General features: G+C 65.9%; 114 protein-coding genes. 51 read left to right on the top strand and 63 right to left on the bottom strand.

The features are described 5' to 3' along the window. Positions 1-169: 169 nt before the first annotated feature. The gene (locus ATE64_RS21420) at positions 170-340 is read left to right on the top strand and encodes a NepR family anti-sigma factor (RefSeq protein ID WP_156416445.1); all 171 of its coding nucleotides are present in this window, start codon (positions 170-172) and stop codon (positions 338-340) included. Here ATE64_RS21420 and tgt read toward each other — a convergent pair whose 3' ends face one another. From tgt to ATE64_RS00550, 3 genes are read right to left on the bottom strand one after another with little or no spacing between them, the layout of a single operon-like run. Then, the gene (gene tgt / locus ATE64_RS00560; RefSeq protein WP_058455636.1) at positions 341-1465 is read right to left on the bottom strand and encodes a tRNA guanosine(34) transglycosylase Tgt; all 1125 of its coding nucleotides are present in this window, start codon (positions 1463-1465) and stop codon (positions 341-343) included. Positions 1466-1509: 44 nt separating this feature from the next. Next, a complete protein-coding gene (locus ATE64_RS00555; RefSeq protein ID WP_058455635.1) occupies positions 1510-1998 on the bottom strand; it encodes a hemerythrin domain-containing protein in 489 nt (162 codons plus the stop codon). Between the two features lie 58 nt (positions 1999-2056). Then, entirely contained in the window at positions 2057-4258 is a 2202-nt protein-coding gene (locus ATE64_RS00550) for an EAL domain-containing protein (RefSeq protein ID WP_058455634.1), read from the bottom strand. A gap of 417 nt (positions 4259-4675) precedes the next feature. On the opposite strand from ATE64_RS00550, the gene ATE64_RS00540 reads away from it, so the two are divergent. Beyond that, the gene (locus ATE64_RS00540; RefSeq protein ID WP_156416446.1) at positions 4676-5797 is read left to right on the top strand and encodes a hypothetical protein; all 1122 of its coding nucleotides are present in this window, start codon (positions 4676-4678) and stop codon (positions 5795-5797) included. A gap of 112 nt (positions 5798-5909) precedes the next feature. On the opposite strand, the gene ATE64_RS00535 is transcribed toward ATE64_RS00540, so the two are convergent. From ATE64_RS00535 to ATE64_RS00510, 6 genes are all read right to left on the bottom strand, one after another. After that, the gene (locus ATE64_RS00535; protein WP_058455631.1) at positions 5910-6512 is read right to left on the bottom strand and encodes a PEPxxWA-CTERM sorting domain-containing protein; all 603 of its coding nucleotides are present in this window, start codon (positions 6510-6512) and stop codon (positions 5910-5912) included. Positions 6513-6675: 163 nt separating this feature from the next. Then, a complete protein-coding gene (gene queA / locus ATE64_RS00530; protein ID WP_058455630.1) occupies positions 6676-7731 on the bottom strand; it encodes a tRNA preQ1(34) S-adenosylmethionine ribosyltransferase-isomerase QueA in 1056 nt (351 codons plus the stop codon). 24 nt (positions 7732-7755) lie between these two features. Next, positions 7756-8502: a peptidylprolyl isomerase gene (locus ATE64_RS00525; protein ID WP_058455629.1), complete on the bottom strand. Its 747-nt coding sequence runs from the start codon at positions 8500-8502 to the stop codon at positions 7756-7758. An 84-nt stretch (positions 8503-8586) separates the two neighbouring features. Next, on the bottom strand, positions 8587-9093 hold the full coding sequence (coaD, locus tag ATE64_RS00520; protein ID WP_058455628.1) for a pantetheine-phosphate adenylyltransferase: 507 nt from the start codon (positions 9091-9093) through the stop codon (positions 8587-8589). Continuing rightward, complete coding sequence (locus ATE64_RS00515; RefSeq protein WP_231729016.1) at positions 9093-9983, bottom strand: polyprenyl synthetase family protein; 891 nt, start codon at positions 9981-9983, stop codon at positions 9093-9095. The genes coaD and ATE64_RS00515 overlap by 1 nt, the downstream gene beginning before the upstream one ends. A gap of 35 nt (positions 9984-10018) precedes the next feature. Continuing rightward, positions 10019-10267: an exodeoxyribonuclease VII small subunit gene (locus ATE64_RS00510; protein WP_058455626.1), complete on the bottom strand. Its 249-nt coding sequence runs from the start codon at positions 10265-10267 to the stop codon at positions 10019-10021. Positions 10268-10351: 84 nt separating this feature from the next. On the opposite strand from ATE64_RS00510, the gene ATE64_RS00505 reads away from it, so the two are divergent. The 6 genes from ATE64_RS00505 to ATE64_RS00480 all read left to right on the top strand — a co-directional run bounded on the left by ATE64_RS00505 (position 10352) and on the right by ATE64_RS00480 (position 15431). Beyond that, positions 10352-11011 carry a hypothetical protein gene (locus ATE64_RS00505; RefSeq protein WP_058455625.1) on the top strand — a complete coding sequence of 220 codons (660 nt, stop codon included), beginning with the start codon at positions 10352-10354 and terminating at the stop codon, positions 11009-11011. Positions 11012-11013: 2 nt separating this feature from the next. After that, positions 11014-11424, top strand: coding sequence for a DUF2177 family protein (locus ATE64_RS00500; protein ID WP_058455624.1), 411 nt, complete (start codon positions 11014-11016; stop codon positions 11422-11424). A gap of 130 nt (positions 11425-11554) precedes the next feature. Then, positions 11555-11839: a hypothetical protein gene (locus ATE64_RS00495; RefSeq protein WP_058455623.1), complete on the top strand. Its 285-nt coding sequence runs from the start codon at positions 11555-11557 to the stop codon at positions 11837-11839. A gap of 83 nt (positions 11840-11922) precedes the next feature. Next, positions 11923-14178, top strand: a complete 2256-nt coding sequence (purL, locus tag ATE64_RS00490; protein WP_058455622.1) for a phosphoribosylformylglycinamidine synthase subunit PurL — start codon at positions 11923-11925, stop codon at positions 14176-14178. Between the two features lie 120 nt (positions 14179-14298). Further along, on the top strand, positions 14299-15033 hold the full coding sequence (locus tag ATE64_RS00485) for a DUF72 domain-containing protein (RefSeq protein ID WP_058455621.1): 735 nt from the start codon (positions 14299-14301) through the stop codon (positions 15031-15033). Beyond that, positions 15030-15431, top strand: a complete 402-nt coding sequence (locus ATE64_RS00480) for a hypothetical protein (RefSeq protein ID WP_058455620.1) — start codon at positions 15030-15032, stop codon at positions 15429-15431. The genes ATE64_RS00485 and ATE64_RS00480 overlap by 4 nt, the downstream gene beginning before the upstream one ends. A gap of 135 nt (positions 15432-15566) precedes the next feature. On the opposite strand, the gene ATE64_RS00475 is transcribed toward ATE64_RS00480, so the two are convergent. After that, positions 15567-16346 (bottom strand): Coq4 family protein, encoded by a 780-nt coding sequence (locus ATE64_RS00475; protein WP_058455619.1) that lies wholly within the window; start codon positions 16344-16346, stop codon positions 15567-15569. A 155-nt stretch (positions 16347-16501) separates the two neighbouring features. Between ATE64_RS00475 and ATE64_RS00470 the strand changes: the two genes are divergently transcribed. After that, positions 16502-17755 carry a DUF418 domain-containing protein gene (locus tag ATE64_RS00470; protein WP_058455618.1) on the top strand — a complete coding sequence of 418 codons (1254 nt, stop codon included), beginning with the start codon at positions 16502-16504 and terminating at the stop codon, positions 17753-17755. Here the strand turns inward: ATE64_RS00470 and ATE64_RS00465 are convergent. The 10 genes from ATE64_RS00465 to ATE64_RS00420 all read right to left on the bottom strand — a co-directional run bounded on the left by ATE64_RS00465 (position 17752) and on the right by ATE64_RS00420 (position 26142). Beyond that, positions 17752-18147: an Hpt domain-containing protein gene (locus ATE64_RS00465; RefSeq protein ID WP_058455617.1), complete on the bottom strand. Its 396-nt coding sequence runs from the start codon at positions 18145-18147 to the stop codon at positions 17752-17754. The genes ATE64_RS00470 and ATE64_RS00465 overlap by 4 nt on opposite strands. A 124-nt stretch (positions 18148-18271) precedes the next feature. Then, entirely contained in the window at positions 18272-18499 is a 228-nt protein-coding gene (locus ATE64_RS00460; RefSeq protein ID WP_082657519.1) for a sulfurtransferase TusA family protein, read from the bottom strand. Continuing rightward, entirely contained in the window at positions 18489-19865 is a 1377-nt protein-coding gene (gene der / locus ATE64_RS00455; protein WP_058455615.1) for a ribosome biogenesis GTPase Der, read from the bottom strand. Before der ends, ATE64_RS00460 begins: the two co-directional genes overlap by 11 nt. A gap of 45 nt (positions 19866-19910) precedes the next feature. Continuing rightward, positions 19911-21245, bottom strand: coding sequence for a PQQ-binding-like beta-propeller repeat protein (locus tag ATE64_RS00450; RefSeq protein ID WP_058455614.1), 1335 nt, complete (start codon positions 21243-21245; stop codon positions 19911-19913). Beyond that, entirely contained in the window at positions 21246-22049 is an 804-nt protein-coding gene (locus ATE64_RS00445; RefSeq protein ID WP_058455613.1) for a tetratricopeptide repeat protein, read from the bottom strand. A gap of 100 nt (positions 22050-22149) precedes the next feature. Beyond that, positions 22150-23013: a 3-methyl-2-oxobutanoate hydroxymethyltransferase gene (gene panB / locus ATE64_RS00440; RefSeq protein ID WP_058455612.1), complete on the bottom strand. Its 864-nt coding sequence runs from the start codon at positions 23011-23013 to the stop codon at positions 22150-22152. Positions 23014-23069: 56 nt separating this feature from the next. Further along, positions 23070-24005: an aldo/keto reductase gene (locus ATE64_RS00435; RefSeq protein ID WP_058455611.1), complete on the bottom strand. Its 936-nt coding sequence runs from the start codon at positions 24003-24005 to the stop codon at positions 23070-23072. Continuing rightward, a complete protein-coding gene (locus tag ATE64_RS00430; protein ID WP_058455610.1) occupies positions 24002-25075 on the bottom strand; it encodes a glycerophosphodiester phosphodiesterase in 1074 nt (357 codons plus the stop codon). Before ATE64_RS00430 ends, ATE64_RS00435 begins: the two co-directional genes overlap by 4 nt. Then, positions 25072-25419 carry an ArsC family reductase gene (locus tag ATE64_RS00425; protein WP_058455609.1) on the bottom strand — a complete coding sequence of 116 codons (348 nt, stop codon included), beginning with the start codon at positions 25417-25419 and terminating at the stop codon, positions 25072-25074. The genes ATE64_RS00430 and ATE64_RS00425 overlap by 4 nt, the downstream gene beginning before the upstream one ends. A 45-nt stretch (positions 25420-25464) precedes the next feature. Beyond that, the gene (locus ATE64_RS00420; protein ID WP_058455608.1) at positions 25465-26142 is read right to left on the bottom strand and encodes a cyclic nucleotide-binding domain-containing protein; all 678 of its coding nucleotides are present in this window, start codon (positions 26140-26142) and stop codon (positions 25465-25467) included. Positions 26143-26405: 263 nt separating this feature from the next. Here ATE64_RS00420 and ATE64_RS00415 point away from each other — a divergent pair, with 263 nt between their 5' ends. Next, positions 26406-27779 (top strand): 3-deoxy-7-phosphoheptulonate synthase class II, encoded by a 1374-nt coding sequence (locus tag ATE64_RS00415; protein WP_058455607.1) that lies wholly within the window; start codon positions 26406-26408, stop codon positions 27777-27779. An 88-nt stretch (positions 27780-27867) separates the two neighbouring features. Here ATE64_RS00415 and ATE64_RS00410 read toward each other — a convergent pair whose 3' ends face one another. After that, positions 27868-29370, bottom strand: a complete 1503-nt coding sequence (locus ATE64_RS00410) for a M28 family peptidase (RefSeq protein ID WP_231729008.1) — start codon at positions 29368-29370, stop codon at positions 27868-27870. A 68-nt stretch (positions 29371-29438) separates the two neighbouring features. After that, entirely contained in the window at positions 29439-30248 is an 810-nt protein-coding gene (locus ATE64_RS00405; protein ID WP_058455605.1) for a CoA ester lyase, read from the bottom strand. Positions 30249-30332: 84 nt separating this feature from the next. On the opposite strand from ATE64_RS00405, the gene ATE64_RS00400 reads away from it, so the two are divergent. Both ATE64_RS00400 and ATE64_RS00395 read left to right on the top strand, forming a co-directional pair. Next, entirely contained in the window at positions 30333-31247 is a 915-nt protein-coding gene (locus ATE64_RS00400; protein ID WP_058455604.1) for an SPFH domain-containing protein, read from the top strand. A 1-nt stretch (position 31248) separates the two neighbouring features. After that, complete coding sequence (locus tag ATE64_RS00395) at positions 31249-31695, top strand: NfeD family protein (protein ID WP_058455603.1); 447 nt, start codon at positions 31249-31251, stop codon at positions 31693-31695. Here ATE64_RS00395 and ATE64_RS00390 read toward each other — a convergent pair. The 3 genes from ATE64_RS00390 to ATE64_RS00380 all read right to left on the bottom strand — a co-directional run bounded on the left by ATE64_RS00390 (position 31692) and on the right by ATE64_RS00380 (position 34285). Further along, positions 31692-32273, bottom strand: coding sequence for a GNAT family N-acetyltransferase (locus ATE64_RS00390; RefSeq protein WP_231729009.1), 582 nt, complete (start codon positions 32271-32273; stop codon positions 31692-31694). The two genes, ATE64_RS00395 and ATE64_RS00390, sit on opposite strands and share 4 nt — an antisense overlap. A gap of 9 nt (positions 32274-32282) precedes the next feature. Next, positions 32283-32843 carry a hypothetical protein gene (locus tag ATE64_RS00385; RefSeq protein WP_058455602.1) on the bottom strand — a complete coding sequence of 187 codons (561 nt, stop codon included), beginning with the start codon at positions 32841-32843 and terminating at the stop codon, positions 32283-32285. Between the two features lie 551 nt (positions 32844-33394). Then, the gene (locus ATE64_RS00380; RefSeq protein ID WP_058455601.1) at positions 33395-34285 is read right to left on the bottom strand and encodes a metal-dependent hydrolase; all 891 of its coding nucleotides are present in this window, start codon (positions 34283-34285) and stop codon (positions 33395-33397) included. Positions 34286-34362: 77 nt separating this feature from the next. Here ATE64_RS00380 and ATE64_RS00375 point away from each other — a divergent pair, with 77 nt between their 5' ends. After that, complete coding sequence (locus ATE64_RS00375; RefSeq protein ID WP_058455722.1) at positions 34363-34953, top strand: TetR/AcrR family transcriptional regulator; 591 nt, start codon at positions 34363-34365, stop codon at positions 34951-34953. A 32-nt stretch (positions 34954-34985) separates the two neighbouring features. Beyond that, positions 34986-36032 carry a GTPase ObgE gene (obgE, locus tag ATE64_RS00370; protein ID WP_058455600.1) on the top strand — a complete coding sequence of 349 codons (1047 nt, stop codon included), beginning with the start codon at positions 34986-34988 and terminating at the stop codon, positions 36030-36032. On the opposite strand, the gene ATE64_RS00365 is transcribed toward obgE, so the two are convergent. Next, a complete protein-coding gene (locus tag ATE64_RS00365; RefSeq protein WP_058455599.1) occupies positions 36033-37094 on the bottom strand; it encodes a class I SAM-dependent methyltransferase in 1062 nt (353 codons plus the stop codon). A gap of 132 nt (positions 37095-37226) precedes the next feature. Here ATE64_RS00365 and proB point away from each other — a divergent pair, with 132 nt between their 5' ends. The 3 genes from proB (at position 37227) to sppA (ending at position 41311) form a co-directional block, all read left to right on the top strand. Next, positions 37227-38330 carry a glutamate 5-kinase gene (gene proB / locus ATE64_RS00360; protein ID WP_058455598.1) on the top strand — a complete coding sequence of 368 codons (1104 nt, stop codon included), beginning with the start codon at positions 37227-37229 and terminating at the stop codon, positions 38328-38330. 17 nt (positions 38331-38347) lie between these two features. Further along, positions 38348-39247, top strand: a complete 900-nt coding sequence (locus ATE64_RS00355) for an NAD(P)H-binding protein (RefSeq protein WP_058455721.1) — start codon at positions 38348-38350, stop codon at positions 39245-39247. Positions 39248-39325: 78 nt separating this feature from the next. Then, positions 39326-41311, top strand: a complete 1986-nt coding sequence (sppA, locus tag ATE64_RS00350) for a signal peptide peptidase SppA (RefSeq protein ID WP_082657518.1) — start codon at positions 39326-39328, stop codon at positions 41309-41311. 128 nt (positions 41312-41439) lie between these two features. On the opposite strand, the gene ATE64_RS00345 is transcribed toward sppA, so the two are convergent. From ATE64_RS00345 to ATE64_RS00280, 15 genes are all read right to left on the bottom strand, one after another. Then, positions 41440-42342: an alpha/beta fold hydrolase gene (locus ATE64_RS00345; RefSeq protein ID WP_058455597.1), complete on the bottom strand. Its 903-nt coding sequence runs from the start codon at positions 42340-42342 to the stop codon at positions 41440-41442. 54 nt (positions 42343-42396) lie between these two features. Then, on the bottom strand, positions 42397-43722 hold the full coding sequence (locus ATE64_RS00340) for an oxygenase MpaB family protein (RefSeq protein ID WP_058455596.1): 1326 nt from the start codon (positions 43720-43722) through the stop codon (positions 42397-42399). A 33-nt stretch (positions 43723-43755) separates the two neighbouring features. After that, positions 43756-44013 carry a hypothetical protein gene (locus tag ATE64_RS00335; RefSeq protein WP_156416447.1) on the bottom strand — a complete coding sequence of 86 codons (258 nt, stop codon included), beginning with the start codon at positions 44011-44013 and terminating at the stop codon, positions 43756-43758. A 79-nt stretch (positions 44014-44092) separates the two neighbouring features. After that, entirely contained in the window at positions 44093-44728 is a 636-nt protein-coding gene (locus ATE64_RS00330) for a TRIC cation channel family protein (protein WP_058455594.1), read from the bottom strand. 155 nt (positions 44729-44883) lie between these two features. After that, positions 44884-46281 carry a dihydrolipoyl dehydrogenase gene (lpdA, locus tag ATE64_RS00325; RefSeq protein ID WP_058455593.1) on the bottom strand — a complete coding sequence of 466 codons (1398 nt, stop codon included), beginning with the start codon at positions 46279-46281 and terminating at the stop codon, positions 44884-44886. A gap of 3 nt (positions 46282-46284) precedes the next feature. Further along, positions 46285-46503, bottom strand: coding sequence for a hypothetical protein (locus ATE64_RS21415; protein WP_156416448.1), 219 nt, complete (start codon positions 46501-46503; stop codon positions 46285-46287). Between the two features lies 1 nt (position 46504). Next, positions 46505-47734 (bottom strand): 2-oxoglutarate dehydrogenase complex dihydrolipoyllysine-residue succinyltransferase, encoded by a 1230-nt coding sequence (gene odhB / locus ATE64_RS00320; RefSeq protein WP_058455592.1) that lies wholly within the window; start codon positions 47732-47734, stop codon positions 46505-46507. Positions 47735-47765: 31 nt separating this feature from the next. Further along, complete coding sequence (locus ATE64_RS00315; RefSeq protein WP_058455591.1) at positions 47766-50588, bottom strand: 2-oxoglutarate dehydrogenase E1 component; 2823 nt, start codon at positions 50586-50588, stop codon at positions 47766-47768. Between the two features lie 131 nt (positions 50589-50719). Continuing rightward, the gene (locus tag ATE64_RS00310; protein WP_058455590.1) at positions 50720-51010 is read right to left on the bottom strand and encodes a GIY-YIG nuclease family protein; all 291 of its coding nucleotides are present in this window, start codon (positions 51008-51010) and stop codon (positions 50720-50722) included. 106 nt (positions 51011-51116) lie between these two features. Next, on the bottom strand, positions 51117-52007 hold the full coding sequence (gene sucD / locus ATE64_RS00305) for a succinate--CoA ligase subunit alpha (protein ID WP_058455589.1): 891 nt from the start codon (positions 52005-52007) through the stop codon (positions 51117-51119). Between the two features lie 86 nt (positions 52008-52093). Continuing rightward, positions 52094-53056, bottom strand: coding sequence for a malate dehydrogenase (mdh, locus tag ATE64_RS00300; RefSeq protein WP_058455588.1), 963 nt, complete (start codon positions 53054-53056; stop codon positions 52094-52096). A 279-nt stretch (positions 53057-53335) separates the two neighbouring features. After that, a complete protein-coding gene (gene zapE / locus ATE64_RS00295; RefSeq protein ID WP_058455587.1) occupies positions 53336-54478 on the bottom strand; it encodes a cell division protein ZapE in 1143 nt (380 codons plus the stop codon). Then, positions 54475-54966 (bottom strand): PaaI family thioesterase, encoded by a 492-nt coding sequence (locus tag ATE64_RS00290; protein WP_082657517.1) that lies wholly within the window; start codon positions 54964-54966, stop codon positions 54475-54477. The genes zapE and ATE64_RS00290 overlap by 4 nt, the downstream gene beginning before the upstream one ends. Continuing rightward, positions 54963-55943, bottom strand: coding sequence for an MBL fold metallo-hydrolase (locus ATE64_RS00285; protein ID WP_058455586.1), 981 nt, complete (start codon positions 55941-55943; stop codon positions 54963-54965). The genes ATE64_RS00290 and ATE64_RS00285 overlap by 4 nt, the downstream gene beginning before the upstream one ends. Continuing rightward, positions 55943-56725, bottom strand: a complete 783-nt coding sequence (locus tag ATE64_RS00280) for a succinate dehydrogenase iron-sulfur subunit (RefSeq protein ID WP_058455585.1) — start codon at positions 56723-56725, stop codon at positions 55943-55945. The genes ATE64_RS00285 and ATE64_RS00280 overlap by 1 nt, the downstream gene beginning before the upstream one ends. Before the next feature lie 126 nt (positions 56726-56851). Here ATE64_RS00280 and ATE64_RS00275 point away from each other — a divergent pair, with 126 nt between their 5' ends. From ATE64_RS00275 to ATE64_RS00255, 5 genes are read left to right on the top strand one after another with little or no spacing between them, the layout of a single operon-like run. Next, complete coding sequence (locus ATE64_RS00275) at positions 56852-58420, top strand: oligosaccharide flippase family protein (protein ID WP_058455718.1); 1569 nt, start codon at positions 56852-56854, stop codon at positions 58418-58420. After that, complete coding sequence (locus ATE64_RS00270) at positions 58417-59130, top strand: HAD-IB family phosphatase (protein WP_058455584.1); 714 nt, start codon at positions 58417-58419, stop codon at positions 59128-59130. Before ATE64_RS00275 ends, ATE64_RS00270 begins: the two co-directional genes overlap by 4 nt. Beyond that, entirely contained in the window at positions 59121-60239 is a 1119-nt protein-coding gene (locus ATE64_RS00265) for a hypothetical protein (RefSeq protein WP_058455583.1), read from the top strand. Before ATE64_RS00270 ends, ATE64_RS00265 begins: the two co-directional genes overlap by 10 nt. A 19-nt stretch (positions 60240-60258) precedes the next feature. Continuing rightward, positions 60259-61365 (top strand): CDP-alcohol phosphatidyltransferase family protein, encoded by a 1107-nt coding sequence (locus ATE64_RS00260; RefSeq protein ID WP_058455582.1) that lies wholly within the window; start codon positions 60259-60261, stop codon positions 61363-61365. After that, positions 61362-61790 carry an HIT family protein gene (locus tag ATE64_RS00255; RefSeq protein ID WP_058455581.1) on the top strand — a complete coding sequence of 143 codons (429 nt, stop codon included), beginning with the start codon at positions 61362-61364 and terminating at the stop codon, positions 61788-61790. The genes ATE64_RS00260 and ATE64_RS00255 overlap by 4 nt, the downstream gene beginning before the upstream one ends. On the opposite strand, the gene ATE64_RS00250 is transcribed toward ATE64_RS00255, so the two are convergent. The 3 genes from ATE64_RS00250 to ATE64_RS00240 are packed head-to-tail and all read right to left on the bottom strand — an operon-like array spanning position 61778 to position 64250. Beyond that, entirely contained in the window at positions 61778-62542 is a 765-nt protein-coding gene (locus ATE64_RS00250) for a phosphocholine cytidylyltransferase family protein (protein WP_058455580.1), read from the bottom strand. The two genes, ATE64_RS00255 and ATE64_RS00250, sit on opposite strands and share 13 nt — an antisense overlap. Continuing rightward, a complete protein-coding gene (locus ATE64_RS00245; RefSeq protein ID WP_058455579.1) occupies positions 62539-63327 on the bottom strand; it encodes a nucleotidyltransferase family protein in 789 nt (262 codons plus the stop codon). The genes ATE64_RS00250 and ATE64_RS00245 overlap by 4 nt, the downstream gene beginning before the upstream one ends. After that, positions 63324-64250, bottom strand: coding sequence for an alpha/beta hydrolase (locus ATE64_RS00240; protein ID WP_058455717.1), 927 nt, complete (start codon positions 64248-64250; stop codon positions 63324-63326). Before ATE64_RS00240 ends, ATE64_RS00245 begins: the two co-directional genes overlap by 4 nt. Positions 64251-64417: 167 nt before the next feature. On the opposite strand from ATE64_RS00240, the gene ATE64_RS00235 reads away from it, so the two are divergent. Both ATE64_RS00235 and ATE64_RS00230 read left to right on the top strand, forming a co-directional pair. After that, positions 64418-65248, top strand: coding sequence for a diacylglycerol kinase family protein (locus tag ATE64_RS00235; RefSeq protein ID WP_058455578.1), 831 nt, complete (start codon positions 64418-64420; stop codon positions 65246-65248). Continuing rightward, positions 65245-66093, top strand: coding sequence for a metallophosphoesterase (locus tag ATE64_RS00230; RefSeq protein ID WP_058455577.1), 849 nt, complete (start codon positions 65245-65247; stop codon positions 66091-66093). Before ATE64_RS00235 ends, ATE64_RS00230 begins: the two co-directional genes overlap by 4 nt. A gap of 86 nt (positions 66094-66179) precedes the next feature. On the opposite strand, the gene recF is transcribed toward ATE64_RS00230, so the two are convergent. Beyond that, complete coding sequence (gene recF / locus ATE64_RS00225; RefSeq protein ID WP_058455576.1) at positions 66180-67295, bottom strand: DNA replication/repair protein RecF; 1116 nt, start codon at positions 67293-67295, stop codon at positions 66180-66182. A 268-nt stretch (positions 67296-67563) separates the two neighbouring features. Between recF and ATE64_RS22300 the strand changes: the two genes are divergently transcribed. Together ATE64_RS22300 and ATE64_RS00220 are read left to right on the top strand one after the other, a co-directional pair. After that, on the top strand, positions 67564-67692 hold the full coding sequence (locus tag ATE64_RS22300; protein WP_269433187.1) for a hypothetical protein: 129 nt from the start codon (positions 67564-67566) through the stop codon (positions 67690-67692). A 60-nt stretch (positions 67693-67752) separates the two neighbouring features. Beyond that, on the top strand, positions 67753-67932 hold the full coding sequence (locus tag ATE64_RS00220; protein WP_058455575.1) for a PspC domain-containing protein: 180 nt from the start codon (positions 67753-67755) through the stop codon (positions 67930-67932). A 98-nt stretch (positions 67933-68030) separates the two neighbouring features. On the opposite strand, the gene ATE64_RS00215 is transcribed toward ATE64_RS00220, so the two are convergent. The 4 genes from ATE64_RS00215 to ATE64_RS00200 all read right to left on the bottom strand — a co-directional run bounded on the left by ATE64_RS00215 (position 68031) and on the right by ATE64_RS00200 (position 78422). Further along, a complete protein-coding gene (locus ATE64_RS00215) occupies positions 68031-68735 on the bottom strand; it encodes a hypothetical protein (RefSeq protein WP_058455574.1) in 705 nt (234 codons plus the stop codon). Between the two features lie 104 nt (positions 68736-68839). Then, entirely contained in the window at positions 68840-73120 is a 4281-nt protein-coding gene (rpoC, locus tag ATE64_RS00210) for a DNA-directed RNA polymerase subunit beta' (protein ID WP_058455573.1), read from the bottom strand. 53 nt (positions 73121-73173) lie between these two features. Next, entirely contained in the window at positions 73174-77352 is a 4179-nt protein-coding gene (rpoB, locus tag ATE64_RS00205; protein ID WP_058455572.1) for a DNA-directed RNA polymerase subunit beta, read from the bottom strand. Positions 77353-77669: 317 nt separating this feature from the next. Then, complete coding sequence (locus tag ATE64_RS00200) at positions 77670-78422, bottom strand: TorF family putative porin (RefSeq protein WP_058455571.1); 753 nt, start codon at positions 78420-78422, stop codon at positions 77670-77672. 258 nt (positions 78423-78680) lie between these two features. On the opposite strand from ATE64_RS00200, the gene ispG reads away from it, so the two are divergent. From ispG to ATE64_RS00185, 3 genes are all read left to right on the top strand, one after another. Beyond that, positions 78681-79832: a flavodoxin-dependent (E)-4-hydroxy-3-methylbut-2-enyl-diphosphate synthase gene (ispG, locus tag ATE64_RS00195; protein ID WP_058455570.1), complete on the top strand. Its 1152-nt coding sequence runs from the start codon at positions 78681-78683 to the stop codon at positions 79830-79832. Between the two features lie 149 nt (positions 79833-79981). Further along, complete coding sequence (locus tag ATE64_RS00190; RefSeq protein ID WP_058455569.1) at positions 79982-81073, top strand: hypothetical protein; 1092 nt, start codon at positions 79982-79984, stop codon at positions 81071-81073. Further along, the gene (locus ATE64_RS00185; protein ID WP_058455568.1) at positions 81070-82113 is read left to right on the top strand and encodes a phosphotransferase; all 1044 of its coding nucleotides are present in this window, start codon (positions 81070-81072) and stop codon (positions 82111-82113) included. Before ATE64_RS00190 ends, ATE64_RS00185 begins: the two co-directional genes overlap by 4 nt. A gap of 491 nt (positions 82114-82604) precedes the next feature. Here ATE64_RS00185 and rpsI read toward each other — a convergent pair whose 3' ends face one another. The 4 genes from rpsI to ATE64_RS00160 all read right to left on the bottom strand — a co-directional run bounded on the left by rpsI (position 82605) and on the right by ATE64_RS00160 (position 85589). After that, positions 82605-83102: a 30S ribosomal protein S9 gene (rpsI, locus tag ATE64_RS00175; RefSeq protein WP_058455566.1), complete on the bottom strand. Its 498-nt coding sequence runs from the start codon at positions 83100-83102 to the stop codon at positions 82605-82607. Then, positions 83102-83581 (bottom strand): 50S ribosomal protein L13, encoded by a 480-nt coding sequence (gene rplM, locus ATE64_RS00170; protein WP_058455565.1) that lies wholly within the window; start codon positions 83579-83581, stop codon positions 83102-83104. The genes rpsI and rplM overlap by 1 nt, the downstream gene beginning before the upstream one ends. A gap of 182 nt (positions 83582-83763) precedes the next feature. Further along, on the bottom strand, positions 83764-84549 hold the full coding sequence (locus ATE64_RS00165) for a hypothetical protein (protein WP_058455564.1): 786 nt from the start codon (positions 84547-84549) through the stop codon (positions 83764-83766). Then, positions 84546-85589, bottom strand: coding sequence for a COX15/CtaA family protein (locus tag ATE64_RS00160; protein ID WP_058455563.1), 1044 nt, complete (start codon positions 85587-85589; stop codon positions 84546-84548). Before ATE64_RS00160 ends, ATE64_RS00165 begins: the two co-directional genes overlap by 4 nt. A gap of 87 nt (positions 85590-85676) precedes the next feature. Between ATE64_RS00160 and ATE64_RS00155 the strand changes: the two genes are divergently transcribed. The 6 genes from ATE64_RS00155 (at position 85677) to galU (ending at position 90618) form a co-directional block, all read left to right on the top strand. After that, the gene (locus ATE64_RS00155; RefSeq protein WP_058455562.1) at positions 85677-86669 is read left to right on the top strand and encodes a M48 family metallopeptidase; all 993 of its coding nucleotides are present in this window, start codon (positions 85677-85679) and stop codon (positions 86667-86669) included. Positions 86670-86725: 56 nt separating this feature from the next. Next, entirely contained in the window at positions 86726-87259 is a 534-nt protein-coding gene (gene msrA / locus ATE64_RS00150; protein ID WP_058455561.1) for a peptide-methionine (S)-S-oxide reductase MsrA, read from the top strand. Between the two features lie 138 nt (positions 87260-87397). Then, positions 87398-87934, top strand: a complete 537-nt coding sequence (locus ATE64_RS00145; protein ID WP_231729010.1) for a YfiR family protein — start codon at positions 87398-87400, stop codon at positions 87932-87934. Further along, the gene (locus ATE64_RS00140) at positions 87931-89175 is read left to right on the top strand and encodes a diguanylate cyclase (protein ID WP_058455560.1); all 1245 of its coding nucleotides are present in this window, start codon (positions 87931-87933) and stop codon (positions 89173-89175) included. The genes ATE64_RS00145 and ATE64_RS00140 overlap by 4 nt, the downstream gene beginning before the upstream one ends. A gap of 1 nt (position 89176) precedes the next feature. Then, positions 89177-89680, top strand: a complete 504-nt coding sequence (locus ATE64_RS00135; RefSeq protein ID WP_058455559.1) for an OmpA family protein — start codon at positions 89177-89179, stop codon at positions 89678-89680. A 74-nt stretch (positions 89681-89754) separates the two neighbouring features. Continuing rightward, positions 89755-90618 (top strand): UTP--glucose-1-phosphate uridylyltransferase GalU, encoded by an 864-nt coding sequence (gene galU, locus ATE64_RS00130; RefSeq protein ID WP_058455558.1) that lies wholly within the window; start codon positions 89755-89757, stop codon positions 90616-90618. Between the two features lie 34 nt (positions 90619-90652). Here the strand turns inward: galU and aqpZ are convergent, their stop codons facing one another. Together aqpZ and ATE64_RS00120 are read right to left on the bottom strand one after the other, a co-directional pair. Beyond that, the gene (aqpZ, locus tag ATE64_RS00125) at positions 90653-91378 is read right to left on the bottom strand and encodes an aquaporin Z (protein ID WP_058455557.1); all 726 of its coding nucleotides are present in this window, start codon (positions 91376-91378) and stop codon (positions 90653-90655) included. Between the two features lie 87 nt (positions 91379-91465). Further along, a complete protein-coding gene (locus ATE64_RS00120; protein WP_231729011.1) occupies positions 91466-92767 on the bottom strand; it encodes a methyl-accepting chemotaxis protein in 1302 nt (433 codons plus the stop codon). Positions 92768-92950: 183 nt separating this feature from the next. On the opposite strand from ATE64_RS00120, the gene ATE64_RS00115 reads away from it, so the two are divergent. Continuing rightward, complete coding sequence (locus tag ATE64_RS00115; protein ID WP_058455556.1) at positions 92951-93256, top strand: hypothetical protein; 306 nt, start codon at positions 92951-92953, stop codon at positions 93254-93256. A 24-nt stretch (positions 93257-93280) separates the two neighbouring features. Here ATE64_RS00115 and ATE64_RS00110 read toward each other — a convergent pair whose 3' ends face one another. Further along, entirely contained in the window at positions 93281-93949 is a 669-nt protein-coding gene (locus ATE64_RS00110) for a S24 family peptidase (RefSeq protein WP_058455555.1), read from the bottom strand. A 136-nt stretch (positions 93950-94085) separates the two neighbouring features. Between ATE64_RS00110 and ATE64_RS00105 the strand changes: the two genes are divergently transcribed. Together ATE64_RS00105 and ATE64_RS00100 are read left to right on the top strand one after the other, a co-directional pair. After that, positions 94086-94331, top strand: coding sequence for a hypothetical protein (locus ATE64_RS00105; protein ID WP_058455554.1), 246 nt, complete (start codon positions 94086-94088; stop codon positions 94329-94331). After that, entirely contained in the window at positions 94328-94639 is a 312-nt protein-coding gene (locus ATE64_RS00100) for a hypothetical protein (protein WP_058455553.1), read from the top strand. The genes ATE64_RS00105 and ATE64_RS00100 overlap by 4 nt, the downstream gene beginning before the upstream one ends. A 10-nt stretch (positions 94640-94649) precedes the next feature. On the opposite strand, the gene ATE64_RS00095 is transcribed toward ATE64_RS00100, so the two are convergent. Beyond that, positions 94650-95522, bottom strand: coding sequence for a hypothetical protein (locus ATE64_RS00095; protein WP_240481997.1), 873 nt, complete (start codon positions 95520-95522; stop codon positions 94650-94652). Positions 95523-95543: 21 nt separating this feature from the next. Beyond that, positions 95544-96764: a TIGR04063 family PEP-CTERM/XrtA system glycosyltransferase gene (locus ATE64_RS00090; RefSeq protein ID WP_058455551.1), complete on the bottom strand. Its 1221-nt coding sequence runs from the start codon at positions 96762-96764 to the stop codon at positions 95544-95546. A gap of 109 nt (positions 96765-96873) precedes the next feature. Here ATE64_RS00090 and ATE64_RS21910 point away from each other — a divergent pair, with 109 nt between their 5' ends. From ATE64_RS21910 to ATE64_RS00055, 8 genes are all read left to right on the top strand, one after another. Continuing rightward, a complete protein-coding gene (locus ATE64_RS21910) occupies positions 96874-97038 on the top strand; it encodes a hypothetical protein (protein ID WP_167541727.1) in 165 nt (54 codons plus the stop codon). Further along, positions 97031-98413 (top strand): putative O-glycosylation ligase, exosortase A system-associated, encoded by a 1383-nt coding sequence (locus ATE64_RS00085; RefSeq protein WP_058455550.1) that lies wholly within the window; start codon positions 97031-97033, stop codon positions 98411-98413. The genes ATE64_RS21910 and ATE64_RS00085 overlap by 8 nt, the downstream gene beginning before the upstream one ends. Before the next feature lie 37 nt (positions 98414-98450). After that, the gene (locus tag ATE64_RS00080) at positions 98451-99461 is read left to right on the top strand and encodes a DNA topoisomerase IB (protein ID WP_058455549.1); all 1011 of its coding nucleotides are present in this window, start codon (positions 98451-98453) and stop codon (positions 99459-99461) included. 17 nt (positions 99462-99478) lie between these two features. Next, positions 99479-100693 carry a mechanosensitive ion channel domain-containing protein gene (locus ATE64_RS00075; RefSeq protein WP_058455548.1) on the top strand — a complete coding sequence of 405 codons (1215 nt, stop codon included), beginning with the start codon at positions 99479-99481 and terminating at the stop codon, positions 100691-100693. 95 nt (positions 100694-100788) lie between these two features. Next, the gene (locus tag ATE64_RS00070) at positions 100789-101247 is read left to right on the top strand and encodes a MaoC family dehydratase (protein WP_058455547.1); all 459 of its coding nucleotides are present in this window, start codon (positions 100789-100791) and stop codon (positions 101245-101247) included. 63 nt (positions 101248-101310) lie between these two features. Next, positions 101311-102492 carry an acetyl-CoA C-acyltransferase gene (locus tag ATE64_RS00065; RefSeq protein WP_058455546.1) on the top strand — a complete coding sequence of 394 codons (1182 nt, stop codon included), beginning with the start codon at positions 101311-101313 and terminating at the stop codon, positions 102490-102492. 1 nt (position 102493) lies between these two features. Then, positions 102494-103078, top strand: coding sequence for a carboxymuconolactone decarboxylase family protein (locus ATE64_RS00060; protein WP_058455545.1), 585 nt, complete (start codon positions 102494-102496; stop codon positions 103076-103078). Positions 103079-103096: 18 nt separating this feature from the next. Next, positions 103097-103387: a putative quinol monooxygenase gene (locus tag ATE64_RS00055; RefSeq protein ID WP_058455544.1), complete on the top strand. Its 291-nt coding sequence runs from the start codon at positions 103097-103099 to the stop codon at positions 103385-103387. A 192-nt stretch (positions 103388-103579) separates the two neighbouring features. On the opposite strand, the gene soxR is transcribed toward ATE64_RS00055, so the two are convergent. After that, the gene (gene soxR, locus ATE64_RS00050; RefSeq protein WP_058455714.1) at positions 103580-104050 is read right to left on the bottom strand and encodes a redox-sensitive transcriptional activator SoxR; all 471 of its coding nucleotides are present in this window, start codon (positions 104048-104050) and stop codon (positions 103580-103582) included. Between the two features lie 87 nt (positions 104051-104137). On the opposite strand from soxR, the gene ATE64_RS00045 reads away from it, so the two are divergent. Beyond that, complete coding sequence (locus ATE64_RS00045; protein ID WP_058455543.1) at positions 104138-104533, top strand: VOC family protein; 396 nt, start codon at positions 104138-104140, stop codon at positions 104531-104533. Positions 104534-104600: 67 nt separating this feature from the next. Then, positions 104601-105065, top strand: coding sequence for a pyridoxamine 5'-phosphate oxidase family protein (locus ATE64_RS00040; RefSeq protein ID WP_058455542.1), 465 nt, complete (start codon positions 104601-104603; stop codon positions 105063-105065). Here the strand turns inward: ATE64_RS00040 and ATE64_RS00035 are convergent. After that, the gene (locus tag ATE64_RS00035) at positions 105062-106051 is read right to left on the bottom strand and encodes a dipeptide epimerase (RefSeq protein ID WP_058455541.1); all 990 of its coding nucleotides are present in this window, start codon (positions 106049-106051) and stop codon (positions 105062-105064) included. The two genes, ATE64_RS00040 and ATE64_RS00035, sit on opposite strands and share 4 nt — an antisense overlap. Positions 106052-106115: 64 nt before the next feature. Continuing rightward, positions 106116-107336 carry a polyhydroxyalkanoate depolymerase gene (gene phaZ / locus ATE64_RS00030; RefSeq protein WP_058455540.1) on the bottom strand — a complete coding sequence of 407 codons (1221 nt, stop codon included), beginning with the start codon at positions 107334-107336 and terminating at the stop codon, positions 106116-106118. A gap of 272 nt (positions 107337-107608) precedes the next feature. Here phaZ and ATE64_RS00025 point away from each other — a divergent pair, with 272 nt between their 5' ends. From ATE64_RS00025 to ATE64_RS00015, 3 genes are all read left to right on the top strand, one after another. Beyond that, on the top strand, positions 107609-107866 hold the full coding sequence (locus ATE64_RS00025) for a YjhX family toxin (RefSeq protein ID WP_058455539.1): 258 nt from the start codon (positions 107609-107611) through the stop codon (positions 107864-107866). Between the two features lie 130 nt (positions 107867-107996). Then, complete coding sequence (locus tag ATE64_RS00020; protein WP_058455538.1) at positions 107997-109778, top strand: ABC transporter transmembrane domain-containing protein; 1782 nt, start codon at positions 107997-107999, stop codon at positions 109776-109778. Positions 109779-109807: 29 nt separating this feature from the next. Continuing rightward, a complete protein-coding gene (locus tag ATE64_RS00015; protein ID WP_058455537.1) occupies positions 109808-110353 on the top strand; it encodes a DUF1993 domain-containing protein in 546 nt (181 codons plus the stop codon). 365 nt (positions 110354-110718) lie between these two features. Here ATE64_RS00015 and ATE64_RS00010 read toward each other — a convergent pair whose 3' ends face one another. Beyond that, entirely contained in the window at positions 110719-111159 is a 441-nt protein-coding gene (locus ATE64_RS00010; protein ID WP_082657516.1) for a biopolymer transporter ExbD, read from the bottom strand. Between the two features lie 228 nt (positions 111160-111387). Next, on the bottom strand, positions 111388-111783 hold a 396-nt coding region (locus ATE64_RS00005), incomplete at its 5' end, for an OmpA family protein (protein WP_156418590.1).

The following is a 111783-nucleotide window of genomic DNA, read 5'->3' as shown; positions in this document are numbered from 1 at the left end:
CGCAGATTCCCTGCATGGGCGCCAAGAATCCTGCCGTCGGCCGGCATGTTTTCACCGTATGGGAACGATTTAGCCGTAAATTAGTTTCCCAGCAAAGCAACAAAGGCACATTGCGCTTTGGTTTATGCGCGGTTAGCACAGGCACCCATGTCGAGCGGATGGCAACAAGATGACGTCTAAAACCGGATCGCCGCCCGAAAAGCCGGCCGGAAAGGACGCCGAGAAGAAACTCCCCGGAAAGGTGCAGGACGTCAATATCGCCCTGCGCAGGGCCTATGAGTCGGCGGTCGACGAGACGATTCCACAATCTTTGCTCGACTTGCTCAACAAGCTCGACTGATCATTTCCGGTAGCGGCCGGCGAAGTCCGACTGGAAGGCAGCGAAACTGCCCGCCGCGATCGCATCGCGCATCCGCTGCATCAACGCCTGATAGAAGTGAAGATTGTGCTGCGTCATCAGCATCGCGCCGAGCATCTCGCCCGCGCGCACGAGATGGTGGAGATAGGCGCGCGACCAGGTTGTGCAGACAGGGCAATCGCACGACCCGTCGAGCGGCCCCATATCCTCGGCATGTTTCGCGTTGCGGATGTTGACCGGGCCGTCCCAGGTGAAGGCCTGCCCGTTGCGACCCGAGCGCGTCGGCAGCACGCAATCGAACATGTCGACCCCGCGCGCGACGGCGCCGATCAGGTCGTCGGGCTTGCCCACGCCCATCAGATAGCGCGGTTTGTCGGCGGGAAGCTGGCCCGGCGCATAGTCGAGCACGCCGAACATCGCCTCCTGCCCCTCGCCCACCGCAAGGCCGCCGATCGCATAGCCGTCGAAACCGATGTCGATCAGCGCCTCGGCGGAGCGCGCGCGCAATGTCTCGTCGAGCGACCCTTGCTGGATGCCGAAGAGCGCCGAGCGCGACGCATGTTCCTCGCCGGCGTCGAACCCCGCGCGACTACGCGCCGCCCAGCGCATCGAGCGCTCCATGCTCGCGGCGGCGCGCTTCGCATCGACACCGTTCGGGGGGCATTCGTCGAACGCCATCACGATATCGCTTCCGAGCAGTCGCTGGATTTCCATCGAGCGTTCGGGGGTCAGCATGTGCCGTGAGCCGTCGAGGTGGCTCTTGAACGACACGCCTTGCTCACTCTGCTTGGTCAGCGCCGACAGGCTCATCACCTGATAGCCCCCGCTGTCGGTCAGGATTGGCCGGTCCCAGCCCATGAAATTGTGAAGTCCGCCGAGCCGCGCCATGCGTTCGGCCCCCGGACGCAGCATCAGATGATAGGTGTTGCCGAGGATGATGTCGGCGCCGGTTGCCCGAACCTCGACGGGGCGCATCGCCTTGACCGTCGCCGCGGTCCCGACGGGCATGAAGGCGGGGGTACGGATTTCGCCGCGCTGCATCCGGATGACACCCGTGCGCGCGGCGCCGTCGGTCGCGGCGACCTGAAAAGCGAATCTGTCGGTCATGGCGCGCGCCTATGACGGCGCGCGCCAAAAGTCGAGGGACGCGCTTAAGCGCGCTCCTCCTCGCTCGACGGCTTTTCCTCGGCGGCTTTCGCCTTTTCTTTCGGCTTCTCCTTTTCGAAGATCGCGGCGAGTTCCTTCTTCTTGGCTTGCGAAAGGCCCTTCTCGGCCTCGGGGAACATCTCTTCCTCCTCCTCGTCGATATGATGGAGGTAGCGCTCCTTCATCGTCCGGAAGCGCGTGAGCCAGCCGGTCGAGGCGAAATCCATTTCATAGAGCTCGGTCAGGAAATCCTCGATCTCCTTATGCTCGGCAACGCTGTGCTGCGCTTCGTCGCGAAGGTCGGGTCTGGCGAGCATCGTCGCATAGAGCGACATCTCCTCCGATGCCGCGTGCGCGGTCACCTCGACGCGGAAGCTCTCGAACAAGGTGCGGCGGTCGTCGCTGTCGCCGTGCGTCTGGTCGATGCGGTCGAGAAGGTCGCGGTGCCGGTCGTGATCGGCTTTCAGCCGCGCGAAGATCTGGGTCTCTGCCATGTCGTCTCCTTTGCTTGGATCGGACAGGAAACGGATCGCGCCGCCTCTGGTTCCCGCGTCAGGCGGCCTTCCAGTCGCTGGTCGTCGTAAAGGTCGGCAGGGCGAGTTGGCCCGGCGTCTGCTGCGTCGCCGCAGCGATCAGATAGGGCGACACGCGATGGCGCGTACACAGTCCCCCGTTGCCGTCGCTCACCATCGTCTGTTCGAACTCGATGCCCTGCTGGTGCTTCATCGACCGGCGCACGGTCGCGGTGACGAGCTGGCCTTCGCCGAAATCGATGACGAAGCGCGTGCCCGTGGGCACGTCCAATATCCCCTCGATGAAGGCCCCAGTCGCCGACAGGTTTCGGATCACGACATTGTAACGGTGATTGCCGTGGATAGCGCCGACCTTGCGGAACATCTGGAAGCGGTCGTTGCGCTGCTTTGCCGGTCCCGATGGCTTGATCATCCACGATCCTGCCTCGGCATGGTCGACGAGCTCGTCGTTGCCTACGGGCTTGCTGTAGATATAGCCCTGCACATGGCTGACATGGAGATTGCGGATCAGGTCGAGCTGGTCGTGCGATTCGATGCCCTCAGCGGTCGTTTCCATGTCGAGCGCTTCGGCGAGCGCGACGATCGCCGCGATGATCGCGCCGTTGCGCGACCCCGGCACGGTGGCCCCACGCACGAAGCTCTGGTCGATCTTGATCTTGTCGAATGGCGCCGACTGGAGATAGCCGAGCGACGAATAGCCGGTGCCGAAATCGTCGAGGGCGAGACGAACGCCAAGGTCCTTCAGCGCCTTGAACATCCGCGCGGTCTCGGCCGAGTCGCTCAGGAACACATTCTCGGTAATCTCGAGTTCAAGCCGGTCGGGCGACAGCCCCGCCGCGCCAAGTGCGCTCGCGACGACCTTCGGCAGATCCTCGTTGGCGAACTGGATCGGCGATACGTTGACCGCGACGCGAAGGTCGCCGGGCCAGCGGGCGGCATCCTCGCACGCCTTGCGGAGCACCCATTCGCCGAGTGGCCAGATCAGATTGGTTTCCTCGGCGATCGGCACGAACACCGAGGGTGAAATGAGGCCGCGCTCCGGGTGCGTCCAGCGAATCAGCGCCTCGACGCCGGTGACCAAGTTCGTTTTCGCCTGGACGACAGGCTGGTATGTCAGCTCCATCTCGCCGCGCGTAAGCGCATCGCGCAGATCCTCCTCGAGCGCGCGGCGATCCTCGGCGGCCTGATGCAGGTCGCTCGAATAGAAGCGGAAGCGTCCACGGCCATTGCCCTTCGCGGCATAGAGCGCGAGGTCGGCGTTACGGACGAGATCGTCGCTCGTCTGTCCGTCGAAGGGCGCGATCGCGACGCCCACCGACGCCCCGATGATGCAGCGGCTGCCCTCGACCGAATAGGGCTGCGACAGGCTGCCGATGATGTCGGCAGCCATGTCTCCGAGCTTGCCGCGATCCTCGACGTCGGGCAGGATGATCTGGAACTCGTCGCCGCCAAGCCGGCTGACCATTTCCTTGTCGCCGACGATCTTCAGCAGCCGTTCGGCGACCTGCTTGAGCAGCGCATCGCCGGCGGGATGGCCCAGCGTGTCGTTGACCTGCTTGAAGCGGTCGAGATCGAGCAGCATGATCGCGCAGCTGCGCTGCTGCTGCGAAAAGGCGGCAAGGGTCGTGTCGAGCTTTTTCGAGATATTGAAGCGGTTCGCAAGCCCGGTCAGCGAGTCATAGAGGGCGAGGCGCGAGGCATCCTCGGCCGAACGGCGCTGCGCGGTGATATCGGTGCCGCTGCCGCGATAGCCGGCCATGTCGCCGCCTTGATCGAAATAGGGCCGGCCCGAGATCGCCCACCAGCGATCGTCGCCCTCGAACGCGCTGCGTAGCGGCAGCTCGTCGAACTTCGACTGTTTGGTCATCAGGAACGGCAGGGTGCGCTGGCGTTCGCCATGGCTGTCGACGGGAAGGAACAGGTCGGTGAAAGGCGTCCCGAGCAGGCCGGTCCCGGTGCGTCCCATCAGCCGCGCGACGGCATCGGTGATATAGGTGATGCGGCCCTTCGCGTCGGTCGACCAGAACCAGCCGCGGCCGCTTTCCTCATAATTCTGGAGCAGCAGACGGGCTTCGCGCGTGTCCAGACCCGACGGGACAGCCGGCGCCTCGCCGCGCGGACGCGCCATGCGCGAGCCAAGCTTGCCGAAAAAGCCGCGTCCGCTTTCTTCGGTCGAGTCCTGGTCCTGGCCGTCCGAACTGATCCGCGATGGATTGTCCATCAATGAAACCTTGACGTTCCCATAAGTCAGCGGTTCGCAATGCCCGCAATGCCTTGCGATAATGTTAAGTGTTCGGCCGACGCGGTTCAAAACTGTACCATTCGGGGAAACGGCAACCGGCCTGTCGTCGCCCGCCGACGTGATCGCCTGGCGCACCGCCGAGCGCCACATCCTTCGCCGCCGTTGCAATTCTTTGATCCATGACTTAGGGCCAGGCAAGAGAAAGCACCCGAGATTTCCAAGCGCCAAGCATCAGCAAGACCGGACAAGCCGCGCCGGAAGCGCTGGATTTGGATATGGTCATCGGTAATCCCGCTGACCTTAGCGGGCGCCGCTTTCCTGCTTACCGATCCCGCTCCGCTGGTTGAGCAGCCCGTCCCGCCGGATGCCGAGCAGGCGAGTGCTGTCAAGATTGCCGTGAACCAGCTGCGCAACAATGCCATCCCGGACGTCGATGAACCCCAAATAGTACGCTTGACCTCCCGGCAGCTGGCGGCCGCGGGGGCCTTGGCAAGCGATGCGTTTAAGCCAGACCGCCTGCTGATCGAAATCGACGGCGATCGGATCAACGTCACGGGTAGCCATAAGCTCCCCTTTGGCCGGTGGCTTAACGTCGGAATCGTCGGTCACGGAAGCAAAAACGGCTTCCCCAAAGTCTATCTTACCGTCGGATCGGTTTCGTTCCCCGCGAGGATCAGCCGCCTAATTCTCGAGGGCACTCGCAGCGTGGTCAATCTGCGCGGCGCGGACATCCCTCCCCTCGACAGATTGGTCCGGCGTTTCGTGATCGAGGGCTCAGATGCGGTAGCGCTGGTGCAGGTGCCGCCCAAGACGGGTATCGTCGATCAGTTCGGGGATGGTCGGGGCCGTATCGACGCAAAGGCCGTGCTCGCCACCTATTGCCGGCTGACCGTGTTGCAATCTTTGAAACCGACCGACGAGCTGGCTGAAGCGGTACGCAGAACCTATCCCGCGCAAACAGCCGGCGCGGCGACAGCCTCCTCCAATCGGGCCGGTTTCGTGGCGCTTGCGATGTTCGCTGTGTCCCCACGGGTGGGCGACCTCATCGGCTTGTCGGACGAGGATATCAAGGACTGCCGGAGCGAGCCTGTCGCCCTCAAGCTCCATGACCGCTTCGATCTGGCGAAACATTGGACTTTGTCGGCAGCGCTCGCGGCCACAAGCGGAGCCCAATTCAGCCAGGCAATGGGCGAATGGAAAGAACTCGCCGACAGCGTCTCGAAACAGTCGGAATTTGCCGAGGGCGATCCGAGCGGATTTTCCTTCATCGACATCGCGGCGGATCGATCGGGCTTTTTGATGGCACAAACCGCGACCGATACGGAGCGCGCGCCATCGATGGCTATCAGGATGTCGCGGATCAATCAGGACGCAATCCTGCCGTCAACGCTGATGACACTGGAAGAGGGCCTACCCGAAAGCGTTTTCGTGCAGAAATATGGCACGATCCGAGATGCCCGGTTTCTCGAAAAAGTCCGCCAAATTGACGAAGAATTGGCCAAATCCTTCCCGCGGTGAAATACGCTTCGCCAATAAACGACGCGTCGTTCCGGCTTCGGCCAACCGAGCTATCGTTCCAACTCGCCCGAAGCATGCAACGGCCGGTCGCCCGTCCGATGCATCGATCGCATCAGGCGTAACGAACGGTTGCCGTAACGCGCTTCCGGCGCATGAAGCCGCCGATCGCCCCGATACCGACGAACATCATCAGCCAGGTTGCCGGCTCGGGCACGGCGGCGACCGACAGCGATACGCCGCCCGAATTGTCGCCGAGGAAATCGTCGTAGAGGTAGAAGGTCACCGCGCCCGCGCTGTTCAGCGTGAAGCTGTCGAGATAGCCACCCGAGTTGGCGAACGACAGCGCTTCGCTGCTGTAATAGCCGTCGCCAACGCCGAGCGGACCAATCCCGCCGGATGCGGCGCCGTCCCCGAAGAGATAGGTGGTGCCACCGATGATGTAGCGCGCGCTGTTTTCCCAGCCCTGACTGCAGTTCATACCGGCGCCATCGCATCCGGTCGGCGCGCTGAAGCGGGTAAACGCTGTGTACGCATCCTTGACGAAGGACAGGCTGTAGGTACCGGCGGCAAGATTGAGCGTAACGCCGTTCGATCCGTTGAGCGAGGCGTTGGTCACGCCGTTCAGGTTGATGATCGTCGCGGCCTGAACCGGCGAAGCGGCCAAGGCCGCAATCGCGAGCGCTGCTGACGACAGTGCGGTCGATGCGAACTTCATCGAAATACCCCCTAAGCGATTCCCTTGCAGGAACAATTCGCCATCCTTAGCAAATCGTTGAGATCGCGTTAGTCTTTTATTGTCCCATATCGAGACAGGACCGGAGGGCAAGGACGACCGCATCGATACCGCACAGCCCTGCACCAGAGGCGGGCGATCCATATTATCGCTGCGGTAGTAGCAAACTCGCATCGCCATAGCTGTAGAAGCGATAGCCGCTATCGATCGCGTGCGCATAGGCGGCCTGCATCACATCCAGCCCCATCAGCGCGCTGACCAGCATGAACAAGGTCGATTTCGGCAGGTGGAAATTGGTCATCAACCCGTCGATCGCCTTGAATCGATAGCCGGGGGTGATGAAGATCGCGGTATCGCCCTCGAACGGCGCGATTTCGCCGGTATCGTGCGCCGCGCTTTCAAGGAGGCGGAGGCTGGTCGTGCCAACCGCGATCACCCGCCCGCCGCGCGCACGCACGGCATTCAGCCGCTCGGCGGTCGCGGCGTCGATCCGCCCCCATTCGGCGTGCATCACATGGTCGTCGGTGTCGTCGGCCTTGACCGGCAGGAATGTCCCCGCGCCGACGTGAAGCGTCAGCGTCTCCGTCAAGATTCCCGCTGCCTCCAGCGCCGCGAGCAGCTCGGGGGTGAAGTGGAGCGCCGCAGTCGGAGCGGCGACTGCGCCGTCCTCGCGTGCGAATATCGTCTGGTAATCGCTGCGGTCGTCGGCGTCGGTCGGGCGCTTGCCCGCGATATAGGGCGGCAGCGGCATCGTGCCCGCGCGTTCGAGCAATAGCTCGACGGGCTCGTCGCCGCCGAAAGCGAGGATGAAGCTGCCGTCGGCGAGCCGGTCCTCGGCCAGCGCCGCGACGCCCGCACCAAAATCGACGGTGTCACCGACGCGGAGCCGCTTCGCGTTGCGCACGAATGCCTGCCAGCGACGAAGGTCGATCCGCTTGTGCAGCGTCGCGCCGATTTTCGCCCCCGGCGCGCCCTCCTCCCCACGAGCGCCCCGTCGTCCCTCGAGCTGCGCGGGGATCACGCGCGTGTCGTTGAACACCAGGCAGTCGCCCGCGCGCAGCAGCAACGGCAGGTCGCGGACGCCCGCATCGGACATCGCATCGCCCTGCACGAGGAGCATCCGCGCGGCATCGCGCGGGCGCGCGGGCCGGAGCGCGATGCGTTCGGGCGGAAGGTCGAAATCGAAGGCGTCGACGCGCATGGCTTTTGGCGCGCGGTCCCGCGCTTACTGTCGCAGCGGGGCGTTGAGCTGGTCGACGGTGACTTCGGCGGGCGCAGGCTGCGCCTCGACCAGCGCCGACGCCGGCGGCATCGGCTTGTTGTCGGCGGCCACCGACACCTGCACCATGCGCGACATCACCGCGGGCGGCTCGCCCTTCTGGATCGCGTCGACATATTGCATCCCCGACACGACGCGCCCGAAGGCGGTGTAACGGTGATCAAGGCTGAAGCGCGGCTGCAGCATGATGAAGAACTGGCTGTTCGCGCTGTCGGGACTTTCGGCGCGCGCCATCGACACCGTGCCGCGCATGTGCGGGACGTCGTTGAACTCGGCCTTGAGATCGGGAAGCGACGATCCGCCCTGCCCGGTGGCGGTCGGGTCGCCCGTCTGCGCCATAAAGCCGTCGATCACGCGGTGGAACTTGACCCCGTCATAAAAGCCCTGACGCGCGAGCTGTTTGACGCGCTCGACGTGGTTCGGCGCTGCGTTCGGATAGAGCTGGATCACCACCCGGCCGCCCGTCGAAAGGTCGATGTCGAGCATATATTCGGGGTTGCCCATATATTGCTCGGGGGTCATCGCGGGCGCGGCGGCGGGCGCTTGGGCCGCCGGAGCGTCGGCCGCAGGCGGCGCCGGGGTTTCGGTCGCCGCAGGCGCGGGAGACGACGCCGGTTCTTCCTGCGCCGCGAGCGGGGCTGCGAGCGCGAACGCCATTGCCGTCAGGACCAGGGGGCGGAAGATGGATTTCATTCTGTATCGGCCTTTATTCGAAAAACTGCTCTACGCCCCGCGAGGCGGCCTAGCGGCAAAAAGCTGAACGCTCAATGATTGGAGTCAGCCGTCGCCCTGGCGAAGGCCGCGATCGGCGATGCGCGCGACCACGGCGTCGCGCACCGACGGCGTAACGAATTTGTGGATATCGCCCCCGAAGATGGCGATTTCCTTGACGAGACGCGAAGCGATAGGCTGCAACCCGACGTCGGCCATCAGGAAGATGGTCTCGATCCGGTCGTTCAATTGCTGGTTCATGCCCGCCATCTGATATTCATATTCGAAGTCGGCGACCGCGCGTAGCCCGCGGACGATCACCCCCGCGCCCTCGCGCTCGGCGAAGTCCATCAGCAGCGAATTGAAGCCGACAACGCGGATGTCGCCGCCGATGCTCGCGACCTCGCGGCGCACCATCTCGATCCGCTCGTCGTCGTCGAACAGCGGCGACTTGGTGATATTGGTCGTCACCCCGATGACCAGCCGGTCGACCAGCTTCGCGCCGCGGCGGATGATATCCATGTGGCCAAGCGTGATCGGGTCGAAGGTTCCGGGATAAACCCCAATGCGCATCAATGGTCCCTTTCCACGACATAGCGTGCGATCGCGCGCAGCAGCGCTGCCTCTTCGCCGAAACCGGCGAGATGCGCAATCGCCTGGTCGACCAGCAGGCGCGCCTGCGCCCGCGCACGTTCGAGTCCCATCAGCGTGACGAAGGTTGCCTTGCCGGCGTCGGCATCCTTGTGCAGCGCCTTGCCCGCAAGTTCCTCGTCACCCTCGACGTCCATGATGTCGTCGGCGATCTGGAACGCGAGGCCGATATCGCGCGCGTAGCCGCGTAAAGGGCGGCGACCCTCGATCGGGATGCGCGCGAGGATTGCCCCCGCCTCGACCGAGAAGGCGATCAGCGCGCCGGTCTTGAGTTGCTGGAGCCGCGTCACGGTCGAGAGGTCGAAGTCCGACGTCTCTGCCATCAGGTCCATCATCTGTCCGCCTGCCATACCCGCAGGGCCGGCCGCGCGCGCAAGTTCGGAGCAGAGTTCGGCGCGGACGAAGGGATCGGCGTGCGTCGCCGGATCGCAGAGCCATTCAAAGGCGAGTGCATGCAGCGAATCGCCGGCGAGCACGGCGGTCGCCTCGTCGAACGCCCTGTGAACCGTCGGCTTGCCGCGACGCAGATCATCGTCGTCCATGCAGGGCAGATCGTCGTGGATCAGCGAATAGACGTGCATCGCCTCGACCGCTGCGCCCACACGCAGGCTGATCGAGCGATCGACATGATAAAGATCGGCGGCAGCACGTACCAGCAGCGGACGCAGCCGCTTGCCGCCCGCAATCGCGGCGTGGCGCATCGCCTCGTACAGCCGCTCGCGCGGATCGGCTGGAACCGCAAGCAGCCGGTCGAACAGCTGGTCGATGCCCTCGGCGACGTCATCCTGCGCGACGCGCAGCAGATCCGCCACCTGACCCGTATCGCCACCGACAAGCGCCACCGCGATCAGCCCTGCCCGAAAGGTGCGGTTCCCGCCGGCTGGCCGTCGACGAGGCTGACCTGCTCGATACGCGCCTGCGCGGCAGCGAGGCGCGCTTCGCAATGCGCGCGGAGGGCATGTCCGCGTTCATAGAGCGTCACCGATTCCTCGAGGCTGACATCGCCGCCCTCGAGCCGCCGGACGATGGTTTCAAGCTCGCCCATCGCGGCCTCGAACGACAGCGACGCGATATCGGTATGGGGGGTGTCCGTCATGCACCCTGCTTTGGCCCTTTCGCCCCCCCATGGTCAAGTGCGGTCGAGCTTGACGTCGCCCCGCGCCGCGATAGCATCGCGTTCATGTTCATCGGGCACTATGCACCGGCGCTCGTCGCCGCCGCCCGGCCGAGCGCCGCGGGGCTCGGCACCCTGTTCGTCGCCGCGCAGCTTGTCGACATCGGCTTCGCGGTGTTGCTGATACCCGGGATCGAGGCGATGCGGATCGTTCCGGGGATCACCGCCATGAACCCGATGGACCTTCACCACATGCCCTATACGCACAGCCTGCTCGGCGCGATCATCTGGGCCAAGCTGTTCGGGCTGCTGGTGTGGGCCGTCACGCGGCGCAAGGCGGCCGCCATCGGCGCCGCGCTGGTCGTGCTCTCGCATTGGGTCATCGACCTCGTCGTCCATATTCCCGACCTGACGCTCTATGGGGCGAGGCCGAAGCTGGGGCTCGGGCTCTGGAACCACCCGCTCATCGCGATGCCGCTCGAGCTTCTGCTGATCGGCGTTGCATTCGTCTATTATATCCGCCGCACTGGTGCCCCGTCGGGCAATTTCCGGTTGGGAATTCTCGCCGCCCTGCTGCTGATCTGCCAGGCGATCGACTGGTTCGGGCCGAAGGAGCCCGTCTATTCGCTCGCGATTCCCGCAACGATGCTCGCTGCCTATGCCCTGCTTGCGGCGACTGCTGCATGGGCTGGCGCCAATCGAACCCCTGCATTGGCGCGCGATTAAGCATGCAACCGCTCGCCGCCTATATCGCGACTGCACTGATCTTCGGCGCCCTCGATGCGATCTGGCTCACAAAGATCGGGCCGAAGCTCTACCGGCCCGAGATCGGCGAGTTGCTAATGGACGGATGGCGCCCTGCCCCGGCGCTCATCTTCTACGCGCTCTACATTCTGGGCATCCAGATCTTTGCGGTGCAACCCGCGCTCGCCGCCGGGCGGTGGCAGGTCGCGGCCCAATATGGCGCGCTGTTCGGCTTCTTCTGCTACATGACCTACGACCTCACCAATCAGGCGACGATGCGGGTCTGGTCGACCAAAGTCACGCTGATGGACATTGCGTGGGGGACCGTCGCCACCGGCATCGCGGCGGGCGCGGCGGCCTGGCTGGTACTCGCCCTGCTGCCGCGCGGCGCCTGACCCTTTCGCCTTCCGCAATCACGATTCCGCTTTTTGCAATTGCTGGGTCGCACCCGGCAAGCCATGTTGCATTGCACAAGAAGAGAGGGGCTCGAAGGCAAGTTTTGTTTCACCAACAAGGACTTGCACCATGAAAAAGATTCTCGTTCCGGCCCTGGCCCTGTTCGCCCTGACACCCGCCGCCGCGCATGCCCAAGAGCAGCGCTTCGAGCATCAGGGGCGCATCTATGCCTACACAGTGACCGAGGTCGACGGCTACCGCGTGATCAGCGGCGTCGAGGAAAAGACCGGCAAGCGGTTCAAGCTGCGCGTCGGCGAACATCGCGTCCGCGGCACCGTCGGCACGCAGCAGGTCAGCTTCCCGCTGCGCGACGTTGCGCCGCTGGGAAAAGCTAGCACGCTCGCGTCGCGCTGAACCCTCCCTCCGACCGCAGACCCCATGATGTTTTCGCATCATGGGGTCTGTTCGTTTGAGGTGCGCGGCGCTAAAGGCGCGCCATGACTCAGACAGCAGCCGCGCCCGCCTCCGTCATCACCCCCGAGATCGTCGCCGAACACGGCCTCTCGCCGGAAGAATATGATCGCGTCCTCGCCGCGCTCGGGCGCGAACCGAACCTTGTCGAGCTCGGCATCTTCTCGGTCATGTGGTCCGAGCATTGCAGCTACAAAAGCTCGCGCATCCATCTCAAGAAACTGCCGACCGAGGCGCCGTGGGTGATCTGCGGCCCCGGCGAGAATGCCGGCGTGATCGACATCGGCGAAGGGCCGGACGGCAAAAAGCTCGCCGCGATCTTCAAGATGGAGAGCCACAACCACCCGTCGTACATCGAACCCTATCAGGGCGCGGCGACCGGGGTCGGCGGCATTTTGCGCGACGTGTTCACCATGGGCGCGCGCCCCGTCGCGAACCTAAACGCGCTGCGTTTCGGCCGCCCCGATCATCCGAAGATGAAGCACCTCATCTCGGGCGTCGTCCACGGTATCGGCGGCTATGGCAATTGTGTCGGGGTTCCCACGGTCGGTGGCGAGGTCAATTTCCACAAGGCCTATGACGGTAACATCCTGGTCAACGCGATGACCGTCGGCGTCGCCGAGCAGGACAAGATCTTCTATTCGGCGGCATCGGGCGTCGGCAATCCGATCGTCTATGTCGGGTCGAAAACCGGCCGCGACGGCATCCATGGCGCGACGATGGCGAGCGCGGACTTCGGCGAGGATGCCGAGGAAAAGCGCCCGACGGTGCAGGTTGGCGATCCCTTTACGGAGAAATTGCTGATCGAGGCGTGCCTCGAACTGATGGCGTCGGACGCGATCGTCGCGATCCAGGACATGGGCGCCGCGGGGCTCACCAGCTCGTCGGTCGAGATGGCGTCGAAGGGCGGCGTCGGCCTCCACCTCAAGATGGACGATGTGCCGCAGCGCGAAACGGGCATGACGGCGTATGAGATGATGCTGTCCGAGAGCCAGGAACGCATGTTGATGGTGCTGAAGCCCGGCAAGGAAGAGTTCGCCAAGGCGATCTTCCAAAAATGGGAACTCGATTTCGCGGTCATCGGCACCGTCACCGACACCGGCCGCATGGTGCTCGAACATCATGGCGAGATCGTCTGCGACATCCCGCTCGCGCCGCTCGCCGATGATGCACCGCTCTATGACCGCCCGCACGTCGCGACGCCGAAGCAGGCCGAGCTGACGAACGTCCCGGAGACCACCGACGTCGCCGCCGACCTCAAGACGTTGATGGGCACCCCCGATATCGCCAGCCGCCGCTGGATTTGGGAACAATATGACAGCCAGGTCGGCGCCGACACGGTGCAGACCGGCGGCGACGCGGCGCTCGTCCGCATCCACGGCACCAACCGCGCGCTCGCCATGTCGACCGACTGCACCCCGCGCTATTGCTACGCCGACCCGGTCGAGGGCGGCAAGCAGGCGGTGGCGGAGACGTGGCGCAACATCAGCGCGGTCGGCGCGACCCCGCTCGCGATCACCAACTGCCTCAATTTCGCCAACCCGCAGCGCCCCGAAATCATGGGGCAGATCGTCGGCTGCCTCGACGGCATGGCGCAGGCATGCATCGCGCTCGACTATCCGATCGTCTCGGGCAACGTCAGCCTCTATAACGAGAGCAAGGCGACCGGCGGCGGCAGCGCGATCCTCCCCACCCCCGCGATCGGCGGGGTCGGCGTGATCGAGGATCTGAACAAGGCGGTCGGCATCGGCTTCAAGCGCACCGGCGACATCGTGCTCGCGGTCGGCGAACGCGCCGGCCATCTCGGCCAGTCGGTATGGCTGCGCGAAATCCATGGCCGCGAGGAAGGCCCTCCGCCGCCGGTCAACCTGCGCTGCGAAAAGCGCACCGGTGACTTCATCCGTGGCGCGATCAACGCCGGCTGGATCACCGCATGCCACGACGTCTCGGACGGCGGCATCGCGGTGACGCTGGCGGAAATGGCGCTCAAATCGAACATTGGCGTTCTGGTCAGCGAGGAACAGCCGTTCGGCGTCGCCGAAAGCTTCTTCGGCGAGGATCAGGGGCTGTATCTGGTCACCGTCTGCGACACTTGCCTTGCCGACTTCCTCGACGCCGCGGGCCGCGCCGATGTGCCGGTCGACCCGGTCGGCCGCACGATCAAGGACCGCATCGTTTTCGAGCTGCCCGAAAGCGACCATCAGGTGACGCTTGCCGAACTCCGCGAAGCGCACGAAGGCTTCTTTCCGAACCTGATGGGGGCCGACGCGGCGCTTGCGTGACAGAAATCGTCATTGCGAGCGAAGCGAAGCAATCCAGAGCGGTTTACGCTACACTGGATTGCCGCGTCGCTTCGCTCCTCGCAATGACGACGCTCCATTTTGCGCGGAGGTGACGGACGCATGAGCATCCATGTAGGCGTCGGCGGCTGGACCTTCGAGCCGTGGCGCGGCCCCTTCTATCCCGCCGGCCTCGCGCAGAAACGCGAGCTCGAATATGCCGGGCAGCATCTGACGGGCATCGAGATCAACGGCACCTATTATGGCAGCCAGAAGCCCGAGAGTTTCGCCAACTGGGCCGCATCGGTCCCCGACGGCTTCAAATTCAGCGTCAAGGCGTCACGCTTCACCACCAACCGCAAGGTGCTGAAGGAAGGCGCTGCCTCGATCGAGAAATTCCTGACCCAAGGACTGATCCGCCTCGGCGACCGGCTCGGACCGATCCACTGGCAATTCATGGCAACCAAGAAGTTCGACCGCGACGATTTCGCTGGATTCCTCGACTTGCTTCCCGACAGTCAGGACGGCCTGCCGCTGCGCCATGCGATCGAAGTGCGGCACGAAAGCTTTCGCGATCCGGCCTTCATCGACATGCTGCGCGCGCGCAACATGGCGGTGGTCTATGCCGATAGCGACGAATTCCCCTGCATCGAAGAACCGACCGCCGACTTCACCTATGCCCGCCTCCAGCGCAGCCAAGAGGATGTCGAGACCGGCTACACCGAGGCAGCGCTGGATGGTTGGGCGAAGCAGGCAAAGGATTGGGCGAAGGGCGGCCGCGACGTCTTCCTCTTCTTCATCGCGGGCGCCAAGGTCCGCAACCCGGCGGCTGCGCAGGCGCTGATCGCGCGCCTATGACCGCAGGCTATTCGGGCGCACCGCTGGCGAAGAAGCTGTCGCTGAAGGACGGCCTGTCAGTCTGGTTTCACGCGATGCCGGGCAGCGTGCGCGATGACATCGGCGCCATCGCGCTCGACGAACGCGCCGCACCCGAAGCGGGATTGCAGGCCGCGCATATCTTCACGGCCGAACGCGCCGAACTCGAAAGGCTGCTGACCGACCTTCGCAGGCTGATCGATCCCGCAGGATTTGTCTGGATCAGCTGGCCCAAGAAGGCCTCGAAAGTCCCGACCGACATCACCGAGGATGTCATCCGCACCATCTGCCTGCCCATGGGTTGGGTCGATGTGAAGGTCTGCGCGGTCAACGCGACCTGGTCGGGCCTGAAACTCATGATCCGCAAAGAGTTCCGCTAAAAATCCTCCCTGTCGCGCAGCGATGGGGAGGTGGCAGCGCGAAGCGCTGACGGAGGGGCTATTACGCGGCCCCTCCACCACTCGCTTCGCGAGCGGTCCCCCTCCCCATCGCGACGCGACAGGGAGGATATAGCGTCAGGTCATCGCAGCCTTCGCCGCGAGGAAGTTGTATGGGTCGATGCCGCGGCTGCGGTACGCCCGGTGCGCTTCCTTGTAGAGCGTCGGCTCGCCGATGCCGAGGCGCGCGCGCGCGGCGTCGAGCGGTTCGGCGAGCAGGGCGCGAATGTCCTGCTCGATAATCGGCTTCGACGCCCTGCCGTGGCGCTGGCCCTGGCGGATCGCGCCCATCACCGGCGCGTCGCCCTTGACGCTGCGCTTCAGCTCGTAACCGCCGGCATAGGCGATGAAGAAATTGCCGTAGTTACCCGTCTGGCCATAGGTGAAGCCGAGCACGCATTGCTCGCCGAGCGCGTCGCGGCCGTAGCCGGTCAGGATATGAAACAGGTCGTGCGTGTCGCGCAGGCGATTGGCATACCACTGGAGCTGGTCGTCGAACTTCGGGCGGCCCATCTTCTCGGCCTCGGCAACAAGGCCTGCAGCCGACAGGCCTTCGCGGCGCATGAAGGTGACATAGGCGTGACCTACCGTGCCCTCGGGTAGCGCGTCGATCCAGCTATGATCGTCGAGCAGGTCGGGCAGATAGGGCTCGCTGGCCATCAGCTGCCGGCCCTTCTCGCTCTCCACGAACGCGCGCGCATCGTCGACGAAGCCCTTGCGGGGCAGATTCTCGAAGATGTGAAAGACCTGTTCGGTGTCTTCCTTGTCCTTGATCAGCTTGCGGAAGTGACCGAACGCCTTGACCGGCCGGAACTTCGCAGGCTGACGATCAGGATGGGAGAAGATGGTCGGGATCATGGCGGCTCTCTTTTGCGAACTCGTGCGAATCATCTAATGCTGTCCGAATAGCATTACTGACATAGATGTCAATAACCGTTCAACGCGATCGAAAATTCCCTCGACGCCTCCCCGGCCGCGCGATACCCCTCATCATGGGCGAAGGGGAAAACGGCATGGAAACGCAGGCGACGCCGACACGCTACGAAAGCCTCGATGCCATTCGCGGCGTCGCGGTGATGGGGATCTTGGCGATGAATATCGTCGCCTTCGCCGCTCCCTTTGCGGCTTACGTCAACCCCGTCGCCGGTGGCCCGGTCGGAAATCTCGATCTCGCGACCTGGTTCTTCAACTTCGTTTTCATCGATTCGAAGATGCGCGGGCTGTTCTCGATGTTGTTCGGCGCGAGCACGCTGCTGGTGATCCAGAGCGCCGCGGCGAGCGGCCGCAGCGCGGCCGAGGCCCATTATGCGCGGATGATCTGGCTGGCGATCTTCGGACTCATCCATTATTATTTTATCTGGTTCGGCGACATATTGTTCCTCTACGCGGTGTGCGGCCTGCTGCTCTTTGCCTTCCGCGACTTGTCGGTGAAAGCGCTGCTACGCTGGGCAGCCGCTTTCTTTCTCGTCGGGATCGGTCTGCTCGCCTCCGGCTGGCTGATGTTCCTGCTCGCCGAAACGGGCAATCTGCCGCCCGACGTCGCCTCCGGGCTGGCCGAGGATCTTGCCAAGATGAACGCCGACATGGGCCCCGGCGCGGCGAGCTATGCAAAGGATGTTGCCGTCCATCTCGGCGGCTATGGCGGCATTGTCGCGGCCAAGCTCGGCGAGCACGCGGCCGAACCGTTCGTCCAGGCACTCATGTTCCTGTGGGAGACGATGGGGCTGATGCTGGTCGGCATGGCGCTGTTCAAATCGCAGATGCTGACCGGCGAATGGGAGCCGGCGCGTTACCGTAAATGGGCGATCCGCGGGTTCCTGATCGGCATCCCCCCACTGATCGCCCTCGCTTGCTATCAGGTCGCCAGCGGATTCAGCGCGGTCTCGACCTTCGGCGCCTCGCTGTCGTTATCGGTGCCCTTCGACGTCGCGATGACGATCGGCTGGGCAGCGCTGATCATGCAGCTGATCAAGACCGCCGCTAGCGACGCGGTGCGCGCGCGCCTGGCAGCGACGGGGCGGATGGCCTTCACCAACTACCTGACCACCTCGATCGTGATGACGACGATCTTCTACGGCTATGGTTTCGGCCTGTACGGGGGCGTCGGGCGCGCCGCGCTTTATCTCTTCTGCTTCGGCATGTGGGCGGCGATGCTGCTGTGGTCGAAGCCTTGGCTCGACCGGTTCAACTATGGCCCGCTCGAATGGATCTGGCGCAGCCTGTCGCGGCGACAGTTGCAACCGATGCGGAAAGCCGCGCGGACTTAAGCGCTGGCGGCGCGGCCGAAGGTCGACGGGCGACGCTGGACGAGGGGGTTCGCTTCGCGTTCCAGCGCTTCCAGCGTTTCCTCGAACAGCGGGCGTAGCGTGACGACCCGCGGCAGATATTCCTCAGGGCTGACCTGCGCCTCGACACAGTGGCGACCGAACATCTCGATATCTTCGGACAGCGCACCAAGGCGTTCGGCGCCGAACTGGCGCGCCTCGCTCTTCAGCGTGTGCGCGGGCATCACGAGTCCGCGCGCGTCGCGGGCGCGCATCGCCTCTTCGATCGCGGCGACCGACTTGATGCCATCCTCGCGGAAATAGCCGAGAATGCGCACGAACGCCGCCCCCAACTGGGTGCGCGTCGCGCGGAATTCGTTCCAATCGACCAGCATCTCGTCCAACGTTGCGTCCCTCGGTATTCAGCTCGGTCTTGGTCCCGGCCGCACCATGCACCAAAGTCGGTAAAAAAGAGGTTACGCTGTTCCGGACGGCGCACGAAAGCCGCCCCGTTTTGGGTCAGTCGCGGCGCGCGCGCCAGCCGGCTTCCCCTGCGGGTTCGAGAGTCCAGCCATGTTCGGCGGCCAGCGCCGCGGCCTCGCGCCCTGCCTGCGGGTCGTCGGCGAGCAACAGCACGTCGCGCGCCTCGCGCATAGCCCGCGCGAGCCGCAGCGCGGGCCACGGGCAGCGCATGCCGCGCGCATCGACGACGACGCTCGCCGCGTCCGCGGCCATCTCAATCGTCATAGGGGTTGCGCGTGTTGCGGAAATTGAGTCGGATCGGCACCCCCTGGAAGCCCAGTTCCTTACGCATCCCGTTGGTCAGGTAACGCTGGTAGCTTGCGGGAAGCGCGTCGGTGCGGCTGCCGAAGACGACGAACGTCGGCGGACGCGTGCGCGCCTGCGTCATATAGCGCAGCTTGATCCGCTTGCCGCCGGGCGCGGGCGGCGGGTTCGCCTCGATCGCGCGTTCGAACCAGCGGTTGAGCTTCGCGGTCGAGACGCGGCTGGTCCAGATCGCGCGCTGTTCGAAGGCGACGCGCACCAGCGTGTCGATCCCCTTCCCCGTCGCGCCCGAGATGCTGAGCAGCGGCACGCCTTTGATCTGCGACAGCCCGTCATCGAGCGCCGCCCGCACACCGTTGAACAGCGACGAAGGGTCTTCAGCGACGTCCCATTTGTTGAGCGCCACGATCAGCCCGCGCCCCTCCTCGATCACCCGGTCGGCAATGCGCAGATCCTGCGCCTCGAGCCCCTTTGTGGCGTCAAGAAGCAGCACGACGACCTCGGCAAAGTCGACCGCGTGGAGCGCGTCGGCGACCGACAGTTTCTCGAGCTTGTCCTGTACCTTGGCGCGCTTGCGCATCCCGGCGGTGTCGAACAGCTGGATCGGATGGACCTCGCCGTCCTTTTCCCACTGCCAGTCGACCCGGATCGAATCGCGCGTGATCCCGGCTTCGGGCCCGGTGATCAGGCGGTCCTCGCCGATCATGCGGTTGATCAAGGTCGACTTGCCCGCGTTCGGGCGCCCGACGATCGCGAGCTTGAGCGGGCCGAGCGGCGCGTCCTCGTCATCGCCATCGACCGCCTGTCCCTCATCGGCATCCATAAAGGGTTCGACGATCGGGCGCAGCGCGTCGAACAGGTCGACCAGCCCCTCGCCATGTTCGGCACTGAGCGCGAGAACATTGTCGAAGCCGAGGCTGTAAGCCTCCATCAGCCCCGTCTCGCCCTGCTTGCCCTCGGCCTTGTTCGCGCAGAGGATGATCGGGGTGTCCTCGCTGCGCAGCCAGCGCGCGATTTCCTCGTCGAGCGGCATCACGCCGGCGCGCGCGTCGATCAGAAACAGCGCGGCGTCGGCCTCGCGTACCGCCTTTTCGGTCTGGACGCGCATCCGCCCCGGCAGCGTCGCCGCGTCCTGATCCTCGAACCCCGCGGTGTCGACGATCAGGAATTCGAGACCGAGCAGCTTGCCGTCGCCCTCGCGCCGGTCGCGCGTTACGCCCGGCTGGTCGTCGACGAGCGCGAGGCGCTTGCCGACAAGCCGGTTGAACAGCGTCGATTTGCCGACATTGGGCCGGCCGACAATGGCGATCGTCGCAAGTCGCGACATGGCTTGGTTCCTATCTAATCCGGGCCGCCCCGGGCCCGGACGCGATCAGCGCCAGGCCGTGATGCGCCCGTCGTCTGCCAAAATATACAAGATATTGTTCGCGACTACCGGCGACTGCGACAGCGGCGCCTTGAATTCGGTCGTCGCGATCGTCGATCCGTCGGTCGGCGAGAATTCGACGAGCTGCCCCTCGCTGTTCACCGCGATCAGTCGGCCGCCCGCCAGGATCGGGCCAGTCCAGCGGATCGGGTCCTTCTTCTTCTTCTCGGTTTCGACGCGGAAGCGCGCGAGTTGCTGGAGCCAGCGGACCTTGCCGCTGCCGCGCGCAACGCAGAGCAGCTTGCCGTCGTCGGTCATCGCATAAACCCACTCGCCGACCACATAGGGTGTCGAGATGCCTGCGATCGAAATTTCCCAGCTCCGCTGGCCGGTCACAAGCTCGTAGCTCGCCATACGACCGCCTTGACCGAGCGCGAAGACGCGGCCGCGGTCGATGACCGGGTCGGCATCGACATCCGACAGCGTCGACACCGACAGCGCCATCGAGGTGCGCGCAAGAGCGTCTTCCCAGAGGTCGCGACCATTCTCGTAGCGATAGGCCTGCACCTCGCCCGACGAATAGCCGGCAACGATTGTGCCTTGCGCCGCCGCCGGCGACCCCGCGCCGAAGATGCTGCCAGCCTCGAGCGAGGCCGTCGCCTGCCACTGCACCGCACCGTTCGCGGCGTTGAGCGCGAAAATCTGGTTGTCCTGGCTGATTACATAGACGCCGCCGAAGGCGACCGTCGGCGCGCCGCGCAGCGGACCCGCCGGCTTCGCCTTCCACAGCACCGAGCCGTCGGTGGCATTCAGCGCGGCCACATCACCCGAACCGCTGGTGGCATAGACGGTGGTGCCGTCCACGGCCGCGCCGCCGCCGAACAGCGAATTCTTGAAATCCTTGCCCGTGCTGCCGATCGACACGCTCCACAGCTTCGTGCCGGTATCGGCGGCAAAGGCCGAAACGACCGCATCGGTATCGACGACGAACAGACGGTTGTCGGCGATCACCGGCGAAGCGGCGAGGCGCTGCTTGTTGTTGCTGCCCGCGATGCTGGCTTCCCAGATCTTGGTGCGCGCCGCGCCGAGCGCCGGATGGCCCATCGATTTGGAAGCGTTGCCGCCCGACTGCGACCAGTTCGGATTGACGACGGGCTCGGGCAGTACGACCGCGACCGACTCTGTGGCGGGATCGACCTTGATGCTGTTGTCGTTCGACAGGATCGACACGCGCTGGCCGACCGTCGGGGTCTTGGGACCGCCATTGCCCTTGAACGCGCCGCAGCCGGCCAGTGGCAGCGCAATCAGCATCGCGCCCGCCACATACTGAAGTTTCCGCATTTACTTGGCTTCCTCGCTCGTTGCGGCCGCCGCTGCCTCCGGCGTGCCTTTCTGGTTCGCGGCGACGCGCTCGGCCACCCGCTTCGCATCGGCCGCGATGCTCGCTGCCGCGCGGTCGGCGACCGCATCGACGCCGAGCATTCCCGCCATCTGGACGGTGCGCGACTGCAGCGATTTCGAAATTTGCGGCGTCTTGGCGATCCGGCCGTACAGCTTGCCGGCCTCGTCGAACTTGCCCTGCTGGTAATAGGCCGCGGCGCTGAGTTCGGCGGCGCTTGGGAACCAGCTCGACGCCGGATCCTTCGCATCGACGATCGGCTTCAGCCGCGCAATGACCGCTTCGGGCTTCAACGTGTCGAATTCGAGCGCGGTCTGCCGGATCAGCGCCATATCGCGCAGCGACTGGTCGAGCTTGGTGTCCGCAGCTACCTTCGCGACGAGCGCGGCGGCGCCCTTGATGTCGCCCGACTGCGCCTTCAGGTTCGACTGTTCGAGCAGCGCAGCAGCGCGGTACGCGGGATCGCCCTCGCCCTCGAGCGTCTTCAGCGCCGCAGCTGCCGCCGACGGCTGGCCGCTCGCCACCTTGTCGAACGCCGCGAGCAGTTCTTCGGCCTTTTCGCCGCGCGCGACTTCCTGTCGGTGGCCCCAGTAGAGGTAACCGCCGAAAGCGAGCAGCGCCGCGATCACGCCCGCGACGATCCAGCGGCCGAAGCGCTGCATGATCGTGTCGAGCCGATCCTTGCGAACCGCCTCATCGACTTCCTGCAGCAGCGCCGCATTATTGTTCGTCGGGCTCAGGGCCAATCAAACCTCCATAAACCAGCGCCGGCACCGCATGAGCAGCGCCCGCCGGCCGCTTCCTTAGCGGCGGCGCTGGCAAAGGCCAAGCGTTTCACTCGGCGCCTCATCCTTCGTAAATCTGATCCCCCGTCGGGAATGAACGGGACCTGACTTCGTCCGCATAATCCTTCACCGCTTCGGTAACGGCGCCCGACAAAGTCCCGTAGCGTTTCACGAACTTGGGGACGCGTTCGAACATGCCGAGCATGTCGTCGGTGACCAGCACCTGCCCATCGCATTGCGCCGAGGCGCCGATACCGATCGTCGGGCAGGCAACCTTGTTCGTGATCTCGATCGCGATCGATTCGAGCACGCCCTCGATGACGATCGAAAAGGCGCCCGCCTGCGCCACCGCGACCGCGTCCTCGACAATCGACCGCGCCTCCTCCTTGCTCTTGCCGCGCACGCCATAGCCGCCGAGGATGTTGACCGCCTGCGGGGTCAACCCGACATGCCCCATCACGGGGATGCCGCGCTGGGTCAGGAATTCGATCGTCGGAGCGAGCACCTTGCCGCCCTCGACCTTCACCGCCGCCGCGCCGGTTTCCTTGAGCAGACGCGCGGCATTGTCGAACGCCTGCTGCGGGCTGCCCTCGTAACTTCCAAAGGGCATGTCGACGATCACCGCGGCGTGATAGCTGCCGCGCACGACCGCGGCGCCGTGCAGCGCCATCATGTCCATCGTCACGCCGACCGTATGCGGAAGGCCATAGATTACCTGCGCGAGCGAATCGCCGACGAGCAGCATGTCGCAATGCGGGTCGAGCAGCTGCGCCATGCGGACGGTGTAGGCGGTAAGCATGACGATCGGCTCGCCGCCCTTGCGCTGGCGGATGCGCGGCACCGTCAGGCGCTTCATCGGTTGCGGGGTCGGGTTGGCGCGGCTCGTCGAGGTGTCGAGCGTGAGTGTTTTGGGGGTCGTGGACATGGCGCGGGGGTCTAGCCGATGCGACCGCGGTTTGCCAACCTTATCCGCCCGTCCGCTCAGGCTCCGGCGGCGGTCAACGCCGCGCGCTGCGTAACGGTAAGCGCGAGGTCCAGACTTCCCATGATGTCGTCGAGCTGCTCGACCGTCGTCGCGCTGGCGATCGGCGCCGTAACGCCGGGCTGCGCGGCGACCCAGGCGAGCGCGATCTGCGACAGCGTCGCGCCGGTTTCGGCCGCGATGGCTTCCATCGCCGTCAGCACCATCGGCCCCTTGCCCTCGAGATAGCGTCCGACGCGCGCGCCGCGCGGGCTTTTGCCAAGATCGTCGCTGGTGCGGTACTTGCCCGACAGATAGCCCGAGGCCAGGCTGAAATAGGTGACCACCCCCAGCCCCTCCGCGATGCAAAGCTTTTGCAGCGCGCCCTCATATTGTCCGCGGTCGAGGAGGTTGAGCTCGGGCTGCACCACCGTGTAGCGCGGCAGGCCATTTGCGTCCGAAACGCGCAGCGCCTCGGCCAGCCGGTCGGCCGAATAGTTGGACGCGCCGATCGCGCGAACCATACCGGCATCGACAAGCTCGGCGAACGCGCCGAGCACCTCGTCCAGCGGCACATCGGGATCGTCCTTGTGCGCGAAATAGAGGTCGATCGTGTCGGTAGCGAGCCGGTCGAGCGAGCCTTGCGCCGCGTCGCGGATGCGATCGGGCTTCAGGCCGCCGGGCATCATCCCGACCTTGGTCGCGATCAGTATCTTGTCGCGCGCGCCGCGCGCCTTCAGCCAGGCGCCGATCATGCTTTCGGACTCGCCGCCCTTGTGGCCGGGAACCCATGCCGAATAGACGTCGGCGGTGTCGATCATCCCGCCGCCCCGTTCGGCGAAGCGGTCGAGGATCGCGAAGCTCGCGTCGCGGCCCGCGGTCATCCCGAAGACATTGCCGCCAAGCACGAAAGGCTCGATCGAAAGCCCGCTTTGGCCAAGGGTCTTCTCGGTCATTTCGTGACTCGTTCCTTCACCGTGGGGACCGCCTCGCGCGGATTGTCGCTGAACAGCCCGTCGATACCGGTCGCCACATAGGTGCGAATCTCGGCCGCCAGATCGCCGTGCCCGGCGGGATCGACCCCGCCCTTGTCGGCGAGCGGCAGGAAATAATTCTCGCGGCGGAACGTCCAGGGATGGACCTTGAGCCCCACAGTATGGGCGTCGCGGACGAGGCTGGTCGGATCGCCGAGCGTGCCGAGCGCGCTCCGCGGAATGATCATTTCCTTGTATGGCCCGATCCCGTCGGCATAGGCGGCGACTGCCTTGAGCCCCGCCGGCGTCGCCATCGCGGCATAACTGAGCTTCGGATCGTCGGCGGGACCGCCCTCGCCGTCCATCAGCTGGATCAGCGGCAGGTCGCTCTTCGCGCGGATCGCCTTCAGGTTGGCGACTTCGAAGCTCTGGATGAACACCGGCGCCTTGCGGCCGCGATAGCCATATCGGTCTAGGATCGCGAGCAAGGGCGCCTCGTGCGGCAGGCCGATCGACGCGAAATAGGTCGGATGCTTGGTTTCGGGATAGACGCCCACCGGCTTCACCCGGCTCTTGTTGGTCTCGGCCAGAAGGTCGAGGATTTCGGCGAAGGTCGGGATCTCATATTCGCCGTCGTGCGCGGTGCCGCGAAGCTGCGGCAACCGCTCCTTCGCGCGCAGCGTCTTGAGTTCGGCGAGCGTGAAATCCTCGGTAAACCAGCCCGTCACCGGCTTGCCGTCGATCGTTTTCATCGCCTTTCGACCCGCAAATTCGGGATGATCGGCAACGTCGGTCGTCTCCGAAATCTCGTTCTCGTGCCGCGCGACGAGAACGCCGTCCTTGGTCAGCACGAGGTCAGGCTCGATAAAGTCGGCGCCAAGCTCGATCGCGAGGCGGTAGCTCGCCAGCGTATGCTCGGGCCGTTCGCCCGACGCGCCGCGATGCGCGATGACGATCGGCGGCTGACCGTCGAGCGTCGGTTCGGCCGCCACGGGATCAGCCCCGCATCCGGCAAGCGAAAGCGCGAGCAGCGCAGCGAGCCAGCGGATCATGCAAAACGCCGCTGCCAGTCGTCGGCCGAAAATCCGACGCTGAGATCGCCGTCGGCATCGACGAGCGGGCGGCGGATCATCGCGGGCTGGTCGAGCATCAGCGCCTTCGCCGATGTGGCGCCCAGCCCTTCCTTCGCGGCTTCGGGCAGCTTGCGAAAGGTCGTACCACTCCGGTTGAGCAGTTTCTCCCAGCCAAGCGTGTCGATCCAGCCCTGCAGCCGCGCCGCGTCGAGCCCGTCCTTGCGATAATCGTGAAAGTCATAAGCGACACCGTGATCGTCGAGCCAGCGGCGCGCCTTTTTAACCGTGTCACAGTTCGGAATGCCATAGAGTGTCAATGTCATAAATGCCGCGTAGAGCCTGCCGATTACAGATCGAAGGCAGCGATCCTAGGACAGCGACGCGGCGCCTGCAATGCGGCCATTCGCGCTCGCCAGCTTTCCGCGGAGCGCCCGCGCGAATCCCTCGTGGAGTGCCCCCGCGACATCGGGGTGCGTCCCCAGATAGGCGCGTAGCCCGGCAGCGGGGATGAACCACAGCCGCGCGTTGCTGGTCAGCACGACGGTTCCCGTCGCGTGGGCGCCGTCGAGCACCGTCGCCTCGCCGATCAGTGCGCCGTCGGCAAGCGCGCCGACGTCGGCGCCGTCGCGGCGGATCGCCGCCCGCCCCTCGGCAAGATAGAAAAGGCAGGGAGCGGCTTCATTTTCGCGGATCAGCACTTCGCCGCGCTTGGCCGAAATCCAGAAGCCCTCGTCGATCAGCGCCCGCGCGGTCGCAGGCGGCAGGCCCTTGAAATGAAGGTCGCGCAATTCCTGTTCCTCGGGCGAGAAGCGGACTTGCGATCCCTGCAGCCACAGGCGTGCGATCAAGCCCAGGTTCACGAGGAGGATCGCGAGGATCAGCAGCGTGAACAGCGTTCCGCGCCAGCCATAGAGCGCGACAGGCAGCGCGAGCAGCGCGGCGATGGCAAGGCCGAAACGGACGTGATTGACGCGCGCGACGAAACTGGCCGCGAGCAGCGCGACAAGAGCCCCATAACCGAACCAGGCCGGATCGAAATTGGCCATATCCAACGACTTTTACGGTACGGTCCCCAAGCGGACCACTAGGCCGATAACGTTACCGATTGCCCAACGCCTTGATGAAAAATCGGCATGGACCTACAAAAATCTGAAATAAACTATCATTTTCTGGCAGAAGAGAAAAGCTTCGCTGCGCAAAATACTCCTCTCGGCTAATTTAATCACTCTTGCTTGCTTCCCATGGGCATAGGCTTCATGGCGGCTGGCGATTCGCGTTTGGATCGAAATTGGCGTAGAAGACGGTCGATATGACGAAACAATGGCAACCGCACAGCTGGCGCTCGCACGAGGCCCGCCAGCTCCCGATCTACAACGACGAAGCGGCCCTCGCGGCGGCCGAAAAGGAACTCGCGGGCTATCCGCCGCTCGTCTTTGCGGGCGAGGCACGCGATCTGACCGCCGACCTCGGCCGCGTGGCAGAGGGCAAGGCTTTCCTGCTCCAGGGCGGCGACTGTGCGGAGAGCTTCGCCGAATTCCACCCGAACAACATCCGCGACACCTTCCGCGTGCTGCTCCAGATGGCGGTCGTGCTGACCTTCGCGTCGAAAATGCCGGTGGTGAAGCTCGGCCGCATGGCGGGCCAGTTCGCGAAGCCGCGCTCGGCCGACATGGAAGAGGTGAACGGCGTCGAACTGCCGAGCTATCGCGGCGACATCATCAACGACATCGCGTTCGAGGCCGGCGGCCGCGCGCCCGATCCGCAGCGCATGGTCAAGGCGTACAACCAGTCTGCGGCGACCCTCAATCTGCTGCGCGCCTTCGCGAACGGCGGCTATGCCAACCTGCATCAGGTCAACGCCTGGACGCACGACTTCATGGACCGCAGCCCCTGGGCCAAGAAATATCAGGAAACCGCGGCGCGGATTTCCGAAGCATTGGCCTTCATGGAAGCCTGCGGCGTGACCCCCGAAACGGTGCCGCAGATCAAGGGCACCAGCTTCTACACCAGCCACGAGGCGCTGCTGCTCCCCTATGAGCAGGCGCTGACGCGGCAGGACAGCCTGACCGGCGGCTGGTACGGCCTGTCCGGCCATTTCCTGTGGATCGGCGACCGCACCCGCTTCGAGGGGTCGGCGCATGTCGAATATCTGCGCGGCGTCGGCAATCCGATCGGCATGAAGTGCGGCCCGAGCCTCGAGCCCGACGTGCTGCTGCGCCTGCTCGACACGCTGAACCCGAACCGCATCCCCGGCCGGATGACGCTGATCACCCGCTATGGCCATGACAAGATCGAGGCGCATCTGCCCAAGCTCGTCCGTGCGGTGAAGGAGGCGGGGCATCCCGTCGTCTGGTCGTGCGACCCGATGCACGGCAATGTCATCAAGACGAACAACGGCTACAAGACGCGCCCGTTCGAACGCATCCTCGCCGAAGTGCGCGGCTTCTTCGCCGTCCACCGCGCCGAGGGCACGCATGGCGGCGGCATCCATATCGAGATGACCGGCCAGAATGTCACCGAATGCACCGGCGGCGCGATGGATGTGACCCAGATGGATCTGGCCGACCGTTATCACACGCATTGCGACCCGCGTCTCAACGCGGGGCAGAGCCTCGAGCTTGCTTTCCTACTGGCAGAGATGCTGAATCAGGAGATGTCGGAGCGCGCCAAGCAGGCGGCCTGACAAGGCCCGTCATTGCGAGCGACGCGAAGCAATCCAGGGTAGCGTACCCACCCTGGATTGCTTCGCGTCGCTCGCAATGACGAGGAAATTACTTTCCCGGCCACAGCTTCGTATCGGCGAACACGCGCCCGAGCGCGACGTGCAGGTCCGCATCCTCCGCCGCGCCGCCGAGCGGCACCTTGTCCGAAAATTCGTCGCTGGTACCGTGATAGTCGCTTTCGAGGAATTTCTCGAGCAGCGGCATGTCCGAGAAGCTGCCACCGACCATCAGCGAAGTGACACCCTTCGCACCCAGCGCCCAGCCGTCTTGCCGCTGGACGAAGGCGTCGGCCTCGCCATCCTCGTCGAGTTTGCGGCCGAGCTTCGTCGCGGCGGCGCGCACCACCGCGTCATAGGCGGGCTTGCCGCGCCCGATCGTCGCGACGGGGGTACCGCGCGGCGAGATGGCAATCGTGTCGATGTTGAGCGCGACGGTGATGTCGGCGAGCGGCACCACCGGATGGTCGGCGAACCAGTGCGCGCCGAGCAGGCCTTTTTCCTCGGCGGTCGTCGCCATGAAATAGATGTCGCGGTCGGGGCGCTTCCCGCTCGCGAGGCGCTTTGCGACCGCGGTCAGCACCGCAATCCCGCTCGCGTTGTCGACCGCACCGTTGCAGATTCGGTCCTTGGGATCGTCGGGCGCGCAGATGCCGAGATGATCCCAATGGCCGAGGAACAGCACCGCCTTGCCGTCGGGCTTCGCGCCCGGCAGCTTTGCGATGATATTGTTGCTCTCGTAGGCGCGCACGACCGAGGTCGTGGCGAAGTCCGCGGTCGCGGGGAGCGCCGCGCCCTTGTAATCGGCCGCCTTTGCTGCGGCGCGAAGCGCGGCTCCATCCTGTCCCGCCTTCTGGAACAGCGTATCGGCGGCCGTGGGCGACAGGAAGCCTGTTACGGGTGCGCCCGGCGCGGCTGAAGCAAGGCGCGTTGCTTTGCCGCCGACTGAACTCTGGAGCTGGCTCCACAACGCGTCATCGGTGGCAACGACCAGCACCGCGCTCGCACCCGCATCGGCCAGCTTCTGCCGCCGTTCGCGATAGCGCGGAAGATTCTCGCCGAAAGGCGCATTGTCATAGAGCATCACGGCGACCTTGCCGCTGACGTCGGCATTGACCTTGCCCGCGCCGTCAAGGCCATAGCCGACGAACACGACCGGCAGGTTTGCCAGCGAGACTTTGGTATCGCGCCCGGTCAGCAGTACGCCGTCTGCACCAACGCCGAGATCGCTGCCTTTCAGCCTGAACGTCGCTGTCCCACCCGTCGCCTGCGTCTCGATCAGCGGCACGCCCTGCAGCCAGGGCGTCGCGCTGCCCGGAACGGGTTCGAGCCCGAGCTTCGCCCACTCGCCGACGACATAGGCGATCGTGCGATCCTCGCCCTCTGTCCCGGGGGCGCGGCCTTCGAAGGCATCGCTCGACAGGATTTTTATATGATCGGCAAGCTCGGCCTCGGTCACCGGCGCGTCGCGCTTGGCGGGAGCGGCGGAAACGGCAGGAGCGACGGCGACAAGGGCGACGGCCGCGATAGCGGCATGGAATTTCGTGATTTTCATGGGGCTGCCGCATGGCATTTCCGCCACCGACAGACAAGTCGCGTTCGTCGAACGACGAACGGCAGCCGCTACCGCCCCGCTCGCTCCAGCAGCGCGCGCGCCGCCGCGACGTGCATATCCTCGATCATCCGCCCTTCGTGCCGCTGCGCGCCGCCGGTCGCAGCAGCGATCAGCGCCTCGGCCTCGGCAATCTCGCGCGCCGACGGCGCGAAGGCAGCGTTGCACGGGTCGACCTGCGACGGGTGTATCAGCGTCTTGCCGTCGAAACCGAGCCGTCGAGCCTCGGCCGCTTCAGCGGCGAAGCCCGCCGCATCGTCGAGCGCGTTATATACGCCGTCGAACGCCCAGACGCCGGCCGCGCGTGCCGCAAGCACGATGGTCTGGATCGCGACGCTCATCGCGCTGCGATCCATGCCGTCCGGCAGCTTCAATTCATGCGCCAGATCGTTAAGACCGGCGATCAGGCCCACAACGGCCCGATCTGCTGCAATGTCGCGCGCGGCATAGATGGCGACCGGCGTCTCGATCATCGCCAGGATCGGCACGCCCAGCGCGCGCACCGGATCCAGATCGGCGACCGCATCGACCTTCGGCAGCACCACCGCGTCGAGCGCAAGGCCGTAGAGCGCCGTGATGTCGGCCTCCTGTTCCCAGCTTCCGGTCGCGTTGACGCGCACCGCGATACGCTTGCCGGGATAGCCCGCCTCGACCGCGCGGCACATCGCCTCGCGCGCCTCGATCTTGCGGTCCGCGGGTACCGCATCCTCAAGGTCGATGATCAGCAGGTCGGCGGCGAGCCCCTGGGCCTTTTCGAGCGCGCGCGCGTTCGATCCGGGGACATAGAGCAGCGAGCGGTGCGGTGCGGCGTCGGTCGTCATGCTCTTTTCTGTGGCGCACCCGCAGCATTGCCGCAATAAGGAAGCGGGTTTGCAACGACGCAATCTTGCAAGAGGGGATGATCGATGGAATTCGCGCTCGCGCTGGTGGTTCTGGCTCTGGTGTTCCTGATCTGGGCGCTGACGCCCGTCCGGCAGGGCTACGCCTACACCATCGAACGCTTCGGCCGCTTCACCCACACCGCGCAGCCCGGCCTCAACTTCATCATGCCGATCTTCGACCGCGTCGGGCGCAAGGTGAACATGATGGAACAGGTGCTCGACATTCCGGGGCAGGAGATCATCACCAAGGACAATGCGATGGTCGCGGTCGACGGCGTCGTCTTCTTCCAGGTGCTCGACGCCGCGAAGGCCGCCTATGAGGTGAGCGACCTTTATCTCTCGATCATGAACCTGACGACGACGAACCTGCGCACCGTGATGGGTTCGATGGACCTCGACGAAACGCTGTCGAAGCGCGACGAGATCAACACCCGGCTGCTGCACGTCGTCGACGATGCGACGACGCCTTGGGGGGTCAAGATCACCCGCGTCGAGATCAAGGACATCCGCCCGCCCGCCGACATTTCGAACGCGATGGCGCGGCAGATGAAGGCCGAGCGCGAGAAGCGCGCCAACATCCTCGAGGCCGAGGGCAGCCGCGCGTCGGAAATCCTGCGCGCCGAGGGGCAGAAGCAGAGCCAGATCCTCGAAGCCGAAGGTCGCCGTGAAGCCGCCTTCCGCGACGCCGAGGCGCGCGAACGCGAGGCCGAGGCCGAAGCGAAAGCGACGCAGATGGTGAGCGAGGCGATCGCCAGCGGCAACGCGCAGGCGATCAATTACTTCATCGCGCAGAAATATGTCGAAGCGGTGAGCCAGTTCGCGACCAGCCCGAACAGCAAGACGATCCTCTTCCCGGTCGAGGCGACGCAGCTGATCGGCACGCTCGGCGGCATCGGCGAACTCGCCAGGGACGCGCTCGAACGCAAGACGGGAGCCTGACATGCCCGATTTCATCGCCAATATGGAACCCCATTGGGCATGGCTCTCGCTCGGCGTGCTGCTCGCCGCCGCCGAGATCGTCGCGCCGGGTTTTTTCCTGATCTGGGTCGGCGCCGCGGCGGTCGTCACCGGCGTGATCGCATGGGTCGTGCCGCTGAGCATACCGCTCCAGCTCGGTATCTTCGCGATCCTGTCGTTCGTCGCCCTCTATGGCGGGCGCCGCTGGCTGAAGGCGAACCCGATCACTACCACCGACCCGCACCTCAACCAGCGCGGCGGCCGCCTCGTTGGCGAGGTCCTGACGGTGACCAAGGCGATCGAGGACGGCCGCGGCCGCGCCAAGGTCGGCGACGGTGAATGGCCGGTACGCGGCCCCGATATCGCCGAGGGGTCCAAGGTTCGCGTCGTCAGCGCCGAGGGCGGCGTGCTGGTCGTCGAGGCGCTCTAGCCCCCGCGCGGCCGCGCATAGATCGCGACGACATCGCCCAGCGCGTCGCTCTTCCCAATGCGCTGGAACCCGAGCTTTGTGGCCACGCGTTCGGACGCGCCGTTGCCGGGGTCGATGATGCAGCGCACTTCGGTCGCGTCGAGATTCTCGTCAGCCCAGCCGAGCGCAGCGGTCATCGCCTCGGTCGCATAGCCAGCGCCCCAATGATCGGCGTCGAACGCCCAGCCCGCTTCGGGTACGCCCTCGAGCTCGGGGATGCCGCGGCAGAAATAGCTCAGCCCCCCCATGCCGACGAGCGCGTCGCTCGCGCGGTCGGCGAAGACCCAATAGCCGAACCCCATCACCGGCCAGAGCCCCGCCGAGCTCAGGAACTTGCCCCAGCTGACGTCGGGTGTGCGCGGTTCGCCGCCGATGAAGCGCGTGACGCGCGCGTCGGCCCACATTGCGATATGGACGTCCTTGTCCGAAAAGCGCGTCGGGCGAAGGCGAAGGCGATCGGTCTCGATCGTCGGGGGCGCGGCGAGTTTCGGGGCGGTGAACATCGACCCGACATGCCGCAGCGCCGGGGCGCCGGTCAATCCGCCCGATCAATCCGCGACGAAGAAATGGTCGAACAGGTCGTGGAGCACCGCCTTGCCGTCGACCTGCGGCTTGGTCCGCATGACCGCCAGCGTATCGACGCGCGCCAGCACGTCGACGTGCCGCGTCACCACCTGATAGGGCGGGCGATCGACGAAATCGTGGAACAGGAAGATGCAGTCGGGCTTGCAGTGGATGATCGACTGCAACAGGCAGGCGACGCGAAAGCGGCCGTCGAGCAGCACGGCATCGGGGCTGCCCGCAAGCTTTCGCCAGACATCGACATGATAGCGCGGCCAGTCGCGCGCCCGGCCCGCGTCGGCGGGATAGCCGCCCTCGCGCGTCGGGCCGATATCGGCATGGAAGGGGGAGAAATCGATCGCGGCGCGCGCCAGATTCTGCCCCACTTCGTCAAGCCAGGCCGCGTCGCCGTCGACCGCGACGATCTTGCGCACTTGCCGCGCCGCGACGAGCGTCGCGTTACCGCAGCCGAACTGGAGCAAAGAATCCCGCCCCGCGAGTTGCAGCTCAAGCTGTGTGATCTCCGCCGCCGACATCCGTGGCTGCATGACGCCTCCCCTGACCCCAAGCGGGGATATGGGACAGAAGCAGGGACGTCCAGAGGCAAGCGGCGGCCCGGGACCGGAAGCCGCCGTGCCTTGCCTGGTCATCGCGGCATGGATTTTTCAAAGTTCAGGAAAGTTCAGCCCATTGCATCGCCGGTTTGGGACCGGGGGTGCCGAACGCCTCTCGCCCGCCTCGCCGCGTTGATCCATCAAGTGAGAGCGTCGGATGAAGGCTGACACAGCGGGATAATGTAGGAAAGGGCTTTCTTTGCGTCGGCTTTGGGGTGGATTCCAGACCTTCGTCATCCCGGACTTGATCCGGGATCCATTGCAGCGCCAAAGTCGTGGATCCCGGATCAAGTCCGGGATGACGAAGAGGGAATTATCCTCCCTGTCGCGAAGCGATGGGGAGGGAGACCGCCGCCGTAGGCGGTGGTGGAGGGGCGGCAACGTCGCGCCATTTGCCCCTCCGTCAGCGCTTCGCGCTGCCACCTCCCCATGCCTGCGGCACAGGGAGGATCAATGTCCGCAATCGGTCGAATCCTGCCGGCCGCTTAAGCAGCGGCCGCAGCCAGTTCGGGCGCCGACGACGGCGCCGTCATCACGGCATCGGCATAGTCGCTTTCATATTTGCCGATCAGCGCGCGGTCGTCGTGGTTCCACGGATGGAAGCCCGGCATGAAATAGGCGAGCCAGGGGAGGAAGCTGCGGCGCAGGATGCCGGGGCTGCCGAGCAGATACCACCAGATCCGCGCGCTGACGCGCCAGCCGGTGAGGCCGTCCTGCCTGAGCAGCGCCTTCATCCCCTTGACGCGGCGCGGCCAGAAGCGCGTCGTGACGAGCAGCATCATCAGCGACTTGGCGCGCCAGCGGCGAAAGCGGCTCCAGTCTTTCGTCGCGTGGAGCCAGGTGTCGTAGGCGACGCCCTTATGCTCGATCTCCTCGATCGCATGCCATTTCCACAAGGCCGCCCATTCCGCTTCGGCGCCCTCGTACATCTTGGGATCCTTCAGCATCACCGCCGCCATCATCGCGGTGTAATGTTCGAGCGCGATCGTCGCCATCAGGTTGACGATCGGCGGACGCGCCTTGATCAGCGCCATCACCTCGTCGACGTCGCCCTCGAGTTCGGAGAGATCATATCCTGCCTCGGCCGCCTTCCGGTTGAAGACGACATGCTCGCGGCTGTGGATCACCTCCTGCTGCGTGAAGGCGCGGATCTCGCGCGCCAATTTGTCGGGCACGCCCTCGCGGTGCGCCTTCACCGCCTCGATGAACATCGCCTCGCCCTTCGGGAAGGTCACCGACAGCGCGGTGTGGAACGCCGAGGCGATCGGGTCGCCGTTCAACCACCAGCGGCCCTGCCTGTCCTCGCGCCCGAAGCGGACGTCGCGCGGCGTTATCGTAAGGTCATTCGGGGTCGGGGAGTGCGAAAGGCTGGACATATGATCCTCACCGTCGGAAAGGGGTTTCAGGACGTGGGGACGTCCGGTGGGGTAGATATTAAAGGTTACTTACAGTGGTGTCAATTGCAGTCAAGAAGCGGCTGAGTCCCGAGGAAAGCCGCGCCGCCGCGATCGACGCGGCGCGCCAGATACTGATCGAGAACGGACCGCAGGCGGTGACGCTGAAAGCCGTCGCGGCGCGCGTCGACCGAACGCACGCGAACCTGCTTCATCATTTCGGCAGCGCGGCGGGGCTGCAACAGGCGCTGATCGACAATATGGCCGAATTCGTGAGCACCACGATCCGCGAGACGGTGCTCCGTCAGCGCGCCAGCGACCAGAATCCGCGCGAAGTCGTTGACCTCGCCTTCGACGCCTTCGACACGGGCGGCGGCGGGGCGCTGGCAAGCTGGATGATCCTGTCGGGCAACGAAAACGCGCTCGATCCGATCCTAAAGGCAATCCATGACCTCGTCGAGGAATTGCGGCAGGATCATAGCGCCGAGGAGCAGCCGCTCGAGGACGAGACGATGCAACTCGTGCTGCTCGCGCTCGGCGATGCGCTTTTCGGCGCGCCGCTCGCGCGCGCGCTCGGCCTGCCGCGCCACCGCGCGCGCGACATCGCCTATGAATCGCTGATCGCCAGTGGAGTCGGCAAGCGACGCTAGCCAAAACGGGCCTTTCCCCCTAAAGGCGCCCGATGCATTTCCTCGACCAAGCAAAGATTTTCGTGAAGTCCGGCGACGGCGGCCCCGGCGCCGTGTCGTTCCGGCGCGAGAAATATATCGAATATGGCGGCCCCGACGGCGGCAACGGCGGCAAGGGCGGCGACATTGTGTTCGAAGCCGTCGCCGGCCTCAACACGCTGATCGACTTTCGTTATACCCAGCATTTCAAGGCGCGCCGCGGCACCCCCGGCGCGGGCCGTGACCGCACGGGCGCGGGCGGCGACGATCTGGTGATCCAGGTCCCGATCGGCACGCAGATCCTGGCCGACGATGACGAGCGCACCCTGCTGCTCGACCTCACCAAGGAGGGCGAGCGCGTCCGCTTCCTGCGCGGCGGCGACGGCGGCCGCGGCAACGCCAGCTACAAGACCTCGACCAACCGCGCGCCGCGCCAGCACGGCCCGGGCTGGCCGGGCGAAGAGGCATGGGTGTGGCTGCGTTTGAAGCTGCTCGCCGATGCGGGGCTCGTCGGGCTGCCCAACGCGGGCAAGTCGACCTTCATCAACGCCGTCTCCAACGCACAGGCGAAGGTCGGCGCCTATGCCTTCACGACGACGCGCCCGCAGCTCGGCGTGGTCAGCCACAAGGGGCATGAATTCGTCGTTGCCGACATTCCGGGGCTGATCGAGGGCGCCGCCGACGGCGCGGGGATCGGCGATCGCTTCCTCGGCCATATCGAACGCTGCCGCGTCCTCCTCCACCTCGTCGATGCGAATGACGAGGATGTCGCGACCAGCTATCGCATCGTGCGCGACGAACTCGAAGCCTATGGCGAAGGCCTGACCGACAAGCCGGTGGTCGTGGCGCTCAACAAGGTCGACACGCTCGACGAGGAACTGATCGCGGCGCTCTCGGCCGAGCTCGAAGCCGAAAGCGGCTATCCGGTCATGGCGCTTTCGGGCGCCAGCGGCGCGGGCATCGAGGCGGTGCTCGACAAGCTGCTCGAAGCCGTCGGCCAACCCGAACCGGGCGCCGATCCCGACGAGGATGAAGCCTCGGGCGACTGGTCGCCGATCTGATCACCGCGCCTCCAGCACCATGTTGAAGGGCCCTTCGGTCGCGCGGCGGACGCTCGCAAAGCCGCCCGCGCGCACGACATCGGACAACCGCGCCTCGCCCGCCTGTGCGCCCAGCCCCTCGCCGACCTCCTGATCGAGCGAGGTCGGCACGCAGATCATCGTCGACGCGTTGTAATAGAGGCGCCCGACCGGGTTCATATTGTCGGCGGGCGTATTGCCCGCGACCGGCTCGACGATCATCCACGTCCCGTCCGGCGCCATTATGCGGCGCATTTGCGCGGCGCAGCCGCGCGGGTCGCCCATGTCGTGCAGGCAATCATACATGGTGATCAGGTCGAACCCCTCCTCGGCGATCTCCTTTGCCGTCGCGACCTCGAAACGCACGCGATCGCCATAGCCATGACCAGCGGCGTGGCGCCGCGCCTCCTCGATCGACGGCGCGTGGAAATCGAAGCCGACGAACCGGCTTTCGGGGTATGCGTCGGCCATCAGCAGGGTCGAGAAGCCGACCCCGCAGCCGACGTCGGCGACCGCGGCACCGCGCCGCAGTTTCGCCTCGACGCCATCCAATGCGGGAATCCAGTTCTGGACGATATTGTTGACATAGCCGGGGCGGAAGAAAGCGCCCGTCGCGCAAAAGAGGCAACCGGCATGATCGCCCCAGCGCACCCCCGTGCCGCGGCGGAAACAATCCTCGACCTTCGGCTGCGCTTCGATCATCGCGGCGATCAGGTCGAAGGCGCCGGCAAGAAAGACCGGGCTGTCGCGATGGACGAACACCATCGCCTGTTCGGGCGAGAGGCTGAACCGCTCGCTCGCCGGATCATAGTCAACATAGCCGCTCGCTGCCTGCGCCAACGCCCATTCGCGGACATAGCGTTCGTGGAGATTGCCCGCGCGCGCGGCGAGATCGGCCGCGGTCGCGGGCCCCTCCGCCAGCGCGTCGAACAGCCCGAGGCTGAATCCCAGCCGCACCGTCGGCACACTCATTCCGCCGCCAAGATCGCCGAGCATCTTGCCGACGAACGTGTGCAGTCTCTCTTCGTCCAAAACGGTCGCCATCGCATCGCTCCTCACCCGATTGGCTTGCGACTCTCCAGAAGGGCTCGATGAGGCCCGCGCTGCATAGCATAGCCGCGCGAAGCCTGCGATATTCGCATTGGCACCCCCGCCCGCGCACGCTATCGGCGGCGCATGTTGTTCGCGCCCGCCTCCTGCCCCAGGCTGATCGTCAAGATCGGATCGGCGCTGCTCGTCGATGAGGGCGGCGCGGTGCGGCGCGAATGGCTCAAGGGGATCGCCGCCGACATCGCGGGGCGCATCCGCGCCGGCCAGCAGGTCGCGGTCGTCTCTTCGGGAGCGATCGCGCTCGGCGCGCGGCGGCTGGGGCTCGCCAAGGGCGGCCGTGCCAGCCTCGAGGATGCACAGGCGGCGGCCGCGACCGGGCAGATCGCGCTCAGCCATGTCTGGGCCGAAGTGCTGGGCGCCGAAGGGCTGACCGCGGCGCAGATGCTCGTGACGCTCGACGACCTCGAGGATCGCCGCCGCTATCTCAACGCCTCGGCGACGCTCGACCGGCTTTTGAACCTCGGCGTCGTGCCGGTGATCAACGAGAATGACAGCGTCGCGACCGAGGAAATCCGCTTCGGCGACAACGACCGGCTCGCCGCGCGCGTCGGGCAGGCGGCGGCGGCGGGCGGCGTGATCCTGCTTTCCGACATCGACGGGCTCTACGATAGAAACCCCGCCCTCCCCGGCGCCACCCATATCGCGCGCATCGAACGCATCGATGACGCGATCGAGGCGATGGCCGACGCCGGATCGGCTTCGGGCATGGGGTCGGGCGGGATGGTGTCGAAGATTGCGGCGGCGCGCATCGCCAACGCCGCGGGGGCGCATCTGGCGATCGCGTCGGGGCACGTCGACCGGCCGCTATCGACCGAGGCGCGGCACAGCTTGTTCGTCGCCGAAAAAGGCGCGAGCGCGCGCAAGGCCTGGCTCGCAGGCGGGCTGACCGCGAAGGGCCGCCTGACCATCGACGTGGGCGCAGCGAAAGCGCTGCGCGGCGGCGCGAGCTTGCTCGCCGCCGGGGTGACCGACGCGAGCGGCAACTTCGCACGCGGCGACATTCTCGACATCGCGGGAACCGACGGCCGCGTGATCGCGCGCGGGCTTTCGGAATATCCGGTGGCCGACGCCAGGGCGATCCTCGGCCTCGGCCGCGACGCGCAGGAGGCGGCGCTCGGCTATGCTCCCCGCACCGCGATCGTCCACCGTGATCATATGGTGCTGCTGTGACGAACCGCGTGCTCGCGATGACCGGCGCGACCGGCTTCGTGGGCGGTGCAACCGTGCGGCAGGCGGTCGAAGCGGGCTGGCACGTCCGCGCCCTGACCCGCCGTCCGCAGGAGCCGCGCGAGGGCGTCACCTGGATCGCCGGCGCGCTCGATGATCCCGAAAGCCTTGCCGCGATCGTATCGGGCGCCGAGGTCGCGATGCATATCGCGGGCGTCGTGAACGTGCCGACGCGCGCCGCGTTCGAAGCGGGCAACGCCATCGCAACCGCCAATGTCGTCGACGCAGCGCGCGGCGCGGGGGTGCGGCGCTTCATCCACGTCTCCTCGCTCGCCGCGCGCGAACCCGAGCTGTCGAATTACGGCTGGTCGAAGGAGCGCGCCGAACGCGTCATCCTCGCCAGCGGGCTCGACTGGACGATCGTGCGGCCGCCCGCGGTATTCGGCCCCGGCGACACCGAGATGCTCGACCTGTTCCGCATGGCGTGGCGCGGGGTAATGGTGCTGCCCCCGCGCGGGCGGATGTCGGCGATTTATGTGGACGAACTCGCGCGCCTGCTCGTCGCGCTGGCGAGCGATGACGCAAAAAGCATCGGCCAGACTTACGAGCCCGACGACGGCACCGCCGGCGGCTGGTCGCACAAGGACTTCGCGCAGGCGATCAGTGGCGCGGTCGGACGCGATCGCGTTGCGACGCTCGCGATCCCGGCGCCCCTGGTCAAGGCGGGCGGGCGCCTCGACCGGTTCGTTCGCGGCGATCGCGCCAAGCTGACCCCCGACCGCGCGCGCTATATTTCGCATCCCGACTGGGCCGCGAGCGAGGGCGCGCGCCCGCCCGCCGACCTGTGGCAACCATCGCTCCCGACCGCCGACGCGCTCGCCGAAACGGTGCGCTGGTATCGCGGCGAAGGCTGGCTTTGACGGCGCTGGTAGTCGCTGGCTCCGCCTCGGTCGAAGCGTGCATTGCCAAGGACGGGGCGCAGCCCTAGGTTCGCAGGCATGACAGACAGCACCGCGACCCCTCCGAACGACCCCGCCGGCCCCTGGGCCATCCCCGTCCGCCGCCCGCTGCCGGGCGAGGACAAGCGCAAGGGCGGCACCAGCTTCCCGCGCAAGGTCTGGAACCTGCTCGTCGGGATCAAGGACGCGCTGGCGCTGATCTTCCTCCTGATGTTCTTTGCGCTCCTCTTTGGGCTGCTCGCCGGGCGGCCGAACGCCGCCTTGCCGGTCAGCGAGGGCGCGCTGCTGATCGATTTCAACGGTGTCGTGTCCGAACAGCCGTCCGACGTCGATCCGCTCGCGGCGCTGTCGGGGGGCAACCAGCTCAAGGAACTTCGCACCCGCGACGTCGTCCACGCGCTCGAAACCGCGGCGACCGACAAGCGCGTGACCTCGGTCGTGCTCGACCTCGACCGCTTCCTCGGCGGCGGGCAGGTCTCGCTCGCCGAGATCGGCGCCGCGGTCGACAAGGTGCGCGCGAAGAACAAGCCCGTGCTCGCCTTCGCGACCGCCTACACCACCGACAGCTACCAGATCGCCGCCCATGCGAGCGAAATCTGGGCCGATGGCATCGGCGGCGTCGCGATCGCCGGGCCGGGCGGATCGCGTCTTTACTACAAGGGGCTGATGGACAAGCTCGGCGTCACCGCGCACATCTATCGCGTCGGCACCTTCAAGAGCGCGGTCGAACCCTATCTGCGCAGCGACCAGTCGCCCGAAGCGAAGGAGGCCGACCTCGCCTATGCCGGGGCGCTTTGGGAAAACTGGCTGACCGATGTCAAGAAGGCCCGCCCGAAGGCCAAGATCGATGCGTTTATCGCCGACACGGCGGGCGCCGTGAAGGCCGCGGGCAACGACTTGTCGAAGGCGGGCGTCGATGCCGGCCTGATCGACAAGGTCGGCAGCCGGATGGCGTTCAGCGCGCGCGTCGCCGAAATCAGCGGCACCAGCGACGACAACCGGCCGTGGGAGTTCGCCGCGATCCCGCTCGAAAACTGGGTCGCCGCCAATCCGGTGAGCGAGGCGGGCGCCGCGATCGCGGTCGTACCCGTGGTCGGCGAAATCGTCGATGGCGAGGCACCGAACGGCAGCGCCGGCGGCGACACCGTCGCGCAGCATATCCTCGACGCGGTGGCCGACAGCGGCACGAAAGCCATCGTGCTCCGCGTCGATTCCCCCGGCGGATCGGTGCTCGCGTCCGAGCAGATCCGCCAGGCGCTTTTGCAGGCGAAGGCGAAGAAACTGCCTGTCGTCGTTTCGATGGCCAATGTCGCCGCGTCGGGCGGCTATTGGGTCTCGACCCCCGCCGACCGCATCTTCGCCGAGCCCGAGACGATCACCGGATCGATCGGTGTCTTCGGCATCATCCCGAGCTTCGACCAGACGCTGGCGAAGATCGGCGTCAACGCCGACGGCATCGCGACGACGCCGCTGTCGGGCCAGCCCGACGTGTTCGGCGGCGTGAACGACGAGTTCAACGCGCTCGCGCAGGCAAGCGTCGAGGACATCTACGCGCGCTTCACCGGCCTTGTCGCGAAGAGCCGCAAGCAGCCGATCGAGAAAATCCGTACGATCGCCGAAGGCCGCGTCTGGGCAGGCGGCACCGCGCGCCAGATCGGCCTTGTCGACCAGTTCGGTGGGCTTCCCGACGCGCTGGCGGCCGCGGCGAAGCTCGCGAAGATCGACGGCGCCTTCCACGCCAAATATTATGAGGAAGAGCAGAGCGAATTTTCGAAGATGATCGCGAGCCTGACCGGCGGCGAGCAGGAGCAGGAAGCGGCGGCACCCCGCGGCTGGTTCGGCATCGCGGCGATGAACCGCGATCTCGTCCAGCGCCGGCTGGTACAGGACCTGTCGCTGCTCGCGAAAACCGGGTCGGTGCAGGCCGCGTGCCTCGACTGCCGTGCGTTCCTGCCCGCCGTGCCGCGCGCGAGTGGCCGCGAAGCGCAGGGGTTCCTCGCGACGCTGGCGCTGTTGCTGAAATAGACGGAAGCGGGAATTGCCTGTTCCCCCGCGGAGGCGGGGGTCCATCACCCATCGGTGCTATTTCGAGCCTTCGGGAGATGGATCCCCGCCTTCGCGGGGACGCACAGCGTTTTCGATGCGCCCGCCCGCTACGCCGCCAGCGCGACGCCCCGCGCGTGGTCGGCGATCGCCCCGGACAGCGTGTCGACGAGCGCGAGCGGCAGGTCGTGCCCCATGCCGGGGATCGTCATCAGCCGCGCGCCGGGAATATGCTCCGCGGTGTCGCGCCCGCCCGCGAGCGGGACGAGCGGGTCGGCCTCGCCATGGATCACCAGGGTCGGCGCCGTGATCGACTTCAGCATCGGCCGCCGGTCGCCGTCGGCGACGATCGCCGCCATCTGCCGCGCGACGCCCTGCGGATACCAGCCGCGCTCGTAATCGCCCCGGACGCGGCGTTGCAGCCGTTCCTCCTCGGCGGGATAATCGGGGCTGCCGATCACGCGCGCAGCGTTGACCGAGTAGGCGATCATCGCCTCGGGATCGCCGCTCATCGGGCGGTTGGCGAGCACGCGCATCGCCTCCTTCTGCGCGCGCGGCAGCCGCGGATTGCCGGTGGTCGACATGATCGACGTCAGCGACAGCACGCGCCCCGGATAGCGCGCCGCGATATGCTGCGCGATCATCCCCCCCATCGATGCCCCGACGACATGCGCCCGCTCGATGCCGAGATGGTCGAGCAGCGCGACACCGTCGGCCGCCATGTCGGCAAGCGTATAGGCGCTGCGCACCGGCAGCTTGAGCGCCGCCTTGACGAACATCCATTTGAGGTTGGGAACGCCCGCCGCATCGAAACGCGTCGACAGGCCGACGTCGCGATTGTCGTAGCGGATGACGCGAAAGCCGCGCGCGACGAGCGCATCGACGAACTCGTCGGGCCATAAAGTCAGCTGTCCGCCCAACCCCATCACCAGCAGGATCGCGGGCGCGTCCTTCGGCCCCTTGTCCTCATAGGTGATGCTGATCCCGTTCGCCGTCGCCTGCTCGGTCGTCATTCCGCTCTGATCCTCTGCCGTTAGCCGACCAACATGCCGCGAAGTGCGGCGCGGTCAAGCCGTCGCGGGACGATAATGCGCGGCGTCGGACCGGAACTCGGCGCGGCCATAGCCCGCGAGCTGGCGGTTGATGCGCCGGACGAGGCGGCGGTCGGCAAGGTGACGCAGCACCGGAATGCGCGAGGCGACTCGATATGCCGTCATGCGTCCCGCGAGCGCGAGCATCGTCGCGCCATAGATCAGATGGTCGCGGCGGCCGACGGGCACCCCGACGCCGTCGGCGCGCTCGGTGTCGCCGTTCAGGAACGCCTTCACGAAGAAGACGCGGCTCACCGAGCGCTCGAGGCGGCGCTTGACGCGGCCCGCGGGCGACGGATCGGTCGACAGTTCGGCCTCCATCGTCGCGCGAAGCAGCCCGCCACAGATCGGGTCGTCATATTCATAGCGCAAGGTCGCGCTGCGCGTGCGCCAGATGCGGACGATCTCTTGCGGAGTGTCGGCGAGCAGATCCTCGGGCAGGCCGAGCAGGAAGCAGCGATAACGCGCCAGTTCGACGCGCCCGCGCTCGAGCCGGTTGAACGACGTGCGCCCGCTCTTCAGCACATCCTGCGACAGGAAATAGATCGGGATCAGCCCCGCGGGCATCTGGTCGAGCTGCGGGATCGGCACGCCATAGGTGTCGGCGTCCCACATCCCCGGCCGCGACAGCACGTTGACGCGCACCATCGAATGCATCAGCCGCACCATCGCCGCCGCCTTGAACCCCGGCCCGAAGCGGCACAGCGCACCCGGCAGCGCGGTGGTGGCGAAAAAGGTTGCGGTCTCCTTCACCCGCCTCGCGGCGGTCGCATGGCCGAGCGTGCCGGTGAGCGCCATCGGCAGCGCCGAATATTTGTTGAGAAAGGTCGCGATGAAGGCGCCGCGGATCAGGAAGGGCGCGAGGTTTGCGGTCGCGTTGCGCTCATAGGCCGCGCCCTCCTCGACCAGTTCCATATCGACCCAGTCAGGCTTCGCCTCCATTTCGCGGATCAGCGCGACGAGTTCGGGCGGCGCATCCTCGACCGCCTCGACCCCCTTGTCGCATGCCTCGACCAGCATCGCGACGCTGCGCTGAAACCCCAGCTTCGGCATCAGTGCGGCATAGGCATCGCCGGTGCGGTCGCCGAGCATCGTATATTCGCGGATGCGCGCGACGAGGTCGGCATCGCCCAGATAGGCGGCGCGATCGATCCCCTTCACGCCGCCAAGCTCGCTCACGGCCTCTGCCTCGGCCGCCCATCGTTCGGGGGGACGGTCGAAATCGAAACGCCCGAACAGGTCGGGCAAGGCGGTGGCCTGGTCGCGGACCTGGCGGGCGATGGTGTCGAGCGCAGCGGTCATGGCACAAACAGTGCCACATTATTTACCCTATTGTCAGCCCATCAATCGCGACCGGATCGACCGGCGCGGCCCCGACCGTGGTTTACGGCGGGTTACCGGTGTCACGAGCCGGCGCAGAAGGTGGCGCGCCGGGGACGCGGCGGCGAATGGCAGAATGAAGATGATCAGCGACAGCCCGACGATCCAGCGCCCGGTCGACACCGGATCGCCGCACGCGCTCGCGCAGCCGGGCGCCTCGACCCCGGCGCCGAAAAGGATCAGCAATGTCGACAAAATTCGGCCAGTCCCCACGACGCGCTCCCCTGCGCGCCAGCCGCGATCCTATCGGATCAAAGTTAAACGGAGCGTTGCGGCTCGATTAGGCCGCTGTTTACCGCGATTCGCGGGGGCCCCTATAGGCCGGAAGCGCCAATGACCAGCGAATTGCGAGCCCGCGCAGAATAAATCCGGCGACCGCACCGGCGACGGCGGCGACCGGAGTGCCCGCGCCGAGCCACAAGAGGGTAAGGAACAGTCCCGCTGCGAGCGCCGCCGCAGTGACATAGATTTCGGGCCGCATGATGATCGACGGCACCCCTGCCAGGATGTCGCGGATCGTTCCTCCGACGCAGCCGGTGATCACGCCCATCATCAGCGCCGGCACCGGCGGCACGCCCCAGGCAAGCGCCTTCGCGGTACCGAACACGGCATATGCGGCCAGCCCGACCGCATCGGCCCATTCGAGGAGTTGCCCCTGCCACCAGCGCTCGGGGGTCAGCCAGACGATCAGCGCGATCGCGATGCACACCGCGGCGATCGCCCCGTCCTGCACCCAGAAGACCGGTGCGCCGATCAGCAGGTCGCGCACGCTGCCGCCGCCGACCCCGGTGACGAGCGCAAAGAAGCAGGCCGTGACAAGCGTCTGCCGCAGGCGCACCGCCATCAGCGCGCCCGACAGCGCGAAGACGCCGATCCCTGCAAGATCGAGCAGGCGGATGAGGGTTTGGGGCTCCACGAGCAGCGGCATATCATTCTCGCCGACGTTACACGATCCTCCCCGTCGCGTAGCGATGGGGAGGGGGACCATCCGAAGGATGGTGGAGGGGCTCTACGTCTCAGCCCCTCCGTCAGCCCTGCGGGCTGCCACCTCCCCATGGCTTCGCCACAGGGAGGATTCAGAGGTCAAATGTGGATCGGCTTGCCGGTTACCGCCATCGCGGCTTCCTTGATCGCCTCGCTGTGGGTCGGGTGGGCGTGACAGGTGTAGGCGATGTCCTCGCTCGTCGCGCCGAATTCCATCGCCTGCGCCGCCTGCGCGATCATGGTGCCCGCGACGCTGGCGATACACCAGACGCCGAGAACGCGGTCGCTCTTGGCATCGGCGATCACCTTCACGAAGCCGTCGGGCTCGTGGTTCGTCTTGGCGCGGCTGTTCGCGAGCATCGGGAATTTGCCGACCTTCACTTCGCCGCGCTCCTTCGCCGCCTCTTCGGTCAGGCCGACACCGGCGATTTCGGGCCAGGTATAGACGACCGACGGGATGACATCGTGGTTCACGATGCCGGTCAGCCCGGCGATATTCTCGGCGCAGGCGATGCCCTCGTCCTCGGCCTTGTGCGCGAGCATCGGGCCGGGGATCACGTCGCCGATCGCCCAGATGCCGGGGACCGAGGTACGGAAATCATGGTCGGTTTCGATCTGGCCGCGCTGGTTGAGCGCCAGTCCCGCCTTGTCGAGGCCGAGACCCTCGGTGTTCGGACGGCGGCCGATCGAGACGAGGACGACATCGGCCTCGAGCGTTTCGGCGTCGCCGCCCGCCGCGGGCTCGAGCGTCAGCACCGCCTTCTTGCCCTTGACTTCGGCCTTGGTGACCTTGGTCTTGAGCTTGAATTCGATGCCCTGCTTCTTGAAAATCTTGTTCGCTTCCTTGCGGACGTCGCCGTCCATGCCGGGCAGGATCTGGTCGAGGAATTCGACGCAGGTGACCTTGGCGCCGAGGCGGCGCCAGACGCTGCCGAGTTCGAGCCCGATCACGCCGCCGCCGATCACGACCATGTGGCCCGGCACCTTGGCGAGTTCGAGCGCGCCCGTCGAATCGACGATGATCTGCTTGTCGTTATCGACCGCAACGCCCGGAAGCGGGGTCACCGACGAGCCGGTGGCGACGATGATATTCTTCGCGCGGACGCTCTTGCCTGCCACCTCGACGGTGTCGGCCGACGTGAACTGCGCATAGCCCTTCAGCCAGTCGACCTTGTTCTTCTTGAACAGGAACTCGATGCCGCCGGTCAGGCCCTTCACCGCATCGATACGCTGGCCGTGCATCGTCGGCAGGTCGAGCTCGGGCTTCACCTTGATGCCCATCTTCGCCATCGCGCCATTGGCGGCGGCGTCGAAATATTCCGACGCGTGGAGCATCGCCTTCGACGGGATGCAGCCGACGTTGAGGCACGTGCCGCCCAGCGTCTCGCGCCCTTCGGCGCAAGCGGTCTTCAGCCCCAGCTGCGCCGCGCGGATCGCCGCGACATAACCGCCGGGACCGGCACCGATGACAAGGACGTCGTAGTCGTAATCAGCCATAACTCACTTCCATGGATTGGCCCGGATCATAGCATAAGTACCGCGCCACATTTCCGGTTCTGGATAACGTCGAACGTAATCATCAGCGGCACGATGGTTCAATGCGCTGAAAAATTTATAGAACATATCCCAAAACAACTCTCCCTGCCCCGTACGCCAGCCAACTGCCCCAGCAGGAATCTCGGGAAAAGCTAGCCAAGGGGGATTGAGTTCGTCGTTCACGTTACAAATCGATCAGCAAACGCGTCGGATCCTCGATCGCTTCCTTGATCGTCTTGAGGAAGGTCACGGCCTCGCGTCCGTCGACCAGCCGGTGGTCATAGCTCATCGCCAGATACATCATCGGGCGGATCACGATCTCGCCGTTCCGGACGACCGGGCGATCCTCGATTCGGTGGAGGCCGAGCACCGCCGACTGCGGCGGGTTGATGATCGGGGTCGACATCAGGCCGCCGAACACGCCGCCGTTCGAGATGGTGAAGGTGCCGCCGGTCATGTCGTCGATCGTCAGCGTGCCGTCCTTTGCGCGCTTGCCGAGGTCGGCGATCGCCTTTTCGATCTCGGCGAAGCTCATGCTGTCGGCATTGCGCACGACGGGCACGACGAGGCCGTTCGGCGCGCTGACCGCGACCGAGACGTCAAGGTAATTGTGATAGACGATCTCGTCGCCCTCGATGCGAGCGTTGACCGCCGGAATGTCATGCGCGGCGAGCGCGACGGCCTTGGTGAAGAAGCTCATGAAGCCGAGGCGCACGCCATGCTTCTTCTCGAAGCTTTCGCGATAGCGGTCGCGCGTCGCGATCACCGCCGACATGTCGACGTCGTTGAACGTCGTCAGCATCGCCGCGGTTTCCTGCGCCGACTTCAGCCGCTTCGCGATCGTCTGGCGGAGGCGGGTCATCTTGACGCGCTCTTCCTGACGGCCCGGCGCACCACTCGCAACGGGGGCAGCAGCAGGCGCCGGTGCCGGAGCGGCTTCGGCGGCCGGCGCGGCGCTGGCGGCGGCGAGCACATCTTCCTTGGTCAGGCGGCCGTCCTTGCCGGTGCCCTGGATCTTCGTCGGGTCGACGCCATGTTCGAGCACGAGACGACGGACGGCGGGCGACAGCGTCGTGACGCCGTCTTCGCTCGCGGTCGCCGGAGCGGGCGCTGCCGGGGCCGCCTGCGCCGGCGCGGGAGCCGCGGCGGCAGGCGCAGGAGCGGCAGCGACCGCGCCGCCAGCCTCGACCGTCGCGATCACCGCGCCGACATTGACCGTGTCGCCGACGCCGGCGAGCTGCTGGCCCATCACGCCCGCGACGGGCGAAGGCACCTCGACCGCGACCTTGTCGGTTTCGAGGCTGGCGATCGGTTCGTCGAGCGCGACCGCTTCGCCGGGCTTCTTCAGCCATTCGCCGATCGTCGCTTCGGTGACGCTTTCACCCAGCGTGGGGACTTTGACTTCGGTGCTCATCTTGTGCGTTCCTTAGGGCTTAAGCTCTGGCTCAGGCTTTGTTCTTGGCGCGGCGGATTTCGGCCCGAACCGAAAGTCCGAGCGCATCGGCGACGAGCGCCGACTGTTCGGTCTGGTGACGGCTCATCAGGCCGGTCGCGGGCGAGGCGGCGGCAGCGCGGCCGGCGTAGCGCGGACGCATGCCCTTGAAACCGGCTTCCTTTAGCGCTTCCTCGATAAAAGGTTCGACGAAGAACCAGCTGCCGTTGTTGCGCGGCTCTTCCTGCGCCCAGACGACTTCTTCCAGCTTCGGCATCCGCTTCAGGCGGACGGCAAGCGGTTCGCCGGGGAAGGGATAGATCTGCTCGATGCGGATCACCGTCGTGTCGGTCTGGCCCGCCGCATCGCGCGCTTCCATCAGGTCGTAGCCGAGCTTGCCCGAACAGAGCACGACGCGCTTGATATCGGCGTCGGCGGGCGGGGTGCGGTCGGACATGATGCGGCGGAAATGCGCGTCGCCGATGAAGTCGGAGCGCTGCGACACCGCCAGCTTGTGGCGGAGTAGCGACTTCGGCGTCATGATGACCAATGGCTTCCGGAACGGACGCAGCATCTGGCGGCGCAGGACGTGGAAATAGTTCGACGGGGTCGAAATATTGCACACCTGGATATTGTCGCCCGCGCACAGCTGAAGGAAACGTTCGAGACGCGCCGAGCTATGCTCGGGCCCCTGCCCTTCGTAGCCGTGCGGCAGCAGCATCACGAGGCCGTTGGCGCGCAGCCACTTGGCCTCGCCCGCCGCGATGAACTGGTCGATCATGATCTGCGCGCCGTTGGCGAAGTCGCCGAACTGCGCTTCCCAGAGCACGAGGCTCTTGGGGTCAGCCATCGCATAGCCATATTCGAAGCCCAGCACGCCATATTCGGAGAGCGGGCTGTCGAGCACCTCGAACCGGCCGTGGGGCACGGTCGTCAACGGAATATATTTATGCTCATCCTTCTGGTCGACCCAGACGGCGTGGCGCTGGCTGAAAGTGCCGCGACCCGAATCCTGGCCCGACAGGCGCACCTGATAGCCCTCGCTGAGCAGCGTGCCGAAGGCGAGCGCCTCGGACGTCGCCCAATCGAAGATTTCGGTATCGCTCTTGTCGGCGAACATCGCGGCGCGGCCGTCGATCACGCGGCGCAGCGTCTTGTGCACTTCGAGGTCGGCGGGGATCGTCGTCAGCGTGCGGCCGATCGCGTCGAACAATTTGTCCGAGACGCCCGTCGCGATGTTGCGGCGCGCGCCCTCGGGATCGGTCGGGGCATAGAGGCCCGACCAGCGGCCTGCGAACCAGTCGGCCTTGTTCGGCTTGTAGCTTTTCGCCGCCTCGAAATCGCCTTCGAGCTGTGCGACGAATTCGGCGCGGCGGGCGTCGGCCCAGCCGGCGTCGATCGCGCCTTCGTCTTCCAGCTTCGCGGCGCACAGCTGCGACACCGGCGGGTGCTTGCGGATGCGTTCGTACATCAGCGGCTGCGTGAACGAAGGCTCGTCGCCCTCGTTATGGCCGAAGCGGCGATAGCACCACATGTCGATCACGACATCGCGCTTGAAACGCTGACGGAAGTCGATCGCGAGCTTGCACGCAAAGGTGACCGCCTCCGGGTCGTCGCCGTTGACGTGCAGGATCGGCGCCTGGACGCCCTTGGCGACGTCCGACGGATAGGGCGACGAGCGCGCGAACTGCGGGCTGGTCGTAAAACCGATCTGGTTGTTGACGATGAAGTGGATGCAGCCGCCGGTGTTGTAGCCGCGAATGCCCGAGAAGCCGAGGCATTCCCAGACGATCCCCTGCCCAGCGAAGGCCGCGTCGCCGTGGATCAGCACCGGCAGCACCTGCTCATGCTTGTCGAGGTCGTCGCGCACCACCTGCTGGGCGCGCACCTTGCCGAGCACGACCGGATCGACCGCCTCGAGGTGCGAGGGGTTGGGGACGAGCGACATATGCACCGAAATGCCGTCGAACTCGCGGTCGGTCGAGGTGCCGAGGTGATATTTGACGTCGCCCGAACCGCCGATGTCGTCGGGGTTCGCGCTGCCGCCGGCAAATTCGTGGAAGATCACCTTGTACGGCTTGGCCATGACGTTCGCGAGCATGTTGAGGCGCCCGCGGTGCGCCATGCCATAGACGATTTCCTTCACGCCATATTGGCCGCCATATTTGATGATCGATTCCATGGCCGGGATCATCGATTCGCCGCCGTCGAGGCCGAAGCGCTTCGTCCCGACATATTTGCGCGCGAGGAATTTCTCCCACTCCTCAGCCTGGATCACCTTGTTCAGGATGGCGCGTTTGCCCTCGACCGAAAATTCGATGATCTTGTCGGCGCCCTCCATCCGTTCCTGCAGGAACTGGCGCTCCTCGATGTCGGCGATGTGCATATATTCAAGGCCGACATTGCCGCAGTAGTTCGCGCGCAGGATCGCCACGATCTCGCGGATCGTCGCCTTTTCGAGGCCGAGCGTGCCGCCGATCCAGATCGGGCGGTCCTGATCGGCGCCGACGAAGCCATGATATTCGGGCGTGAGATCGGCGGGCAATTCGCGCGTGCTGAGACCGAGAGGGTCGAGGTTCGCCGCCAGATGGCCGCGGACGCGATAGGTGCGGATCAGCATCATCGCGCGGATCGAATCGTTCGCCGCTCGCTCGACCTCGGCGTTCGACAAGGGCGCACCGGCCTTGGCGGCGGCGGCCTTCACCGCGACCTGCATCTGCTGCGGGTCGAGCGCGGCGGTCAGGTCGTCGCTGTCGATCTGCGGCCAGTTCTTCGGCGCCCAGCTGGGGCCGGCCTGGACTTCATCGACGTCGAAGCTTTGTCGTTCGAGGTTCATAATCTTACACTCGCTGTGCCCCTGCGAAGGCAGGGATGATGTCCATACAATACTCAACGCTCGTGCTCCCCCGCGAAGGCGGGGGTCCAAGCAACCTCGCTATGGATCCCCGCCTTCGCGGGGAAACACGACTAAACCAACGTCTCAAACAAATCGGCCCACTCGGGATTCCGCTCTTCAATGCGCGCAATCTTCCACGCCCGATTCCATTTCTTCATTCGTGCTTCAAACTGCCGGGCGTCGTGGATGCTCTCGAATGCCTCGAACCAGATCAGCAGCTTGCAACCATATTTCTTCGTAAAACCGTCGATTACGCCCTCGCGGTGTTGCCAAACCCGCTGCGGCAAATCGCTCGTCACGCCGATATAGATAGTGCCATTTTTCCGGCTTGCCATGATGTAGACAAAGCCGGGTCGAACCATTCCCAAACCTCCCATCCGAGTGTCCCCGCAAAGACGGGGACCCATTGCGACCTCTCATGGACCCCCGCCTTCGCGGGGGAACACGAAAGAGAGGCTGGCCCAAAAATCAGACGCGTTCCTTCAGCACTTCGGCGAGCGTGGTGCCGAGTTCCGAAGGGCTCGCCGACACCTTGATGCCGGCGGCTTCCATCGCCGCGATCTTGCTTTCAGCGTCGCCCTTGCCGCCCGACACGATCGCGCCGGCATGGCCCATGCGGCGGCCCGGAGGTGCGGTGCGGCCCGCGATGAAGCCGGCCATCGGCTTCTTGCGGCCGCGCTTGGCTTCGTCGATCAGGAACTGGGCGGCCTGTTCCTCGGCGTCGCCGCCGATTTCGCCGATCATGATGATCGACTTGGTCGCTTCGTCCGCAAGGAAGAGTTCGAGCACGTCGATGAAGTTGGTGCCGTTGACCGGGTCGCCGCCGATGCCGACCGCGGTGGTCTGGCCGAGCCCGACGTTCGAGGTCTGGAACACCGCTTCATAGGTGAGCGTGCCCGAGCGCGAGACGACGCCGACGCTGCCCTTCTTGAAGATGTTGCCGGGCATGATGCCGATCTTGCACTCTTCGGGGGTCAGCACGCCGGGGCAGTTCGGGCCGATCAGCCGCGACTTCGAACCGCTGAGCGCGCGCTTCACCTTGACCATGTCGAGCACCGGAATGCCTTCGGTGATCGCGACGATCAGCTCGATCTCGGCATCGATCGCCTCGAGGATCGAGTCGGCAGCGAACGGCGGCGGCACATAGATGACCGACGCGGTCGCGCCGGTTGCATGCTTGGCTTCTTCGACCGTGTTGAACATCGGCAGCCCGATGTGCGTCGTCCCGCCCTTGCCCGGGGTCACGCCGCCGACCATCTGCGTGCCATAGGCAAGCGCCTGTTCGGTGTGGAAGGTGCCGGTGGCGCCGGTCATCCCTTGCGTGATGACCTTGGTATTCTTGTCGATGAGGATGGACATAGTCTGGCTTCCGTTTCGCGTTCCCCGGCGAAAGCCGGGGTCCAGCTGGGGAGAATGGACCCCGGCTTTCGCCGGGGAGCAAATTATCAGGCGAGGCTGGGATCCAGCGACTTGCACGCGTCGAGCAGTTCCTTGACCGCGTCGACCGAGACCTGCAGGCCGGCCTTGTCGGCATCGTCGAGTTCGATTTCGACAATCTTCTCGACGCCGTTCGCGCCGATCATCACCGGCACGCCGACATAGAGGCCGTCGACGCCATATTGGCCGTCGACATAGGCGGCGCAGGGCAGGATGCGCTTCTGGTCGCCGAGATAAGCTTCGGCCATCGCGATGCCCGAGGCTGCGGGCGCGTAGAAGGCCGAACCGGTGCCGAGCAGCGCGACGATTTCGCCGCCGCCGCCGCGGGTGCGCTTGACGATTGCGTCGATCTTGTCTTGCGACGACAGGCCCATCTTGACGAGGTCGGGGACAGGGATGCCGTTGACGGTCGAATAGCGGACGACGGGAACCATCGTGTCGCCATGACCGCCGAGAACGAAGGTGTTCACATCCTTCACCGACACGTCGAATTCGTCGGCGATGAAGTGGCTGAAGCGCGCCGAGTCGAGCACGCCCGCCATGCCGACGACCTTGTTGTGCGGCAGCCCCGAGAACTCACGGAGGGCCCAGACCATGGCGTCGAGCGGGTTGGTGATGCAGATGACGAAGGCGTCGGGGGCGTTGGCCTTGATGCCCTCGCCAACGGCCTTCATGACCTTCAGGTTGATGCCGAGCAGATCATCGCGGCTCATCCCCGGCTTGCGCGCGACACCCGCGGTGACGATGATGACGTCGGCGCCCGCGATGTCCTTGTAGTCGTTCGAGCCGGTGATCTTCGCGTCGAAACCGGCGATCGGGCCGACCTGCGACAGGTCGAGCGCCTTGCCCTGCGGCACGCCTTCGACGACGTCGAACAGGACGACATCGCCCAGTTCCTTCTGCGCGGCGAGCAGCGCCAGCGTTCCGCCGATATTCCCGGCTCCGATCAATGCGATCTTCTTGCGTCCCATGGCGCGCGGCACTCCCTTCTGTGGCAAGCCCGGCAATGCAATATCGGACCGGTGCGGCCACGGGCTAAAGCCGCCATTCCGATCCCAAGACTCGGGCCGCCACTACGCCGATTCCCTTAACGAAACAACCGCGAAAAGGACCAAAATCAGGGTTTTTATGCAAATAGTTCGCAATATCATTTAATCATGTGGCCGGGCGCTCGTCGGGGCAGGCTCCTTTACGGCTTCCTTGCGCACGAGCGACGTCACGTCCGCGATTTCGACGCAATGACGGTCACGTCATCCCGCCGGGGAAAGGGTACCCGCGACGTCATCCTGGCCATGGCCCAGCGCCAGATAGTCGTCCGACTGCATCTCCGACAAACGGCTCGCCGTGCGCTCGAACTCGAACGCGCCGTCGCCGGCGACATAGAGTTCGTCGGGCATCGCCGCCGCACTGGCGAGCAGCTTGACTTTATACTCGTAGAGCGCGTCGACCAATGTCACGAAGCGCGCCGCCTCGTTGCGGTTCTGGGGCCCCATGCGCGGGATGCCGACGATGATCACCGCATGAAAATGGCGTGCGACCGCGAGGTAATCGGATGCTCCGCGCGCCTCGCCGCACAGGCGCTTGAACGAAAAGACCGCCACGCCCTTCAGCGCCTTCGGCACGTGCAGCGTCCGCCCGCCCCCGACGTCGAGGTCGAGCGTCGGCACATTGGCGCGATCCTCGGGCGGATAGTCGGTGAGGCGGAAGAATGCCGCCGACAGCGCCGCGCTTGCTGCATCGTCGGCGGGCACGAACCAGCGCGCGCCGTCGCCCAGCCGGTCGCGGCGATAGTCGGTCGGGCCGTTCAAACCCATCACGTCGAGCTTCGCTTCAATCAGCGCGATGAAGGGCAGGAAATGCTCGCGGTTGAGCCCGTCCTTGTAGAGATCCCCGGGTGGCCGGTTCGAGGTCGCGACGACCGTGACGCCCTTGTCGATCAGCGCGGTGAACAGGCGCGAGAGGATCATCGCGTCGGCGCTGTTGTTCACCACCATCTCGTCGAAGGCGAGGCAGCGGACATCCTGCGTCAGCGCGGCGGCGACCTGCGGGATCGGGTCGCCGCTCTCGGTCTTCCTGACCTCGCGCATCTGTGCATGGACGTCGAGCATGAAGGCGTGGAAATGGACGCGCCGCTTCCGCTGGATGTGGAGCTGGTCGTAGAAGAGATCCATCAGCATCGACTTGCCGCGCCCGACCGCGCCCCACAGATAGACGCCGCGCGGGCTGTCGGGCTTGCGGCCCGCGATCCGCCACAGCAGGCTGCCGCGCGGCGGCGCCGCCTCGAGCTCCTCCTGCAAGCGGTTGAGCCGCACCGCCGCGCCGCGCTGCTCGGGATCGGGCTTGAGTTCGCCCGACGCGACCAGCCGGTCATAGGCGGCGAGGACGCCGGTCACTTCCTGCTCGCCTTGCGGATCGTCCCGGCGAAGGTCAGGACGATATGGCCGTCGCCTTCGCCCTGCACGACGAGCCCGCGCAGGAAGATCAGGCGACCGGTTTCGCGCACCAGTTCGACGATCGCGTCGAGCGGCTCGCCCACGCGCCCCGCGCCGACGAATTGCGTCGACAGGTCGAGCGTCACCGAATGGCCGGCGTCGAGCGAGCCGAACTGGTGCGACGCCGCGAACAGCGCGACGTCGACCAGCGCCAGCGTCACCGCGCCGTGAACATTGTCGCCCAGATTGCTGTGCCGACGCTCGGGCAACATCCGCACCCGTGCGCGCGGACGGCCATCCTCGGTCGGGCGCTCGGAGCGCACCGACAGCGGTTCGATGAAGCTGTTGAAACGGTCCTTGTCCTTGAGGTTCCAGCTGATCCAGCCCCCGTCCAGTTCCTCGGCGCTGAAATTTTCGCGGCGCTTCGGCTCCTCGATCCCGTCATTCATGCCTTGCAATATCCGTCCAGTTTCCCCGAGCGTATCAGCTCGCCATAATAATCGGCCATCGCCCTCGCGCGCGGCGTGTCGTCCGCGATCCACTTCGCGGCGCCCGCCGCCCAGCCGGCCGAACAGCCCTCAAGCGCGCCCGTGCCGCGCGTGCAAGCGATAAAGTCGACGAAAGCGCGATGCCAGATGGCAAAATCGGCGATCGGCATGATCGGGCCGTGCCCGGGCACGACCTGTTCGGCCCCCGAACTCGCCACCTCGTCGAGCGCCTGCAGCCAACCCTCGGGGCAGGCTGTATCGAGAAACGGCACCGGCACGGTCACAAGATCGCCGACGATCGCGCGTTTCTCTGCCGCGTCGTAGATCCAGAGATCGCGTTCGGTAACGGCATGGTTGGCTACGCGCAGCGATAGCGGCCGGCCCGCGATCAGCACATCGCGGGACTCGTCGACGACAATATCGGGTTTGAGTTCGGCGCCGCGCGCGATCGTCGCGAGATCGCCCTCGACATCGGGGATCGCGTTGGCCGGAATGGCGCCTTCGGCCAGCGCCTTGCGCGATGCTTCGGCGCTCTTCGCGAGGAACCCCAACAGCGCGCCGTCGATCGCCGACGTTCCATAGACCTCGATTTGGGGGAAAGCCGCCTTCAGCGCCGGATTGCCGCTGACATGGTCGAGATGCCAGTGCGTGTTGATGATCGCGACGGGCGTCATGCCGATCCCGCTGAACCCCTGACGGATCAGGGTGAGATGCTCGGCGCGGCGCCCGCTGTCGATCAGGAAGGCACCCTCGGGTCCATAGAGAATCAGGCTGTTGCCGTCGGGCGAGCGGCCGGGGGGAAACGTCCCGCCGATCAGGAAGGTCGCGCCGCCGATGCCATGCGCATAGGCACGCGGCGGCGGCACGGTTTCGACGGCGGATTCTGCCGCGCAGCCAGCCAGCCCCAGCGCGATCAGCGCTGGCAGCCAGCGACGCATCAGACCTGCCGCTCGGCTTCCAGCTTCTTGATCTCGGCGATCGCGCGCGCGGGGCTCAGCCCCTTGGGGCAAGCGTTCGAGCAGTTCATGATCGTGTGGCAGCGATAGAGGCGGAAGGGATCTTCCAGCTCGTCGAGCCTTTCGCCGGTATATTCGTCGCGGCTGTCGGCGAGCCAGCGATAGGCCTGAAGCAGGATCGCGGGGCCGAGGAACTTGTCGCTGTTCCACCAATAGCTCGGGCAGCTCGTCGAGCAGCATGCGCAGAGGATGCACTCGTAAAGCCCGTCGAGCTTTTCGCGCTCGGCGGGCGACTGCAGCCGCTCCTTGCCGCTCGGGGTCGTCGTCTTGGTTTTCAGCCAGGGCTCGATCGACGCATATTGCGCATAGAAATGGGTGAAGTCGGGGACGAGGTCCTTGATGACCTCCATGTGCGGCAGCGGGGTGATCTGGATATCGCCCTTCAGATCCTCGATCGCGGTGGTGCAGGCGAGGCCGTTCTTGCCGTTCATGTTCATCGAACAGCTACCGCAGATGCCTTCGCGGCACGAGCGGCGGAAGGTCAGGGTCGAGTCCTGCTCGCTCTTCATCTTGATCAGCGCATCGAGCACCATCGGGCCGCATTTTTCGAGATCGATCTCGAACGTGTCGAAATGCGGGTTCTCGCGCTTGTCGGGATCGTAGCGATAGACCTTGAACTTCCGGACTTTGGTCGCGCCCTCGGCCTTGTGGACCGTCCCGCCCTTTTTCGGGCGGCTGTTCCTGGGCAGACGAAATTCGGCCATGTCTCTGGCTCCCTTGATGCAGTCGCGGTCGGACTAGACCCGAAAGACGGAGTCGACAAGGGGTTCATGTCCGCAAAGGCGAAAGCCGCTGGCACCCGTCCGCGCAAGCCGCTAGGGCCGCAGCCGATGAGCGAAGAGGCCGTTCAACCCGCCGTTACCAACCGCCACGTCGCGCGCGGGCTCGGCACGACCGTGCTGGCGCGGCTCGGCGCGGTGGTCGAGATCGTGACCCAGCCGCTCTATGTCCTGATGTTCGGCCTCGCAGGCTTCGGCCTCTACGCCGTGCTCTGGGCGGCCATCAACCTGATCGAGAATATCTTCGACCTCGGCATGACGAGCGCGATGCAGCGTACCGTGCCGCAATCGGCGAGCGATGCCGAGGCCGCGGCGGCGCTGCGCACCGCGCTGCTGTTCGGGGTCGGCCCCTGCCTGGTCGTCTCGGCGCTGATCGCGATCTTCGCCGCCGACCTCGCGCCCTGGCTCAATGTCGCCGAAAAGGACCGCGCCCTCGTCACCCCTGCGATCCAGATTTTCGTCTGGGCGCTGCCGCTCTGGGCCTTCGTCGAGATCGCGACCTCGGCGTTGCGCGCGCGGATGGTGTTCGGCGCCGAAATCCGCCTGCGCATCGTTTGGGAACAGGTGATGCGGGTGGTGTTCGCGGTACTGTTCTTCGCGCTCGGCTTCGGGCTCGAGGGGCTGTTCATCGCCCACCTCTGTTCGCTCGCGGTCACCGCGATCCTCAGCGTGCGGCTGCTCCGTCGCTATTACAGCTTCGGCGACCTGTTCCGCGGCGGACGCGGCAGCGAGGTCGAACGCAACACCTTCTGGGCCGGGCTGTCGGTGTTGCCGTCGAACATCATCACGCGGCTGTTCGGCGACGCACCCGCACTGATCCTGAACCTGATGCTCCCGGGGGCGTCGGGAGCCGCCGCGGCCGGTCTTTTCACCATCGCGCGCAAGCTGTCGAGCGTCGTCCAGCTCGTCCGTATTGCCTTCGCCTATGTCGTGGCGCCGCTGGCCGCGAGTGCCGAGCGCGGCGGGCGCGAGCAGGTCGCCGATATCTATGCCTATGCGACGCGGCTGATTTCAGCGATCGCGCTGCCGATGGCGGCGGTGCTCGCGGCGGGCAGTTCGTCGCTGCTCAGCCTGTTCGGCGCGCAGGCGCATGTCGCGCAGGGCGCGGTGATCATCCTGTTCATCGCGCGCGCGATCGAGGCCGTCGTCGGCATTTCGCTTCCGGTGCTGCAGGTTGTCGCGGCGTTCCGCCACCAGCTGACCGCCAGCCTGCTCGGCGTGCTTGTCGCGGTCGGCGCGGGCTGGCTGTTCGTCGACCATGTCGACGCGCTGACCGGCGTCACGCTCGCGATGTCGATCGGCCTCGTCGTGATGGCGGGCATTCCGATGCTGCAGCTCGCGATCGGCGAAGGGCTGCATCCCTTCGACCACCAGTTCCCGATGGTGGCGCTGCGCGGCCTTGCGATCACGATCGTCGCGGGCGCGCTGGCCCTTCTCGTGAGCCGCCTTCCCGATCCGGTCGCGCTGCCGCTGATCATCGCCATCGCGGTCGGCGCGATCTGGCTGTCGGTGCGGTTCGGCCTGCCCTATGCCGACCGCGCCTCGCTCGGCAAGACGGGACGCCGGTTGCGGCTGATCGGTCCCGATGCCCGGGTTGCGGAGGCGGGAGACCCGGCATGACGACGCCCGCCGACGCGCTCCGCATCGCGATCTACGATCTCGACCGGACGGTGCTTAGAACGCCGACCTTCACCCTGTTCCTGCTGTGGGCGGCATGGACGCGCGCGCCCGCGCGCCTGCTCCTGCTGCCGCTCTATGCCGCGCTCGCTATCGGCTATGCGCTGCGCCTTTATGGCCGCGACCGTTTCAAGCCCGCCGCCTTCCGCCTGTTTCTCGGCACGCACCTGACCCCGGGCGAGGCGGACGGCCTTGCGGCGCGCTTCGCCGCGTGGCGCGTCCCCACCGACGTCCCGCCGGGGGCAGGCGCCGCCATCGCCCGTGACCGGGATCAGGGTTTTCGCCTGCTGATGGCGACCGCCGCCCCCGAATTCTACGCCGGCGCGATCGCGGACGCGCTCGGCTTCGATGCGGTGCTGGCGACGCGCCACCGCCGTGACGCCAACGGCAACTGGCTTCCCGAAATCGATGGCCATAATTGCTATGGCGCCGAAAAGGCGCGCCGGATCGGTGAGTGGCTGGACGCGAACGCCCCGGGCGGAACCAGGCACGTCCGCGCCTATTCCGACCATCTCAGCGATGCCCCGATGTTCGCGCTCGCGACCGAGGCCTGGTTGATCGGCCGCAAGGCGAAGCTGACGGCCATCGCGGCCGAGCATGGCTGGCAGGCGCTCGATTTTGAAGAGAGTCCCGAGGCGCAACCATGCGCATAATCTTCCCCTTTATCGGCGAGCCGCACCACATCTTCCACGCCCTGCCGATTGCGGCAGAGATGGCGGAGATGGGTGCCGACGTCGAGGTGGCAGTCGCCGGCCCCGACCATCTGCGCATCCTCAAACAGATCGATCTCGTCTATCCGGGGTTCGACCCGCGCATCACCCTGCTCGGCCAGACAGGTCCGGCGCGCTGGCTGCGCGATGCGGGGATCATGCGCAACCCGCGGCTGCCGATCCTGTTGGGGGCCTTGCCGTTCCTCCGCGGCTTCGACGCGATCGTGGTGCCCGAACGAACGACGACCGCCATTCGCCATTTCCTGCCTCGACGCACCCGCCTGGTTTTTACGCCGCATGGCGCGGGCGACCGCGCAATCATGCTCGACCCGCGCGACCGCCATTTCGACTTCGTGCTCGTCGCCGGCAAAAAGAGCGAGAAGCGTCTGCTCGATGCCGGAACGATCAGGCCGGGCCATTATGCGGTGAACGGCTATGTGAAGCTCGACCTGATGGCGCGGCTGCAAAAATCGCGCCCGCCGCTGTTCGACAATGGCCGGCCGACCGTGCTCTACGCCCCGCATTTCCAGCGCGCACTGTCGTCGTGGGACAAGTTCGGGGCCGCGGTGATCGACTGGTTCGCGGGGCAGGATCGCTACAACCTCGTGGTCGCCCCGCACGTCCGTCTGTTCGCCGAGGCGAGCGATTCCGAGCGCGAGGCGGTGATGGAGCGCGCGGTGCCGGACAAGATTCAGATCGACCTCGGCTCCGATCGCCTGTTCGACATGAGCTATACCGGCGGCGCCGACATCTATCTTGGCGATGTCAGCAGTCAGGTTTACGAATTTCTCGCGAAGCCCCGGCCGTGCCTGTTCCTGAACGCGCATGACGTCGACTGGCGCGGCGACCCCGACTATCTGTTCTGGACGCTCGGCGACGTCCTCGACGATCCCGCAGGACTGGGGGCTGCGCTCGACGCGGCCCAGGCGCGTCACAAGCTCTATGGCCCGGCGCAATGCCAACGGCTCGCGGAATCGATCGGCGGCGATCCCGCCGGCGCGGCGCGGCGCGGCGCCGAGGCGATCCTGCGCTTTCTTGCAAAGGACGGCTGAGCGGGTAAGAGCGCAGGTGATGACCACTGCCTCCGCGCCGCCCGCCCTGATCGCTTTCGGCGACAATTCGACCCTGCTGTGGGGCATGACCAACGCCGAACGGCTGCGCCGCCTCGCGCGCGCCGAGGGTCTGCCCGAAGACACCGATGCAACGGGCGCGCATCTCTATGCCAACCTCGCCTATGTCTTCGACCCGCTCTGGTTGCGGCACATATTGACGCTTCCCGACACGATGGTCGTCGATGGCGGCGAACCCGTGCTCGCTTATCTGACCGGCGGCCGCACGCCCGAGGTGGCGGCACAGGACAGCCGTGTGCGGATCATCGAATATCGCGACAATCCGCAAATCTACAACCGCCAGCTCCGCAAACTCGACTGCCCGTTCATCCAGCCGCTGACCCCAGAGACGCGGCGCCAGATCGAGCGGAAAAGCTATTTCGGTGCCTACAAGGGCGTCACCGACGCGCTGACCAAATATCTCTGGCCCGAACTCGCCCTCTGGCTGACCCGCATCGCGGCCAGCATCGGCATGACGCCGAACATGGTCACCGCGATCGGCGCGACGCTCTGCGTCTATGCGACCTATCTCTTTGCTATCGGCGATTATTGGTGGGGGATGCTCGCGGGCTTCATCTTCATGGTGCTCGACACCGTCGACGGCAAGCTCGCGCGCTGTACGATCACCTCGTCCAAATGGGGCAATGTCGCCGACCATGGCGTCGATCTGATCCATCCGCCCTTCTGGTGGTATTTCTGGGGGGTCGGCCTTGCGAGCTGGGGGCTGGCGCTGCCGACCTCGACGTTCGTCTGGATCATGGTCGCGGTGATCGCGGGTTATATCCTCCAGCGCGTGATCGAGGGGCTGTTCATCAAGGATTTCGGCATGGACATCCACGTCTGGCAGAAATTCGACAGCGATTTCCGCCTCGTCACCGCGCGGCGCAATCCGAACATGGTGATCCTGTTCGTCGCGACGCTCGCCGGACGCCCCGACCTCGGCCTCATCGCGCTTGCGTGGTGGACCGTCATCTCGCTGGTCGTCCACGCGGTGCGGCTGGTGCAGGCCTATGCGCAGCACCGGGCGGGCCGTCCGATCGTCAGCTGGATGGAGGAAGCGCAGCCATGAACGCCACGATCGAGAAATTCGGCTTCCCCGCCACGCTGGTTGCCGAGTTCGAGCATTGGGTCGTCCTGCTCCGCCCCGCGCAGCCGACGCTCGGCGCGCTGGTGCTCGCGGCGAAATCCGATGCGACGGCCTTTGGCGACCTCTCCGCCGCGGCGCACGCCGAACTCAAGGCCGCGACCTCGGCAATCGAAACCGCGCTCGGCAAAGCGGTCGGCTATTCCAAGATCAACTATCTGATGCTGATGATGGTCGACCCGCACGTCCATTTCCACGTCCTGCCGCGTTACGATGGCGAACGCAGCGGCGCGGGACTGACGGTCGCCGATGCCGGCTGGCCGGGCCAGCCCGACCTGGGGCAGGCGGTGAAGCTCGACGACGCGCAAATCCCCGCGCTCACCGGCTGGCTCAAACCCTATTTTGCGTAACGCCCCGCGGCCGCCCATTTTGCGGTGAGCGCATCGGCGGCTTCGACGTCCTGCGGGAAGTCGACCTCCTGCCACTCGAGCCCCTCGATCGACACGGTGCCGACGCGGTTGCCCTTCGCGATGATGTCGATCGCGCGCAGATACCAGCGTTCGACCCCGTCGGGGGTGCGCATCATCTGGTCGACCTGGTTGCGGAAGATCGACGGGCCATCGCCGATAAAGGCGAGCATCCCGATCGATTCGGCATTGGTGTCGGGGGGCAGCAGACGCTTGCCGATCGCGTGAAGCCGCCCTTCGGCGTCGCGGTTCACCTTCATGTCGTCGTCGTCATACTCGCCTTTGACGTCGACGGTGACGTTGATCGGCTCCCTAGCGCCTTCGATCAGCTTCGCGACGATCTCGTCCGAGACGATGGTGTCGCCGTTGAGGATGATGAAATCGCGGTCCATCTCCTCGCGCGCGATCCAGCAGGTGCCGAGATTGTCGGCGACCTGGAAGAAGGGATTAAACAAGGTGCGAATGCGCGCGCCGGTGTCGCGATAGAGCTGCAGCGCATGGTCCTCGACCCGCTCGGTACGAAAGCCGGTGACGACGACGATATCCTTGATGCCGTTGGCGACGAGCGCCGCGACCTGCCAGCTGATCAGGCTGCGGCCATTGAATTCGATCAGGCATTTGGGGATGTCGCGGGTCAGCGGCAGCAGGCGCGAGCCCTGCCCGGCCGACAGGATGATGGCTTTGTCGATGCTCATAGGGGCGCCCCTATAGCGCCTTGGCGCCGCGCGGCAAATATCCGTTCGATCAGCTCGATGTCCGCGGGCTTGTCGGCGTCGATGCACGCCTCGGGCTCGGACATCGGCACCACCTTCGCCTGCAGCCCGAACCGCCGGCCTGCACGCGCGATCCCCTGCTCGATCGTGAAGAGCCGCAAGAGCGCGCCGAGCAACAGCCAGGGGCCGAACGCCGCGATGATCTTCAAGCCCTTCTTGCGGTCACGCTCGATCCGCCCCCAGAAGTCGAGCAGGGGCAGCACGCGCCGCCCGCCGAGGCGAAACAGGTTCGCGCCCGACCACCAGCCGCCGCGGAACTTGAGCCAGGTGCGTTGCGATTCGGGATAGCGCGCGAGCAAAACAGCTTTCTCGACCATCGCCACCGCGACGTCGCTGTCCTCCGCGCCCGCCACGAACTCCGCGATCATCGATGGCGTGAGCAGCACATTGTCGGCGGTCGTTAACAAAATGGGCGCGTCGCTGTCGGGCAGCGCCGCGGCGAGCGAGCTGCTGATCCCTTGCCCCGAGTCTGCAAAATGCAGCCCCTCGACACCGGCAAGCATAGGCTCGGCGGCCAGCTCGGCGCTGTTCTGCGCAAGGATGGTGATCGGCCCGATGTGTGGCGAGTCGCGCAGCGCGGTCACGACATGGACCAGCATCGGCTTCCCCGCGATCGGGAGCAGCGCCTTTGTCGAAACGCCGCTGCCGCTCAGCAGCGGATCGGGGCCGGGGCGGCTGCCGGCGAGGACGATCGCAGGGATCGTCATTCGGCTGCGTCCGTCGCGGGCGCGACACGGCGGCCGGTGACGCCGCGCAGGAAGTCGGTCGCGTCGTCGAGCACCGGCCCCCGCGACCGGAAGGGCGCCGACAGCGCCATGACGATGCCGGTGTGCCCCACGCCGGGATAGATGCGCAGCGCCGCCGATCCGCCGGCCTTTTCGATCGCCGCCGCGAGGTTCTGACTGTTGCGCGGGCGCACCGTTTCATCCTCGTCGCCCGTCGCGAGCCACAGCGGCGGCGCATCGCCGCGCGCGTAGGCAATCGGCTGCGTCTTCTCCGCGGGCCGCACCTTGCCCATCGCCTTTTCGGCGCTGCCGCCCTTCTCCATCGGCAGGAAATCATAGGGGCCGGCGAGCCCCGCGACGCCGCGGATGATCGACGGGTCGCTCTTCGCGCCGCGCAGCCATTGCGGATCGAGCGCCAGCATCACCGCATTATAGGCACCCGCCGAATGGCCCATCAGCGCAATGCGATCGGGATCGCCCGCGAGGTCGCCAATGTGCCGATGCGTCCATGCGACCGCCTTGGCGCTGTCCTCCAGGAAATCGGGCCAATGCGCCTTGGGAACCAACCGGTAATCGGGAATGACGACGACGAAGCCCTTCTGAGCCAGCGCGCGGCCCGCGAAGCCATAGCTTTCACGCGCGCCGCTGTCCCAGCCGCCGCCATAGAAAAAGACGATCACAGGCAGCTTGTCGCCCTGCTTCGCATTCTCCGGCACCCATATGTCGAGCGACTGCCGCGGCCCGTTGCCATAGGGCTGATCGCCGATCACCAGCCGCGCGCCGCCATCCGACCCGAACAACTTGTCGGCCAGGTCGAGCGACTTCGCGCCGCCCGCCACGACCATCTTCGCACCGCTGCCGAACAGCAGCAGGAGCAACACCAGAACGATGATGAACTTGATCAAACGCCGTCCTTTGGCTGCGCGCGCTGTCATAGCTATCGCGCCCTACAGGGCGGCGCGGCGCCGAACAAGATGGCGCAGCGGGGCGGGACTCATGGACCCCGGATCAAGTCCCGGCCGACGAGGACGGGAGGAAGCGACCTTTTTCCCGCTCATGCGTAGAACAGGCCATGACCAGCCCCTTCACCCGCCCCGCCCTCGTCTGCAACATCCAGAGCGGCAGCCACGATCCCGCGATCCGCGCTGCGATCGAGGCGGCGTGCCGCGATGCGGGCACGCCGCTCGTCGCCACTTTCGAACTGCCCGATGGCGCGGTTCCCGACGCGACGACCCTTCGCGAGCGGGACATCGACCTGCTGCTCGTGTGGACCGGCGACGGGACGATCAACGCCGCGGCCCGATCGGCGGTCGGCTGGAATGGCGCGATCCTCCCGCTGCCCGGCGGCACGCTCAACCTCTTGTCCAAGGCGCTTCACGGCGACCGCCCGGCGCCCGAGATACTGACCGACGCGCTCATGGGCAAAGGACGCCGCCGGCCGGTCCCGACGATCCGCTCGGCAGGCGGCGAGGCGTTCATCACCATCGTCGCAGGGCCGGCAACGCACTGGGCCGAGGTGCGCGAGACGATGCGCCAAGAGGGGCTGCTCGAAGCGGGGCGCGCGGCGCCCGACGCGCTCGAGGCGATGATGAACGCGCCCGGCGTGCGCGTCGCGGGGCACGGCAAGGCCTATCCGGCCGTCATCCTCACCCCGACCGAGGCCGGGGTGCGCGCCGACGGCATATTGACCGAAGGGACAATCGACGTGCTGCGCCACGGATTGGCTTGGCTTGGCGGCGATTTCCGCGACGGGCCGAGCGAGGAAATCGCGCAAAGCGAGACGATCGTCCTCGAAAGCGATGCACCGATCAGCCTCGAATATGATGGCGAACTGGCCGAGACCGGATCGCCCGCGCGCTTCGGGCTTGCGCTGAGCGCAGTCGATTTCGTCGCCACCCTATGAAGCGGCTGTTCCATATCAGCGATCTGCATTTCGGGCTTGAGGATCGTAGTGCCCTCGACTGGTTCGCCCGCTGCGTGCGCGTCGAACATCCGGCTGCTGTGCTGATCACCGGCGACCTGACGATGCGCGCGCGCAGCCGCGAATTCGCCGCGGCCTGCGACTGGATCGCGGCCCTCGATGTGCCGGTGACGGTCGAGGTCGGCAATCACGACCTGCCCTATTTCAACCCCGTCGCGCGCTTTTTCCGTCCCTATGCGCGCATCCGCCGGATTGAGGGGTTGGTCGAACGCGAACTCGACCTCGATGGCGTCGCGGTCGTGCCGCTCAAGACCACGGCGCGCGCGCAGTGGCGGCTCGACTGGTCCAAAGGATGGGTCACGCGGCGGGCGCTCGACCGGACGCTGGCGGCGATCGACGCGCTGCCCGCCGGCACCGATGTGCTGGTGACAGCGCACCATCCGCTCGTCGAGGCGGGGACGAAGGGCCGCGCCCTCACGCGCGGCGGCGAGCGCGCGCTGACCGAACTCGCGGCACGCGGGGTCGCGGCGGTGCTCACCGGCCACGTCCATGACGCCTTCGACCTCTTGAAGGAAACCAGCGCCGGCCCGATCCGCATGATCGGCGCGGGGACGCTGTCGAAACGGCTGCGTTCGACACCGCCGGGTTTCAACGAACTCACCATCGCAAGCGGCCGGATCGACGCCCGCGTCCGCAACCTCGAGCACGTCGCCACCCCCGACATGCAGATCGGCGCCGTCCCGCCCGACGCGCTGCCGCCGCGCACCCCCGGCGAGCCAGTCGCGCCCGTCGGCGCGGTGCCGCCGGTGGACCCGCCGGTTCGTTGAAGGGGAAGACGTCGAGTTGGGGAGCGGCCTTTCAGGTGCGATGAGGGCGGCAACAGCTTCGACCGGCAGGCGATCGCCGGCCGGACCTAACCCGGCCCGATCCGCCCACCCGCAATGTGAAAGCGCGTTACCGGCCCCGGCATGTCGGCGAACAGCGCCGCCTCGGTCCCGGTGAGCCAGGCTTGTCCGCCCTGCGCCGCCAGCCGGTCGTAAAGCGCGGCGCGGCGCAGCGGGTCGAGATGCGCCGCCACCTCGTCAAGCAGCAGCACCGGGCGCTGGCCGCGTCCACGCGCGACGCAATCGCTGTGCGCGAGAACGAGCGAGAGCAGCATCGCCTTCTGTTCGCCGGTCGAGCACCGCGCCGCGGCGCGGCCGGTCGCGGCGTGGACCGCCAACAGGTCGTCGCGATGCGGCCCGGCCGTTGCGCGGCCAGCGGCGGCGTCGATACGGCGGCGCGACGCGAAGAGCGTCTTCAGCGCTTCGGCATCGTGGGGCGCCTGGCGCGGTACGCCGTCGGCGGCAACGAGCGTCAGCAGCGGGCGCGCAAAGGGCGCATCGGGCTGGCCGGCGAGCTCGGCCGACAGCGCCGCGAGCGTCCGCTGCCGCGCCGCGTCCATCGCCGCGCCATGCTCGGCAAGCTGCGCCTCGAGGCTGGCGAGCCATTGCTGGTCGGCGGTCGCCATATCGGCGAGCAGCTTGCCGCGCGCGCGCAGCGCCGCGTCATAGCGATTGCTGTGCTGCGCATGGCGCGGGTCGAGCGCGAGGACGAGCCGGTCGAGGAAGCGGCGGCGGTTGCCCGCCGTCTCGACGAACAGCCGGTCCATCGCGGGGGTAAGCCACAGCACGGCGAGCCATTCGCCGAGCGAGGCCGCCGCCGCCGATGCGCCGTTGATCCGCACGATCCGCCGCCCGGGATGCGCGGGCTCGATCCCCGTGCCCAGCGCGACCGGCGGCAAGTCGGCATCGGCCGCGGCAAGCAGCTCGGCAAAGATCGCGAAGCCGCCGGTCGCACCGTCGCGCACCATGTCGGACAGCGCGGCGCGACGGAGCCCGCGGCCCGGCGCGAGCAGCGAGATCGCCTCCAATATGTTGGTCTTGCCCGCGCCATTGTCGCCGTGCAGCGCCACAAGCCCCGGCCCCGCCGCCATGTCCGCGCCGGCATGATTGCGAAAGTCGGTCAGCGAGAGGCGGGCGAGCGTCATGGCGACGGCGCTACCGCACCATAAGGGGCGACGCCAGCCCACCGCACGCCTCTTCACCCGTCATCCCCGAGCACATCTCGAATAGCGATATCAAATTTTTCCCAAAATTGGGAATTTTTACCAAAGACCCGCAAAGAGCGCGCTGAAATATTCTATCTCCAGCTCAAAAACGGCGGTTAACCAGCGCTGAATGAAATTGGCACGGCTCCTGCATTACCTTCGGCATCCACCGGATGGTCCGGATGGAGGATGGAAAAAGGATAGGTAAATGGCCCACTTCAATGTTGAATCGCTCAAGAGCTACGCGATCGCCGCGGTTGCTTCGGCTTATTGCTCGCTCATGTTCCTCGCCGCTGTCGGTCCGAACGCAGCGCACTTCGGCGGGCTGGTTGCTTAACCAGCCCCCGTACCCCGCGAACAACGCCGGTCCCGACGGGCCGGGATGGAAAGGAAAGAAATGAAACAGGGTTTTCGCAAGAATCGTCGCGATGGGGTGATCTTCGGTGTGTGTGCCGGGATTGCGGACCAGTTCGGCTTCGACGTCTTGTGGACGCGCGTCGCCTTTGTCGCCCTGACGCTGCTCGGCTTCGGCCTTCCGCTGCTGCTGTACCTGACCGTCGCGATCCTCGCGCCGTAACGCAGCCCGGGCCGGCCCGCCTTTCAGGCGCAGTCGCACCGGCCCGCAAATTTCCCAAAAAGACCAAGGGCTCACCGGCCTCGATCGGTGGGCCCTTTTCATTTGGGCCGCACCGTGAAGCGATAGGGGATATAGAGGAACACCTCGGTCGCGCTCGCCTGCGCCCAGATGAGCTGTTCATTGAGCCCCGCGACCTCGACGCCATAGTCGGGACCGAAGGCACCCGCGGTCTTGAGCGCCTCGCCTGCGACCAGCTTGACGATCTCGGGCCGATACTGGTCGGGGTTGATGATCGTCAGCGTGATCTCGCCGTTCTTCTCCAGCAGCGCGCGCCCGTTGGGCGGCACCGCCTTGATGAAATTGTCGATCCGTCCCTGCGCGCTGCCGACCGATCCCGCGAGGCTAGCCTTCACATAGAGCTCGATCTCGCTGGTGTCGGGGCGCTGGCCGCGCCCGAAGACCAAATCCTTGAAGTTGGCGAGCGTCAGCTTGGTGAGTTCGAATTCGCCGGTGACGAGTTCTACCCCGGCACTATCAGCGCGACGGATCGCGGCTTCGAGCATCGCATGAATTTCGCGCTTTCGCATATCCTCATCGCGCGAGTCAGAGGTGAACTGGACCGGCTGGATCGCGCTATCGGCGGTCCGCCGCAGCCCGACCACGGTCTGCTCGTCCGAGAGATAGTCGGCCGACGCGCGCTGCGCCGTCACCACCACCTCGCCTTCGATATTGCTATTGTCCTGCGCCGCCGCCGGCGAGACCGCCAGCAACAGCCCGGCACCGATCAGATAAGCCCGCATCATCCCACTCCCTCCCGAACGAAGGCGCAGGCTATCAGTTTGGCGGCAAAGAAAAAGCCCCGCCGGATCGCTCCGGCGGGGCTTGTTTCTGTCAGGCTCCGAGGGGCTTATTCCCCGTCGCTCTGGATCAGATAATCGCCGGCATCGGCGTCGGTGCCGTGGGTTTCACCCTCGACCGCGCCGAGCGGATCGTCGCCGATCGCGGCTTCGGGGCCCTGCGCCAGTTCGGCGGCATGTTCCTCGGCCGCCGACTGCGGCGCGATCAGATGCGCCTCGGTGGCGTTGCGCATCGCGGCACGGAGCGCGGCATCCTTCGACGACGCGGTGACGCGAACGCGGTTCATGGCAGCGCCGGTGCCCGCCGGGATGAGGCGGCCGACGATGACATTTTCCTTGAGGCCCATCAGCGAATCGACCTTGCCCTGCACCGACGCCTCGGTGAGGACGCGGGTCGTTTCCTGGAAGGACGCGGCCGAAACGAAGCTGCGGGTCTGCAAGCTGGCTTTGGTGATCCCGAGCAGGACCGGACGGCCCTCCGCAGGCACGCCATTCTTCGGCAGCTTGGCGTTATACTCCATCATCTCCAGATAATCGAGCTGCTCGCCCGGCAACAGCGTGGTGTCGCCGCCGTTGGTGATCTCGACCTTCTGCAGCATCTGGCGAACGATCACCTCGATGTGCTTGTCGTTGATCTTCACGCCCTGCAACCGGTAGACTTCCTGGATTTCCGCGACCAGATACTCGGCCAGCGCTTCCACGCCCATTACGTCGAGGATGTCGTGCGGGTTCGGCGAACCGCTGATCAGCGCATCGCCGCGCTTGACCTGGTCGCCTTCCTGCACTTCGAGAACCTTCGACTTCGGGATCAGATATTCGATCGGATCGCCCTCTTCCGGAACGATCGCGATCTTGCGCTTCGCCTTGTAATCCTTCACGAATTCGATGCGGCCGCTGATCTTGGCGATCACCGCATTGTCCTTCGGGATGCGCGCTTCGAACAGCTCGGCAACACGCGGCAGACCGCCGGTGATGTCGCGCGTCTTCGACGCTTCGCGGGTCACACGGGCCAGAACGTCGCCCGCCTGCACTTCCTGGCCGTCCTCGACCGACAGCATCGTGCCGACCGCGAGCAGATAGCGCGCAGCTTCACCCGAGGCGTCGTCGAGCAAGGTCAGGCGCGGCTGAAGGTCTTCCTTCTTGCCGCGGCCGGCGGCGCGATACTCGATGACGACGCGCTGCGCGATGCCGGTCGCTTCGTCGACCTGTTCGATCAGGGTCTTGGTATCGATCAGATCCTGATACTTCACGACACCCGGCTTTTCGGTGATCAGCGGCATGGTGAACGGATCCCATTCGGCAATCCGGTCGCCCTTCTTCACCTTCTCGCCGTCCTTGTGCATGATCTGCGCACCATAGGGCAGCTTGTGCGTCGCACGTTCCCGGCCTTCGCTATCGATGACCGCGATTTCGCCCGAGCGCGACAGCGCCAGACGGCGACCGCGCTGGTCGACGATCGTCGCCATGTCGCGATATTCGATCGTGCCGTCAGAGATCGCTTCGAGGTTCGACTGCTCGTTGACCTGCGCCGCGCCCCCGATGTGGAAGGTCCGCATGGTCAGCTGCGTGCCGGGCTCACCGATCGACTGGGCGGCGATGACGCCCACCGCTTCACCGATGTTGACCGGCGTACCGCGCGCGAGATCGCGACCGTAGCATTTGGCGCAGACACCGAGGGTCGCTTCGCAAACCAGCGGCGAGCGGATCTTGACCGCCTGCACTTCGGCTTCCTCGATCTTCGCGACCATCGCTTCGTCGAGCAGGGTGCCCACCGCTGCGATGATATTGCCGTCCTTGTCCGTGACATCTTCGAGCGTCGTGCGGCCGAGAATGCGTTCGCCCAGCGAAGCGATCGTCGAACCGCCCTGGATGATCGCGCGCATTTCCATACCGCGTTCGGTGCCGCAATCATCCTCGATCACAACGCAGTCCTGCGACACGTCGACGAGGCGGCGGGTCAGGTACCCCGAGTTCGCCGTCTTGAGCGCCGTGTCCGCAAGACCCTTACGGGCCCCGTGGGTCGAGTTGAAATATTCAAGGACGGTCAGGCCTTCCTTGAAGTTCGAGATGATCGGCGTTTCGATGATTTCGCCCGACGGCTTCGCCATCAGGCCGCGCATCCCCGCGAGCTGCTTCATCTGCGCCTGCGAACCACGGGCACCCGAATGCGCCATCATGTAGATGGAGTTGATCGGGGCCATACGGCCATCGGGCAGCTTCGGCGTCGCGCGGATCTCATCCATCATCGCGTTCGCGACCTTGTCGCCGCACTGCGACCAGGCGTCGATCGCCTTGTTGTACTTTTCCTGCTGCGTGATCAGGCCGTCCTGATACTGCTGCTCGAAATCCTTCACGAGCGCGCGGGTTTCGTCGACCATCCCTTCCTTCGACGCCGGGATGATCATGTCATCCTTGCCGAACGAGATGCCCGCCTTGAACGCGTTGCGGAAGCCCAGCGCCATGATGGCGTCGGCGAACAGCACGGTCTCTTTCTGACCGGTGTGACGATAGACCTGGTCGATCACGTCGCCGATTTCCTTCTTGGTCAGAAGGCGGTTGACGACGTCGAAGGGCACGGTGTGCGACTTCGGCAGGCATTCGCCGATCAGCATGCGGCCGGGGGTGGTTTCGTAGCGCTTGAGGTAGGTGTTGCCTTCCTCGTCGGTCTGCGGAACGCGGCTGATGACCTTCGTGTGCAGCGTCACCGCGCCGGTGAACAACGCCTGATGCACCTCGGCCATGTCGGCGAGCAGCATCCCCTCGCCCGGTTCGCCTTCGCGCTCCAGCGAGAGATAATAGAGACCGAGGACCATGTCCTGCGACGGAACGATGATCGGCTTGCCGTTCGCGGGGCTGAGGATGTTGTTGGTCGACATCATCAGCACGCGTGCTTCCAGCTGGGCCTCGAGGCTCAGCGGGACGTGGACGGCCATCTGGTCACCGTCGAAGTCGGCGTTGAACGCGGCGCAGACCAGCGGGTGAAGCTGGATCGCCTTGCCCTCGATCAGCACCGGCTCGAACGCCTGGATGCCGAGGCGGTGAAGCGTCGGAGCGCGGTTCAGCAGGACCGGGTGCTCGCGAATGACTTCGTCGAGGATGTCCCAGACTTCCTTGCGTTCCTTTTCGACCCACTTCTTCGCCTGCTTCAGGGTCATCGACAGACCCTTGGCGTCGAGGCGCGCGTAGATGAAGGGCTTGAACAGCTCGAGCGCCATCTTCTTCGGCAGGCCGCACTGGTGCAGCTTGAGTTCGGGGCCGGTCACGATGACCGAACGGCCCGAATAGTCGACGCGCTTGCCGAGCAGATTCTGACGGAAGCGGCCCTGCTTGCCCTTGAGCATGTCGGACAGCGACTTGAGAGGCCGCTTGTTGGCGCCGGTGATCGTGCGGCCACGGCGGCCGTTGTCGAACAGCGCGTCGACCGCTTCCTGCAGCATGCGCTTTTCGTTGCGGACGATGATGTCCGGCGCGCGCAGCTCCATCAGGCGCTTCAGGCGGTTGTTGCGGTTGATCACGCGGCGATAGAGGTCGTTGAGATCCGAGGTCGCAAAGCGGCCGCCATCGAGCGGCACCAGCGGGCGCAGTTCGGGCGGGATGACCGGCACGACTTCAAGGATCATCCACTCGGGGCGGTTGCCCGATTCGATGAAGCTCTCGACGACCTTCAGGCGCTTGATGATCTTCTTGGGCTTGAGCTCCGACTTGGTCGTCGCAAGCTCTTCCATCAGGTCGACGCGTTCTTGCTCGAGGTCGAGATTTTCGAGGAGCACGCGAATCGCCTCGGCGCCGATGCCGGCCGAGAAGGCGTCTTCGCCATATTCGTCCTGCGCGTCGAGCAGCTCGTCTTCGGTCAGCAGCTGGAACTTCTCGAGCGGGGTCAGGCCGGGCTCAAGGACGATATAGGCCTCGAAGTAAAGGACGCGCTCGAGCTGCTTCAGCTGCATGTCGAGCAGCAGGCCGATGCGCGACGGCAGCGACTTCAGGAACCAGATGTGCGCGACCGGCGCGGCGAGCTCGATATGGCCCATGCGCTCGCGGCGCACTTTCGTGACCGTGACTTCGACGCCGCATTTTTCGCAGACGATGCCCTTGTATTTCATACGCTTGTACTTGCCGCACAGGCATTCATAATCCTTGATCGGACCGAAGATGCGCGCGCAGAACAGGCCGTCACGTTCGGGCTTGAACGTGCGATAGTTGATCGTTTCGGGCTTCTTGATCTCGCCGAACGACCACGAGCGGATACGCTCCGGGCTCGCGATGCCGATCTTGATCATGTCGAAGGTTTCGGGCTTCGCGACCGGGTTCATGAAGTTGGTAAGCTGGTTCATTTGTCTGCTCCATCTTCCCCTCTCGCGCGGGGCGAGAGGGGTGAGGAAAAATCTCATTCGGCGGCTTCGGGAAGAGCGTCCGGACCTTCGCCCTCGTCTTCGTCCGCATAGGACGAAAGCTCGACGTTGAGGCCCAGCGAGCGCATTTCCTTGACAAGCACGTTGAAGCTTTCGGGAATGCCGGCCTCGAAGGTGTCGTCGCCCTTGACGATCGCCTCGTAAACCTTGGTGCGGCCGATCACGTCGTCGGACTTCACCGTCAGCATTTCCTGCAGCGTGTACGCCGCGCCATAGGCCTGGAGCGCCCAGACCTCCATTTCACCGAAGCGCTGGCCACCGAACTGCGCCTTACCGCCCAGCGGCTGCTGGGTGACGAGGCTGTACGGCCCGATCGAACGCGCGTGAATCTTGTCGTCGACGAGGTGGTGGAGCTTCAGCATATAGATGTAGCCCACGGTCACCTTGCGGTCGAACTTGTCACCGGTGCGGCCGTCATACAGATCCGACTGACCCGATTCATGCAGGCCCGCGAGGGTCAGCATGTTGGTCACATCGGCCTCCTTCGCGCCGTCGAACACCGGCGTCGCGAACGGCACGCCGACCTTCAGATTCTCGGCGAGTTCGACGACGCTGTCGGCGTTGCGCGCCTTGATGTCGTCGACATATTCGGCGCCATAGACACGCTCCAGCGTGTCGCGCACCGCTTCGGGCATCTGGCCGCCGGTCGCGTCGGGATTGGCGTCACGCCAATCCTCCAGCGCCTGCGTCACCTGCCGCCCGAGGCCGCGCGAAGCCCAGCCAAGGTGCGTTTCGAGGATCTGCCCGACGTTCATGCGCGACGGCACGCCCAGTGGGTTCAGCACGATGTCGACCGGCGTCCCGTCTTCGAGGAATGGCATGTCCTCGTTCGGCAGGATGCGGCTGATGACGCCCTTGTTGCCGTGACGGCCGGCCATCTTGTCGCCCGGCTGCAGCTTGCGCTTGATGGCCACGAAGACCTTGACCATCTTGAGCACGCCGGGGGCGAGCTCATCGCCGCGCTGCAGCTTTTCGACGCGGTCCTCATACTTGGCGTTGATGCGCTTGATCGCCTCGTCATACTGCGCCTTGATCGCTTCGAGGGCGGTCTGGGCGGTGTCGTCGACAACCGCCAGCTTCCACCAGTCGGCGCGGTCGAGGTCGACCAGCATGTCCTCGGTCACCTCGTCGCCCTTCTTCAGGCCCTTCGGAACCGCGCTGGTGGTCTGGCCGACCAGCAGTTCCTTGAGGCTGGAGAAGGTCGCGCGGTTCAGGATCGCGCGCTCGTCGTCGGCGTCCTGCTTCAGGCGCTCGATTTCCTCGCGCTCGATCGCGATCGCGCGTTCGTCCTTGTCGATACCGTGGCGGTTGAAGACGCGGACTTCGACGACCGTACCCGACACGCCCGGCGGCAGGCGGAGCGAGGTGTCGCGCACGTCGCTGGCCTTTTCACCGAAGATGGCGCGCAGCAGCTTTTCTTCCGGCGTCATCGGCGATTCACCCTTGGGGGTGATCTTGCCGGCCAGAATGTCGCCCGGGCCGACCTCGGCACCGATATAGACGATGCCCGCCTCGTCGAGGTTGCGCAGCGCTTCCTCGCCGACGTTCGGAATGTCGCGGGTGATGTCCTCCGGCCCGAGGCGCGTGTCGCGTGCGGTGACTTCAAACTCCTCGATGTGGATCGAGGTGAAGACGTCGTCCTTCACGATGCGCTCGCTGATGAGGATCGAGTCCTCATAATTATAGCCGTTCCACGGCATGAACGCGACGAGCACATTCTTGCCGAGCGCCAGTTCGCCGAGCTCGGTCGAGGGACCGTCGGCAATGATGTCGCCCGAGCGGACGACGTCGCCGACCTTCACCAGCGGACGCTGGTTGATGCAGGTCGACTGGTTCGAACGCTGGAACTTCTGCAGGCGATAGATGTCGACGCCCGACTTGCCGGGTTCGACCATGTCGGTCGCACGGATGACGATACGCGTCGCGTCGACCTGGTCGATCACGCCGCCGCGGCGCGCCGCGATCGCCGCGCCCGAATCGCGCGCCACGGTGCCTTCCATGCCCGTACCGACGACCGGCGCCTCGGCGCGGAGCAGCGGAACGGCCTGACGCTGCATGTTCGAACCCATGAGCGCGCGGTTGGCGTCGTCGTTCTCGAGGAACGGGATCAGCGACGCCGCGACCGAAACAAGCTGCTTCGGCGACACGTCCATCAGGGTAATCTGGTCGCGCGGCGCCATCAGGAATTCGCCCGCCTCGCGCGCCGAGATCAGCTCGTCGATGAAGCTGCCGTCGGGGTTGAGGTCGGCGTTCGCCTGCGCGACCGTGTGTTTCGATTCCTCCATCGCCGACAGATAGACGACCTCGTTGGTCACCTTGCCGTCGATGATCTTGCGGTACGGCGTCTCGATGAAGCCGTATTTGTTGACGCGCGCAAAGGTCGCGAGGCTGTTGATCAGACCGATGTTCGGGCCTTCGGGCGTTTCGATCGGGCAGATGCGGCCATAGTGGGTCGGGTGAACGTCGCGGACCTCGAAGCCCGCGCGCTCGCGGGTCAGACCGCCCGGCCCGAGCGCCGAAACGCGGCGCTTGTGCGTCACTTCGGATAGCGGGTTGGTCTGGTCCATGAACTGCGAGAGCTGCGACGAGCCGAAGAACTCGCGCACCGCGGCGACCGCCGGCTTCGCGTTGATCAGGTCGTTCGGCATCACCGTCGAAACGTCGACCGACGACATGCGCTCCTTCACCGCGCGCTCCATGCGGAGCAGGCCGACGCGATACTGGTTCTCGAGCAGCTCGCCGACCGAACGGACGCGGCGGTTGCCGAGATTGTCGATATCATCGATCTCGCCCTTGCCGTCCTTCAGGTTCACGAGCTCCTTGACGACGGCGAGGATGTCCTCGCTGCGCAGCGTAGTGACCGTATCCTCGGCATCGAGGCCGAGGCGCATGTTGAGCTTGACTCGGCCGACGGCCGACAGGTCATAGCGCTCGGGGTCGAAGAACAGACCGCCGAACAAGGCTTCCGCGGTTTCGCGCGTCGGCGGTTCGCCGGGGCGCATGACGCGGTAGATGTCGCTGAGCGCCTGGTCGCGGTCCTCGGCCTTGTCGGCCTTCAGCGTGTTGCGGATCCAGGGGCCGGTGTTGTTGTGGTCGATGTCGAGCAGGACGAGCTTGTCGATGCCCGCGCCGTCGATCTTTTCGAGATTGTCGGCGGTCACTTCGTCGCCGGCCTCGATATAGATCTCGCCGGTCGCCTCGTTGATCAGGTCATAGGCCGAATAGCGGCCGAAGATTTCTTCGGTCGGGATCAGCAGCGTGTCGAGACCGTCCTTCGCGGCCTTGTTGGCCAAGCGCGGGCTGATCTTGTGGCCGGCGGCGAAGACGACTTCGCCGGTCTTGGCGTCGACGACGTCGAACGCGGGCTTCGAACCGCGCCAGTTTTCGACGACGAACGGCACCTTCCAGCCGTTCGAGGCGCGCTCGAACACCAGACGGTCGTAGAAATAGTTGAGGATTTCCTCGCCCGACATGCCGAGCGCATAGAGCAGGCTGGTGACCGGCAGCTTGCGCTTGCGGTCGATACGGACGTTGACGATGTCCTTGGCGTCGAATTCGAAGTCGAGCCACGAACCGCGGTACGGAATGACGCGCGCGGCAAAGAGATACTTGCCCGACGAGTGGGTCTTTCCGCGGTCATGGTCGAACAGCACACCCGGCGAACGGTGCATCTGCGACACGATGACGCGCTCGGTGCCGTTGACGAAGAAGGTGCCGTTCTCGGTCATGAGCGGCATGTCGCCCATGTAAACGTCCTGCTCCTTGATATCGAGGACCGAACGGGTGTCGGTTTCGCTGTCGACTTCGAAGACGATCAGACGCAGCGTGACCTTCATCGGCGCCGCATAGGTGATGCCGCGCTGACGGCATTCCTCGACGTCATATTTCGGCTCTTCGAGTTCGTAATGGACGAAGTCGAGCTCGGCGGTGCCGGCGAAATCGCGGATCGGGAAAACGCTGCGCAGCGTCTTTTCGAGGCCCGAGACATAACCGATCGAGGGATCCGAGCGCAGGAACTGCTCATAGGATTCGCGCTGCACCTCGATGAGGTTGGGCATCTCCACCGCTTCGTGGATATTGCCGAACAGCTTGCGGATTCGCTTGGTCGCGGTTGCTTCGAGGGCCTTGCCCACCGACTTCGCCTTGGTCGCCATAAGTGATTGTCTCGCCTTAAAAAAATAGCTCGCGAGCGCGGGAGAGACGCAAAAAAGCCGCAAGCAACCGTTGCCGGTTTACCGCAGCTTTCCAACGCATCTCGAAATCCCTACCGCCCTATTCCTGTGGCCCGTTGCGCAAAGTCAGGCCGCTTCCCGGACGATCGGGTGTGGACGCGATATAGGATTTGGGCACCGCGCTGTCAACGGGAGCGGTAGCGCAAGACCGGAACGCATTGGCCCGCGCATAGCAAAAGGGGACGGCCTCCCCCCAGAGACCGCCCCCTCGAGCGCGTGGTCGCTGACCCGCTAGGCGATCAGAATGCGACGCCCAGCGTAAAGACCACGGTCGGATCGTAGAGCGTGTCGATCGCCTTGACGCCCGACTTCTTGACGTCGGTGTCGATATACTGGACCGATAGCGTCGCCGGACCGGCAGCGAAGGACGCACCCACCGACCAGTCGAGATAGTTGCCATCGGCCGAGACGAGGCCGAGCGAACCGTCGGTGTAACCGACACCCGCGGTCAGTGTGACCGGCGAATCGGGGATGCCATAGCCGAGGCCGAGGTTCAGATAGATATTGTCGTCGCTGCCCAGCGACTTCTGATCCCAGGCATAGGCGACCGTGCCGGTCGCCGAAACGGGACCGAGGCTCTGCGTCAGCTTGCCGATGACTTCGAAATAGTCGGTCGGGGCGCCGCCGTCGTCGCTGCCCGGATAGGTGTAATAGGTGACGCCGACGTCGACCTTGGTGCCCGGCGCGATCTCGGTCGCATAGCCGCCATAGAGGTCGAGCTCGAACTTGCCGTAGGCCGGGCTGTCGGGGAAGGTCGAACCCCATGCACCGACGTAGAAGCCGCTTTCGTGGCTCAGCGTCAGCCACGGCTGCACCGCGACCTTTTCGTTCGAAAGCGAGACACCGCGGAAACGATAGTCGCTGGTCACGGCAATCCCGCCGTTGAGCGTGAGCGGACCGCTGGCCCCTTCTTCTTCCTCAGCGAAAGCAGGTGTCGACAGCGCCGACGCAGCGAGGAGCATGCCGAAGCAGGCTTTGGTGAGAAACTTCATGGGTTGATCCCCCTAAAAAACAAACCGGATCGTCCCAACCTGCCGTGCGCGCTCACGCCTCTGCACGGGCATGTAGCGACGAACGAGATGAAATTGCCGATTTTGCTGCATTGCACAAACAAAAATTGCGCCTCCATGCGCATTAGCTGGTGAACTGTGTCTTTCGAGCAACAGCGGCGGGGCCGCGCTTGCGCTTTGCCAAGCGCGCGCGCGGCCGCTAAAGAGCGACGCATATCTCCCCTCTTTTCAGGCTATGTCATGAGCGATCACAATCCCGGCCTGCGCCCCTGGCGCGACATCGCGCGACGGACGAGTCGCCAGATCATGGTCGGCAACGTCCCGGTCGGCGGCGGCGCGCCGATCACGGTGCAGACGATGACGAACACGCTGACCAGCGACGCCGTGGCGACGATCGACCAGATTCGCCGCTGCGAAGAGGCCGGCGCCGACCTGATCCGCGTCTCGTGCCCCGACACCGATTCGACGGCCGCGCTCGGCAAGATCGTCCGCGCCGCGCGCATCCCGATCATCGCCGACATCCATTTCCACTACAAGCGGGCCTTAGAGGCCGCCGACGCCGGCGCCGCCTGCCTGCGCATCAACCCCGGCAATATCGGCAGCAGCGAGCGCGTCGGCGAAGTCGTCCGCGCCGCGAAGGCGAACGGCTGCGCGATCCGCATCGGCGTCAACGCCGGCAGTCTCGAAAAAGACCTGCTCGAGAAATATGGCGAGCCCTGCCCCGAGGCGCTCGTCGAAAGCGCGCTCGACCATATCAAGCTGCTCCAGGATCATGATTTCCACGACTATAAGGTCGCGGTGAAGGCCAGCGACGTCTTCCTCGCGGTCGCCGCGTACATGCAGCTCGCCGACGCGGTCGACTGCCCGCTGCACCTCGGCATCACCGAGGCGGGCGGGCTGATTGGCGGCACGGTGAAGAGCGCGCTCGGCATCGGCAATCTCCTCTGGGCGGGCGTCGGCGACACGATCCGCGTCAGCCTGTCGGCCGAACCCGAAGAGGAAGTGCGCGTCGGATATGAAATCCTGAAATCCTTGGGCCTGCGCACCCGGGGCGTCCGCGTCGTCTCCTGCCCCAGCTGCGCGCGACAGGGCTTCGACGTCATCCGCACCGTCCAGGCGCTCGAGGATGCGCTCGGCCACATCAAGACCCCGATGTCGCTCTCGGTCCTCGGCTGCGTCGTCAACGGCCCCGGCGAGGCCCGCGAAACCGACATCGGCATCACCGGCGGCGGCAACGGCCGCCACATGGTCTATCTCTCGGGCGTCACCGACCACCATGTCGAGGACGACGACATGATCGCGCACATCGTCAAGCTGGTTGAGGCAAAGGCGGCGGAGATCGACGCGGGCAGCGCGGTGAGCATGGACACGCTGCACGGCAAGGCGGCCTGACAGCAACGATAAGGCGGGCTTCGGTCGGCCCCGGCTTTCGCCGGGGATCAGGATCACGTCAGCAATGACAGCGATCGCCCCCAACCCGACATCCCTTCCCTTCCGTCAAGTCCCGCGATACGTTGCAACAAAAAACGGGACGAGGACATATGCTGACCAAGGGCGACGACTTTCCGCTCCACCAGACCAGCGAACCGGTTGCGTTCGCGGGGACCGACCGCAACTTCTACGACCGCTATTTCTTCAACGGCTACAGCCCCGACGGGTCGGTTTTCTTCGCCGCCGCGATGGGCTTCTATCCGCAGCTCGGCATCGTCGACGCGAGTTTCTGCGTCATCGTCGACGGGGTGCAGTATAATCTGCGCGCCAGCCGCCGTTCGGGTGGTGAACGGCTCGACCTGTCGGTCGGCCCGATCGCCATCGGCATCGACGCGCCGCTCGAATGCCTGACCCTGCGCATCGCGGCCAACGACGGCCCCCTCGCCGCCGAACTGGTCTTTACCGGCCGCCATTTCCCGATCGAGGAACCGCGCTTCATCCGCCGCAACGGCACGCGGCTGTTCATGGACTATACGCGGATGACGCAGAACGGCCGTTGGTCGGGCTGGCTGTCGGTGGACGGCGAGCGGATCGCGGTCGACGATAGCTGGAGCGGAACGCGCGACCGCAGCTGGGGCGTGCGTCCCGTCGGCGCAAGCGAGCCACAGCCGCCGCCAGAGGGCAATTTCACCCAGTTCTTCTGGCTGTGGACGCCATGCAATTTCGAGGGTCGCTCGCTCTTCTTCCACAGCAACGACGATCGCGAAGGCAATCCGTGGAATCGGCGCGCGGTGATCGTCGGAGACGGGGGCACCGAACAGCATTTCGACGCCGCGAGCTTTACCGTCGGCTGGCAACCGGGCACGCGGCGGGTCGCGCGGATGACGGCCGAGCTCGGTGGCGGCAGGTCGCTGACGCTTAGCCCCAACGGCGCCGTCTTCGCGATGAGCGGGCTCGGCTACACGCATCCGCTCTGGGGGCACGGTCTCGACCACGGCCCCGAACCGGCGATCGCCCACGACCGCATGACCGAGGCCGAGCGCGGCTGGGGCAATCCGCTCGCTATGCACATCCAGGCGCTCGTTACCGCCGAACTGACCGACGGCGGCGGCACGCATCGCGGCGTCGGTGTCCTCGAACAATTGTTCGTCGGCCCGCACGCACCGACCGGCCTTTCCGGCTTGCTGGACCCCGTCGCTTGAGCTTCCCGACCTCGCCCGAGGCGATGGCGCCCGCGTGGCTCGCCAGCAAGCTTGGGCAGGAAGCCACCGCGCTCCACGGCTTTACCGTCGCCAAGGTCGGCACCGGGCAGATGTGCGACAGCTTTCGCCTGACGCTCGACTGGGCGGACGGGGTCGACGCGCCCGCCTCGGTCATCGCCAAATGCCCGAGCCATGATCCGGCGAGCCGCCATATCGCAAAGATCACCGGCACCTATGTCAAGGAAGTGAGCTGGTATCGCGAACTCGCGGCGGGTAGCGGGGTCGCAGCGCCGGTGTGCCATCATGCCGAGATCGCGGACGATGACGTCGACTTCATCCTGATCCTCTCAGACCTCACCCCGGCGCGGCAAGGCGACCAGCTCGCCGGGCTGGGTCTCGCCAGTCTTATTCCCTGCATCGACGCCGCTGCCGGGCTGCACGCTCTCCTCTGGAACGACGTCCGCCTCGACACCTTGCCCTGGCTCGCACGCGACAACGGCGATGTGATCCGCTCGCTTTTCCCGCAGCTCTACGCGGGCTTTCGCGAACGCTATGCGACGCGGCTCGCCCCTGAGGTGCTCGACCTCGGCGCGGGGATCGTGGACCGGCTCGACGCCTATCTCTCGCGGCAGACATCGGCGCGCACGATCGTTCACGGCGACCTGCGCATCGACAATATCCTCTTCGCGCCCGACGGCGAGCGCTGCTGGCTCGTCGACTGGCAGACGCTGGGACGCGGCAGCGGCGCGACCGATCTCGCCTATCTGGTCGGCACCAGCATCGCCGATCCGTTCGAGCGCGCGGCGGCCGACCGACCGGCCTTCGATCACTGGATCGCGGCACTCCGCACGCGCGGGATCGCCCCCGACGCGGCCGCGCTCTGGACCGACTATCGCGTCGGCGCGCTCAGCGGCTATTTCATGGCGGTGTTTGCGTCGATGAATGTCGAGCGCACGGCGCGCGGCGACGAGATGTTCGCGGTCATGGCCGAACGCCCGGCGCGCCAGGCGCTCGCGCTGGGAAGTTTGGAGCTGCTATAGAAAATGGCGGGTTTCGACCGATTGCGGGCATGCGGATTGAAGCTCATAGTTCGCGAATGAGGATATGGATTCGCCGTTTCGCCGTTGCGTTCATAATTGCCATACTGCTCGGAGCCTTGGCATGGGTGGTCCTTTTTGAGGTAGTCCTCACGTCGTTTTCGCCGAACGTGTTGTTGCAGTTGCTGGTTCCAGTGGGCTTGGCCATCCTAGCTTTGGCCGGTTGGCGGATAATCGTTGCGCTCTACAAGTGGGCGCCAAACGAGCCACAAACATTAGCGAATGTCCGCTGACGTCCGCTCCCCACCCCAATTTTGACATCCCCTCTTCGTCATCCCGGACTTGATCCGGGATCCAGCGCGGCGTTGAAGTCGTGGACCCCGGACCAAGTCCGGGGTGACGAATGTCTGGAATCCACCCCAAAGCCGACACGAAAAAGGGCGGCCCGTTGCCGGACCGCCCTTTCCTTCTCCACCCGTCGGCGGAAAAAGCTCTTAACGCTTCGAGAACTGGAAGCTGCGGCGGGCCTTTGCCTTGCCGTACTTCTTACGCTCGACTGCGCGGCTGTCGCGGGTCAGGAAGCCAGCCGCCTTGACCGGGCTGCGCAGCGCCGGTTCGAAGCGGGTCAGCGCCTGCGCGATGCCGTGCAGAACCGCACCGGCCTGGCCCGACAGGCCACCGCCCTTGACGGTCGCGATCACGTCATACTGGCCAGTGCGTTCGGTCAGGCCGAAGGGCTGGTTGATGACGAGGCGCAGCGTCGGACGCGCGAAATAGACTTCCTGGTCGCGGCCGTTGACGGTGATCTTGCCCGTACCGGGCTTGACCCACACGCGGGCGACGGCGTCCTTGCGGCGGCCGGTTGCATAGGCGCGGCCCTGCTTGTCGACCTGCTTCTCGCGAAGCGGAGCGGTCGGAGCAGCCGGAGCGACGGTGCCTTCGACGGCGCCGGCGAGATCCTTGAGATCGGTCATGGTCTGTTCGTCGGCCATTATGCACCCACCTTGTTCTTGCGGTTCATCGACGCGACGTCGATCACTTCGGGGCTCTGCCCTTCATGCGGATGTTCGGTGCCCGCGAAGATGCGCAGGTTGCGCATCTGCTGGCGGCCGAGCGGGCCGCGCGGGATCATGCGTTCGACGGCCTTTTCGAGCACGCGCTCGGGGAAACGGCCTTCCAGAACCTTCTGGGGGCTGGTTTCCTTGATGCCGCCGGCATAGCCGGTGTGCTTGTAATAGCGCTTGTCCTGCAGCTTCTTGCCGGTGAACGCCACCTTCTCGGCGTTGATGACGATGACATTGTCACCGCAATCGACGTGCGGGGTGAACGACGGCTTGTGCTTGCCGCGCAGGATGTTGGCGATGATCGACGCGACGCGGCCCACGACGAGACCGTCGGCGTCGATCAGCACCCATTTCTTTTCGACCGTGCCGGCGTTCGCCGAAGCGGTCGTCTTGGTCAGCGCCTTCATGGCACGCTCCTTGACAGATATGGACCGGAGCCCTCCCGATAACCGTACCGGGCGCCCCGAAACAAACCGCGCCGCCTGTCGCAAATGGACGCAGCGGCGCTTCGGAGCGGGCCAATGACGGCAAATGCAGCGAAAGTCAATGATTCGGCGGCTTTGCTGACGGGTATTATGATACCGCGCAATTATCTGTCGGCATCGAGTTCGCGAATCTGCTCCTCGGCGAGCTGTCGTTCGTCGCCTGCGGGGCCGGTCAGCCAGCTTTGCCGCCGCTCGGCGATCAGAAGCCCGGTCGCGGTGTCGACGGTCCAGTTCCGCTCCACCACGAGGGGCTGCGGCGCCCCTGCCCGCGCGGAAACTTCGCCTCGCTCGGTGCGCGCGATCGTGCGCAAGTTGCCGTCCTGGCGCACCGCCACCCCCGCGCCGGAGGACGCCGGGATATCGGCGTTGGCCGTGGCGACCAGCGCGCGAATGTCGGCGGTCGCGAGTTTTTCGCGGTCGCCGGGCGACAGGGCAGCGAGCAGTCGCGCGGCGCTCTTCGCCTCGGGCCGGTCGGCGGCGGCCGCCATCGCCTCTGTCTGCGCCATCACGCGCGCCCACAGGCCGTCGGGGTCGACAAGGTCGATGCTGCTGCCGTCGGCCGCGACAAGATAGGTGACAGGCTCACCGACGAGTGGCTGCATCAGGCTGGTAAACGCCCCGGCAAGCTCGGGCCGCGCGTCGGAGCCGGTTCGCTGCAGCGTGGCGACAAGCCGGATGCCGCGACCGGCACGCTCCCATTGCAGGAGATAGTCGAGCGTATAGCTCGCGATCGTTCCGTCGCGCGACAGCCGCCGTGTGGTGACACGATAGCGCATCGGCGACCCGAGCGGCGGCGCGAAGACCCGCGGCCCGGCGACCGCCGGAGCGGGCGCAGGAAGGACAGCAGGACCGGCCTGCCCCGCCAACAGCAGCAGGACCGCGGCGATCATGCTGCGGGGCGTCCCAGCCGGTGCAGCGATGCGGCGGTCGTCGCGACGAGGATCGCTCCCGTGACCTGATGCAGCACCGCGATCCACATCGACACGCCGGTGACGACGGTCAGGATGCCGAGGGTCATCTGCGCCGCGACGACGAGGATCAGCAGCATCGCCTCGGTCCGCGCACCACGCCGGCCGAGGGTGCGCGCGAGCAGCAGCAGCGCGATCGCAGCCGCCCACGACCACCAGCGATGGAGGAAATGGAGGAGGAAGGGATCGTTGGTAAAGGCGAACCAGGCGCCGCGGGACCAGTCGATCCCCTCGGGCACGAAATGGTCGTTCATCGACGGCCATGTGCTGGCGACATAGCCCGCGTTCAGTCCGGCGACCCATGCGCCGAGCAGCAACTGAACGAAGAGGATCGCGATCACGGCCCACGCAACTCCGGTCAGCCGCGGCCTGACTGCAACGGGATCGCGAGCCATCACCGCGAAATCGCGCGCGGTCCAGACCAGCGCCGCGAGCAGAAAGAGCGCGGTCAGCAAATGGAGCGCCAGCCGGAAGTGACTGACATCGGTCCGGTCGACGAGGCCCGAGGCGACCATCCACCAGCCGATCGCGCCCTGCAGCCCCACCAGTGCCGCGAGGCCGAGCAGGCGCGCGCCAAAACCCGCAGGGATCGCGCGCCGCCAGGCAAAGAAGGCAAGCGGCACGAGCAGCGCGATGCCGACGAGCCGACCGAGGATGCGGTGCAGCCATTCCCAGAAGAAAATCCCCTTGAACGCCGCGAGCGACATTCCGGCATTGATCTCCCTATACTCGGGGATCTGCTTGTATTTCTCGAACTCGGCCTGCCAGCCTGCCTCGGTCAGCGGCGGGAGGACGCCCGACACCGGCTTCCACTCGGTGATCGACAGCCCCGATTCGGTAAGGCGGGTGATACCACCGACCGCGACGACCATGATCACGAGCAGAGCGACGGCCCAGAGCCAGCGGGACAGGGCGGCGGGACGGGGGATAGAGGGCCGGACGGTCACGGAGGCTTGCGTCATCGCCTCGCCCTATCGCCGCTTGTCTGCCGATAGGCAAGAGGGCGAAAATTCATGGTCGCGACAGGCGCGGGTTGATAAGCGGCAGCGATGCATCCCCGCCTCCGTTCGTTTTCGATCCTGATCGGTCTCGTGTGCGCCGCACCCGCTTGGGCATCGGCGGACGCGCCCGCCACCGGCTATGCCCTGCTCGCCCGGCAGGAGGCGCGCGTCGCGACGATCGGCTTTCGCCTGACCACCGCCAACGCCGCCTGGTGCCCCGCGATCCAGCCGCAGTTCGGCTGGATATTGGGCGACCCCCGGCTTTATGACGCGTACGACCGCGCCGAAGCGCTGGCGGCCTATCATGCGACCGACGCCGATACGGCCTTTGTCGCGGCGGTGGCGCCGGGATCGCCCGCCGCGACCGCCGGGCTGCGCACCGGGGCCGCGATCGGTGCCGTCAACGGCCAGCCGGTGGATGTGGCAGAGGGGAATGACGCCTTCGCGCGCATGACCGCCCTCGAAAAACTCTTCGCCGCGCTGCCGCCGCGCGCCCGTGCGATGATCGCCGGGATCGACGGTCAGGCCGCCGCGATCGACCCTGTCCCCGGCTGCGCCAGCGACTTCCGCGTCAATGCGCGCGCGGCTGCGGCTGGCGGCGCCGACGGTCGCCTTGTCGTAGTCAGCGCGGGGCTCGTCGATTTTGCAGCGAGCGATGACGAGCTTGCCGCCGCGATCGCGCACGAGCTTGCGCACAATATCCTCCGCCATCGCGCGCGGCTCGACGCGGCGGGGGTCGACCGCGGGCTCGGCAAGCAATTCGGCCGCAGCGCGCGGCTGTTCAAGCAGACCGAAGTCGAAGCCGATCGGCTGTCGGTGTGGCTGCTCGCCGGGGCGGGCTATGACCCGGCGGCGACCGTCCGTTTCTGGTCCCGTTTCGGTCAGCGCAAGGGCGCGCCGCCGTTCCAGGCGGCGACGCATCCAGGCTGGCGCGACCGGGTCGCCTCCTTCGAGGAGGAAATTCGCGCGATCGACAGTGCGCGAACGGCGGGTCAACCCTTGAAACCACCTCTGATCGACGCGCCCCCGCCCTTGGAATAGTATGGGGCGCACCTTATTTACCGCGCATCCCCTCCCCCCACCAAAGGAACCATGCCATGACCCGTGAAACCGCGATCTTTGCCGGAGGATGCTTCTGGTGCACCGAGGCGGTCTTCCAGTCGCTGGCCGGCGTGGAAAAGGTCGAAAGCGGCTATATCGGCGGCACGACGGCGAACCCCACCTACAAGCAGGTGTGCGGCGGCGACACCGGCCATGCCGAGGCGATCCGCATCAGCTTCGACCCCGCGGTCATTTCCTATGCCGATCTGCTCGACGTCTTTTTCGCGACGCACGACCCGACGCAGCTCAACCGGCAGGGCAACGATATCGGCACCCAGTATCGCAGTGCGATCTTCCCGCTCGACGCGGGACAGGAGGATGCGGCGCGTGCGGGCATCGAGCGCGCCGCAACCGACTGGCCCGCGCCGATCGTCACGACGATCGAGCCCGCGTCGACCTGGTATCCGGCCGAGGATTATCATCAGGCCTATTGGGACGGCGAAGGCCAGCGCAATCCCTATTGCATGGCCGTCATTCCGCCCAAGCTCGCCAAGCTGCGCAAAGGGTTCGCAGAGCGGCTGCGCGCCTGAAAAGAACCAAAATGGCGGCAGACTGTTGCAATATGGTCGCATGACGTCACATTTCCTTGACTTTGCGGCAGTTTAGACTAGCGGACCCCGCCCAGCGGGGGCAGGGTAGCCCCATGGCGCGGTGAGGGGTCGCTGTCGGTGTTTGTTTCGCTTCTTCTGGTCGGATCGTCGCTGGCGGCGCCGCAGCTGGCGATGGAGGCGGCGAGCCAGACGATCGTCGACGGCAGCCCCGCCGGTGTCGCGACCGGGGTCAACCGGATCGTCGGCGGGATCATCAGCTATGCCCGCTGGCCGGCCGACCTGCCGCGCGCACCGCGCACGATGTGCGTCGCGGGCACGCCGCAACTGACCGATCACATCGCACCCGCCGTGCCGGGCGGACATAGCATCGCGGTGCGACGCCTTTCCGCGCCCGCCAACGGCAGCGGCTGCGACATCCTGTTCCTCGGCAGAATGCCGGTCGCCGACCGGCAGCGCCTGATCGCGTGGGTGCGCGGCCGCCCGGTGCTGACGATCACCGACGACGATCCGGGCTGCAGCTTCGGCGCGATGTTCTGCCTCCGCGCCCGCGCCCCAGGCGTCAGCTTTTCGGTCAATCTCGACGCCATCGGCCGTGGTCCGCTGCGCATCGACCCGCGCGTGCTCCAGATCGGCAGCGACGGGGACGCCTCATGACCCGCCCGCTCGCACCCCGCAGCCCCGCCCGCCCCGCGGCGCACACGACGCTGCAAAAGCTGCTGTCGCGGTTCCATTTCGGCATCACCCTGTTCGCCGTCGCGCTCTCGGGCGTCGCGATCCTGCTCGCGGGCATCACGACGCTGCGCAGCTACGCCGACCGGAACATGGAGCTTGCGACGCGCGTCGGCGCCTATGGCGCCGAACCCGCGCTCGTGTTCAACGACCCCGAGGCGGCGCGCGAGGGGCTCGACCCTCTTCGCAGGATCCCGGGGATCGCACGGCTGCGCGTGCTCGATCATCGGGGCCGTCCGCTCTACGAATGGCAGTCGCCGAAGGGCGATCCGTCGCCCGTGCTGACCAGCCTGTTCTTTCCGCAGCCCTTTTCCACGCCGATCAGGCGCAACGGGTCGGTGATCGGGCGCATCGAGATCTGGGGCGATAGCTCGACCCTGATCGACTATGTCCGCATCGGCGCGCTTGCCGGGCTCGGTTGCCTGCTCGTCACCGCGCTGGGGACGATCATCCTCGCACGCCGTTTCGAATATGAGCTGGTCAAGCCGCTCGGCGAGATCGCGACCGTCGCGCACGACGTCCGGCTGCACCGCCGGTTCGACAAACGCGTGCAGCCGCTCCGGATCGCCGAGCTCGACCGGCTGGGCGGCGACATCAACGCGCTGCTCGACGAGCTTCAGGGCTGGCAGGGACATATGGAGAGCGAGAATGCGGTTCTTGCCCACCGCGCCTCGCACGACATGCTCACCGCCCTGCCGAACCGCGCCGCGTTCGACGAGCAGCTCGCAGCGCGGATCGAGAATGCGGCGCGGCGCGACGGGCGCTTTGCGCTGCTGTTCATCGACGCCGACAATTTCAAGGCGGCGAACGACAATCATGGTCACGCGGCGGGCGACGCGGTGCTGGTCGCGCTATCGGCGCGGATCAAGGAGACGCTCCGCACCGGTGATTTCGCCGCGCGCATCGGCGGCGACGAATTCGTCGTGATCGTCGATCCGCTCGATGAGGGGGCGGGCGCCGAAGCGATCGCCGCGCGCATCCGCCAGATCGCCGCGCAACCCGTGGCTTTGCCCGGCGGCGCCGACTATCGCCTCGCGATCAGCGTCGGCGCCGCGGTCTATCCCGACGATGGCGGCGATGCGGCCGGGCTGCTCACCGCGGCCGACACCGCCATGTATGCCGACAAGCTGACCAACCGGTCGCAGAAGAGACAAGCGGAGACCTGATGTGCGCATACCCCTGACCGATTCCGTCCGCAGCCTGGTGCTGATCTTGCTGCCGCTGCTGCTCGCCGCCTGCCAGACGATGCCCGCACCCAAGGGCTTCACGCCCGCGCAGGTCGCGACATTGAAGGCCGAGGGTTTCGTCGAAACCGGCGACGGCTGGACGCTGACGATCAACGAGCGCCTGCTCTTCGCGACGAACGAAAGCGCGCTGAAGCCCGAACAGGTCACGATTCTGGAAGCGACGGCGAAGAATCTCGTTTCGGTGGGCATCCTGACCGCGCGGGTCGAGGGTCACACCGATTCGACCGGCACCACTGCCTACAACCAGACGCTGTCGCAGGCGCGCGCGCAATCGGTGGCGCGTGCGCTTCAGACGAGCGGCATGCGCTTCGACGCCGACCAGATCATCGGCCGCGGCGAAACCATCCCGCTGTCGCCCAACGACACGGCGGAGGGACGGCAGGACAATCGTCGCGTCGTCGTGATTGTGACCCCGCCGGCCTGAAATATTAACCATAATTGCCTAGACGATTGCGCCGGGACGCTCCATTGCCACGCGCGAACAATCGAAGGCCTCGCATGAAACCGATCCGTAAAGCCGTTTTTCCCGTTGCCGGTCTCGGCACCCGCTTCCTTCCTGCTACCAAGGCTATCCCGAAGGAAATGCTGCCGGTGGTCGACCGGCCGCTGATCCAATATGCGGTCGACGAGGCGCGCGAAGCGGGGATCGAGCAGATGATCTTCGTCACCGGCCGCGGCAAGAGCGCGATCGAGGATCATTTCGACATCGCATTCGAGCTCGAAAAGACGATGTCCGAGCGCGGCAAGGATCTGTCGGTGCTCGCACCGACGCGGCTCGGGCCCGGCAATTGCGCCTATGTCCGCCAGCAGGAGCCGATGGGGCTTGGCCATGCGATCTGGTGCGCGCGCGATATCGTCGGCGACGAACCCTTCGCGATCTTCCTGCCCGACGAGTTCATGCACGGGTCGCCCGGCTGCATGAAGCAGATGGTCGACGCCTATTACAAGGTCGGCGGCAATTTGATCTCGGTGCTGGAGGTGCCGAAGGAGCAAGTCTCCTCCTATGGCGTGATCGCACCCGGCAAAGCCGACGGCGCGTTGACCGAGGTGAAGGGGCTGGTCGAGAAGCCGAGGGCCGACGAGGCGCCGTCGAACCTGATCATCTCGGGCCGCTACATCCTCCAGCCCGAGGTCATGCGCGTGCTCGAACGCCAAGAAAAGGGCGCGGGCGGCGAAATTCAGCTCACCGACGCGATGGCGACGATGATCGGATCACAACCCTTCCACGCCGTCACTTTCGACGGCGCGCGTTACGACTGCGGGTCGAAGGCCGGCTACATCCAGGCCAATCTGGCGGTCGCGCTCGCGCGGCCCGACATGGCCGACGAGGTGCGGGCTTTCGCGATCAACCTGCTCAAATAGGCAGGCGGGGGTTCCGCCCCCGCCGTTCGCCTTCCTAGTCGCCCTCTATATTGGGCTTCGGGAAGCTGTCGGCGCCGACCTGCCGGTAGAGCCACCCGCCCACCGCCCCGCCGACCAGCGGCGCGAGCCAGAAGAGCCAGAGTTGCTGCAGCGCAAGACCGCCCACGACGAGCGCCGGGCCGGTGCTGCGTGCAGGGTTCACCGACGTGTTGGTGACCGGGATCGAGATGAGATGGATCAGGGTCAGCGCGAGGCCGATCGCGATCGGCGCGAAGCCTGCGGGAGCGCGGCCGTCGGTCGCGCCCATGATCACCCACAGGAAGCCCGCGGTCAGCACGACCTCGATGATCAGCCCCGACCAGATGTCATAGCCACCCGGCGATCCCTCGCCGAAACCGTTGGCGGCGAGGCCGTTGGTCGCAAGGTCATAGGCCGGATTGCCGCTGGCGATATAAAATAGCAGGAACGCCGCGACGATCGCGCCGAGAAGCTGCGCAAACACATAAAGCGGAATGTCGCGCGCCTCGAAGCGCCCGCCCGCCCACAGGCCGATGGTGACCGCCGGATTGAGGTGGCAGCCCGAAATATGGCCGATCGCATAGGCCATGGTGACGACGGTCAGGCCGAAAGCGAGCGAGACGCCGAGCAGGCCGATCCCGACGTCGGGAAAGGCAGCCGCCAACACCGCGCTGCCGCACCCGCCGAAGACGAGCCAAAAGGTGCCGATGAATTCGGCCACGCCCTTTTGCACATTGGTCATATGACCCTCCTCCCCACCGGCGGCCACAGGCGCCGCCGGCGCTGGGGCGAAGCTATCATGCTTGCGGGGAAGCGCAAACCTCTGGAATCAGGCCGCCGCGACGCTCTCGACGAACTGGCGGGCGCGCTCGTGGAGCGATTGCGCCGCGCGGCCGAGGTCCGACGACAGCTCGCCGAGCGCCGCCGCGCCCTCGCCGACCGAGGCGGCGCCGCGGCTGATATACTGAACGCGGCTGTCGATCTCGCGCCCCGCGAACACCGCCTGCTCGACGTAGGTCGCGATCGACAGGCTGGTTGCGCTCTGGCCGCTCATCGCCTGATCGATTGTATCCGAGAAGTCGTTGTTCGCGTCGATCGCGCGCTCGACCTCGCGGAAGCCGTCGGCGACCTGCGCGACGATCTCGCGGATGCGTTCGATATAGGGGGTGATGTCGCTTGCCGCCGCGCGTGTCTGGTTCGCGAGCGACTTGACCTCGGCAGCGACCACCGCGAAACCGCGCCCGGCGTCACCGGCACGGGCCGCCTCGATCCCGGCATTGAGCGCGAGCATGTTGGTGCGGCTCGCCATGTCGATGATCAGCGCCAGCATCTGTTCGATCGACTGGCTGGCATCCTGCAGCGCCGCCGCGCGGCCGCCGGCGTGGCGCACCTTCTGGTGCGCATCGTGGCGGACCGCGCGGGCGCGCGTGCCGTCGTCGACGATCCGCGCCATGCTCGCCGCGAGCGCATGACCGCGATCGCCGAGATCCTGCAGCCCGGTCAGCGTCTGCGCGGTCGCGCCCGCGACCGACAGCGCGTCACGGCCGGTCTGTTCGGCGCGCTCGGACAGGATTTGCGCAACCCCCTCGACCTCGCGCGCGGTTTCGGAGAGCGTTGCGGAGAGCGCGGCGATGTCCTGCTGGAAACGACGCCCGGCCTCGTCGACCCACGCCATGCGGTCGGCGCGCTCGCGCGCCAGCTCGATCTCGCGCATCATCGCGAGCCGGGCGAGCTGGCTGCCGTCGAGCGTTTCGACGAAGCGCCCCTCGTCGACGAGGACCAGCCCGTCATGGCCGTGTGCGTCCGACGCGCGGCGCAGCAGGCTGGCAGTCGATTCGGAAACGTCGGCGGTGATGCAGGGGTCAACCATCGAGTCGATCGACCCGCCGATCGTCGGATTCTGCATCAGCGAAAACCAGTAAGGGCAAAAGAGCAGTTCGCGCACGCGCTGCTCGCGGATGATCCCCACGGGCGCGCGCCGGTCGTCGAGGATCGCAAGCAGGCGCAGCTCGGGATTGCGGCGAAATGCTTCGATCACGTCGGACAGCGATGCATCGGCGCCGATCGCGACGGCATGACCCGATGCGGGCTCCAGACCGGATGGAACGGGAATAAGCGATACGGCGTTCATCGTCTCTCTTCGGGCTAGCGGTCTCTGCCTCGGGCGAGACCTAGCCACTCATGGTTAAGACGAATTTAACCATTTGTTTCAGTGATGTGACACGGAAGCGCAACAAGGCGGCGATTTACCGCAATCCGCTGTTCAGGCGCGGCCACCTATGCCATGGACGCCCGTCGCCCAAGGGAGGAAATCATGCGCGCCATCCTGTTTGCCCTGTTGTCCGCCTTTCTGCTCGGCGGCTGCGTCGGCGCCGTGAAGTCGGTCGTTACCGCGCCTGTCAAGGCGGTCGGCCAGGTCGCCGACTGGTCGACGACGAGCCAGGACGAAGCGGACCGCAATCGGGGCCGCGCGATGCGCGAACGGGAGGAACGGCTGGGTAAGCTGTCACGCCAACACGACAAGGCGGCCGAAAAATGCCGCGACGGCAATGACGAGCAATGTCGGCGGGCCGAAGTGCTCGAACAGGAAATCGAAGCGACGATGGCGCAGCCGATCTGATCGGACCGACGTCGGTCGATCGAGCTAGCGCACCCGCCGCCCCGTCCACACCACACGGCCGACCAGCCGGATCGCGTTCAGGGGTAAATCGTCCCAGCTCTTGTAGTGCGGGTTGTCGCTGATCACCGACACGCGCCCCTGCCCCGGCGCGCGCGCGACGCGCTTCACCATCAGCACATCGTCCATCCGCAGCACATAGATGCCGTCGCGCAGCCGACCCGCGGCGTCGCCGCCGTCGACCATGATATCGTCTCCGTCGCTGAGCGTCGGGGCCATCGAATCGCCCTCGACGCGGATGATGCTGAGCGCGCGCGGGTCGGCGCCGAGGTCGCGGAGCCATTTGGGGTCGAAAGCGACCTGTCCCTCCACCGCTTCGCCATCGACGCTCGCCCCCGCGCCCGCCGAAGCGCCGATCGCGAGCTTCGGCACCAGCACCATGTCGCCGCCGCGCGATCGCGCCGGCGCCGCGACACGCGGCGCCGGGCCGCCGAGCAGCGCTTCCGACACGCCAAGATAAGCGGCGATGCGTGCGCGATCCTCCTCCGCCAACCGGCGCGGCGAGCCGCGCTTGATATATTGCTGAATATAGGCGGGGTTGCGCCCGATGCGTTGCGAGAGCTGCGCATAATCGACGCCCTTCTCGGTCAGCAGGCGGTCGAGCGTGGCGCGCGGGTCGAGATCGAAATCAGTCATGGGTCACCGGAAACTGGTCCTTCCTATTTCGCCTATAGCGATAGGATTTTTCCTAGACAAGTAGGAAAATGATCATCAAATAGGAAATATCCTATCGGGTGAGTCGCCCGGGGGCATGACGAAAACAGGAGGAACTATGGAGCGAAGCCTGCTGCACCGGATCGAGGCTTTCCTGGCCGAATCGCGGATGCCGCCGAGCGTCTTCGGTCGTGCCGCCGCGCACGACCCGCGGCTGGTGAGCGACCTGCGCGGGGGACGCGCGCCAGGTCGCAGCCTGGTCTGCCGCGTGGAACATTTCATGAACAAATGGCGTGCCGACTTTCATGCGGGCCGCGTGATGAAGCGGGGCGACCAACGATTCCGTGAGGAGAAGCGCGCATGATCCGCTGGTCGCCAACCGCACCCACCCGCCCCGCCTGCCCGCACCGGCGCCTGACCCGTCTGCTCGGCGCCGAGTTGGGCGAAGGCTTTGCGCTCGGGAACTCGATATTGCGGCCATGGGCGAGCGCCAATTTCGTCGGGGCGCGCCACCTCTTTCGGTGTTCGGGATCGTCCCTGGATGCTCGCGCCCTGCAGGACCGCCTCGCCGCCATCGAATGGCGCTTGCCCGGCCATATCGTCGCCGACCTGAGCGTCGAGGCACACAGCCCCTACGAAATCACCGTCGAAATATTGACCGTCGAGGATTGAACGCGGTCGCTCAGCCCTGCGTCTGGCGGTTCATCCGTTGCAGCGTGCTTAGCGCCGCCTCGAGCGCGAAATCGATCTCGGCATCGCTCTCTTCGCTCGCCACCGGATCGTTGACGGGAATCGGAAGCGTCGCGGCCGCCGGCAGGCGCTTGCGCGACAGACCGAGTTCGAGTCGCGCGACCATCGCGCCGAGCGAATTGTCGGCAGGGTCGGGAAGCGCGGGGCCGGTCGAAGCCACGGGTTGCAGCCATGGTTCAGCACCGGGCTCGTCGATTTCGACCGGGGCGAGGTCGGCGAGCACCAGCTCGTCAACCTCGCTCCAGTCTGCCGTCTCGGGAACGGCGGGGCTCAGAAAGGGATCGGGTTCGGCCGAGGCCTCGGTCGGGGCGGCCCAGACGCCGAGCCCCTCGGCGGGAAGGTCGCGACCAGCGCGGATCGGCGCGCGCGGCAAATCGTCGGGGTGCAGGTCAGCGCGGCGACGCGGCGGGACATAATCGCTCGCCTCTTCCTCGACCACCCGGCTGGCTCTGCGGCGCAGCGTCGTGAGACCCGAGGCCTCGGGTTCGTTGATCAACAGCGCGACGAAAGCTGCAATCAGCGCGGCGATCGCCGACATGGCGAGGGCAAGCGCGAGCCGCGCGCCGTTACCGACGGGTGGCACGAACAAGTCCGACAGGCGGTCGAGATAAAGATTCCAGCTGATTCCGGCGACCCATGCCATCGGGATGACCGCAGCAAAAAGAAAGGTGAGCGCGGCAGCGCCGATCACCGCCGGAAGCGTCGTTTGCAGGGCGCGCAGCATCGCCCGCAGGCGGCTTGTCTTCGGCGCTTCGCTATCGTCGTCCATATCGTCCCACGTCTTTCGCACCCTCGGTCCGGTCACTCTGGCCCCGCCAGAATGTCCTCAACCAGTTCGCGACCCCGGATTGCCTAGCAAATTTTGGTAAACAGGTTCGTAACGCAAAATATTCGACGACCAATTCCGTTCGGCCTCGACAAACGCACGTGCCACACGCCGCCGCTCTCCCCACAAGGTGCGCCGCGCGAGCAGACCGGCCAGCACGGCCGCGATCGCCGCGGGATCGTCGGGCGCGAACAGGCTGCCCGTCACCCCGTCCTCGATCAGTTCGCGGTGACCGCCAACATCGGATGCGGCGACAAGCTTGCCCTGCGCCATCGCCTCGAGCGGCTTCAGCGGCGTGACGAGATCGGTCAGCCGCATCTTCTTGCGCGGATAGGCAAGGATATCGATCAGCGAATAATAGCGTTCCACCTGCTCGTGCGGCACGCGGCCGACGAAGAAGATATGGGCGGCGACGGGCGAGGCGGCGGCCTGCGCCTTGAGCGCCGCCTCCATCGGCCCGCCGCCGACCAGCAGCAGGCGCGTGCGCGGCTCGGCGGCGATCAGCGCGGGCATCGCCGCGATCAAGTCGTCGATCCCCTCGTAATCGTAAAAACTGCCGATGAAGCCGATCACCGGATCATCCGCGCCCAGACCGAGCTCGACCGCCAGCGCATCGTCGCGCGGCGGCGGGCTACCGAACAGGTCGAGGTCGACGCCGTTCGGCGACACGGTGATCTTCGCGGGATCGATGCCGCGCGCGACCAGGTCGCCGCGCAGCCCTTCACAGATCACCGCGACCGCGTCGGCCGATCGCACCGCATGGGTTTCGAGCCGGCGCGTCAGAAAATAGCGTGCGCTGCCTTCGCGACCCGTTCCGTTGCCGACCGCCGCATCTTCCCAGAAGGCGCGGATCTCATAGATGACGGGGATACCAAGCCGCTTGCCGACACGGAGCGCCGCAAGCCCGTCCATCACGGGCGAATGCGCGTGGAGCAGGTCGGGCTTCCATTCGGCGACCAGCGCCTCGATCCGCTTCGCCAGCGCCCCGATCTCGCGCCATTCGCGCAGCGGCGAAGGCGCAGGCTTGATCGGCGGCGTGCGATAGAAGGTGAGCCCATCGACGGTTTCCACCCCGGGTCCGGGCAGCGGATGGCGAACACCGGTCACACCCGCCACCGCCCACCCCTTCGCGGCCTGCGCCTTCATCAGCGCGCGGGTGCGGAAGGTATAGCCGCTGTGCGCGGGCAGGCTGTGATCTAGGACGTGCAGGATGCGGGTCATGGCCGCCCCCTTGGCACACCAGCCTTAACGCGGCGTCAACCCCGTTCTACTATCCTCGCCGCGACGACCGGTTTCGCGTCGCGAAGAAAGAGCGAAGGCACGCCGCACGATGGTCGACAATTTCTCGATTGCCCTGACCCACATCCTCACCGCGATCGCGCTGTGGCGCCTGCTTTATCGTGACGATCTCGATCACGAGGTCAGCCCGCGCAAGCTGTGGCAGCAGCGGCGCGATGCCGAAGTTCCGGCGGGGGATACGCACGGCGATGCGTGACCTTGCCTTTGTCGCCTTTCTCTTCGCCTTCATCGGGGTCGGCTTTCGCAAGCCGTTCCTATTCGTGCTGTGCTTTTGCTACATCGACATCGTCGCGCCGCAAAAGCTCAGCTACTTCCTGATCAATTCGATCCCGATCTCGCTGATCGTCTTCGGGCTCGCAATCGTCGGTTGGCTCGTCTTCGACGACAAGCGCGACACGCGCTGGTCCGGCCGGCAGAGCCTGCTCGTGATCCTGCTGCTCTATTGCTGGGCGACGACGGTCAACGCCGATTTCCCGGTCGAGGCGCAGGACAAATGGAGCTGGGTGTGGAAAGCGCTCGTCTGGGCGATCTTCCTGCCATTGACCCTGCGCACCAAGCTGCGGATCGAGGCGCTCGCGCTGATCATGTTGCTGTCGGCGGCAGCAATCGCGATCGCGGGGGGAATCAAGACTGCGGCGGGCGGGGGCGGCTATGGCTCGCTGCAATTGCTGCTGAGCGAGAATTACGGGCTCTACGAGGGGTCGATCATGTCGACGGTCGGCATCGCGATCATCCCGCTGATCCTGTGGTACCGCAAGCATGGCACGGTCTTCCAGCCCGACTGGCGGGTCTCGCTCTTCTGTTTCGCGCTGTGCTTTGCGTGCATGTTGCTGCCCGTCGGCACGCAGGCGCGCACCGGCCTCGTCTGCCTGATCGTGCTCGCCATCCTGTCGCTGCGCGCGGTCAAGCACCGCCTGCTCTACATGGTCGGTGCCGGGCTGCTCGCCGCCGCGGCGATCCCCTTCCTGCCGCAAAGCTATACCGCGCGGATGGAAACGATCCGCGATCACCGCGCCGACGAATCGGCTTCGACGCGCGTCGCGGTGTGGGCGTGGACATGGGAATATGCGAAGGACCATCCCTTCGGCGGCGGCTTCAACGCCTATCTGCAAAACCACCTCCGCGTCGAGCGCGCGGCGAGCAGCAACGCCAACGCCGCGCCGCAGGAAGCCTTGCCATCGGTCTATGAGGACAAGGCGCGCGCCTATCATTCGAGCTATTTCGAGATGCTGGGCGAACAGGGCTATCCCGGCCTGATCCTCTGGCTGGTGCTGCAGGCGGCGGGCCTCTTCCGCATGGAGCAGCTGCGGCGGCGCTATCTCAAGACCCGCCGCGCCGAGGAACAATGGATCGCGCCGCTCGCCACCGCGCTGCAGCACGGGCATATCGTCTATATGGTCGGGTCGCTGTTCGTGGGCATCGCCTTCCAGCCCTTCATCTACATGATGCTGGCGCTCGAAATCGGGCTTTCGACCTATTGCCGGCGGCGCGAGCAGCAGTCGGGCTGGCGCCCGCTGATGGCACGTCCGGCGCAGGTTCCCGCGCGCCACGCCTTTCCGGCCGAACGCTAGCGCGGAACCATCGGCGGGGGCGGGGCGCTATTGCCCCATGTCCATCGCGCGCCTTATCCATGTCGACGACAGCCTGCCCGGCATCAGCCGCCAGCGCATCGATGGCGGCTGGCGCTACCGCGACCCACAGGGTCGGATCATCCGCGACGCCGCCGAGATCCGCCGTCTCAACGCGGTGGCTCTGCCTCCGGCTTATGAAGATGCGTGGTTCTGTCCCGCGCCGAACGGCCATATCCTCGCGACCGGCTATGACGCGCGCGGCCGCAAGCAGTATCGCTATCATCCCGAATTCCGCCTCGCGCAGGAAGCGGACAAATATGATCGCTGCGCCGCCTTCGGCCACGCCCTGCCGCTCCTCCGCGCGCGGCTGGCCGACGATCTGGCCCGCCGGACGCTCTGTCGGGAGCGAATCGTCGGCGCGGTCGTCCGGCTGCTCGATCTCGCCGCATTGCGCGTCGGCAACGAGCAATATGCCGCCGCGAACAAGAGCTTCGGCGCAACGACGCTGCGGCGGCGTCATGCAAAGCTTTCGGGGCAGACGCTCCGCCTCAGCTATCGCGCCAAGGGCGGCTTGATGCGCGAGGTGACGATCAGCGACCGGAACCTTGCGACGCTCGTCCGCCGGCTGCAGGATCTGCCCGGCCAGCATCTGTTCCAATATCAGGATGAGGGCGGGCTCTGCGCGGTTGGCTCCGCCGATGTGAACGCCTATATCCGCGAGGCGATGGGGGCCGATTTCAGCGCCAAGCATTTCCGCACCTGGTCGGCGAGCGTCGAGGCCTTCGCCTTCCTGTATGACGCGCCCGAGCCGCCGACACTGAAGGCGATGGTCGCCCATGTCGCCGACCGGCTCGGGAACACGCCCGCGGTCGCGCGAAAGGCGTATGTCCACCCGGCAATGATCGCGGCGGCGCAGGATCGGCGCCCTTTTGCTGCGGATGCGGGCGCCTTGCCGCGCGCAACCCGATATCTCTCGCGCTACGAACGCGGCTTTCTCGCGTGGCTCGAACGCGTGCCCGATGCCGCAGTCTTGCTCCGCTCCGCCTGATCCGCCAAGAGGACGACGTGACCTTTGCCATCCTTCCCGCCGCCCATTCGGCCACCACCACGACGGCCGTGGCCACCAAGGCGCCAGCCGCAGCAACCAACCCGCTCGAGGATCTCCGCCACTACTGGGATATCAGCGCCGCCTGGGTGAACAGCCACTGGCTGCAGATCGGCATCGCGGTCGGCGCGGGGCTGCTCATCTATTTCCTGCTTTCGATGGTCCGCACCTTCGCGCTCAAACATGCGCAGTCGGCCGAGGGTGACCTCACGCTGACCCACATCGCGGGCCGCGTGATCCACAAGACGCGATCGACCGTCATCGCGATCGTCGCCATCCGCATGGTCGCAGGCTATGCGCAGCCGCCGGCGGCGATCATGCAGATCGTCCAGTTCGTCTTCACGATCGCGGTCGTGTTGCAGGTTGCGATCTGGGTGCGCGAGATCATCCTCGGCCTGATCCAGCGCCGCGCCGCCGAGGGGAACAACGAGACGCTCAGCAATGCGATGGGAATCATCCGCTTGCTGATCAGCGTCGCGCTGTTCGCGATCGCGGCGATCGTCATCCTCGACAATATGGGCGTCAACGTCACGGGGCTGATCGCCGGGCTCGGGATCGGCGGCATCGCGATCGGTCTTGCCGCGCAGGGCATATTCTCGGACCTCTTCGCGTCGCTGTCGATCATCTTCGACCGCCCGTTCCGCGTCGGCGAGACGATCAAATATGACACGAGCACCGCGACAGTCGAGCGCATAGGCTTGAAGAGCACGCGGCTCCGCTCGCTCAACGGTGAATTGCTGGTGATCTCGAACACCAATTTGCTGAGCAAGGAGATCACCAATTTCGCGCATCTCCATCGCCGCCGGATCACCTTCAGGATCGGCGTCATCTATCAGACGACGCCCGAAATGCTGCGCGACCTGCCTGCCCTGCTCGAGGCGCAGGTCGTCGCCGCGGGCCATGAATTCATCCGGTCGAGTTTCCTGACCTTCGGATCGTCCAGTCTCGATTTCGAATTGCTCTTCGACGTCTTCAGCGACGACTTCGATGTCGTCGCCGCGGCGCGGACCGATGTCGGCATCCGGTTGTTCGAGGCGATGGCGAAAGCGGGCTATGAGTTCGCCTATCCGACGCAAACGACCTTCACCGCCGCGCCCGACGGTACGATGATCATGCCCTTTGCCGAGTCCCCGAAGCCCAAGGCGCGCTCGGCAAAGACCACGAAGCCCGGCTGACGCTACGGCGCCATAGCGCCGAACCTTGGGCCTTGTGCAACGCCGCAAGACAGGCCTAGAACGCGCCCCGAACGAACGATTAGAGGGGATGAGTCATGGCCAGCATCACGCCGCAGGAGCTGCAAACCAGGGTCGGGGAGCATCTCGGCACGTCCGAATGGGTGCTCGTCGATCAGGATCGCATCAACAAGTTCGCCGAAGCCACCGGCGACTTCCAGTTCATCCATATCGACGAGGAAAAGGCGAAGCTGACGCCCTTCGGCGGGACGATCGCCCACGGCTTTCTGACGCTGTCGCTGATCCCGATGCTCGGCGCGAGCACCGACGGGCCCAAGATTGCCGGCGTGAAGATGGGCGTCAACTATGGCGGCAACAAAGTCCGCTTCCTGTCCCCCGTCCGGGCCGGCAAGCGGATCCGCAGCCACGTGAAACTGCTCGAACTCGAAGAGAAACGCCCCGGCCAGTGGCAGCAGACCAACGAAGTGACGATCGAGATCGAAGGCGAGGAAAAGCCCGCGCTGATTGCCGAATGGATCAGCCAGTTCTTCGTCTGAACCGAAATATCCGGCCGACCTCCCCCGAAAAGACAACCGGATCCAAGCAGAAGGATAGATATCATGCGTGACGCCGTCATCGTTTCCACCGCCCGCACCCCGCTGACCAAGGCGGCGCGCGGCTCTTTCAACAACACCCTCGCCCCGACGCTGGGCGCGCATGCGGTCCGCGCCGCGGTCGAGCGCGCCGGGGTCGAAGGCGGCGAGATCGACGATGTCGTCTTCGGCGCCGCGATGCAGCAGGGTTCGCAGACGATGAACGTCGCGCGCCTGATCGCGCTGCGTTCGGGCCTGCCCGTCACCGTCCCCGGCATGTCGATCGACCGCCAATGCTCGTCGGGCCTGATGACGATCGCCACCGCCGCGAAGCAGATCATCGTCGATCGCCAGGACATCGCGGTCGCCGGCGGGATCGAGTCGATCTCGAAGGTCAGCGGCAGCGGCAAGGTGTTCATCGAGACCGACGCCGAGCTGATCGCGATGCACAAGGACACCTATATGCCGATGATCGGCACCGCCGAGGTCGTCGCGAAGCGCTACAACATCAGCCGCGAAGTTCAGGACGAATATTCGCTCCAGTCGCAGCAGCGCACCGCCGCGGCGCAGGCTGCGGGCAAATATGACGACGAGATCGTCGCCTGCCCGGCGACGATGGCGGTCGTGAACAAGGAAACGAAGGAAGTCAGCTTCCAGGACGTCGTCGCCGCCAAGGACGAGTGCAACCGCGCCGACACCACGCTCGAAGGGCTCGCGAGCCTGAAGCCGGTGATGGGCGAAGGCTTCACGATCACTGCGGGCAACGCCAGCCAGCTCGCCGACGGCGCGTCGGCGTGCGTCGTGATGGAAGCCAAAGTTGCCGAGAAGCGCGGTCTCCAGCCGCTCGGCCGCTATGTCGGCATGGCGGTCGCAGGCACCGAGCCCGACGAAATGGGCATCGGCCCCGTCTTCGCGATCCCGAAGCTGCTCGAGCGCTTCGAGCTCAAGATGGACGATATCGGCCTCTGGGAACTCAACGAAGCCTTTGCGGTGCAGGTCCTCTATTGCCGCGACAAGCTCGGCATTCCGAATGAGCTGCTCAACGTCAACGGCGGCTCGATCTCGATCGGCCACCCCTTCGGCATGACCGGCGCGCGCTGCGTCGGCCACGCGCTGATCGAGGGCAAGCGCCGCGGCGTCAAATATGCCGTCGTCACCATGTGCATCGGTGGCGGCCAGGGCGCAGCGGGCCTGTTCGAGGTCTTCTGATTTGCGCCTGACCGCACCGCGTATCGAGCCGGTCGATTTGGACCGGCTCGATGCCGACCAGCGCGCCGCGCTGTCGCCCTTCCTCGACAATGGCGGCGGCAAGGTCGGCGGCGGAAAGGTGCTCAACATCTTCCGAACCCTCGTCCATGCGCCGAAGGCGCTGACGGCCTTCCTCGGATGGGGCAGCTATATCCTGTCGCGCCGCAGCGCGCTCACGCCGCGCGACCGCGAACTCGTCATCCTGCGCACCGGCTACAACTGCCGCTCGGGCTACGAGTGGACGCAGCACAAGCGCATCGGGCTCGATAGCGGGCTCACCGAGAACGAGATCGAGCGCATCAAGGCCGGCCCCGACGCCGACGGCTGGAGCGCAATCGACCGCGCGATGCTCCGCGCGACCGACGACCTCACTTCGAACCATTTCGTCAGCGACGCCAGCTGGGCCGCGCTTGCCCCGCTCGGCGACAAGGGCCGTATGGATCTGGTCATGACCGTCGGCCAGTACACCCAGGTTTCGATGATGCTGAACAGCTTCGGCATCCAGGTGGAAGACGGCTGGGAGGTCGATCCCGACCTCAAGGCCTGAGCATTTAGGGAGAGAGATATGAGCGGCATCGGAGTTATCGCGACCATCCGCGTTCTACCCGGCAAGGAAGCCGAGTTCGAAGGCGTCTTCGCCGAACTCGCCCCCGCCGTGCGCGCCAACGAGCCCGGCAACAGCTATTACAAGCTCTTCCGCACCGCCGAGACCGGCGTGTACAAGGTGCTCGAATGCTATGACGACGAGGCCGCGATCGCCGCGCACCGCGCGTCGGATCATTTCCGCAGCCTCGGCGCCAAGCTCGGTCCGTGCCTGGCGGGCGCACCCGAAATCGAAAGCCTGCCGGCGGTTTGAGGGCATCTGCCTTGAAGCGGCGTAGAGCTGCTTTCGACCGAAATAAGCCGTCGCCCCCGCGCAGGCGGGGGCCGCTGTCGGTTTACGCGGCCGCGCAGGAATAGACGGCCAGCGGCCCCCGCCTGCGCGGGGGCGACGCTGTTGATACATCCGCTCCCCACCCCAAAGCCGACCATCGCCCCGTTCTGTGGATCACCCCACCTCGGCAATATCCCCTGCCCTGTCGCCGAGCAGATAGCGCGGCCCTGCACCGCGCTGCGACGCCTTGTCCTGGGCGTTATAAAGCCCGCATTTCTTCAAGGACAGACAACCGCAGCCGATGCACTGGTCAAGCAGCTCACGCGTCCGCGTCAAAGCCGCGAGCTGCGCATCGATCCGCTCGCGCAGCCCGGTGCTGATCCGCGTCCAGTCGGCGGCGTTCGGCGTGCGTCCCGCAGGCAGGCGCGCAAGCTCGCCCGCGATCTCATCGAGGCTCAGCCCCATCTGCTGCGCGATCAGGATGAAGGACACGCGACGGATGTCGGCGCGCAGAAAGCGCCGCTGCCCGCCGGCGGTACGCAGCGCCTCGAGCAAACCCTTCGCTTCGTAGAAACGGATCGCCGACACGGCGGTGCCGGTGCGCGCCGCCAATTCGCCGATCGCGATCAGGTCGGTCCGATGCATGGCCGTGTTCATTCGCTTTCCGCTTGACCTAAACCTCACTTGAACTTTCACACCCGCTGCGTCAACCCGAATCACGAAAGCAGAACCATGACGCACCCCTTCATCGAACATGTGAACCTGACCGTCAGCGACCCCGATCGCACGGCGGGCATCCTTTCGGCCATCTTCGGCTGGCACGAACGCTGGCGCGGCCCGGCGCGCGACGGCGGCCGCACGATCCACCTCGGCAGCGACGCCGCATATGTCGCGCTCTATACCGGCCCCGACGGCCAGCACGCCGACGCGCGCTATCCGAAGGGCGAGCCGCTCAACCATCTCGGGGTGCAGGTCGATGATCTCGATACGATCGAAATGCGCGTGAAGGCGGTGGGCCTGACCCCCTTCAATCACGGCGATTACGAACCCGGCCGCCGCTTCTATTTCTTCGACCCCGACGGCATCGAATATGAAGTCGTCAGCTATGCGGAGCCGCGCCCGCGCTGAACGGCGCAACATCCTGCATTCACAAGCGTTCATCGCTTGTCAGGGGGAACAGCAGGAGTCTCGACCGATGAGCGACGATATTACCAAGCAATTCTGGAAGGCGCTCGACGCCAGCCCCTATGTCATGGTCGGCCTGACCGGCGAGCGGCTGCATCATATCCCGATGAACGCGCAGCTCGACAAGGACGCTCACAGTGCCTTCTGGTTCTTCACCGCGACCGACAATCGCATCGCAGGCGGCGGCCCCGCGATGGCGCAGTTCGCGTCGAAGGGCCATGATCTCTATGCCTCTATTTCGGGTGAGTTGCGCCGCGAGGACAGCCGCGCAGTCCTCGACAAGCTCTGGAACAACAGCATCGCGGCCTGGTACGAAGGCGGCAAGGATGATCCAAAACTCGTCCTGCTCCGCTTCGACCTCGAAGACGCCGAAATCTGGACCGCTGAGCCGAGCCTGAAGGGCATGTTCAAACTCGCGACCGGCATGACGATGAAGGAAGGCGACCTCGGCAAGCACGCGGAAGTGGCGCTCTAGACCGACGGCGCAATCTGCCCTTCGCGGAACTCGAAGCCGCCCTCGCGGTCGCGTTCGAGTAAGGCAGGCCCGTCGAGGTCGACCCACCGTGCGCGCTGCGCGAGTACGAAAGCGGGCGCGACAGCCAAGCTGGTGCAGAGCATACAGCCGGCCATGATTGACAGCCCCGCCGCGTCGGCTGCGTCGGCGAGCCGCAGCGCCTCGGTCAGCCCGCCCGCCTTGTCGAGCTTGATGTTCACCCCGTCGTAGAAAGGGCCGATCCGCGCGACATCTGCGACGGTGTGGCAGCTTTCATCGGCGACGAATGGAATCGGGGCGTAGATTGGGTCAAGCAATGCGTCGGCGCCGACCGGCGCCGGTTGCTCGATCATCTCGACGCCCATATCGGCGAGCGCCTCGGCCTCGCTCAAGATATCGATCTGGCCCCAGCTTTCGTTGGCGTCGGCAATCAGTCGCGCATTGGGGGCGCCCTTGCGCACGCCGGCGACGCGCAGGCGGTCGCCCTCGCCGGTCAGCTTGATCTTGAGCAAATGGTAGCCGTCGGCCTCGGCGGTTGCGGCGGCCTCCGCCATCGCGCCGGGCGTGCCGAGCGATATGGTGTAGGCCGTCGTCCGCGCGGTCGGCGGACCATCGCATCCCGCAAGCTGCCACAGCCGGAGGCCGCGCTGCCTCGCCTCGAGATCCCACAGCGCGCAATCGATCGCGTTGCGCGCGGCGCCGGGCGGCATCAATTCCTGCACAGCCGCCCGTGCCTCGGCCGCGCCCATTTCGGCGATATAGGGGGCGACACGCAAAAGCTGGTCGCGGCATCCGACGGCATCTTCGCCGAGATAATAGACCGGCGTGCCCTCGCCGCGCCCGATCGCGCCCTCGCCTTCGACCTCGGCGACGACCACATCGACATGGGCGGTCGCGCCGCGGCTGATGATAAAGCTTCCCGCCACCGGCCAGCGTTCGACGCGCGCGCTTTTCAGATGAACGGCCATCGTTCCTTCCTATGGCCGTTTCGACGTTTCGCAAGCGGGCTTTGCGGCAATGGGCCGTCGGCTATCAGGCGCCGTTGGCGCGGATCCACTTTTCGACCACCGGCGCAATATCGTCGCGCCACTTGCGGCCGTTGAAAATGCCGTAATGGCCGACCCCCTTCGCCATCAAATATTTCTTCTTGTCGGCCGGCAGCGACTTGGCGAGCGTCAGCGCCGCCTTCGTCTGTCCGAGCCCCGAAATATCGTCGCGTTCGCCCTCGATCGCGAGCAGCCCGATATCGGCGATCTTGGTGAGATCGACCGGCTTGCCGCGATGGAGCATCTCGCCCTTGGGCAGTGCGTGGCGCTGGAACACGACATCGACCGTCTGGAGGTAGAATTCGGCGGTCATGTCGCAGACCGCCCGATACTCGTCATAGAATTCCTTGGTCTTGTCGGCGCTTTCACCGTCGCCTTCGACCAGATGTTTGAACATCGACCAATGGCTCATCATGTGATTGCCAAGGTTCATCGACATGAAGCCCGCAAGTTGCAAAAAGCCCGGATAGACGCGCCGCCCCGCGCCTGGATACCAGGCGGGAACCGTGACGATCACATTTTCCTGAAACCACGCATAGGGCCGTGTCATCGCATGTTCGTTGACCGCGGTCGGCGCCTTGCGCGTATCGATCGGCCCGCCCATCATGGTCAGCGTCTTCGGCCGGCACTTGTGCTTGTCCGCCGCCATGATCGCGGCCGCCGCATAGCTCGGCACCGAGGGCTGGCACACCGCGAGCATATGCGCGCCCGGCCCGATGTGCTCGAGCCACGAAATGACATAATCGATATAGTCGTCGAGGTCGAACTTGCCGGCTTCGAGCGGCACGTTGCGCGCGTCGCGCCAGTCGGTGATCCAGACGTCATGCTCGCCGATCATCCGCTCGACCGTGCCGCGCAGCAGCGTCGCATAATGGCCGGACATCGGCGCGACGATCAGCAGCTTGGGTTTGCCCGCGCTCTTCTTGTGCGTGAAATGCTTGAGCTGGCCAAAGGGCTTTCGCGCCTCGACCTTTTCGGTGACGCGGACGGTCTCGCCTTCGGACACGGTCTCGTAAAGTTCGAACCCCGGCTTGCCGCGCGGCGCGGCAGCATGGGCGAAGACTTCGAGCGCCGAGGCGAACATCGGGCTGCCGCCAAAATAGCCGAGGGGATTCGCGGGATGCTGAATCACCTGTGCGCCGGCGGTCGCCAGCGCGCTAGCCCCCGCGAGCCAACTCTTTTGCATTTCAAAGGCATGATACAGCATTATCGATAGTCCTTGCGTCCGGGGCGGCGCTCTGGCGGCGCCTGCTTTCGGACCAGTCTAGGCTATCGGTGTCATTGTGCAATGCATCAAAGCCGTTGCACCGACATTTCATCGGCAATATCATACGATGGCGGACGCCGGTGCGTCCTTCGGAGTGAATATGTCTGAGATTGCGGGCAACCGCTAACATCCCGGTGGACGGGATGGTGCAAACGCCGTTGGCCCATGGGTCGGCGCGACTGTTGTTGCCTATAGTCTCGGACAATATCCCAATGAACATCTCGAAATCGGAACAGCGCGTGCTGCACGTGCTGGCGCAGGGCGGCATGATCCGCCACCGGCGCGATGATGGCGGCCGCCTCGTCGAGGCGCTTTGCGTAACGCGCGACGGCCATATCCTTGAAAACGGGGGCCTTGAACTGTTTCAGCGCCTCCGCCGCCGCGGCTTCATCGCGTCGCACCGCGGCATGCCGTACCGGATCACACAGGCGGGCCTGCGCGCGGTACGCGCGCAGCTCGACAACCGCTGATCGCGCATCGTCGGGGGGAGCGCGGGCTCGCGTCCGCGCTCCCTTTGCGCAGCGCAGCTTCATGGCGCATGAAGCTGCACGCCACTTTGCGGCGTTGAGCGGCACCGGCGCGGCTGCTAGGGCGATGACAATGGCGACCAAATCCGACCCACCCGTCCCGCCCCGCAAGCTGTCGAGCCTGCGCATGGTCTGGCATCACGCCAGCAAATATCCGCTGCAACTGTTGATCGCGGCGATCGCGCTCGGCATCGCCGCGCTCGCGACACTCGCGATCCCCTACCAGTTCAAGGAAATGATCGATTCGGGCTTCGTCGCCGGTGGCGGCGACGTCGCACCGCATTTCCGCTTCTTCTATGTGATCGTCGTGATCCTCGCGCTCGCCACCGCGCTCCGCTTCTATTTCGTGAGCTGGCTCGGCGAACGCACCGTCGCCGACATCCGCGAGGCGGTGCAGCAGAATCTTCTCCGCCTCGCGCCCGGCTTCTTCGAAGAAAACCGCCCCTCCGAAATCGCCTCGCGCATGACCGCCGATACGGCGATTATCGAGCAGACCGTCGGCACCACCGTCTCGGTCGCGCTCCGCAACACGGTGATGGGGATCGGCGGCATCGGCTACCTCTTCTCGCTCTCGCCGAAGCTCACCGCGGGGATATTGGTCGGCATCCCGGTCATCATCCTGCCGATCGTCCTCTTGGGCCGCCGCCTCCAGAAGGTCTCGCGTTCGAGTCAGGACCGCGTCGCAGACATCGGCGCCACCACCGCCGAACAGCTCGGCGCCATGAAGATCGTCCAGGCCTTCGGACAGGAACAGCGCGAGGCAGGCCGCTTCGCCGACGCGGTCGAGGCCAATTTCGCGACCGCCAAGCGCCGCATCCGCCTGCGCGCGATCATTACCGCGACCGTCATCGGCCTGCTGTTCGGCGCGATCACGACCCTGCTCTGGTATGGTGCCGCGGGGGTCGCGGCGGGCACGATCACCGGCGGCACGATCGCCGCCTTCGTCCTCACCGGCGGCCTCGTCGCGGGTGCGTTCGGCGCGCTCACCGAGGTCTATGGCGACCTGCTCCGCGCGGCGGGGGCCGCCGAGCGCCTCAACGAATTGCTCGTCGCCGAGCCGACGATCGCGCCACCCGCCAGTCCCCGCCTGTTGCCCGATCCCGCGATCGGCACGCTGGAATTCGACCATGTCGAGTTCAACTATCCGACCCGCCCCGACGCCCCGGCGCTCCATGATTTCAGTCTCGCGATCCGCCCGCGTGAAACCGTCGCGATCGTCGGTCCGTCCGGTGCCGGCAAGTCGACGCTGTTCCAGCTCGCCGAGCGTTTTTATGACCCCCAGTCGGGCCAGATCCGCCTCGACGGCGTGCCGTTGACCGAGGCCGACCCCGCCGACATCCGCGCGCGCATCGCGATGGTGCCGCAGGAGACGGTGATCTTTGCCGCCTCTGCGCGCGATAATCTCCGCTACGGCAACTGGTCGGCGACCGACGACGAACTCTGGGAAGCGGCCCGCGCCGCCAATGCCGAGGAATTCCTCCGCAAGCTGCCCGACGGTCTCGACACCTTCATGGGCGAAGGCGGCGCTCGCCTGTCGGGCGGCCAGCGCCAGCGCGTCGCGATCGCCCGCGCGCTGCTCCGCCGCGCGCCGCTGCTGCTACTCGACGAAGCGACCTCGGCGCTCGACGCCGAATCCGAAAAGCTCGTGCAGGACGCGCTCGAAACGCTGATGCACGACCGCACGACGATCGTTATCGCGCACCGTCTCGCAACCGTGCGCGCCGCCGACCGCATCATCGTGATGGACGAGGGGCGGATCGTCGAGGAAGGCCGCCACGACGACCTTGTCGCCGCCGACGGCCTCTACGCCCGCCTCGCGCGGCTGCAATTCCAGGACAAGCTTGCCGCCGCCTGACGCCACACCCTTCGAAGGACGCACCTCCTATGCCAGCGACACTCTATGACCTGACTGTCCCCGCTTATACGAATGGCTTGCGCGCCCTCTCGGGCCAGCTCGCGAAGGCGCTCGAATGGGGCGAGGCGAACGGGGTCGGCGAGCTTCAATTGATCGGCTCACGGCTCGCGCCCGACATGTTTCCCTTGGCGACGCAGGTTCGCTTCACCTGCATACAGGCGACGCAGCCGGCGACGCGTCTCGGCGCTGACGGCGCGCCCGAGCTTGGCGACGACGCCACCGACTTCGCCGGACTGCAGACGCAGATTTCGACGACGCTCGCGTGGCTCGCTTCCGTCGATCGCGCCGCGCTCGACGGCGACCCCAACCGTCCGGTCGGTTTCGATCTGCCAAACGGCATGGCGTTCGACATGACCGCCGTCGCTTATGTGCGCGACTGGGCGCAACCGCAATTCTACTTCCATCTCGTCGCCGCCTACGCCGTGCTCCGCCACATGGGCGTCCCGCTCGGCAAGGTCGATTATGTCGGTTACATGATGCAGTATCTGCGACCAGGGACCGCGCCATCGGCCTAACGCGTCGGCTTTGGACCGAAGGTGGGCATTCGCTCCTCCCTGTGCCGCAGCCATGGGGAGGTTGCAGCGCCCTTCGACTGCCTTGCAGGCGCTCAGGATAGACTTCACCCTTGGCGAAGCGTTGACTGAGGGGCAATGGCGCCACCATTGCGGCCCCTCCACCACCGCCTGCGGCGGCGGCCCCCCTCCCCATCGCTACGCGACAGGGAGGATGCTTCCCGCTTCGTCATCCCGGACTTGATCCGGGATCCATCCCAGCGTCGAAGTCATTGACCCCGGATCAAGCCTGTCCTGAGCCTGTCGAAGGGTCCGGGGTGACGACTGTCGGGAATCCACCCGATAGCCACCAACAGAACGTAACGCGGCTAGATCAGCCCGCCATATTTGTGGATGCCCGGGAAGGCGAGCTTCTCGCCGCCATTGCGCCGGATCGCGCCAATCGCCTCGTCGACGCGCAAATAGCGCGCGCGTGCGTCGGGTTCGAACATCAGCACCGGCTGTTCGGTGCGCTCCGATGCGAGCTTCACGAGTTGCCCGAGTTGGGCGAGGTCGACCGCTTCGCCATTCCAGCGGATCGTGTCGGCCGTATCGATCGTGACGCGATTTTCGTCGAGGACTTTGCCTGTTACATCCGGCCCCTGCGGAAGCGTGATGTCGACGCTGTGCGTCGGCGGCGGGATCGTGATGATGAACATCACGAGCATCACCAGCATCACGTCGATCAGGGGCGTTGTGTTGATGTCGGGATCGCCATTGGGATCGGCGCGAAATATGCTTTGGTGGAAGCGGCTGCGAAGCTTGCGCATTTTGTGTCTCCCCATCTCGCGGGGCGGCCCGAGTCCAGGCACCATCCCCGTACCTTGGGCTGAGGCGTCCACCGCGAAAGCCTCGACCTATTGTTACGGTATAACATTATACGAAAAGAGCAAATAAAAAGCGCTACGCGTCGAGCCGGCCGCATCGGCCCAACAAGAAAGGGCGGCACCTTTCGGTACCGCCCCTCTTGTCTTCAAACCCGAACCGGGTCGGAAATCTTACATGCCCGAACCCGGACCGTACTTGATTTCCACGCGGCGGTTCTGGTCGTTGCGGACGCCGTCGGCGGTCGCAACGGCCGGGCGCGATTCGCCGAACGCTTCGGCCGAGATCGAGCCGTCCGAGATACCGCGAGCGGTCAGGTAGCTGCGAACCGCATCGTTGCGGCGCTGCGACAGACCGACGTTGTACTTGGCCGAACCCGAACGGTCGGCGTGACCGGCGAGCCAAACCTGCGTACCCGAGCAGCCGCGGTTGTAAGCGCTGATCGCGTTGTCGAGCGTAGCAGCCGCTTCCGGCGTGATGTTCGACTGATCCCAGTCGAAGTACACGATGTACGGCCCAGGCTCGCACACAGCCGGCGGCGGAGGCGGCGGCTGTGTGCGAGCCTGGGC

It is taken from the genome of Sphingopyxis sp. H073 (assembly GCF_001468395.1).
Classification (GTDB): Bacteria; Pseudomonadota; Alphaproteobacteria; order Sphingomonadales; family Sphingomonadaceae; genus Sphingopyxis.
The sequence above is the reverse complement of the archived record's forward strand: the minus strand, read 5'-3'. Positions and strand labels throughout refer to the sequence as shown.

Coding starts and splice junctions, on each gene's coding strand:
- ATE64_RS21420 (WP_156416445.1), top strand. CDS start 170: ATGACGTCTAAAACCGGATCGCCGCCCGAAAAGCCGGCCGGAAAGGAC.
- tgt (WP_058455636.1), bottom strand. CDS start 1,465: ATGACCGACAGATTCGCTTTTCAGGTCGCCGCGACCGACGGCGCCGCG.
- ATE64_RS00555 (WP_058455635.1), bottom strand. CDS start 1,998: ATGGCAGAGACCCAGATCTTCGCGCGGCTGAAAGCCGATCACGACCGG.
- ATE64_RS00550 (WP_058455634.1), bottom strand. CDS start 4,258: ATGGACAATCCATCGCGGATCAGTTCGGACGGCCAGGACCAGGACTCG.
- ATE64_RS00535 (WP_058455631.1), bottom strand. CDS start 6,512: ATGAAGTTCGCATCGACCGCACTGTCGTCAGCAGCGCTCGCGATTGCG.
- queA (WP_058455630.1), bottom strand. CDS start 7,731: ATGCGCGTCGACGCCTTCGATTTCGACCTTCCGCCCGAACGCATCGCG.
- ATE64_RS00525 (WP_058455629.1), bottom strand. CDS start 8,502: ATGAAATCCATCTTCCGCCCCCTGGTCCTGACGGCAATGGCGTTCGCG.
- coaD (WP_058455628.1), bottom strand. CDS start 9,093: ATGCGCATTGGGGTTTATCCCGGAACCTTCGACCCGATCACGCTTGGC.
- ATE64_RS00510 (WP_058455626.1), bottom strand. CDS start 10,267: ATGACGGACACCCCCCATACCGATATCGCGTCGCTGTCGTTCGAGGCC.
- ATE64_RS00505 (WP_058455625.1), top strand. CDS start 10,352: ATGTTCATCGGGCACTATGCACCGGCGCTCGTCGCCGCCGCCCGGCCG.
- ATE64_RS00500 (WP_058455624.1), top strand. CDS start 11,014: ATGCAACCGCTCGCCGCCTATATCGCGACTGCACTGATCTTCGGCGCC.
- ATE64_RS00495 (WP_058455623.1), top strand. CDS start 11,555: ATGAAAAAGATTCTCGTTCCGGCCCTGGCCCTGTTCGCCCTGACACCC.
- purL (WP_058455622.1), top strand. CDS start 11,923: ATGACTCAGACAGCAGCCGCGCCCGCCTCCGTCATCACCCCCGAGATC.
- ATE64_RS00485 (WP_058455621.1), top strand. CDS start 14,299: ATGAGCATCCATGTAGGCGTCGGCGGCTGGACCTTCGAGCCGTGGCGC.
- ATE64_RS00480 (WP_058455620.1), top strand. CDS start 15,030: ATGACCGCAGGCTATTCGGGCGCACCGCTGGCGAAGAAGCTGTCGCTG.
- ATE64_RS00475 (WP_058455619.1), bottom strand. CDS start 16,346: ATGATCCCGACCATCTTCTCCCATCCTGATCGTCAGCCTGCGAAGTTC.
- ATE64_RS00470 (WP_058455618.1), top strand. CDS start 16,502: ATGGAAACGCAGGCGACGCCGACACGCTACGAAAGCCTCGATGCCATT.
- ATE64_RS00465 (WP_058455617.1), bottom strand. CDS start 18,147: ATGCTGGTCGATTGGAACGAATTCCGCGCGACGCGCACCCAGTTGGGG.
- ATE64_RS00460 (WP_082657519.1), bottom strand. CDS start 18,499: ATGACGATTGAGATGGCCGCGGACGCGGCGAGCGTCGTCGTCGATGCG.
- der (WP_058455615.1), bottom strand. CDS start 19,865: ATGTCGCGACTTGCGACGATCGCCATTGTCGGCCGGCCCAATGTCGGC.
- ATE64_RS00450 (WP_058455614.1), bottom strand. CDS start 21,245: ATGCGGAAACTTCAGTATGTGGCGGGCGCGATGCTGATTGCGCTGCCA.
- panB (WP_058455612.1), bottom strand. CDS start 23,013: ATGTCCACGACCCCCAAAACACTCACGCTCGACACCTCGACGAGCCGC.
- ATE64_RS00435 (WP_058455611.1), bottom strand. CDS start 24,005: ATGACCGAGAAGACCCTTGGCCAAAGCGGGCTTTCGATCGAGCCTTTC.
- ATE64_RS00430 (WP_058455610.1), bottom strand. CDS start 25,075: ATGATCCGCTGGCTCGCTGCGCTGCTCGCGCTTTCGCTTGCCGGATGC.
- ATE64_RS00425 (WP_058455609.1), bottom strand. CDS start 25,419: ATGACATTGACACTCTATGGCATTCCGAACTGTGACACGGTTAAAAAG.
- ATE64_RS00420 (WP_058455608.1), bottom strand. CDS start 26,142: ATGGCCAATTTCGATCCGGCCTGGTTCGGTTATGGGGCTCTTGTCGCG.
- ATE64_RS00415 (WP_058455607.1), top strand. CDS start 26,406: ATGACGAAACAATGGCAACCGCACAGCTGGCGCTCGCACGAGGCCCGC.
- ATE64_RS00410 (WP_231729008.1), bottom strand. CDS start 29,370: ATGAAAATCACGAAATTCCATGCCGCTATCGCGGCCGTCGCCCTTGTC.
- ATE64_RS00405 (WP_058455605.1), bottom strand. CDS start 30,248: ATGACGACCGACGCCGCACCGCACCGCTCGCTGCTCTATGTCCCCGGA.
- ATE64_RS00400 (WP_058455604.1), top strand. CDS start 30,333: ATGGAATTCGCGCTCGCGCTGGTGGTTCTGGCTCTGGTGTTCCTGATC.
- ATE64_RS00395 (WP_058455603.1), top strand. CDS start 31,249: ATGCCCGATTTCATCGCCAATATGGAACCCCATTGGGCATGGCTCTCG.
- ATE64_RS00385 (WP_058455602.1), bottom strand. CDS start 32,843: ATGCAGCCACGGATGTCGGCGGCGGAGATCACACAGCTTGAGCTGCAA.
- ATE64_RS00380 (WP_058455601.1), bottom strand. CDS start 34,285: ATGTCCAGCCTTTCGCACTCCCCGACCCCGAATGACCTTACGATAACG.
- obgE (WP_058455600.1), top strand. CDS start 34,986: ATGCATTTCCTCGACCAAGCAAAGATTTTCGTGAAGTCCGGCGACGGC.
- ATE64_RS00365 (WP_058455599.1), bottom strand. CDS start 37,094: ATGGCGACCGTTTTGGACGAAGAGAGACTGCACACGTTCGTCGGCAAG.
- proB (WP_058455598.1), top strand. CDS start 37,227: ATGTTGTTCGCGCCCGCCTCCTGCCCCAGGCTGATCGTCAAGATCGGA.
- ATE64_RS00355 (WP_058455721.1), top strand. CDS start 38,348: ATGACCGGCGCGACCGGCTTCGTGGGCGGTGCAACCGTGCGGCAGGCG.
- sppA (WP_082657518.1), top strand. CDS start 39,326: ATGACAGACAGCACCGCGACCCCTCCGAACGACCCCGCCGGCCCCTGG.
- ATE64_RS00345 (WP_058455597.1), bottom strand. CDS start 42,342: ATGACGACCGAGCAGGCGACGGCGAACGGGATCAGCATCACCTATGAG.
- ATE64_RS00340 (WP_058455596.1), bottom strand. CDS start 43,722: ATGACCGCTGCGCTCGACACCATCGCCCGCCAGGTCCGCGACCAGGCC.
- ATE64_RS00330 (WP_058455594.1), bottom strand. CDS start 44,728: ATGCCGCTGCTCGTGGAGCCCCAAACCCTCATCCGCCTGCTCGATCTT.
- lpdA (WP_058455593.1), bottom strand. CDS start 46,281: ATGGCTGATTACGACTACGACGTCCTTGTCATCGGTGCCGGTCCCGGC.
- odhB (WP_058455592.1), bottom strand. CDS start 47,734: ATGAGCACCGAAGTCAAAGTCCCCACGCTGGGTGAAAGCGTCACCGAA.
- ATE64_RS00315 (WP_058455591.1), bottom strand. CDS start 50,588: ATGAACCTCGAACGACAAAGCTTCGACGTCGATGAAGTCCAGGCCGGC.
- ATE64_RS00310 (WP_058455590.1), bottom strand. CDS start 51,010: ATGGTTCGACCCGGCTTTGTCTACATCATGGCAAGCCGGAAAAATGGC.
- sucD (WP_058455589.1), bottom strand. CDS start 52,007: ATGTCCATCCTCATCGACAAGAATACCAAGGTCATCACGCAAGGGATG.
- mdh (WP_058455588.1), bottom strand. CDS start 53,056: ATGGGACGCAAGAAGATCGCATTGATCGGAGCCGGGAATATCGGCGGA.
- ATE64_RS00290 (WP_082657517.1), bottom strand. CDS start 54,966: ATGAATGACGGGATCGAGGAGCCGAAGCGCCGCGAAAATTTCAGCGCC.
- ATE64_RS00285 (WP_058455586.1), bottom strand. CDS start 55,943: ATGCGTCGCTGGCTGCCAGCGCTGATCGCGCTGGGGCTGGCTGGCTGC.
- ATE64_RS00280 (WP_058455585.1), bottom strand. CDS start 56,725: ATGGCCGAATTTCGTCTGCCCAGGAACAGCCGCCCGAAAAAGGGCGGG.
- ATE64_RS00275 (WP_058455718.1), top strand. CDS start 56,852: ATGAGCGAAGAGGCCGTTCAACCCGCCGTTACCAACCGCCACGTCGCG.
- ATE64_RS00270 (WP_058455584.1), top strand. CDS start 58,417: ATGACGACGCCCGCCGACGCGCTCCGCATCGCGATCTACGATCTCGAC.
- ATE64_RS00265 (WP_058455583.1), top strand. CDS start 59,121: ATGCGCATAATCTTCCCCTTTATCGGCGAGCCGCACCACATCTTCCAC.
- ATE64_RS00260 (WP_058455582.1), top strand. CDS start 60,259: ATGACCACTGCCTCCGCGCCGCCCGCCCTGATCGCTTTCGGCGACAAT.
- ATE64_RS00255 (WP_058455581.1), top strand. CDS start 61,362: ATGAACGCCACGATCGAGAAATTCGGCTTCCCCGCCACGCTGGTTGCC.
- ATE64_RS00250 (WP_058455580.1), bottom strand. CDS start 62,542: ATGAGCATCGACAAAGCCATCATCCTGTCGGCCGGGCAGGGCTCGCGC.
- ATE64_RS00245 (WP_058455579.1), bottom strand. CDS start 63,327: ATGACGATCCCTGCGATCGTCCTCGCCGGCAGCCGCCCCGGCCCCGAT.
- ATE64_RS00235 (WP_058455578.1), top strand. CDS start 64,418: ATGACCAGCCCCTTCACCCGCCCCGCCCTCGTCTGCAACATCCAGAGC.
- ATE64_RS00230 (WP_058455577.1), top strand. CDS start 65,245: ATGAAGCGGCTGTTCCATATCAGCGATCTGCATTTCGGGCTTGAGGAT.
- recF (WP_058455576.1), bottom strand. CDS start 67,295: ATGACGCTCGCCCGCCTCTCGCTGACCGACTTTCGCAATCATGCCGGC.
- ATE64_RS22300 (WP_269433187.1), top strand. CDS start 67,564: ATGGCCCACTTCAATGTTGAATCGCTCAAGAGCTACGCGATCGCCGCG.
- ATE64_RS00220 (WP_058455575.1), top strand. CDS start 67,753: ATGAAACAGGGTTTTCGCAAGAATCGTCGCGATGGGGTGATCTTCGGT.
- ATE64_RS00215 (WP_058455574.1), bottom strand. CDS start 68,735: ATGATGCGGGCTTATCTGATCGGTGCCGGGCTGTTGCTGGCGGTCTCG.
- rpoC (WP_058455573.1), bottom strand. CDS start 73,120: ATGAACCAGCTTACCAACTTCATGAACCCGGTCGCGAAGCCCGAAACC.
- rpoB (WP_058455572.1), bottom strand. CDS start 77,352: ATGGCGACCAAGGCGAAGTCGGTGGGCAAGGCCCTCGAAGCAACCGCG.
- ATE64_RS00200 (WP_058455571.1), bottom strand. CDS start 78,422: ATGAAGTTTCTCACCAAAGCCTGCTTCGGCATGCTCCTCGCTGCGTCG.
- ispG (WP_058455570.1), top strand. CDS start 78,681: ATGAGCGATCACAATCCCGGCCTGCGCCCCTGGCGCGACATCGCGCGA.
- ATE64_RS00190 (WP_058455569.1), top strand. CDS start 79,982: ATGCTGACCAAGGGCGACGACTTTCCGCTCCACCAGACCAGCGAACCG.
- rpsI (WP_058455566.1), bottom strand. CDS start 83,102: ATGGCCGACGAACAGACCATGACCGATCTCAAGGATCTCGCCGGCGCC.
- rplM (WP_058455565.1), bottom strand. CDS start 83,581: ATGAAGGCGCTGACCAAGACGACCGCTTCGGCGAACGCCGGCACGGTC.
- ATE64_RS00165 (WP_058455564.1), bottom strand. CDS start 84,549: ATGATCGCCGCGGTCCTGCTGCTGTTGGCGGGGCAGGCCGGTCCTGCT.
- ATE64_RS00160 (WP_058455563.1), bottom strand. CDS start 85,589: ATGACGCAAGCCTCCGTGACCGTCCGGCCCTCTATCCCCCGTCCCGCC.
- ATE64_RS00155 (WP_058455562.1), top strand. CDS start 85,677: ATGCATCCCCGCCTCCGTTCGTTTTCGATCCTGATCGGTCTCGTGTGC.
- msrA (WP_058455561.1), top strand. CDS start 86,726: ATGACCCGTGAAACCGCGATCTTTGCCGGAGGATGCTTCTGGTGCACC.
- ATE64_RS00140 (WP_058455560.1), top strand. CDS start 87,931: ATGACCCGCCCGCTCGCACCCCGCAGCCCCGCCCGCCCCGCGGCGCAC.
- galU (WP_058455558.1), top strand. CDS start 89,755: ATGAAACCGATCCGTAAAGCCGTTTTTCCCGTTGCCGGTCTCGGCACC.
- aqpZ (WP_058455557.1), bottom strand. CDS start 91,378: ATGACCAATGTGCAAAAGGGCGTGGCCGAATTCATCGGCACCTTTTGG.
- ATE64_RS00120 (WP_231729011.1), bottom strand. CDS start 92,767: ATGAACGCCGTATCGCTTATTCCCGTTCCATCCGGTCTGGAGCCCGCA.
- ATE64_RS00115 (WP_058455556.1), top strand. CDS start 92,951: ATGCGCGCCATCCTGTTTGCCCTGTTGTCCGCCTTTCTGCTCGGCGGC.
- ATE64_RS00110 (WP_058455555.1), bottom strand. CDS start 93,949: ATGACTGATTTCGATCTCGACCCGCGCGCCACGCTCGACCGCCTGCTG.
- ATE64_RS00105 (WP_058455554.1), top strand. CDS start 94,086: ATGGAGCGAAGCCTGCTGCACCGGATCGAGGCTTTCCTGGCCGAATCG.
- ATE64_RS00100 (WP_058455553.1), top strand. CDS start 94,328: ATGATCCGCTGGTCGCCAACCGCACCCACCCGCCCCGCCTGCCCGCAC.
- ATE64_RS00090 (WP_058455551.1), bottom strand. CDS start 96,764: ATGACCCGCATCCTGCACGTCCTAGATCACAGCCTGCCCGCGCACAGC.
- ATE64_RS21910 (WP_167541727.1), top strand. CDS start 96,874: ATGGTCGACAATTTCTCGATTGCCCTGACCCACATCCTCACCGCGATC.
- ATE64_RS00085 (WP_058455550.1), top strand. CDS start 97,031: ATGCGTGACCTTGCCTTTGTCGCCTTTCTCTTCGCCTTCATCGGGGTC.
- ATE64_RS00080 (WP_058455549.1), top strand. CDS start 98,451: ATGTCCATCGCGCGCCTTATCCATGTCGACGACAGCCTGCCCGGCATC.
- ATE64_RS00070 (WP_058455547.1), top strand. CDS start 100,789: ATGGCCAGCATCACGCCGCAGGAGCTGCAAACCAGGGTCGGGGAGCAT.
- ATE64_RS00065 (WP_058455546.1), top strand. CDS start 101,311: ATGCGTGACGCCGTCATCGTTTCCACCGCCCGCACCCCGCTGACCAAG.
- ATE64_RS00055 (WP_058455544.1), top strand. CDS start 103,097: ATGAGCGGCATCGGAGTTATCGCGACCATCCGCGTTCTACCCGGCAAG.
- soxR (WP_058455714.1), bottom strand. CDS start 104,050: ATGCATCGGACCGACCTGATCGCGATCGGCGAATTGGCGGCGCGCACC.
- ATE64_RS00045 (WP_058455543.1), top strand. CDS start 104,138: ATGACGCACCCCTTCATCGAACATGTGAACCTGACCGTCAGCGACCCC.
- ATE64_RS00040 (WP_058455542.1), top strand. CDS start 104,601: ATGAGCGACGATATTACCAAGCAATTCTGGAAGGCGCTCGACGCCAGC.
- ATE64_RS00035 (WP_058455541.1), bottom strand. CDS start 106,051: ATGGCCGTTCATCTGAAAAGCGCGCGCGTCGAACGCTGGCCGGTGGCG.
- phaZ (WP_058455540.1), bottom strand. CDS start 107,336: ATGCTGTATCATGCCTTTGAAATGCAAAAGAGTTGGCTCGCGGGGGCT.
- ATE64_RS00025 (WP_058455539.1), top strand. CDS start 107,609: ATGAACATCTCGAAATCGGAACAGCGCGTGCTGCACGTGCTGGCGCAG.
- ATE64_RS00020 (WP_058455538.1), top strand. CDS start 107,997: ATGGCGACCAAATCCGACCCACCCGTCCCGCCCCGCAAGCTGTCGAGC.
- ATE64_RS00015 (WP_058455537.1), top strand. CDS start 109,808: ATGCCAGCGACACTCTATGACCTGACTGTCCCCGCTTATACGAATGGC.
- ATE64_RS00010 (WP_082657516.1), bottom strand. CDS start 111,159: ATGCGCAAGCTTCGCAGCCGCTTCCACCAAAGCATATTTCGCGCCGAT.